We start from the raw sequence: 115,343 nt of genomic DNA on the forward strand, positions 1-115,343 counted from the left end.
AAGCGCGGCACCCGCGTGCGCTGCTACGGTGAAGCTCGCCCCGGCGCGTCCGGCCTGGAGATCTACCACCCGGAATACCGCGCCATCACCGGCGACGAGCCGCCGCCGGTGGACACCACGCTCACCCCGATCTACCCGCTGACCGAAGGCCTGACCCAACAGCGTCTGCGCCAGCTGTGCATGCAAACCCTGACCCTGCTCGGCCCCAAGAGCCTGCCCGACTGGCTGCCCCTGGAGCTGGCTCGCGACTACCAACTGGCGCCACTGGACGATGCGATTCGTTACCTGCATCACCCGCCGGCCGACGCCGACGTCGACGAGTTGGCCCTCGGTCATCATTGGGCCCAGCACCGCCTGGCCTTCGAAGAATTGCTGACCCACCAACTGTCCCAGCAGCGCCTGCGCGAAAGCATGCGTTCGTTGCGCGCGCCGGCCATGCCCAAGGCCACGCGCCTGCCTGCGCAATACCTGGCCAACCTCGGTTTTGCCCCGACCGGTGCCCAGCAGCGCGTCGGCAATGAAATCGCCTACGACCTGAGCCAGAAAGAACCCATGCTGCGCCTGATCCAGGGCGACGTGGGCGCAGGCAAGACCGTGGTCGCGGCCCTCGCGGCCCTGCAAGCCCTGGAGGCCGGCTACCAAGTGGCGCTGATGGCGCCCACCGAGATTCTCGCCGAGCAGCACTTCATCACGTTCAAGCGCTGGCTCGAACCGCTGGGCCTGGAAGTGGCCTGGCTGGCTGGCAAGCTCAAGGGCAAGAACCGCGCAGCAGCGCTGGAGCAAATCGCCGGCGGCGCGCCCATGGTGGTGGGCACGCACGCGCTGTTCCAGGACGAAGTGCGATTCAAGAACCTGGCCTTGGTGATCATCGATGAACAGCACCGCTTCGGCGTGCAACAACGCCTGGCGCTGCGCCAGAAAGGCGTGGGCGGACGCATGAGCCCGCACCAGTTGATCATGACCGCCACCCCGATCCCGCGCACCCTGGCCATGAGCGCTTACGCCGACCTCGACACGTCGATCCTCGACGAACTGCCCCCCGGTCGTACCCCGGTCAACACCGTGCTGGTCACCGACACCCGCCGCGTCGAAGTCATCGAGCGCGTGCGTGGAGCCTGCGCCGAGGGCCGCCAGGCCTATTGGGTGTGCACGCTGATCGAGGAGTCCGAGGAGCTGACCTGCCAGGCCGCCGAAACCACCTATGAAGACCTCACCAGCGCCTTGGGCGAACTCAAGGTCGGGCTGATCCACGGCCGCATGAAACCCGCAGAAAAGGCCGCGGTGATGGCCGAGTTCAAGGCTGGCAACCTGCAACTGTTGGTCGCCACGACCGTCATTGAAGTCGGCGTGGACGTGCCCAATGCCAGCCTGATGATCATCGAAAACCCAGAACGCCTGGGCCTGGCGCAGCTGCACCAATTGCGCGGCCGCGTCGGCCGGGGCAGCGCGGCCAGCCACTGCGTGCTGCTCTACCACCCACCGCTGTCGCAGATCGGCCGTCAGCGCCTGGGCATCATGCGTGAAACCAACGACGGTTTTGTCATCGCCGAGAAAGACCTCGAACTGCGCGGCCCCGGCGAAATGCTCGGCACGCGCCAGACCGGCCTGCTGCAATTCAAGGTCGCCGACCTGATGCGCGACGCCGATCTGCTGCCCGCCGTACGCGATGCCGCGCAGGCGCTGCTCGAGCGCTGGCCGGACCACGTCAGCCCGCTGCTGGATCGCTGGTTGCGCCACGGCCAACAATACGGCCAGGTCTGACCCTCCCCGCCGGCGATAGCGCCAGAACGCCCGGCCCCTTCGCTAACCGCGTCACAAACCGCAGTTAGTCGACCAACATATGTATCAAGCTGGTTATACTTCGGTGACTGTAGGAAATTGGATCAGGCCATGTCAGAAGTTGCCCTCGCCACAGCCCCGCTGACCGCCCCGCCGGTCATTCGGGCTCTGCTCGCTAAGCTCGCCGTCAGCTACACGGAAGTTGCCGACCAACCGGGCCTGAATCCTGCGCGAAAGGTCCAGGCCGTGCTGCTGGAAGATGCGGTGGGCGCACTGATGGTGCTGTTCCCGCAGAACCAGTTGCTCGATCTCAACCGCCTCGCCGAACTCACCGGGCGCCGCCTCACCGCCGTGTCGCCGGACCGCGTTGAACGCATGCTGGGCAAGCATGACCTGAGCCTGCTGCCGGGCCTGCCGCCTCTCACCAGTTCGCCGTGCCTGTATGAAGGCAGCCTGCTCGACGAGCCGAGCCTGCTGGTGCATTCGGGCGAAGCCGGGCTGCTGCTGGAAATCACCAGCGACGCATTCAAGACGATGCTCACCAAGGCCAGCGCCGGCCACTTCGGCGAGCCGCTGAGTAATATTCGCCCCAACCTCGATCGTCCCAATGATGACCGCGAGGAAATCACCCAGGCGATGCAGGCATTCACTGCCCGCCGGATCCAGCAGCGCCTGGAAGCGACCATCGAGATTCCACCGCTGGCCGATACCGCGCAGAAAATCATCAAGCTGCGGGTCGACCCCAACGCCACCATCGACGACATCACCGGTGTAGTGGAAACCGACCCGGCCTTGGCCGCGCAGGTAGTGAGCTGGGCCGCATCGCCGTACTACGCGTCGCCGGGCAAGATCCGTTCGGTGGAAGACGCCATCGTGCGCGTGCTGGGCTTTGACCTGGTGATCAACCTCGCGCTGGGCCTGGCCCTGGGCAAGACCCTGAGCCTGCCCAAGGACCACCCGCATCAGTCGACGCCGTACTGGCACCAGTCGATCTACACCGCCGCCGTGATCGAAGGCCTGACCCGCGCCATGCCGCGCGCCCAGCGCCCGGAAGCGGGCCTGACCTACCTGGCCGGCTTGCTGCACAACTTCGGCTACCTGTTGCTGGCCCACGTGTTCCCGCCGCATTTCTCGCTGATCTGCCGGCACCTGGAGGTCAACCCGCACCTGTGCCACAGCTATGTCGAACAGCACTTGCTGGGCATCAGCCGCGAGCAGATCGGCGCCTGGTTGATGCGCTACTGGGACATGCCGGACGAACTGTCCACCGCCCTGCGCTTCCAGCACGACCCGACCTACGACGGCCAATACGCCGAGTACCCGAACCTGGTGTGCCTGGCCGTGCGCCTGCTGCGCAGCCGTGGGATCGGCTCCGGGCCGGACGAGGCGATTCCGGACGCGCTGCTTGAGCGCCTGGGACTGACGCGCGACAAGGCTGAAGAAGTTGTAGGCAAGGTACTGGATGCCGAGGTGCTGTTGCGTGAGCTGGCTTCGCAGTTCAGCCAGGCCTAACCCTCAAGCGCAATTGTGGCGAGCGGGCTTGTCCCGCGTCGGGCCGCGAAGCGGCTCTAAAACCTGACACCCTACTCTTGATGAAATGACGCGGTGGCCTGAACAGGGGGCTGCTGCGCAGCCCAACGCGGGGCAAGCCCGCTCGCCACAAAGAGGATCGCCTGCCAAAAAAAGGCGGTTTCAGGTTTTCTTCTTTTTCTTCGGCTTCAAATACTTGGTCAGCCCCTGGAACCAGATCACCAGCGCCGGGTTGCCCTTGATCTGGATCGACTTGTCCTGAATCCCCGTCATGAACGCCAGTTGCTTGTTCTTCGCCTGCATCGTGGCGAAGCCATAGGCGGCATCCTTGAACGCGATGGCAAACGCCGGCGTCGGGTGAACACCCGAGTGGCTGGTAATGCGCTGGTCTTTGACGACGAAGTGACGGGCAACCTTGCCGTCCAGTGTCTGCAACTGGAACGCCAGGTCTTTGTCACCCAGCTGTTGCTGGAAGGCAGGATTGGTGCGGCTGGCTTTGCCCATCAGCAGGCCCAGCACCCACAGCAGAAGACGAAATTTCATGCACACGGCCTCGGTGTAATTATTGAGTGGCCGCAGCAGTGTAACGATTTGATCGAGGAACGCCACCGATCTCGCGCTTTAGACGGAGATCGGCTGGCGTTTAACGCTTATAGCAACATGTTGCTTAAACGTTAGGGCAAGGCACCGGCGCCCAGTCGGCCAGGTTTGGATCGCGGCAGGTGCCTTCGATCTGCGCCTTGCCGGCGCTGGCGACCTGCTTGCTTTCAGCTTGCTTGGCCTGCACGGTCTGGATGCTCTTCTCGGTGGTTACCGCTTCTTTAGGCACCACTGGCAGCGCAGGCTTCTTCGCTGGCTTCACGGCTTTCTTGCCTTTGGCCGGGGCCACGGGCGGCGTGGTGTCGGCGGTGGCCACGGTGACCACGTCGGCGCGCTGCACGCCTACCTGCTGCAGGTCTTGCTCGTAGGCCTGGGTGTAGTTGTTCAGGTCTTCGCTGGCTTTGCCGTTGACCGCGACGATCAGGTCATTGGACTCCTTCAGGCCCGCGACGATTTCTGCCAGGCGCTTGCGGCCTTCGGTGTCATTGACGGTCTTGGCCTTGCGGTCGGCCACCAGCTTGGTGAACGCGCTCTGGTAGCACTGCTGGGACGCCTTGGCGTAGGCGGTGCTGCGGTCGATGTCGGAAGCGCTTTTGTTGAAGTCGGTGGAGTACGACGCGATGCGCTGGTTGTCATCGGTGATCTGCTTCTGACGCTCGGTGTAGTAACCCGCCGCGCCGCCGGCCAGGGCGCCGCCCGCTGCGCCGATCGCCGCGTTGCGGCCGCGCTTGTCGGAGTCGCCGGTCAAGGCGCCAAGCAGTGCACCGCCGGCCGCGCCGAGGGCGGCACCGGTGACGACCGACTTGGTCATGTCCGAATCGGTGGCGCGCAGGTGCTGCACCGGCTCGTAGCAGTTGGGGTAGTACTCGACCTTGGTGCTCGACGCGACCTTGGACGCCGGCGACGTGGCGCAGCCAGTCAGCACGGTACTGAAACCGGCCGCGATCAGCAGCAAGTGACGCTTGGAAACCGCCTTACGGGAAAAAAGCATAGATGTGTTCTCTTTTAAGTTTGACTTGCCCAGCACGGCCCACCGCCGCCTGAGTCCCTTCCAAGCTCGCCATACAGCCAACGATCAAGACCGCTGACCGCTCGCTGCGAGCAATTCCTTCAAGATCGTCGCCGGGTCGGCCCGCTGTTGCTTGCGGTAGTTGCCGACATGGCGGACGAACAGTGTTGCGCGCGTCACCAGGCTCTTGCCGAGCACGGGTTTGCGATCCAACTCTTCCTTGATTCGTTGAAACTGTGCCTGGATCACCGCATCGGTGTAGCGCGTGCCGGTGGCCAGGTTGTCGATATAGATCGCCACCGCGCCGTCGAGGGCGCTGCGTCCGTTGTCGATGGCGGTGGCGAACAACTGCGCGCTGGCCTCGTCCTTGTTGTCCAGGGCCTGCTGGCGACTCTTCTGCAGGTTGGCCAGGCGGATGTTGTAGTTACTGATGGTCTCAGCCACCAACGCGGCCGACTGGATCAGGTTGCCCGCCGCCTCTTCGCGTTGCTGGGCGATCAGCGAGACATTGCGCTTGAGCTCTTCGTTGACCAACCCCAGCTCGGCCTGCAGCTTGGGGTCGGCGCTGGCGGCGATGATGCTGTCCAGGCGCTTGGTCGGGTCCTGGGCATCGTCGATGGCGTCGGTCAGCGCGGCCAGGCGACCTTCTTTCTGCCACTGCGCGAACAATTCCTTGTAGCGCGAGCGCGGCGCCGACAAGGCCCCCATCGCCACGCGGAAGCCGGTGGTTTCGTTGCTCTGCTCGGTGCCATCGGCAGCGAACAGCGGGTATTCGCGACGCATGCCGGTAAACAGCGTCCCCTCACCTTCCAGGTAGTTGCCGCCCTTGACCACAAAGCCGCCGTAGGTGCCCTGGCGACGCCCGGCGTGCACCAGCTGGAAAGACTCCTGGACCATTTCCGCGGCGTTGCCGATCACATCGAACATACCGATCGGGTTGGGCAATTTGGTGCCGATGGGCATCAACCGCGCCGCCTGCCCGGTGCCACCGGCGACCTGGTTGAAGACTGCGTAATCACCTAGCGGGCCGTCGCTGTCACTGCCGTCAGTGCGGCGCGGGAACAGGCGCCCTTCCAGATCCTGGCGGCTCACCGCGTGGCCGCCGCGCGCGGCGAATTCCCATTCCACTTCGGTGGGCAGGCGCACAAACCCCAGGCCGCCGTCATCCGCCGACGAACCGCGCCCGCTGACCGGCAGCAAGTCACGGTGGTATTTCATCAACCAGGCGCTGTACACCGCCGAGAAGCGCTCGGCCTCAAAGCGCGAGAGCTTGACCTTGGGCAAACGCCCGGCCATGCCGCTGGGAACATCGCAGGCCGGCGCCGGCTCGCCGCTGGCCAGCGACTGCGCCTGGGACATCACCTGGGCGTACTGGCGGGCAGTCACTTCGTACTTGCCGATGAAGTAGAGCATGGGCTTGAGCGGGGTCTTGGCGTCGGTCTTCGGCATCAGTGGCGCGATGACTTTGTTCCACTCCTTCGGCAGGTCCTTGAGGGTGAACTGGCCGTTGATGAAGTCGCGGCGGTAACCGGAAATAAACGACTGCTGGTAGCCCGCCTCACCTTCGGCAAAGGGATAGCCGAGGCTGATCTCGCGATCGTCCAGGGTGCCCTGGGCCAGGACGTAGGCGTAGCGAAACAGCATATTGCCTTCGCACGGCAGCGGCAGGCTGACGTCGCCGGGCAACGGCTTGGGGTTGTCGAGCTTGTCGCTTGCCTCATCGGCCCAGGCCATCGAGGCCAGGCTCAGCGCCACACAGGCGCCCAGTAACTTATACATCTCTGATTCCTTCAGAAGCCTGGATACGCGCCACTCGCCAACCGCCACAGGCCGCCGCCACGGCGCTGACGCCAAGGACTGCAACCAGGGCCAGGGCGTAATGACGCGCCAGCAGGTGGCTGGCGTGTTCGCCCGGCACCTGCACGAATAATTGATTCAACCCCGCCTCGGCCAGTGCATACAGCCCGGCACTCAGCACGGCGGCAACACCTGCGCTGTACAGCGCCTGCATCACCACAAACAGCAACAGCGCGCCGGTGGAAAAGCCCAGCAGGCGCAGCACCGACAATTCCCGACGCTTGCGCGCCACCGCAGCCAACGCCCCGGCGAAGATCGCTGCGAACGCCCCCGCCAACGCCAACCCGGCGATGATCCAGAACACAATCGACAGGTTGCGGCTCAACGACTGCACCTGGGCGATGGTGTGCGCCTGGGTCGACACCAGCAGGTTCTGCCCGGCGAAATACACCCGCAGCGGCTCCACGTCGACCAGGCTGCGCGCATACAAGCGAAACGCCGGGTACACGCGCTGCTCGCTCACGCCCACGGCTTCACCGTCCCAACCCAATGCCGGTACGGCGCGGCCATCGCGGTAATCCTCGGCCGCTTCCAGCAAACTCAAATCAGCAAACAACCCGTCGCGTGCAAAGGCTTCCAGCGGCACTACCGCCAGCACCTGCAGGCGTGTGCGCCGGGCCTCGACGCGCCCCGCCACTTGCCGTGCAAAGCTGGTTTCCAGCCAATCGCCTGGCCGCGCCGCGAGCTTTTCGGCGGCGGTGTGGCTCAGCACGATCTGATCCAGCCCGCGCGGCATCGGCACGCCCGCCAGCAACGGATCGCCCGACGCTGTCGGCAGCATTTCCAGGGTCAGCGTGCCCACTTGCGCGGTGGCTGCAATCTGCCGTGTACGTGGCAGTGCAAACGCCACATCCGGGCGCTGGCCCAGTTGCTCGACAAATGCGCTGCTGAATCGACCACCGCCCAACGGAATAATTTCACGGGTCGCGGGGTCGGTCTCCAAACGTTCGGTCAAACTGCTAACCAGTCCAAATTTCAGGCCGAATAACACCAGCAACGGCGCGATCACGGCGACCAGTGCCAGCACCGAGCAGGCCGACAGCCACGCGTCGTTGCGGTAATCCTGCCAAGCCAGGGAGGCCACCAGAGGGATGCGCATCAGCTCGCCTCCCCGAGCGTCGCGGTGACACCGCCGTCGGTGTCGCGACGACAACTGATGCGCCGCACCTGCAAGCCGCTGGCACGCGCCAGGGCCTCGTCATGGGTGGCAATCACGCAGGCGGCGCGATGCTCGCGAGCCTGGGCCAGCAGCGCGTGCATCACGCGCTCGGCGTTCAGCGGGTCAAGCGAGGCAGTCGGCTCGTCCGCCAGCACCAGCTGCGGCGCATGGGCCAGCGCGCGGGCGCAGCTCACACGCTGGCGTTGCCCCACCGACAGCGCTGCCGGCTTCTTCATCAACTGATCGCTGATTTCCAACTGCGCGGCCAGGCGCGCCACGCTGCCGTCATCCTTCAGGCCCAGCAGTTGCCGCGACAGCGCGATATTGCTGCGCACATCCAGAAACCCCAGCAGCCCGCCGGTTTGCAGCACATAACCCAGGTGCCTGCTGCGCAGCTCGGCCAGGGTGGATTGCTGATCGGCGCGCCACAACCCGGCAATATCCTGCTGATGGAAGTCAAACTGACCGACTTGATCCGGCGCCAATACCAGCGCGAGCAAATCCAGCAAGGTGCTTTTGCCACAGCCGCTCGGACCGACGATTGCCACTTGCTCACCGGCACGCAGCGCCAGCGCCGGAATCACCAGGCTGTAACGCTGGCTATCGACACCACGGCTCTTGTGCACCGCGCTCAGGTTCAGCATCAAGGCAGCGTCGACAGCGGCACGCGGTACAACGCATCGCCCGGCTCGGCATCGCCGAAACGGACCCAGTTGGCCACGTCGTTGTGGAAGGTTTCGTAGAGACGGATTTTCGAGTCCAGCTCGTCGATAAAGTCTTCCTGCTCGGCCACGCTCAACGACAACCACAAGTCCTGGGTCATGTTCAGCGACTTGCTGCGGTACGGCAGGCCTTCCAGGTATTCGCCGAGAATGCCGCCGTCGGCCAGGTTGCCGCCCTTGCGCAGGGCTTGCGGGTCGCGGCTCATATAAGCCGAGGCGCTGGCAATTTCCTGGAAGAAATCCTTGGGCGAGGTCTGGGTCTTGCGCGCCGCGTCGACAATCAGTTTCAGCGACTGCTGCAGGTCATTGAGCTGCAACTTGGTCAGCATCACACACACCTGGAACGCCGGCAGCGCCGGGTTGGTCAGGTCGCGGTCGGCGGTCCAGGCGCTGACCAGCTGCGGCGCCTGGCTCGCGGTTTTGCGCCCGAGGAAATCCATGTGCATCGCGTAGCCGACCGCCGCCGATTTGTCCGCCAGGCTCGGCGCACTGCTCAACTGCGGCACCGGCTGCGGCGTATTGCTGCGCACCTGATGGACAAGGTTGGCGAACACCGTGCCGATCTCGTCGACACGCTCACCCAACTTGCGCACATCGCCACCCGGCACCGCCGTGTACAGATCGGCGATCTGCGGGTTGGCGTCGGCCGTGAGAATGCGGTACTGGCTCTCGGCACCGGCGTGGGTTTTCTTGCCGGCGTCGGTGCGCAGGTGCAGCGCGTAGATCTTGATCTGCTTGCCCAGCGCGGCCTGGCGTACTTCGGCTTCGTTCATCTGGGTGGCCGCGAAAGGGTCGTTCTTGCGCAGTGCGCCGGCATCGGTCACCAGCAGGATGATGCGACCGCCATAGCCGGACCAGTCCATGCCGTCCACGGCCTGCATCACGCCGGCGAACGCGTCCTCGTTGAACGAGTGGCTGGACACGGTGGACGCCTTGACCTGGCGCGCCATGTCGAGAAAACGCTGCGGGTCGCGGCCCTGATCGAGGGTGATCAGGGTCTTGGCCACGTATTCCAGGCCCGGGGTTTTCTTGATGCTGCTGCGAAAACCGACCATGCCGAAGCTGACACTGTCCAACTCGCCACGCTCGGCGATGCGGGTTTGCAGCTCGTGCACCACATCGCGGATCTGGTCGATATAGGGCTGCATGGACACGGTGGTATCGACCACCAGCACCACGGCGGTACGGAAGGCGTCCGCGTTGGCATTCAGCACCGGCGTGGCCGGCTTGGCGGCGGCGGTGCCGGGGTCGATGGAGGCCACGTTGAGCAACTGCACCGGCTGGCCGTTTTCGTCGAAACTCTCTTTGGAATCGAAGATCGGCAGCAGGTAGAACTGGTTCTGCGGCACCGCACTGGCGGTCGGTTCAAGGGCCAGCACCTGGCCGTTGTCGTCGCTGTTTTTTTGCGCCTTGGCCAACGCGCCCTTGGCGGCGGCGGGGTCGGCCAGCAGCTTCTCGACTTCGCTGGACTGGCGCAGGAACATCACCGGCGCCCGGCCCGAGCGCTCGGTGAACTTGAGCACCAGGCTCTGCTTCCAGTCACTCACTTGCGCGGCCGGCAACCAGCCATCGCTGCGGCCATCGGTGGCGGCGCCGACGCGGACCCACGGGCTGCCATCGACGTCCTTGCGCTGATAAACGTAGAGCACGGAAAACGCCGGCAGTCCTTCGCCTGGCGCGCCACCGGCATCATGCGAGAGCTTGGCGCCCGGCTTGCTGAGCACGCGCTGGAACAAGGTTTTCTTGCCGGCCATCAGCAGCGGGCGCTGACCGCCGTCCACTTCGGCCACTGCCGGTGTCGCCTCGGCCGGCGGCGCCTTGGGCAGCACGGCAGCCGGCGGCTTGGCGGGCTCATCGTTGCCACTCAGCCACCAGTAGCTCGCGCCACCAATGGCCAACGCGACCGCCACGGCCACCGCGGCCAATGCCAACACCGGCCCACGGCGCTGCTCGGACACGGCGTTGTGCTGGGTCGGCGTCACCACCGGCTGACGCACCGGCTGCGGCTGGGGTTTATCGGTCGGGATGTCGATGGTGACCGGCGTCATGCCCGCCAGGTCGAAGCTCAGCGGGATCGGCAACGGCCGCACCAGGGTGGCTTCCAACGACTCCGCTGGCAGGTTGTCCAGCGCTGCCAGCAACGCCGCCGCATCCGGGAAACGCTCCGCCGGGTCCTTGGCCAACAGCTTGCGCAGCACGTCCTGATAACGCCCGTGGTGCACCGGCAGCTCCGGCAAAGGCTCGGTCAGGTGCGCCAGCGCCGTGGACAGCGCATCGGTGCCGTTGTACGGCAGCTTGCCGACGAGGATTTCGTACAACACCACGCCCAACGCATACAGGTCGGCGCGGCCATCGATCTCCTGGCCCCGCGCCTGTTCCGGGCTCATGTAGCTCGGCGTGCCCACGGCAAACCCGGCCTGGGTGAACTGGGTGCGGTCGTCCAGGGACTTGGCGATGCCGAAGTCCGACAGTACCGCCGTGCCATCGGCGCGAAACAGAATGTTCGCCGGCTTGACGTCGCGGTGCACCAGGCCCTGGGCATGCGCATAGCCAAGTGCCGAGGCGATCTGGCGAATCAGCGTCACGCCCTGCTCCGGCGTCAGGCCGGCGGCGATGCGCTCTTTCAGCGTGCCGTTGGGCAGGTATTCCATGGCCATGTAATACAGCTCACCGACATTGCCGATGTCATGGATGGTCACTGTGTGCGGGTGCGACAAACGCGCCAGGGTCTTGCCCTCGCGCAGGAAGCGTTCGCAGAAGCTCGGGTCGGCCGCCAGTGCCGCCGCCATCACCTTCAATGCGACCTTGCGCTCCAGCGAACGCTGGGTCGCCAGGTACACGCTGGCCATGGCGCCTTCGCCGATTTCGCCTTCGATGTCATAGCCGGGAATCAGGATGTTCATGCCGATACCTTCACGACGATGGCGGTGATGTTGTCCGGCGCACCCCGGTTAAGCCCCAGGTGCACCAGGCTGCGCACGATTTCATCCGGCGCGTCGTGGCTGAGCACTTCGCGGATTTCATGGTCTTCGACGGTTTTGTTCAAGCCGTCGCTGCACAACAGGTAGCTGTCGCCAGGTGCGATCAGCAGGTCGATTACCGCCAGCTCCAACTGGGCTTCCACGCCAATCGCGCGGGTGACAATGTTGGCGCGTGGGTGCACACGGGCGTCGGCTTCGCTGAGCAAGCCGCTGTCTTGCAAGTCCTGGACGTAGCTGTGGTCGCGGGAGATGCCTTCGAGCACGCCGTCGCGCAGGCGGTACAGGCGGCTGTCGCCCGCCCACAGGCACACGCCGCGCAAGCCGCGCGCGGCCAGCACGACCACGGTGCTGCCCATCATCGTCACACCACGGTTGGCAGTTTCTTCACGCACGGCCGCGTTGATGCGGATCAGGTCATTGCGCAGCGCCGCCGAGTATTCGTCGAGGGAACGCCCCACGGGGAGGCTGCGCAGGCTGTCGACGATCAGGCTGCTGACGTAGTCCCCCGCCGCATGCCCGCCCATGCCATCGGCGACCACCCACAGGCGATTCTCCGGCAGGTCCAGGCACGCGTCTTCGTTGACCTGGCGGACCATGCCCACATGGCTTTTGCTCGCGGATTTGTACGTCGACCCCATCTACACCACACCTTCTTGTCCGAGCAAAAACTGCGCAAAATCGCCGGTGGCAGGCAGGCCCTGACACCGCAATAAACCAGGGGAAATCGTCTGCGAACCACGGCCCCACCACAGGCTCGCACCGTCGCAGGCCTGTTCGGCGAGCGCATTCATGCGCTGCTCGGGCTCGCTGGCCGCTACGCGTTGCAGGCCGGCGAAACGACTGTCCACCGCGCGCAATGTGCTTGCCGGCACGCCCAGGCTATCGAGGCCAGCATTGAAGCTTTCGAACGAGGCGCCAGCATCCAGGGTGCTGAGCAACAGCTCTTCAGCGTGTTCGAACCAGGTGTCCGGCCCGCCCACCAGGGAGGCAGGATTGGTGTCGTGATCCAGCAAGGCCACCACCGCCAGCGGGAAATAGCGCCCGACCCGGTCGATGCTCGGCATCACCACGCCCGCCGCCGCGTCCGGCCCGCACACGCCCGGCGCCAGTACAAAGCGCCACAGCGGGCTGACCAGGTACACGTTGAGCCAGTCGGCGCCGAGGCTGTGCTGGCTGGCGAGCAGTCCCGCCGCCAGCCAGCTGTCCCACGGGCCGATAAAACTCTGCGGCAAGGCGCGGCTGACAAAGTCGCCGCGGCTGGCCAGCTTGCCGTAGAAACCCAAAGTCGTCATAGCCGCTCCGGCAGGCTGAAGCCACTGAGCACACGGCTCTTGAACGGGTTGAAAGCGCTGTTGGCGCGCAGTTCGTAGGCAATGCTCGCGCCGTCGACCCGCAGGCGCAGGTTGAAGCGATCCGGCGAGTTGCCGGCGGTCAGGTCCGATTGCTCCAGCAGGCGGAACCATGCCCACGGCCCGTCCAACGTCACCCCGGAGCGCCCGCTGGCCGACGGCGGCATGATCGAAATACGCACCACGCCAATGCTGCCGGGGTTCGGCCATTGCATCGCCACCGGGCGGCTCGGGCCATGGTCGTAACTCAATTGCTGGCCGTCGAGGTCAAGCAGGAACTGAGTGATGGTCGGGTCCATCGACACCGGCTTGAGTTCGAACCGCACGATCGGCTGGGTGCCGCCGGCGCGGAAGAACGCATCGCGAATCGTCGCGGCGCGCTGGAAGGTCTGCAGCACGCCCGGCGCAATGCCGAGCTTCTGCGCCGCACCCGGCTGCCAGCGCCAGGTCTGCGCGGAGGTGTCCACGTACGGCTGCAGGTATTTGCGGAAGTAGTTATCCATTACCCCGCCCACGCCGAAGAACTGGCCGAAGTCATCCAGGGTGGCATCCCGCGCGCTGCCCGGCGCCATCGGGTAGCGCCCGGCCAGGGACTGGCGATACACGTTGACCACTTCGCTGACCCAAGCCGCGTTCAGCTGGTTGCGCACGCCGCCCATCATGCTGTTGGTAGTGGAATTGACCACCGACTTGACCATGCCCTGCACCAGCGGCGGTTGGCGTTCGGCATTCAGGCTGACCCGCGTGGCTGCCGCCGCTGCCTGGTTCTTCGCCTCGCCGAGCAAGGCATCACCGCTGGCGCCGACCATGGCGCTGACCTGCACATACAGCGCGTTCATGTCCGCCAGCAGGCCATCGATAGCTGCCGGCTCGCCTTCGTTCTTGCTGACGATGCTGTTGAGTTCGGCAAAGTGCGCGGTCACCGGATCGTCTGCCGCCTGCGGTGCATTGGCGACAGGTTGCTCCTGGCCGAGCAGACTGCCGAGACGCTCCTTGAGCTTGTCGACGCCGCCTTCCACCGGTACGCCCTTGGCCGCCAGCTGGCGCTCTTCCGCCTGCAGATCGGTTTCCCTGGCCACCGCCACCAGCAGTTTTTTCAGCGGCGAGGTCGGGCCGGAAATCACCCGCAGCACGTCGGCGGCCTGGGCCACGCTGGTGATCGGCACAAAGTCGATATCGGCGAGCAAGGCATCCCACTGGCGCTGGTAATCCTGGAAATACAGGCGCCGCACATCGGCGGCCAGGCTCACCACGTTTTGCTGGTCGGCCTGCTCATGGCCGAGCACCCATTGCTCCTCGGCCAGGGTGCCGGTCTGATTCAGGCTGCTCAGCAGGAACGCCTGGCGATAGCCCTTGGCGGTGAAGAACCCACTCAACGGCTCGCCCAGCGGCTTGCCGCTCTTGCGGCTGAACACCAGCGCCGCGTCACGCCCAGCGGCTTCGTTGAGGCGAAAGTCCGGGATGCCTTCGGGCAGCTTCTGACGCTTGACCCGGTCGTAGACGCGCTGCGCCACCGGCAGTTGCTGCAGCTGGCGACGCAGGTCGTCGATCAGGCGCGGGTCGAGCCGCGCGCTCGGCGGATGGCGTTCGAACAGGGCCTGCAAGTGCCCGGTCAAGGCCTGGCGCTGGTCGGCCGGCAAGTCGCGCGGCAGGTTGCGATCCCAGTCCAGGGCGATCCAGGCCTTGATGAAGTCCGGGTCATAGTGCTCGGTGTCGGCGAGCATCAGGTAAGCCTTGAGCCCTTCGTAGAGGAAGTCCGAATTGCCGCCGCCGTGCAGTTGCTCTTCGATGCGCGTCACCAGGCGTGGCGCGAAGACGGCGATCAACAGCTTGCGATAGACGCTGGCGGACTCGGCTTCAAGCATGTCGCCCTGATACAGGCCCAACCCTTCGGACCAGCTCGGCGAGTCGCCCGCCAGGTTTTTAACCGCGTTGAGCAGCGGCAGCACCGCGAGCACATCACGCTGCGCCGGGCTGAGGTTCTGCACGGTCTGGCCGAGGGGCGCGGCCTTCTGGTCGACCTGGGCGATATACGCCTGGTTGGCGCGATAGCTCACCCACCACAGGCCGCTGACCACCACCACCAACGCCACGGTGGCCGCAAGCACGCCGCGCGCGATCCACTTGCGCCGGCGCTCGACCTTCGGGTTCACCCCCACCAGCCCGCGCTCGGCGAAGGCTACGGCGGTGAAGAGTTTTTCGATGAAGTAACTGCGCCCGGTGCCACTCTGGCGCGCCAGGTGCTGGCGGTCCAGGTTCATGCTTTGGGCCATGGCGCCGATCAGGCGGTCGATCGGGCTGCCTTCCTGGGTGCCGCTGGTGAAGTACACGCCGCGCAGCAGCACGCGCTCTTCAAAGGCATTGGGCTTGAACACGCCCTCAAGAAAGCTTTGCAGGCAATCCTTCAAGGCGCCGAACTGCTGCGGGAAGCCATAGATCAGGTCGCGCCGCGCCGGGTCGCGTTCCTGTTGCAGACGTTCGACCAGGCGCTCGTTGAGGCGCTGCTCCAGGCCGGCGAATTCGCTTTGCAAGTGCGCCAGCGGGCTGTCGCTGTTCTTGCCGTCATCGAGGGCAAAGGTCATGCCCCACACCTGGGCGCGCTCTTCCTTGCTCAGGTTGTCGAAGAACTCCATGAAGCCCGGCACCAGGTCGAGCTTGGTCAGCATCAGGTAGATCGGGAAGCGCACGCCCAGTTGGGTGTACAGCTCCTGGATCCGCAGGCGAATCGCGGCGGCGTGGGCAGCGCGTTCCTCGTCACTGCCCAGCAGCAGGTCCGACAGGCTGATGGCGATGAAGGCGCCATCGATCGGGCGGCGCGAACGCTGCTTTTTCAGCAGGTCGAGAAAGCCCAGCCACGCAGCCTTGTCCACCGTGGAGTTGCTGTCCTGGGTGGTGTAGCGGCCGGCGGTGTCGAGCAAAACGGCCTGGTCGGTAAACCACCAGTCACAGTTGCGCGTACCACCGACACCGCGCACCGCTCCGGCGCCCAACTGGGCGGCGAGCGGAAAGTGCAGCCCGGAATTGACCAGCGCAGTGGTCTTGCCCGAACCCGGCGGGCCGATGATCACGTACCACGGCAGCTCGTAAAGGTTGCGCCGCTCATCACCGCCCAGCTTGGCCTTTTTCAGCAGCGCCAGGGCTTCGTCCATGCGCTGGCGCAGGGTGGTGAGTTCTTCGGCGGTGGCCACGCTGTTGGGGTCGGCCGGGGTTTCCGCCGCCAGGCTGCGCATCACTTCGGCGGCCTGGCGCCGGGCCTGGAGGATGCGGAACACGCGGTAGGCGATCCACAGCGCAAACACCAGGATGATCAGCGCCCAGCGTCGCCCTTCGGGCACCAGCACGTCGAGCAATGGCCCGACAAACCAGATGATCAGGCTCAGGGCGATCAGGCCCAGGACGGGGATCACCCAGCGAATCATGAAACTGAAAAACGCCTTCACTCGACGCCCTCCGCCAATACGGTGATTTCAACCCGACGATTGCGGGCACGGCCTTCGGCAGTGGCGTTGGTCGCCACCGGCTCGGTGTCGCTTCTGCCTTCGGCACTGAAGCGATCGGCCTGGCCGGTCTTGGCCGCCAGGATCTCCAGCACCGACTTGGCGCGTGCTTCGGACAGCGCCCAGTTCGATGGGAAGCGCAGCGTGGCAATCGGGCGGTTGTCGCTGTGCCCGGTCACGCGCACCTGGCCCTTGACCTTGCGGATGGCGTCGGCAATCCGCAGCATCAGCGGCTGGTAGTCATCGACAATGCTGGAGCTGGCGGAGGCGAACAGTTCATCGCCGCGGATCGTCACCACGGAACGGTCGACCGCATCCTCCACCGCAACGCGACCGGCCTTGATGTCTTCCACCAGGAAACCCGCCAGGCGCGGCCGTTCGATGACTTTGGGCTGCGCCACCGGACGGTCGATGGCCTGCACCGGGATTTCGCCCAGGGCATGGATATTCTTGAACACCGGCTCGGCGTCCGCGGCCAGCTTCATGCGCAAACCAAACAGCAGCGCCAGCAGCAGCGCCAGGCCGATGGCCACGGCGATCCACGGCGGCATGAACTGCGCCAACCGGTCGCGCGCCACCGTCACGCCGCGCCAATGCGGCGACAGCTCGCGCTCGTGCTCGCCACGCGCACTGCGAATGGCAGCGGCGGTGCGTTCGCGCAGGGCTTCCAACTGGCTGCGACCGTCGTTCATCACGCGGTAGCGACCTTCGAAACCCAGGCACATGCACAGGTACAACAGCTCCAACAGGTACAGGCGTTCCCGTGGGCTTTGCAGGCAGTGGTCGAGCAGCTGGAAGACCTTTTCGCCGCCCCAGGCCTCGTTGTGCACAGTGATCAGCAGGCTCTGCTTGCCCCAGTCGCTGGTACTGCCCCACGGCGTACTCAGCACTGCTTCGTCAAGGGCGGTGCACAGCGCGTAACGCGCCAGCAGCACTTCGTTGCGCGCCACACCGGCGGCTTCGGCACGTTCTTCGAACTGGCGCAGGTAGGCCAGCAATTGCGCGCGCAGGCTGGCCGGCGCCGGATGGGCGATGGTGCTGCGCAGGCGCGTGAGCAGTGCCAGCAGCGGGCCGGCGGCGCTTTCAAGCGGGTTGAGGCCCTGGCTCTTGCCGGTCAGGATCGGCGCTGCCGGCATCGACAGCGGGGCCGGTTGTGCACGCACCGGCTCCGGCGCCCGGCCACCCGGGCGCGGCATGAACTGGGTGCGGTCATCGTCATTGGGATGCATCGCGGATTATCCTCGGATCGCCCAGAAGGCCAGGTTCAAGCCCGGGAATTGCCCGGCGATATGAAAGGCAAAACCACCGGAGTTGCTCAGCTGCTGCCAGTGCTCGCTGCCACGGTCCAGCTCGTAGTAAGTGGAGCCTGCGTGGTACGGGATCTGGCGCGGCGCCACCGGCAGCGGCAGCAGGCCGATGCCCGGCAGTTGCAGGTTGACCAGGTCGCGGATGTGCTCCACCGAGCCGACCTTGCTCTGCTGGCCGAAGCGCCCGCGCAGGGTTTCGCCCGGCACATCGGCGCGCACCACGAGGATGAAACTGGCGCTGTCGAGCAGGGTTTTGTCCGCCAGCATCGCCACGTGGACGCCATAGGCTTTCTCGACAATCGGGATCGGCGTGGCCTTGCTGTCGATCAGCATCGACAGGGCCTCACGCAGGGCCGCCATCACCGGGGTGAAACTCAGGGCCAGGTCGTCGTGCTGGTACTGCGGGTATTCCTGCGGACGTCGGCCGGCAGTGGAAAAGGTCGAGAACTCACCGGCCAGGCTCACCAGTTCGCTGAAGAAGCGCTCCGGGTGCAGCGGGCTCAATTGGCTGAAATGCTGGAGCAGCGGCTGCGCCCGGTTGACCAGTTGCAGCAGCATGAAATCGGCAATCTCCGAGGCGCCTCCCGCGCCCGAGGCGACCACGCGGCCAGCCAGGGCTTCGCCACGCTGGTGCAGCAGGCCGAGCAGTTCGCTGCGAAACGCGGTCAGCGGTTTGCTCGCGGCCACATCGAGGACTGGCGGGATGTAGCTGTCATCGAGCACGAGTGCGCGGTCGGCACGCTTTTCCTTGATGCGCACCAGGCCGATGGCGGCGTAGTCGCTGATGCCATCCTGGGCGGTCAACAGACGCAAGGCGCGCGAACCGACGGCCACCGGCGCGCGGTTCTCGAACGGCGCGTTGTCGTCGCGCACTTCGCGCACCTGGCTCACATAGCGCGCAGCGCCCAAGTCTTCGCCTTCATCAACGGTGTCACGGGCACCCGCACGCTTGAGCGGCAAGGCCAGGTACACCAGGCCGTCGCGCAGGGAGTCATCGATATTCAGCGGGCTTGGCGCCAGGTCATCCTGGGGGATGTTGAACGGCGTGCCGTCGGGCAACAGGCCGCGCGCCGAGACGATCGCCAGCTTGCCCTGGGCCAGCAGGCCCTGGTCGATCAGCAGCTCGGAGAACCCCCAGGCGCCCACGGACAACGGGCGGCTGCGGGCGTCGATCAGGTTTTCCAGGTAACGGTCATGCTGCTGGAAGTGCTGCGTTCCGATGAACATGCCTTCCGACCAGACCACGCGATTGTTCCAGGACATGGGGGCTCCGATTGCGTTATTGGGCAGGGCTGGATGGGGCAACCACGACGTCGGCGCGCACCGCGCGTACATCGAGGCTGATCTGGTATTCGGTGTATTGGCGCGCTGGCACGTTGATCACCGTGCGCCACTGTGCGCGGTCCAACTCGCGATAGCCGACCAATAGCCCGATCTGGCGCGTGGACGGGTCGAGGTCGCGCTGGATGCTCAGTTGCTCGCCGGGCTGCACCATGACTTCATCCTGGTCCAGCAGGTCCAGGCCGAGGGTGGATTGCGCGCGGTCAGCCAGGGCGAAGTAATCGGAGCGCGCGAAGGTGGCGGCGTTTTTCAGTTCGAAGATGCGCACCCGTACCGGGGCGGCCTGGCCGTTGGCGCCGGGGTTGAGCCCGGCAATCGCGTGAAAGTGCAGCTCGACGGCGGCGGTGTCCGCTGGCGCCTCGGTGGCGGCGTCGGGTTTGACGGCATCCTTGGCACACGCCGTCAGCAGAAGCAGTGTGGCGACTGCGAATAAAAACCTGGGAATCATCCTGCGTCCTCAATGACGTACTTAGCTATCCGTTAATCCATGTGTTGCGGGTCAGCGACGCTGGCGTGCGCTGTGTTCCTCATAGGCTCGGCTGAATTCGCGGCCGAACAGGTCCTGGAAGTCTTCCTGGGCCTCGCGGGAAATGTTGCTGTAGAGCTCGGTGAACTGCTGCCAGTACTGGGCCTGGCGCGAGCCGTTGAAAAGGCTCGAGAGACCGCCGGGCTTGCCCATGCGCTCTTCCAGCTGCGCCGGCTCGAAACGCCCGAGCAGGTGTTTGATCGCTGCTTCCACACCGGCCATCACTGCCAACTGGTGGGCGCGCAAGTCGTCGAAACTGTCGCGCACGGCAGCATCGGGCGCCATAAACGCCTGGTTGCCATGGCGAAGCAGCAGCAGTAACGCTTCGTCGGCATTCGGTGCGAATTTCAACGGATTGTTTTCAGCGGGCTGGATCATCGTCTGCTGCATGCGGAACTCGCCCTTGAGGCTGGCGCGGGCGCGCAGCACATCGATCAAGCCTTCGACCATCAGCCGGTAGCTGCGGCCGATACTTTCCATCTGCGCGCAGGCATCGGCCCGGTCCAGGCGCAACTGGTCCAGGCCGGCACCGCGCAGGAAGGCTTGCAACAGATCCGGCTGTTGGCTGTCGGCCACAGGGAGCACGGGCTCGACCACGGGCGGCGGGGTAATGGGCGCAGGTGGCGGTGACGGCGGAGGTGGCGGTGCGCTGACGACCGGTGCGGGCGTGTCGCCAAACAGGTCCCAGTCTTCGGGAATGACCGAACTCGGCACCACGGGTTTCTCGACGACCACAGGGGTCGGGGGGCGGAAGTCATGCTGCTCGGACGGCACGTGGTCCGGTACCGTCGCGGGCGGTACGGCAATGGGGCTGAGGAAGTCGAACAGGTCCGGCAGCGTGTCCATCGACGACGCCCCATGGAACTGCGGCGCGATCACCGGCGTCGGCGTGGGGGTGCTCACCACGGCGCCCATCAGCGCTTCAAAACTGTTCGGTGAATCCCCGGCAAACGGCTGGCTGTCGACCGCCTGCACATTGAAGTCGATACGCGCCTGGATCTCGTAATCGCCAATGCGGATCAACTCGCCATTTTGCAGGGGTTCGCTGTTACCCCGGCGCATCCGAATACCGGCGTTGACCAACTCCACGCCATTGGTGCTGTTATCGGTTAAATAATAACGGCCTTCTTTGTATTGAATAACGCAGTGTTGTGAAGACACCAGCCGCTCAGGGTCAGGCAACACCCAGTCATTGTCCGCGCTGCGGCCGATAGCCATCGAGCCCTGATTCATGGACTTTTCCGAGCACTGCCCAGGGGTGATCTTGTGATAACTAGTGATAGTCAAACACAGCGACATCTTGCCTCCTTGCTGATACTTCGCGCGCAGTCGATTCCCGGGCCGAGCGGTTCCCGGGAGATCCCCATCTGGTCGTGCAATCGACCGTCCACAACCTGCCGATACCAGCATGATCGCTGATCTTAACTGGGCTCCATGACAAAAATCCTGTCCTGGTACGCCGTTCGACCCACCAGTCGTGCAGGTTGTTAAGCACCGCACATCTGTCACAGAGGGCGAATAGCTTACCTTGACAAGCCCTAAGTACTACACCAAAAATGCACAACTTCTTGAATACCAGTGATGTCACATTAGTGGCATCTTGCTTATATGACCAAGAAAACATGCAAAGTTCCTCGCGCAACTAATGCATGCATTGCCCGCCATCTAACGGGCTGATAGGGAGATCAATTTCAGTGGATGTGCCGTTGCTGCTCACCGCCGTTTCCGCAACTTCGCCGTGTGGCGAAGACATGGAATATGACGCGGACTTTCTCCAACTGGAGCGTGATGCCAAGGGCCAACCCGAGCGCAGCATGGGCGATTCGATTTTGCCCGCTGAACCGCCGGAATGGCGCAGCATCCAGCAGCAAAGCCTCGACTTGTTGCAGCGCAGCAAGGACCTGCGAATCACCCATTTCCTGTTGCAAAGCTCGCTCGCCCTGCAAGGCGTGGCCGGACTCGCAGAAGTGCTCACGCTGATCAACGCGCTGCTGCGCGAATACTGGGCCGACCTGCACCCGCGCCTGGATGCCGACGACGATAACGACCCCACGGTTCGCATCAACGCACTGTCCGGCCTGACCAGCGACGCGACCATTCGCCTGCTGCGCGAAAGCATCCTCACCCGCTCGCGCACCTTCGGCCCGGTCAGCCTGCGGGCCGCGCTGAACGCCAGCGGCCTGATGAATTTCCCCGATGAACAGCTCGGCGCGCAGCAACTCAACGCCGCGTTCCTGGACAGCGACCCCGAGCAATTACAGGCCACCCGCGATGCCCTGGGCGCCGCGCGCGCCGCTTGCGAAGCCATCGAACAGCAGGTCAGCGACCAGGTCGGTTCGGCCCAGGGCGTCGACCTCAGCCTGTTGAAGCAACCGCTCAAGCAGGCCCTGCAAATCCTCAACCAATTCGTACCGAACAGCGACACCCGCAGCGAACCCGAGGCCGTCAGTGACGACAATGCCCCCTCGGTCGACTTCGCCGCAGCCCCCGCAGCACCGCGCCCCACTGGCGACATCGCCAGCCGCGATGACGTGCTGCGCAGCCTCGACAAAATCCTTGCGTACTACACCCGGCACGAGCCTTCGAGCCCGCTGCCGGTGTTGTTGAACCGGGCCAAGAATCTGGTGCACGCCGACTTCGCGGCCATCGTGCGCAACCTGATTCCCGACGGCATGTCCCAATTTGAAAACCTGCGCGGTCCGGACGGCGAGTAAGCCGCCCGAGCGTGCAGTAACAACACCGTCGCTCAAGCGACCAGGAGCAGCAACGTGGCGAAGCAAAGTTCTCAGAAATTCATCGCGCGCAACCGCGCGCCTCGAGTGCAGATCGAGTACGACGTCGAGCTCTACGGCGCCGAGAAAAAGGTCCAGCTGCCCTTCGTGATGGGTGTGATGGCCGACCTCGCCGGCAAGCCAGCCGAGCCTCTGGCGCCCGTGGCCGACCGCAAGTTCCTTGAAGTCGATGTCGACAATTTCGACTCGCGCCTCAAGGCCATGCAGCCGCGCGTGGCATTCCACGTCCCCAACGAGCTGACCGGCGAAGGCAACCTGAGCCTGGACATCACCTTCGAAAGCATGGACGACTTCAGCCCGGCGGCCGTGGCCCGCAAGGTCGATTCGCTGAACCAGCTGCTCGAAGCCCGTACCCAGCTGGCCAACCTGCTGACCTACATGGACGGCAAGACTGGCGCTGAAGAAATCATCATGAAGGCGATCAAGGACCCGGCATTGCTCCAGGCACTTGCCAGCGCACCCAAGCCTGCAGGGGACCAATAATCATGACGGACAATACCGCCCGCGAAGGCTCCCAGATCCTGGGGGCTACCGAAGAAGCCAGCGAGTTCGCGAACCTGCTGCTGCAAGAATTCAAGCCCAAGACCGAGCGTGCCCGCGAAGCCGTGGAAACCGCCGTGCGCACCCTGGCCGAGCAGGCCCTGGCGCAAACCGACCTGGTGTCCAATGACGCGATCAAGTCGATCGAATCGATCATCGCCGCCATCGACGCCAAGCTCACCGCCCAGGTCAACCAGATCATCCACCACCAGGATTTCCAGCAGCTGGAAAGCGCCTGGCGTGGCCTGCACTACCTGGTGAACAACACCGAGAGCGATGAGCAGCTCAAGATCCGCGTGCTCAACATCTCCAAGCCGGACCTGCACAAGACCCTGAAGAAATTCAAGGGCACTGCCTGGGACCAGAGCCCGATCTTCAAGAAGATGTACGAAGAAGAATACGGCCAGTTCGGCGGCGAACCGTACGGTTGCCTGGTCGGCGACTACTACTTCGACCAGTCGCCACCCGACGTCGAGCTGCTGGGCGAGCTGTCGAAAGTCTGCGCCGCCATGCACTCGCCGTTCATCGCTGCAGCGTCGCCGACCGTGATGGGCATGGGCTCGTGGCAGGAACTGTCGAACCCGCGCGACCTGACCAAGATCTTCACCACCCCGGAATACGCCGGCTGGCGCTCGCTGCGTGAATCGGAAGACTCGCGCTACATCGGCCTGACCATGCCGCGCTTCCTGGCGCGCCTGCCATATGGCGCCAAGACCGACCCGGTGGAAGCCTTCGCCTTCGAAGAAAACACCGACGGCGCCGACAGCTCCAAATACACCTGGGCCAACGCCGCCTATGCGATGGCCGTGAACATCAACCGCTCGTTCAAGCACTACGGCTGGTGCTCGCGCATCCGTGGCGTGGAGTCCGGCGGTGAAGTGGAAAACCTGCCGGCCCACACGTTCCCGACCGATGACGGTGGCGTGGACATGAAGTGCCCGACCGAAATCGCCATCAGCGACCGCCGCGAAGCGGAACTGGCGAAGAACGGTTTCATGCCGCTGCTGCACAAGAAAAACACCGACTTCGCCGCATTCATTGGCGCGCAGTCGCTGCAGAAACCGGCCGAATACGACGACCCGGACGCCACCGCCAACGCCAACCTGGCCGCACGCCTGCCGTACCTGTTCGCCACCTGCCGTTTCGCCCACTACTTGAAGTGCATCGTGCGCGACAAGATCGGCTCCTTCAAAGAGAAGGACGAGATGCAGCGCTGGTTGCAGGACTGGATCCTCAACTACGTCGACGGCGACCCGGCGCACTCCACCGAAACCACCAAGGCCCAGCACCCGTTGGCGGCAGCCGAAGTGATCGTGGAAGACGTCGAAGGCAACCCGGGGTACTACAACTCCAAGTTCTACCTGCGCCCGCACTACCAGCTTGAAGGGCTGACCGTGTCGCTGCGACTGGTATCGAAGCTGCCTTCGGCGAAAAGCGCGTAATAACGATCCGCCGGGATCGGGCTTTTTGTGGGAGCCGGGCTTGCCCGCGATGCAGGCGACGCGGTCTGTCAGTCAGACCGAAGTGATGCCATCGCGGGCAAGCCCGGCTCCCACAGAAAAGCACCGCCCTTGGGTTAACCAAATATCGTGGCTGAGACCACACAGGGAGAAAACATGGCTGTTGATATTTTCATCAAGATCGGCGACATCAAGGGCGAGTCCATGGACAAGGCCCACAAGGACGAAATCGACGTGCTGAACTGGAGCTGGGGCATGGCCCAGTCCGGCAACATGCACGTGGGCGGTGGCGGCGGTGCGGGCAAGGTGAATATCCAGGACCTGTCGCTGACCAAGTACGTCGACAAGGCGTCGCCGAACCTGATGATGCACTGCGCCAGCGGCAAGCACATCGACAAGGTCAAGCTGACCGTGCGCAAGGCCGGTGGCGAGAGCCAGGTCGAGTACATGGTGATCAACCTGGAAGAAGTGCTGGTCACCTCGCTGAGCACCGGCGGTTCGGGCACCGATGACCGCCTGACCGAAAACGTCACCCTGAACTTCGCCCAAGTGATGGTCGACTACCAGCCGCAGAAAGCCGACGGCACCAAAGACGGCGGCGCGATCAAGTTTGGCTGGAACATCCGTTCCAACACCAAGCGCTGATAGCCCTTGTGGCCGTGGCCCGGCGCCACGGCCCAAGGCTTTGTGTTCCTCTCGCAATCCGTCCGTGGAGCTGCTTTGGTGGTAACTGAAATCGCTTCCCGCGACCGTCTGCAACCGTCCCTGCTGGACCGGTTGACCGACGACGACCCGACCAATCCCAAGGAAAGCGCCGACAAACGCGTGCTGTCCCTGACCCAATTGAAAGCCTCGGTTCTGCGCGACCTGGCGTGGCTGCTCAACACCACGTCGTTGCTGGATGCCGATGCCACCCTGCACACCCCGGCCGGTACTTCGGTGGTCAACTACGGCCTGCCGGCACTGGCGGGCAACAGTGTGTCCAGCGTCGATATCAAGGCCCTGGAAGCCCTGATCTACCAGGCCATCGCCACGTTTGAGCCGCGTATCCTGCGCCACACCTTGCGGGTCAAAGCCCGCGTCGGCCATGGCGAGATGAACCACAACGCGCTGAGTTTCGAGATCGAAGGCGACCTGTGGGCACAACCGGTGCCGTTGCGCCTGCTGCTGCAAACCGACCTCGACCTGGAGTCTGGCCACGTGCGCGTGGTGAATGCCGACCAGCGGAGGCGCCCATGAACCCGCGCCTGCTGGAGCTGTACAACCAGGAACTGCACCACGTGCGCGAAAGCGCGGCCGAGTTCGCCAAGGAATACCCGAAGATCGCCAGTCGGCTGACCCTGTCCGGCATGGACTGCGCCGACCCGTACGTCGAACGCCTGCTCGAAGGCTTTGCCTACCTGACGGCCCGCGTACAGCTCAAGCTCGACGCCGAGTACCCGACCTTCACCCACAACCTGCTGGAAATCGCCTACCCGCACTACCTGGCACCGACACCGTCGATGACCGTGGTGCAATTGCAGACCGATCCCGATGAAGGCTCCCTGGCCAGTGGCTTCCCGCTGCCGCGCGACACGGTGTTGCGTGCCGCGCTGGGCCGCGAGACCCAGACCTGCTGCGAGTACCGCACCGCACACCCGGTGACGTTGTGGCCGTTGCAAGTCAGCGGCGCCGAGTACTTCGGCAACCCCGCCGCCGTGCTCGGCCGCCTGGCCGCCAGCGAGCCGAAAGCCAAGGCCGGCCTGCGCCTGACCCTGCGCACCGGCGCCGAATTGCCGTTCAACAGCCTCGACCTCGATAACCTGCCGCTGTACCTGAGCGGCGCCGACGAGCAACCGTTCCGTCTCTACGAGCAATTGCTCGGCAACGCCTGCGCGGTGTTCGCGCGCAAGCCCGGTGGCGACTGGGTCGAACGCCTGCCTCAAGGCGCGTTGCGCTCGCGGGGGTTTGACGACGCCGACGCGGCGATGCCCGTGGTCGCGCGGGCATTCCAGGGCTATCGCCTGCTGCAGGAATACTTCGCCCTGCCCCACCGCTTCCTGTTCGTCGAATTCGCCGAACTGGGCCGCGCGGTCAAACGCTGCGACGGCCAGGAGCTGGAGCTGATCGTCCTGTTTGACCGTCACGAGCCGAGCCTGGAAGGCAGTGTCGGCGCCGCGCAGTTCATGCCGTTCTGCACGCCGGCCATCAACCTGTTTGCGAAACGGGTGGACCGCATCCACTTGTCCGACCGGGTCAACGAACACCATGTGATCGCCGACCGCACCCGGCCGATGGACTTCGAGATTCATTCGTTGAGCGGCATCACCGGCCACGGCACGGGGCCGGAACAGCCGTTTTTGCCGTTCTACGCGGTACGCGATCCGTCGCGGTATGGCCGTGACCAGGCCTACTACACCGTGCGCCGCGAGCCGCGCGTGCTGTCCAGCGATCAGCGCCGCAACGGCCCGCGCTCCACGTATGTGGGCAGTGAAACCTTCGTCAGCCTGGTCGACAGCCAGCAGGCGCCGTACCGCCACGACCTGCGCCAACTTGGCGTAACCGCGCTGTGCACCAACCGCGATTTGCCGCTGTTCATGAGTGTGGGCAACGGCAAGACCGACTTCACCCTGGCCGACAGCGCCCCGGTATTGGCCGTGCGTTGCGTTGCCGGCCCGAGCCGCCCGCGCGCCAGCCACGCCCATGATGCCAAGGCCTGGCGCCTGATCAGCCAGTTGTCGCTCAACTACCTGTCGCTGAGCGAACAAGGCCAGGGCGCCGGCGCCTTGCGCGAACTGCTGCGCCTGTACGGCGACAGCAACGATGCCGCCCTGCAATTGCAGATCGAAGGCCTGCGCGAAGTCAGCAGCAAAGCGGTGACCCGACGCTTGCCGATGCCGGGCCCGATCGTGTTTGGTCGCGGCCTGGAAATTACCTTGGAATTCGATGAAAACGCGTTTCGCGGCACTGGCGTGTTCCTGCTCGGTGCAGTGCTGGAGCGCTTCCTGGCACGCTACGTGTCGATCAACAGTTTTACCGAGACGGTGATCCGTACCACCGAACGCGGCGAGATCATGCGATGGAAAGCCAAGCCCGGGCGGCGTCCGACCCTGTGAATACACTGGATGCGATGCATCAGGAGCCCTGGGAATACGATTTTTTCCAGGCATTGCGGCGTATCGAGTGCGAATCGCCGGAGCTGCCACGCCTGGGCCATTCCCTGCGCCTGGCGGATGACCCGCTGCGCCTCGGGCAACAGGCCGACTGCACCTTCGCCCCGGCGACCCTGGCCTCGGTCGATCCGGGTGGCGACGGCAAGCCGGCGCGGCTGGAGCAGTTCTTCTTCGGCCTCGGCGGCCCCAACGGCCCGTTGCCGCTGCACATCACCGAGTACGTGCGCGAGCGTCAGCGCAACAACGCCGACAGCACCAGCAAACAGTTCCTGGATATTTTCCACCACCGCCTGCTGAGCCTGTTCTACCGGGCCTGGGCCGAGGCGCGGCCGACCGTCAGCCACGACCGTCCGGACGACGACTACTGGTCCGCACGCCTGGCGGCCTTGAGTGGCCGCGGCATGCCGAGCCTGCTCAACCAGGGCCTGATTCCGGACACCGCGAAGCTGCACTACAGCGGTCACCTGTCGGCGCAAACCCGCTACCCGGACGGCTTGAAGGCGATCCTCGGCGAGTACTTCGGCCTGCCCGTGGAGATCGAGGAATACGTCGGTCAATGGCTGGAACTGCCCGAGCGCAGCCGCGTCAGCGTGAGCGCCAATCAACTGGGCGTGGACTTTTGCCTGGGCAGCCACGTGTGGGACCGCCAGCATAAATTTCGCATCCGCCTCGGCCCGCTCAAGCTCGATGACTACATGGGCATGCTGCCCGGCAGCCAGCCGTTCAATGAGCTGGTGGCGTGGGTGGCCGAGTACCTGGGCCATGAATTGGACTGGGACCTGAACCTGGTTTTGCAACAACCCGAAGTGCCGACGCTGCAACTCAACGGCCAGTTCCGCCTGGGCTTCAACACCTGGCTCGGCAAACCTGCACAAGACGCCAACGACCTAATCCTGGCCCGGCACTACGCCGATCACGCCACCACCTCAAGGAATCCAGAGCATGGGTGAAATCAGTCGCGCCGCACTGTTCGGCAAACTCAACAGCGTGGCCTACAAGGCCATCGAAGCCGCCACCGTGTTCTGCAAACTGCGGGGCAACCCGTACGTGGAACTGGCCCACTGGTTTCACCAGTTGCTGCAGCTGCAGGACTCGGACCTGCACCGCATCATTCGCCAGTTCAACGTCGAGCCGGCACGCCTGGCCCGCGACCTGACCGAAGCCCTGGACCGCCTGCCGCGCGGCTCGACTTCGATCACTGACCTGTCATCTCACGTCGAAGAGGCCGTAGAACGCGGCTGGGTCTACGGCAGCCTGATGTTCGGCGAAAGCCAGGTGCGCACCGGTTACCTGGTGCTCGGTATTCTCAAGACCCCGAGCCTGCGCCACGCGTTGCTGGGCTTGTCTTCCGAGTTCGACAAGATCAAGGCCGAAGCCCTGAGCGAACGTTTTGACGAATACGTCGGCGACTCGCCCGAAAATGCCTTGAGCGCCAGCGACGGTTTCAATGCCGGTGCGGTACCAGGCGAAGCCAGCGGCGCGATGGCGCCGAGCGCGATGGGCAAGCAGGAAGCCCTCAAGCGCTTCACCGTCGACCTCACCGAACAGGCCCGCAGCGGCAAGCTCGACCCGATCGTGGGCCGTGACGAAGAGATCCGCCAGTTGGTGGATATCCTGATGCGTCGGCGCCAGAACAACCCGATCCTCACCGGTGAAGCCGGGGTGGGCAAGACCGCCGTGGTCGAAGGTTTCGCCCTGCGCATCGTCGCCGGCGATGTGCCGCCTGCGCTCAAAGACGTGGAGCTGCGCAGCCTCGACGTGGGCCTGCTGCAAGCCGGCGCGAGCATGAAAGGCGAGTTCGAACAGCGCCTGCGCCAGGTCATCGAAGACGTCCAGGCTTCGCCCAAGCCGATCATCCTCTTCATCGACGAAGCCCACACGCTGGTAGGTGCCGGTGGCGCCGCCGGCACCGGTGACGCCGCCAACCTGCTCAAGCCTGCCCTCGCCCGTGGCACCTTGCGTACCGTGGCCGCGACGACGTGGGCCGAGTACAAGAAGCACATCGAGAAGGACCCGGCGCTGACCCGGCGTTTCCAGGTCGTGCAAGTGGCCGAGCCGTCGGAAGACAAGGCACTGCTGATGATGCGCGGCGTGGCCTCGACCATGGAAAAACACCATCAGGTGCAGATTCTCGACGAAGCCCTGGAAGCCTCGGTGAAGTTGTCGCACCGCTACATTCCTGCGCGCCAGCTGCCGGACAAATCCGTGAGTTTGCTGGACACCGCCTGCGCCCGTGTCGCCATCAGCCTGCATGCCGTGCCGGCTGAAGTCGATGACAGCCGCCGCCGCATCGAAGCGCTGGAAACCGAGTTGCAGATCATCGCCCGCGAACACGCGATCGGCATCGCCATCGGTACACGCCAGGCCAACAGCGAAGCCTTGCTGAGTGCCGAGCGTGAACGCCTGGCCACCTTGGAAAGCCGCTGGGCCGAAGAGAAAACCTTGGTCGACGAACTGCTGGCGACCCGCGCAACCTTGCGTGAAAAAGCCGGCGTGGTCGACAGCGGCAACGATGAGCTGCGCGCCCAATTGGTCGACCTGCAACAGCGCCTCACGGCCCTGCAAGGCGAAACCCCGCTGATCCTGCCGACCGTGGATTACCAGGCCGTGGCCTCGGTGGTCGCCGACTGGACCGGCATCCCGGTGGGCCGTATGGCGCGCAATGAGCTGGAGACCGTGCTCAACCTCGACCAGCACCTGAAGAAGCGCATCATTGGCCAGGACCACGCGTTGCAGATGATCGCCAAGCGCATCCAGACCTCCCGCGCCGGCCTCGACAACCCGAGCAAGCCGATTGGCGTGTTCATGCTCGCCGGCACGTCGGGCGTGGGCAAGACCGAAACCGCCCTGGCCCTGGCCGAAGCCATGTACGGCGGCGAGCAGAACGTGATCACCATCAACATGAGCGAGTTCCAGGAAGCCCACACGGTGTCGACCCTCAAGGGCGCGCCACCGGGCTACATCGGCTACGGCGAAGGCGGCGTGCTGACCGAGGCGGTGCGGCGCAAACCCTACAGCGTGGTGCTGCTGGACGAGGTGGAAAAAGCCCACCCGGACGTGCACGAGATCTTCTTCCAAGTGTTCGACAAGGGCGTGATGGAAGACGGCGAAGGCCGGGTGATCGACTTCAAGAACACCCTGATCCTGCTGACCACCAACGCCGGCACCGAGCTGATTTCGCAAGTCTGCAAAGACCCTGCGAACACGCCCGAGCCGGAAGAAATCGCCAAGGCCCTGCGCCAGCCGTTGCTGGAGATTTTCCCGCCGGCGCTGCTCGGCCGCCTGGTGACCATTCCTTACTACCCGCTGAGCGACACGATGCTCAAGGCGATCACTCGCCTGCAACTGGACCGCATCAAGAAGCGCGTGGAGAGCACCCACAAGGTCGCCTTCGACTACGACGATGCGGTGGTCGACCTGATCGTCTCACGCTGCACCGAAACCGAAAGCGGCGGGCGCATGATCGACACCATTCTGACCAACAGCCTGCTGCCGGACATGAGCCGTGAATTCCTCACGCGCATGCTCGAAGGCAAGGCGCTGGCGGGCGTGCGTATCAGCACGCGGGATAACGAATTGCACTACGACTTCAACGATTGACCTGACGGAATGCGATAAAAACTGTGGGAGCTGGCTTGCCTGCTTCCACACAAGCCAGCTCCCACATTGGATTCGGTTTCTTCAGTTATTAAGTCATTTACGGGTTAACCGATGCTATTCAACCAAGCCACACGCCTGGCCAAGATCACCAGCCCCCTCGGGCCGGATGTGCTGCTGCTCAATGAAATGGGCGGCGGTGAAGAGTTAGGCCGGTTGTTCAACTACGAGCTGCAACTGACCTCGCTGGACGCCAACATCGACCTCAACCAGTTGCTGGGCAAGCCGATGAGCGTCGGCCTGCAGTTGGCGGACGGTGGCGAGCGACACTTTCACGGCATCGTCGCGCGCTGCAGCCAGAATATCGACCAGGGCCAGTTCGCCAGCTACCAGGTGACGTTGCGCCCATGGCTGTGGCTGCTGAGCCGCACTTCGGACTGCCGGATTTTCCAGAACCTGAGCATCCCGCAGATCATCAAGCAGGTGTTTCGCGACCTGGGTTTTTCCGACTTCGAAGACGCCCTGAGCCGGCCGTACCGCGAGTGGGAATACTGCGTGCAGTACCGCGAGACCAGTTTCGATTTCGTCAGCCGCCTGATGGAACAGGAAGGCATCTACTATTTCTTCCGCCACGAACAGGATCGCCACGTACTGGTGCTGGCCGACGCCTACGGCGCCCACGCCACAGTGCCCGGCTACGCGTCGATCCCGTACTACCCCAAGGACGAGCAGCAGCGCGAACGCGACCATATGCACAACTGGCACTTGGCGCAGGAAGTACAACCGGGCTCGCTGGAGCTCAACGACTACGACTTCCAGCGCCCCAGCGCCAGCATCGACGTGCGCTCGGCAATGCCGCGCCCGCACACCGCCGGCGACTACCCGTTGTATGACTATCCCGGCACCTACGTGCAAAGCGCAGACGGCGAACACTACGCCCGCACCCGGATCGAAGCCCTGCAAACCCTGCATGAACAGATCGAGTTCAGCGGCAATGCCCGTGGCCTGGGTTCGGGTCACCTGTTCAGCCTTACCGGCTTCAGCCGCCAGGACCAGAACCGCGAATACCTGATCGTCGGCTGCCGTTACTACATCGTCCAGGAAAGCCTGGAAAGCGGCGGCGGCTCGGGGTCTGCACAGTTCGAAAGCAGCCTGACCTGCATCGACGCGCAACAAAGCTTCCGGCCACTGGCCAACACCCACCGCCCAATCGTCAAGGGCCCGCAAACCGCGCTGGTGGTCGGCCCCAAAGGCGAAGAAATCTGGACCGACCAGTACGGCCGCGTAAAGGTGCATTTCTACTGGGACCGCCATGACCAATCCAACGAAAACAGCTCGTGCTGGATTCGCGTGTCGCAATCCTGGGCCGGCAAGAATTGGGGCTCGATGCAGATCCCAAGGATCGGCCAGGAAGTGATTGTGAGCTTTCTGGAAGGTGACCCGGACCGGCCGATCATTACCGGACGCGTCTACAACGCCGAGCAGACGGTGCCCTACGACCTGCCGGAAAACGCGACCCAGAGCGGCATGAAAAGCCGCTCGAGCAAGGGCGGCACGCCGGCCAACTTCAATGAAATCCGTATGGAGGACAAGAAGGGCCTGGAGCAGCTGTACATCCATGCCGAGCGTAACCAGGACATCGTGGTGGAGGTGGATGAAAGCCACTCGGTGGGGCATGACCGTAACAAAAGTATTGGCCACAACGAGACGGTGACGATTGGCAATAACCGCCTGCGCATCGTCAAGCAGCAAGACATCCTCTCGGTAGGCCAGAGAAAGACCGACAGCATCAGCCAGAGCTACGTGATTGAAGTGGGCGAAAACCTGCGCCTGGTCTGCGGTGAAAGCATCCTGGAGCTGAACGCGAGCGGGCAGATCAACCTGACCGGCGTGCAAATCAGCTTCTACGCCAGCGGTGATGCCGAATTCAACACCGGCGGCGTGCTGCACCTGAACAACGGCGGCGGCCCCGGCGCCACACCCGATGGCCAAGGCCAGAAAAGCGCCATCGACGCCAACATCAAAGCCGCGTTCCCCGCGCCTAAAAGCTCCTGACGAGACCCGTTTTCATGACGTATCGAATTAACGAATTCCAGTTTCAGCTGCCCGCCACCGAGCTGCAGGACGCGACCATCAATATCCTCAAGTTTCCGGAGTTGGGGACATCCCTGATCGTCAGCCGCAGCCTGCTCGCCGAGGGTGAAACCCTGCACAGCAACTTCAATGACCAACTCCAGCGCCTGGAAAAACAGGTGCAGGATCTGCGCTACCAACCGGGGGTCGATGTGCGTCTGGGCGCCGCCCAAGAGGTGCAAGGCATCGAGCTGCGCAGCCAGTTCAACAAGGGCAATGACAAGGTTTTCCAGTATCAGCTGGCATTGGTGATACCGGGCACGCGCAAGATGCTCGCCTTGAGTTATGTGAAGGCAGACACGCTTGGGGATGCCGAGGCGGCGCACTGGGCATTGATCAAAAACTCGCTGTCGTTCGACGCTGTTTCCTGATGAGTTGCCTGCATGTCTGACGCGTTATGGGCGGCCCGGATGGGCGATGCACTGACCCACACCTCGATGATGGCGGATATCCTCGGTGGGGTGCTGGAAGTAGCGGCCAACGTGGCGATCACGGCACTGGCGACTGCGGCGGTGGCGGCGGCGATTGGCGTCACCGTCGCCACCGCAGGTATCGGTGGCTGCATCCTCGGCGCAGTGGTGGGCATCGTGGTCGGTATGGCCATGAGCAAGACAGGGGCCGACAAGGGCCTCAGTAAGATGTGCGAGAGTTTCGCCAACGCGCTGTTCCCGCCCGTGGTGGAAGCCACGATTGCGGTGGGTTCGACCGACACTTTCGTCAACAGCATTCCGGCTGCGCGTGCTGCAGGGTCGATCCCCTCGCACGTGGCTCCCGCAGGCACGGAGCTTGAGCAGGCACCGCCTGAGCCCGACCCCGAGCCACAACCCGAGCCTGGCTTCCTGGACATGGCCGAGGGTTTCTTCTCCCAGCTATGGCGGCCCACCGTCGCCACGCCTGCACCGGGCGTGGTACCGGCGCTTACCGACATGGTCCTGTGTGCCCGCCATCCACCGATGCCGCCACAGCTCCTGGCCGAGGGTTCGGACAAGGTCACCATCAATGGGCAACCCGCCGTGCGCAGCGGTGATCGCAGCATGTGCGAGGCGACAGTGGTGTCGTCGGGGCTGATCTCGCCGAATGTCACGATTGGCGGCGGCACGGTGGTGGTGCAGGAGATCCGCAGCGGGAAAACCCCAGGAGTGGGGTTGGCAATTGAAGCATTGATGATGCTTAAAGGAGCCAAGGGCAAGACGCTGAGTAATTTGCCGTGCATGTTGCTCGGCGGGGTGGGTTCATACGCGGTGAGCCAGGCCATCGGGGCGATGACTAACGCGGCTATGGGCTCGATGAACCCAGTACACGCGGCTACAGGCGCCAAGGTCCTGGGAGGCGAGGCAGAGTTGGATTTTGTGCTGCCGGGCGTACTGCCGATTGACTGGCAGAGGTTCTATAACAGTCGTGACGAGCGCCGCAGTGGGATGTTTGGCGCCGGCTGGAGCGTGTCTTACGAAGTCAGCGTCGAGGTCCTGCCGCACCCCGCCGGGGGTGAAGAACTGACTTATACCGATGAACAAGGCCGACAAATACAGCTCGGTTCGGTTGCTTTGGGCAGTGCGATGTTCAGTCCGGGCGAGGGCTTGAGCATTCGCCGGCACCGCAACGGCCAATTGCTGATTGAAAGTGATGACGGACTTTATCGCCTGTTTGACCCAACGCCAGGCACCAGCTCATTACTGCGGCTGAGTCAGTTGGGCGATCGCAATAACAACCGCATTTATCTCGACTATGACGATCTCGGGCGATTGGTACGTCTACGCGACACTTTCGACCTGGTACAGGTGGAGCTGATCCGCGAGCAAGGTCGTGTGAGCCGGATTGAACGCGTGTACAGCGACCTGCCGCGAGAAGTATTGGTCAGTTATGAATACGACTTGGCAGGCGACCTGGCAATCGTGCGCGATGCGACCGGCCAGATTCAAAGACGCTTTGCTTACGACACCGGGCGGCGAATGGCAGAGCACCAACTGCCCACCGGCTTGCGCTGCTTCTACGAGTGGGCATTGATCGCCCAGGCTGAATGGCGCGTTGTCCGGCATTGGACGGATGAGGGCGACGAGTACCAATTCGAATACGACCTGGCCGCAGGCACAACGCGTATTACCGACAACGCGCAACGGGTCAGCACGCGAGTCTGGAACACTCAGCACCAAGTCATTGCCTATACCGACAACCTCGGCAATACCTGGCTATTTGAGTGGAATGACGAACGCCAGTTGCTCAGCGCCACAGACCCCCAGGGGGGGCGCTATGAATATCACTACGACGAATCAGGCAACCTGATTGGAGAAATCGATCCCCTGGGTCGCAAAGAGGCTTCGTCGTGGCTGGCGCATTGGTCGCTGCCGCTGGCTCGAACCGATGCCGCAGGAAACAGCTGGCAGTTTCGCTATGACCCGCGCGGTAACTGCATCAGTGAGACCGATCCCCTTGGCTATGCCACCCGTTATCGTTATGACAGTCGTGGACAAGTCGTCGAAATCATCGACGCCACTGGCAAGCAGAAAAAACTATCCTGGAACAGGCTCGGCCAGTTGATCGAGCACATCGACTGTTCAGGCTACCCGACTCGATTCAGTTACGACCATCGTGGTTATTTGCAAGCCATCATCGATGCACTTGGCGAGCGTACCCAGTTCAGCTATGACGCAAAAGGGCGCCTGCTCAGTACCCAGCTGCCAGACGGCCGAACTGAACACTATTTGCGCAGTATCAGTGGCCAGTTGGTGGGTTATACCGATCCCGCCGGGCACACAACTCACTACCAGCACAACCGCCGGGGCCAGGTTAACCTGCGTACGGATGCCCATGGTCGCCAGGTACAGTTTGGGTATGATCGATTTGGCCGCCTGCAAGCGCTGACCAACCAGAACGGTGAAACATACCGATTCACCTGGGACGCCAGCGACCGGCTGATTGAACAGCAAGACCTGGACGGCAGCGCCAAGCGTTACAGCTACGACCCGCTCGACAGTGTCTGCGTGGTCACCGCCGTACCGGCGCCGCACGGCAACGGCATGGCAGTTGTCCCCTCAACGCCCCTCGACCCGATTGTTCATTATCTTGAGCGGGACGCGATGGGCCGCTTGATCGCCAAGGTGACGGCCGATGGGCGCACCGACTATTCCTATGACCCGCTGGATCGCCTCGTTGCCGTGAGCACTGTCGATGCGCAGGGAAACGCACAGCGCCTGGCTTTCAACTACGACGCGCTGGGTCAATTGCTTGAAGAGCACAGTGTTGCTGGAAGCCTGCAGCATCACTATGACGAGTTGGGCAACCTTATCCAAACGCGCTTACCCGACGGGCGTTGGCTCAACCGTCTGTATTACGGCAGCGGTCACCTTCACCAAATCAACCTCGATGGACGCGTTATCAGCGACTTCGAGCGCGATCGCTTGCATCGAGAAGTGTTGCGTACGCAAGGTCAGCTCAGCACCCGCAGCGAATACGACCGCAATGGTCGCTTGCGAGCTCGTCAATGCAGAAATGAAGGTGTTTCGACGTTACTGGCGCCGACGATGCAAATAGCGTTTGACTACGACCCTGCCGACAATCTGATTGGCAAGCTTGAACAGCTGCCCACTCACCAGCATCGTCAATTACTTCACTACGATGCGACAGCACGCATCATTGCCAACCAAGACAATCTGCAGGGGCAAACCGAAACATTCGCCTACGATGCGGCCGCCAACTTGCTTGATCCGCCGCAGGCGGCGAGCGGGCTGGTGGTACACAACAAACTGCTGACCTATCAGGACAAGCGTTATCGTTACGACGCTTTCGGCCGCCTCGCTGAAAAGCGCAGTGCGAAATGGGGCACTCAGCTTTTTACCTACGACGCTGACCACAGACTGATCGAAGTACGCCATCAAAAGGCTGAGCGAACGACTGTTATAAAAATGACGTATGACCCTTTGGGTCGTCGTATCGCTAAAAGCGAACATGACAGCAACGGCTTCCCGGTGGGGCAAACGCACTTCGTTTGGGACGGGTTGCGCTTATTGCTGGAACGCAAAAATAACCAGAGCAGCCTGTACCTCTACGAAGGTAACGGCTACGAACCCCTGGCACGTGTCGATGGCACTGGCGAACATCAGCGTGTGCGTTACTACCACAATGATTTGAACGGTTTGCCTGAACAGTTGACGGAGGCGGACGGGCATACGCTGTGGCAATCGCGTTACCAGGTATGGGGCAACAGCGTCAGGGAAGTTCGCGAACCCTATTATATCGAGGAGCAGAACCTGCGTTTCCAGGGACAATACCTGGATCGGGAGACGGGCCTGCACTACAACACCTTCCGCTTTTATGATCCGGACGTAGGGCGGTTTACGACGCCCGATCCTATTGGGCTGGCAGGTGGGATTAACCTCTATGAATACGCGCCGAACCCTATCGTCTGGACTGACCCCCTTGGATACAAGGGTTGCAACGTCAAGGCAGGAGACGGCAAGACACACGATATCGTTCTTGAACTGACCAGAAAGCAGTACAAGCAAACGTTCGGTCACATCGCTGATGTCATCAAGGCGCGAGGAAAAAATATATTCACTATCGATCGCCTGGGCGCGGCGGATAACCGCAAAGCCTCTCTGGCCGGTCACCCGTCCGTCAAGGCACTGGATCGGGATGAATTCCCGATGGCGATGTTCAAAGAAGGTGGCAAAGGGGCTAGCGTCAGGTACATCGACCCTAGCGACAACCGAGGCGCAGGCTCCTCGATCGCGCATGCCCTGAGCGGCTATGACGACGGGACCCGAGTAAAAATAGTCGTGAAGTAACCGATTGGAGATTTCCATGCAGATCACAGAAGCACTTGATTCACTCTCTGCTGCCAGCGGCCCATTGGCAGACCGCGTGTCGAAAGTGGCAGCCAAATACAATAAAACCCAGAAGTCACGTATCGAATCGCTGACCCGTCTGGCTTACCTGTTGTACGTCATCAATGAAAAAGACCTGGCCGAGCAGCTCACTGCACCGCTGAGCAAAATCCCTTTTGAAAATAACTATGACTATTGGGTCTGGATCGAGGCGTCACTGGTACTCAACGGCACCCTGGCGAGGGCGCGCGGTGATGAGCCCGTGTACGCTGATGCGCTTGCTCGTGTATTGGCGGCGCTGAACACCGGAAACGAGCTGCAAGTCACGGTGAAGCGCAACACCCATGAACGCTTTGTAAGAGGCGAGACCTTGAGCCTGGACAAAATCCAGGACGCGGAGAACGAGGGCGACTTTGTGACAGAGGGCAATCAACGTGTCACTTACCTGATGAGCCTGTTAAAAATTCAGTTCTTTGATAAACCCGAACATTACCCGCGCGAAAAGATAAAAGCCGATATCGAAGAAAACGTCGCCAGAATCAATGAAATCATTGGCAAGATCGGATTAGAAAAGCTCACGCCATTCAAATGAAGACTCATCAGAAAGCTCCAGATAAAAAGCTGTCTATGACAAGGCGGACGGGGCAGATTGCATTACCGTCTTGTTTAATCCAATAAAAAATGGGCACCCGACCCAGTCGGCGTGCCCATCTTTTTTACCGCCCCGCCTCCCTACGAGACGGTATCGCTATTACGGGTTGACGCTGTCTTTGAGCGACTTGCCCGGCTTGAACGCAACGGTGTTGCTCGCCTTGATCTTCACCGGCTCACCGGTTTGCGGGTTCTTGCCGGTGCGGGCGCCGCGGTGGCGTTGCAGGAAGGTGCCGAAGCCAACCAGGGTGACGCTGTCCTTGCGATGCAGCGCGCCGGTGATTTCTTCGAGTACGGCGTTGAGTACGCGGTTGGCCTGTTCTTTGGTCAGGTCTGCTTTTTCTGCAATAGCGGCTGCGAGTTCTGGTTTACGCATAAGTGAAGCCTCTTTGACGGTTTTTTGTTGTTATGTCCGTGCTGCTCTCTTCTGGAGCAGCGCCCAAGGCGCCGCAGGCTCTACTCTGCGGCAGACGGGAGTGAGGATGGCATGCCCTCGCACGCTCCGCCAGTCTCGCGGCGACCTTTCTGGGCACAAAAACGTGCTTATTCCGACAGAACGACCGGTATTTACGCCAGCAAAGGCGGAAGTTCTTTGTTGAGGGCCAGTTTGTCCATCACGGCGCTGCCGGTCAGGGCATAACCCAGCAGGCGGCCACTGGCGTCGCGGCACAAGGCCTTGATGTCGGCCCCCTGCCCTTCAACGCTCCACACGCCTTCGGTGCCGCGTGGCGGTGGCGACACCACCAGCGGGCAGACCGGCGTCTTGACGGTGACCGGCATCGGGCCGTAGCTGACCGCCGTGGCGTTGCCGGCCAAGGTCTGGGCCAGGGCACGGGCGCAGCTCATCAGTGGCATCACGTAGAGCAGGTTGAGACCGTCGACTTCGGCGCAGTCGCCCAAGGCGTAGATATTGGCGTGGGAGGTCTTGAGGTGGCGGTCGACCATGATCCCGCGATTGATCTGCAAGCCGGCAGCCGCCGCCAGGTCGACGCGCGGACGCAGGCCGATGGCCGAGACCACCAGGTCGCAGTGGATCACTTCACCGTCGGACAGGTGCGCTTCCAGGCCGTCCGCGCTGCGCTGCAGGCGATTGAGCACCGGCCCGAGGTGGAAGCGTGCGCCCTGGCTCTCGAGCCCGGCCTGCACGGCCGCGGCAGCCGCCGGGTGCAGCAGGGTCGGCATGACTTGCTCGCACGGCGCCACCAGGTCGATTTCATAGCCGCCAAGGATCAGGTCGTTGGCGAATTCGCAGCCGATCAACCCGGCGCCAAGCAGCAGCACGCGGCGCTTGCCGGCAGCGGCAGCCCGAAAGCGCGCGTAGTCCTCGAGGTCGTTGATCGGGAACACCAGCTCGCCCGCATCGCCTTCGACCGGCACGCGCACGGTTTCGGCGCCCCAGGCCAGGATCAGGTCGCGATAGGCCACGGCTTCCTCGCCGATCCACAGGCGCTTGTGGCCGGGGTCGATGCCGCTGACGCGGGTGTGAGTGCGCACCTCGGCCTTGAGTTGCTCGGCCATGGCACCCGGTTCGGCCATGCTCAGGCCATCGGCTTCCTTGTTCTTGCCAAAGCCGGTGGAGAGCATGGGCTTGGAGTAGGAGCGGCCGTCATCCGCAGTGATCAGCAGCAACGGGGTCTCGCTGTCGAGCTTGCGAAACTCCCGGGCCACGTTGTAACCGGCCAATCCTGTGCCGATGATCACGACAGGTGCGTTCATTCCTTTCTCCTTGTAGTACGTTTCTTAAATGTTCAGATCAGCCGATTTCGATCATTTCGAAATCCATCTTGCCCACGCCGCAGTCCGGGCACAGCCAATCTTCCGGGACGTCTTCCCAACGGGTGCCAGGCAGAATTCCGTCATCCGGCCAGCCGTCTTTCTCGTCATAGATCAGGCCGCAGACTACACATTGCCACTTCTTCATTACTTGCTTCCTCAGGGTCCAGGCATCTTGGCCGACGGTCGATAGACCAACGTTGCCGTGCGGCTCAGGGCGTTTTGTACTGATCGGGGCCGGCAGATGCAAGCATGATCGACGCAAACGGCGGGTTCCGCCCGGCAAAAGCTCAGGATGCCATGGTAAGCTCGCCGCCTCTTTTGCTGCCAATACTGACTCACTGTGCCGCACTCAACCGCCCTTCCCGATGCTTGCCAATGGCTGACCCAGAGCCTTCTGGTCCCAGCGCCTGCACCCTTGACCCTCGATTGGCTGTTCGACGAAGGCTCACTCACGCGCAGGCTGACGTGGCTGTCCGACGACGGCTTCAGCGTGACACCGCTGTTCGAAGGCTGGCAGCCGCTGCGCGACGATGAATGTGCCGCATTGGGCCTGGCCCCGGCCACGATCGGCTGGGTACGCGAAGTGTATTTGCGCGGACACGGCCAGCCGTGGGTGTTCGCCCGCAGCGTCGCGGCCCGCAGCGCACTGCAGGGCGACGGGCTGCACATGGACGAACTCGGCAGCCGTTCGCTCGGCGAACTGTTGTTCTGCGACCATGCGTTCACCCGCCAGGCCATTGAAGTATGCCGCTACCCTCGCCCATGGCTGCCCACCGCGGACCAGGTCGACGGGCTGTGGGCACGTCGCTCGCGCTTTGATCGCGGGCCGCTGAGCGTGTTGGTGGCGGAAATCTTCCTGCCGAGCTTCTGGCAGGCGCTGCATGATCATCCGGAGAACTGCTGATGTACCAACATCTGCTCAAGTCCCTGAACCGCCTGAACCCCAGGGCCTGGGATTTCATTCAGTTGACGCGCATGGACAAGCCCATCGGCATCTACCTGCTGTTGTGGCCGACGCTGTGGGCGCTGTGGATCGCCGGCAAGGGCTCGCCGTCCTTGGGCAATATCGTGATTTTCGTGTTGGGCGTGGTGCTGACCCGGGCCGGCGGCTGCGTGATCAATGACTGGGCCGACCGCAAGGTCGACGGCCATGTGAAGCGCACCGAGCAACGCCCGCTGGTCAGCGGCAAGATCAGCTCGAAAGAGGCGCTGGTGTTTTTCGCGGTGCTGATGGGCATCAGCTTCCTGCTGGTACTGCTGACCAACGCCACCACCATCCTGCTGTCCCTGGGCGGCCTGGCCTTGGCGGCGAGCTACCCGTTCATGAAGCGCTACACCTATTACCCGCAGGTGGTGCTGGGCGCGGCGTTTTCGTGGGGCATGCCGATGGCGTTCACCGCCGAGACCGGCCACCTGCCGGCCACGGCGTGGCTGCTGTATATCGCCAACCTGCTGTGGACGGTGGGTTACGACACCTATTACGCAATGACGGACCGTGACGACGACTTGAAGATCGGCGTGAAATCCACCGCCATTCTATTTGGCGATGCGGACCGCGTGATCATCCTGACCCTGCAGGGCCTGGCACTGGTGTGCCTGTTGCTCGCCGGCGCAAGGTTTGAGCTGGGTGGCTGGTTCCACTTGGGATTGTTGGCGGCAGCGGGCTGTTTTGCCTGGGAGTTCTGGTACACCCGCGACAGGGACCGCCTCAAATGCTTCAAGGCGTTCTTGCACAACCACTGGGCCGGGTTGGCGATATTTGTCGGGATTGTGGCGGATTACGCATTGCGGTGAGCCGGGCTGTCAGGGCGATGGGGCTTGATGTGGCGAGCGGGCTTGCCCCGCGTTGGGGCGCGAAGCACCCCCAAAACCTGGCGACGCGTTATTTCTGAAATACCGCAGTAGTTTCTACTGGGGCCGCTTCGCGCCCCAACGCGGGGCAAGCCCGCTCACCACAACAGGCCCGCCCGCGACAGGATTACCTTACGGCTTGATGATGTGCCATGCACCGCCCTTGCCATCACCGGTCTTGTCACCGGCCTTTTTGTCATCCTTGTAGGTGTACACCGGCTTGCCTTTGTAGGCCCATTGGCTGGTCTGGTCGTCACGGGTGATGACCGTCCAATCACCAGTCGACTTGTCGGTGGAATCCGCCTTCAGCGGCGGCCAGTTGGTCGCGCATTGATCCTTGCACACGGATTTGCCGTCGGCATCCTTGTCGAAGGTGTAGAGGGTCAAGCCCTTGTGGTCGACAAGCATCCCGTCTTTAGTCATCGCCGGCTCCGCCGCGAATGCCAGGGTCGGCAGCGTCAACGCCGCCGTGACCAGCAGGGCTTTCCAGGAAATTGTGCTGTAAGTCATCGGAACCTTCCTTTTCTGGTTGTAAGGATTCGGACCCAAAGCGTAGTCCAGAGAGGCGCGAATTGCCCAAGCGACTAAATTACTGTCACACGACTGCAATAATTCCGTTATCTAATGCGGCGCAAGACAGTTAAATGACAAGAGGATTTTAGGCATGGTTGGCAGGAGCATTCTGATCGTTGACGACGAAGCGCCCATTCGCGAGATGATCGCCGTTGCGTTGGAAATGGCCGGCTATGACTGCCTGGAGGCGGAGAACTCCCAGCAGGCCCATGCCATTATCGTCGACCGCAAGCCGGACCTGATCCTGCTGGACTGGATGCTGCCCGGCACCTCCGGTATCGAACTGGCCCGCCGCCTCAAGCGCGATGAGCTGACCGGGGACATCCCGATCATCATGCTCACGGCCAAGGGCGAGGAAGACAACAAGATCCAGGGCCTGGAAGTCGGCGCCGACGACTACATCACCAAGCCGTTTTCCCCCCGCGAACTGGTCGCTCGCCTCAAAGCCGTACTGCGGCGCGCCGGTCCTACCGATGGCGAAGCGCCAATCGAAGTCGGCGGCCTGCTGCTGGACCCGATCAGCCACCGCGTGACCATCGACGGCAAGCCAGCCGAGATGGGTCCGACTGAATACCGCCTGCTGCAATTCTTCATGACCCACCAGGAGCGTGCCTACACCCGTGGCCAGTTGCTCGACCAGGTGTGGGGCGGCAACGTGTATGTCGAAGAGCGCACTGTGGACGTGCATATCCGCCGCCTGCGCAAAGCCTTGGGCGATGCCTACGAGAATCTGGTACAAACCGTGCGCGGCACCGGTTATCGGTTTTCCACCAAGGGTTGAAAGCAGCTGCAAGCTCTCAGCTACAAGCGGCAAGTAGAAGCTGATCTGCTCTGACTTGAAGCTTGCAGCTTGAAACTTTTCACTGTGCGAAGGACCGATTGTGAACCAAAACTGGCATGGCACCCTGATCCGTCACATGCTTTTGCTGATCACCGGCTGCCTGTTGGTGGGCCTGGTGAGTGGTTATTACGGCTGGAGCCTGGCAGTCGGCATTGCCTTGTACCTGGGCTGGACCCTCAAGCAATTGCTGCGCCTGCATGAATGGCTGCGCCAGCACAAACCCGACGAAGCGCCACCCGACGGCTACGGCTTGTGGGGCGAGGTGTTCGACAGCATCTACCACCTGCAACGCCGCGACCAACGGGTGCGCGGGCGCCTGCAAGCGGTGATCGACCGGGTGCAGGAGTCCACCGCCGCGCTCAAAGACGCGGTGATCATGCTCGACAGCGACGGCAACCTGGAATGGTGGAACCGCGCCGCCGAAACCCTGCTGGGCCTCAAGACGCCCCAGGACAGCGGCCAGCCGGTGACCAACCTGGTGCGTCACCCGCGCTTCAAGGAGTACTTCGAGCAGGAAAACTACGAAGAAGCCCTGGAAATCCCCTCGCCCACCAATGACCGCGTACGGATCCAGTTGTACCTGACGCGCTACGGCAACAACGAGCACTTGATGCTGGTGCGCGACGTGACGCGTATCCATCAGTTGGAACAGATGCGCAAAGACTTCGTCGCCAACGTCTCTCACGAACTGCGCACGCCCTTGACGGTGATCTGCGGGTACCTGGAGACGCTGCTGGACAACGTCGACGAGATCAACCCGCGCTGGAGCCGTGCCCTGCAGCAGATGCAGCAGCAGGGTTCACGCATGCAGACGCTGCTCAACGACCTGCTGTTGCTGGCCAAGCTCGAAGCCACCGACTACCCCTCGGATAACCATCCGGTGGCCGTGCAGAGCCTGTTGCAGACCATCAAGAATGACGCCCAGGCGCTCTCCGGCCAACGCGGGCAACAGATCACCCTGGAGGCCGACCCGGCCGTGCTGCTCAAGGGCAGCGAAGGCGAATTGCGCAGCGCGTTTTCCAACCTGGTGTTCAACGCCGTGAAGTACACCCAGGACAAGGGCAATATCCGCATCCGCTGGTGGGCCGACGAGCACGGCGCGCACTTGAGCGTGCAGGACTCCGGCATCGGCATCGACGCCAAGCACCTGCCGCGCCTGACCGAACGTTTCTACCGCGTCGACTCCAGCCGCAACTCCAACACCGGCGGCACCGGGCTTGGCCTGGCGATCGTCAAGCACGTGCTGCTGCGCCACCGCGCGCGCCTGGAAATCAGTAGCGTGCTGGGCCATGGCAGTACGTTCACCTGCCATTTTCCGCCGGCGCAGGTAACCCGTTCGCGGGGGGTTGGAACAGATGAGTAACTTGAAATCGACACCCCCCTAAATGTGGGAGCGGGCTTGCTCGCGAATGCGGTCGGTCAGCGACACATGGGTTGACTGACCCACTGCATTCGCGAGCAAGCCCGCCCCCACGTTGGATTTGTGTTGTTGTGGAGAGGGCATTCCAAGTCCTGCCGGGCAGTGGGCACTAGGCAAGCGCCCCGTCAGCCGCTACATTGGCCGACTTGCGCCTGTCTTTCAGGCCCACCTGCCACCCCTAATTGAACACACGGAACCTGCAAAACCCCATCATGGACCCTTCCCCTGGTATCACCCTCGCTACACTCTTCGCCGACTTCGGCATGATTCTTTTTGCACTGATCCTGGTACTGCTCAACGGTTTCTTCGTTGCGGCGGAGTTTGCCATGGTCAAACTGCGCGCCACCCGGGTCGAGGCCATCGCCCACAAGAACGGCTGGCGCGGGCAGATCCTGCGCACCGTGCACAGCCAGCTCGACGCCTACCTGTCGGCCTGCCAGCTGGGTATCACCCTCGCCTCCCTGGGCCTGGGCTGGGTCGGTGAGCCGGCCTTTGCACACATCCTCGAGCCGCTGCTGGGCGCCGTGGGCGTCGAGTCGCCGGAAGTGATCAAGGGCGTGTCGTTCTTTGCTGCGTTCTTCGTGATTTCCTACCTGCACATCGTGGTCGGTGAGCTGGCGCCCAAGTCCTGGGCGATTCGCAAGCCCGAGCTGCTGTCGCTGTGGACGGCAGTGCCGCTGTACCTGTTCTACTGGGCCATGTACCCGGCCATCTACTTGCTCAACGCCAGCGCCAACGCCATCCTGCGCATCGCCGGCCAAGGCGAGCCCGGCCCGCATCACGAACACCATTACAGCCGCGAAGAACTCAAGCTGATCCTGCACTCCAGCCGTGGCCAGGACCCGAGCGACCAAGGCATGCGCGTGCTGGCCTCGGCCGTGGAAATGGGCGAACTGGAAGTGGTCGACTGGGCCAACTCCCGGGAAGACCTCGTCACCCTGGACTTCAACGCGCCGTTGAAGGAAATCCTCGCGCTGTTCCGCCGCCACAAATTCAGCCGCTACCCGGTGTATGACGCGGTGCGCAACGAGTTCGTGGGCCTGCTGCACATCAAGGACCTGCTGCTCGAACTGGCAGCCTTGGACCACATTCCCGAATCGTTCAATCTGGCCGAGTTGACTCGTCCGCTGGAGCGTGTGTCGCGGCACATGCCGCTGTCGCAACTGCTGGAGCAGTTCCGCAAAGGCGGCGCGCACTTCGCCCTGGTCGAAGAAGCCGATGGCAAGATCATCGGCTACCTGACCATGGAGGACGTGCTTGAGGTGCTGGTCGGCGATATCCAGGACGAACACCGCAAGGCCGAGCGCGGCATCCTCGCCTACCAGCCCGGCAAACTGCTGGTGCGTGGCGACACGCCGTTGTTCAAGGTCGAGCGCCTGCTGGGTGTCGACCTCGACCACATCGAAGCCGAAACCCTCGCCGGGCTGATCTACGACACCCTCAAGCGGGTGCCGGAAGAGGAAGAAGTGCTGGAGGTTGAAGGCCTGCGGATCATCATCAAGAAGATGAAAGGGCCGAAGATCGTCTTGGCCAAAGTCCTGCTGCTGGACTGAGCCCCCCCAAACCCCTGTAGGAGCCCGGCTCCTACAGTCCCGCTGCGAAGTTGGGCAATGTACCGACGGGCTGGTTGAACTCATACGGGATCGACACCAGCCCGGCCTCGGTGCCCTGCTGCACCACGAAGTGCAGATGCGGGCCGCTGCTGTTGCCGGTATTGCCCGACAGCGCCAGCAGGCTTCCCACCGCGACACGCTGCCCCACCCGCACGCTGACCGACCCTTGCTTGAGGTGCAGGTACACGCCCTGGGTGCCGTCATCGTGCTGCACGCGCACGAAATTGCCGGACGCATCGTTACCGCGCCCGATCTGGCTGTTCTCGGTCTTCACTACCGTACCGCTGCGCGCCGCAATGATTGGCGTGCCTTCGGGCATGGCGATGTCCATGGCGTAGCGGCTCTTGGCGTCGGTGTGGCTGAAGCTGCCGTTGGGGCCTTGGGTCAGGCGGAACGGACCGCCACGCCAGGGCAAGGGGTAGCGGTAGGCTGGTCGTGGGTTAACTGCGCGTGGCCTTTGCAACAGTGGCCGTCGCACAGGCTCGACCCTGCGTTCCTGGATCACGAACGCCTGGGACCCCGGTGTATGTCGATCGCTGAAAAACACCGCGCCATTGGCATCGGTGGATTGATAGAGGGTCATGGCCAGGGTCGAGGTGGCGACCGTGGCCAGCATGCAGAACAGCAATAGGCGAAGGAGCATGACGCGAACCTGCCAGGATGACTGAACGGCAGGCTAACAAGGCTTGATGACAGCTTTAGGCGGCAGTCCGTTGAAACCGATACCCACGTTTATCCGGGCCGCCGCCGACAAATTGACCCGCGCATCCAGAGACAGTTTGTCGATCTTGCCAGTGAGGACGTGGTTAAGACGGGGCTGGCTGATCCGAAGTCTTAGTACAGCCTGCAAGAGATCCAACTGAAAACCGGCTGCCCGTCGGGCATCGAGCGCGAATCAGACAACCGGTCGACTCCCGTATTCAGGGGGTCACGCACCCGGCACGAAGTGCTTCTGCGCGGTGCCGCGGGCGATCAGGCGGGAGATGTAATCGAGCTTCTGCGCGTCCTGGTCGATAAACCGGAAGGTCAGTTGCAGCCAGTCGCTATCAGGCTTGGGTTCGAAGGCGACGACGGCGTGCAGGTAGCCATTGAGGCGGGCGATTTCAGCGTTGTCGCCTTGCTCAAGGTCGAGCACGGCACTTTCCAACACCTGCGGCAGCACTTCACCGCGACGCACCACCAGCAGCGCTTCCTTGATGCTCAGCGCCTTGATTACACATTGCTGGTTGCCACTGGACAGGCGCAATTGGCCCTGGCCACGACCACCCGCCGGCGAGGCGGCAGGCGCTTGCACCGGTGGGCTGTTGAGCAGGCCTTTGCTGGGCGCCGGGGCAGCCGCTGCAACCGGGGCCGCGCGCACGGCTTCGGGCTTGCCGCCGGTCAGGGCGCTGAGGGAGTCGTTGCCAAAGGCCGAGTTCATCTTGGTCGGCGCACTGGCGATCAGTGCGTCGAGACGCCCGATCTTGTGCAGGGCCTGCTTGACCTTGTTCAGCAACTGCTCGTTGGTGAACGGTTTGCTGACATAGCCGGAAACCCCGGCCTGGATGGCCTGGACCACGTTTTCCTTGTCTCCGCGGCTGGTCACCATCACGAACGGCATGGCCTTGAGGTGCGCTTGCTCACGGCACCAGGTCAGTAGCTCAAGCCCGGACATCTCGGGCATTTCCCAGTCGCACAGCACCAGGTCGAAGGTCTCGCGCATCAGGATGGCCTGGGCCTTTTTGCCGTTCACCGCATCTTCGATCTTGATCCCGGGGAAGTAGTTGCGCAGGCACTTCTTCACCAGGTCGCGAATAAACGAGGCGTCATCCACCACCAATACACTGACTTTACTCATCGACCCTATTTCCTATAAAAACCGCGGCACGCAGAACGCCTGACTGATGGCATTTTGCCAAAACTCTGTAGTCACGGCGGGACTTTCTTTGACCCGACGCGCAAAAAATCCAGCTGCCACAAACAAAAACGCCCGGCCAAGGGCCGGGCGTTAATTTCTCGGGCAACCTTACTTATCGTCAGTTTCGCCCGGAACATTAGGGATTAGATCGGCTGACCCTTCAACTTCAGCCTTCATGCGCTTGAGGCCCATGTGCCGCACGTCGGTCCCGCGAACCAGGTAAATCACCAGCTCAGAGATATTGCGCGCGTGGTCGCCGATGCGCTCCAGCGAACGCAGGACCCAGATGATGCTCAAGACCCGCGAGATAGAGCGTGGGTCTTCCATCATGTAGGTGGCCAGCTCGCGCAGCGCGGTCTTGTATTCGCGGTCGATGATCTTGTCGTACTGGGCCACCGACAACGCCAGCTCGGCGTCGAAGCGGGCGAATGCGTCGAGGGCATCGCGCACCATGTTGCGCACCTGGTCGCCAATGTGGCGCACTTCCACGTAGCCGCGTGGCGCTTCGCCTTCTTCGCACAGCTGGATAGCGCGACGGGCGATCTTGGTGGCTTCGTCGCCGATGCGCTCCAGGTCGATCACCGACTTGGAAATGCTGATGATCAAACGCAGGTCGGACGCCGCCGGCTGGCGACGGGCCAGAATGCGCAGGCATTCTTCGTCGATGTTGCGTTCCATCTGGTTGATCTGGTCGTCGATCTCGCGCACTTGCTGGGCCAGGCCCGAGTCAGCCTCGATCAGCGCGGTGACTGCGTCGTTGACTTGCTTCTCCACCAGCCCGCCCATCGCCAGGAGGTGGCTGCGCACTTCCTCAAGCTCGGCGTTGAACTGCGCGGAGATGTGGTGGGTAAGGCCTTCTTTGCTAATCATGCGTTTGCTCCGCAAAAGCTGTAAGCCGCAAGCTACAAGCTGCAAGCTGATGTGTGTCGTTCCATTGAGCTGCTTTTACTTGCCGCTTGAAACCTGCGGCTTGCAACTGCCGCTACTAGCCATAACGACCGGTAATGTAGTCTTCGGTCTGCTTTTTCGCCGGATTGGTGAACAGCGTATCGGTGTCGCCGAATTCCACCAGCTTGCCCATGTACATGAACGCGGTGTAGTCGGAAACGCGCGCCGCCTGTTGCATGTTGTGGGTCACGATGACGATGGTGAACTTGGACTTGAGCTCGTAGATCAGCTCTTCGACTTTCAGCGTCGAAATCGGGTCGAGTGCCGAGCACGGCTCGTCGAGCAACAGCACTTCCGGCTCCACCGCGATGGTACGGGCGATCACCAGGCGCTGCTGCTGACCACCGGACAAGCCGAGTGCCGAGTCGTGCAGGCGGTCCTTGACCTCGTCCCACAACGCCGCGCCCTTGAGGGCCCACTCAACCGCTTCGTCGAGGATGCGCTTCTTGTTGATGCCCTGGATGCGCAGGCCGTAGACCACGTTTTCGTAGATGGTCTTGGGGAACGGGTTGGGCTTCTGGAACACCATGCCCACCCGGCGACGCAGCTCGGCCACGTCTTCGCCCTTGCGGTAGATGTTAGTGCCGTAGAGGTTGATGGCGCCGTCCACGCGGCAACCGTCGACCAGGTCGTTCATGCGGTTGAAGGTGCGCAGCAACGTCGACTTGCCGCAGCCCGAGGGGCCGATGAAGGCCGTCACGCGCTGCTTGGGGATGTTCATGCTGACGTCGAACAGCGCCTGCTTTTCACCGTAGTACAGGCTCAGGCCCGGCACTTCAATGGCCACGGTTTCCTGGGCCAGGTTCAGGCCCTGCTTGTCGCGACCCAGGGCAGACATGTTGATGCCGTGGGAATGGGTGTCGTGTTGCATGGTCTCACTCCGTTCGTAGCTGCCAGCTTCTAGCTGCAAGCTGCAAGATTTGGGCAAAAGCGGCTCGTAGCTTGCCGCTTGTGGCTAATAGCTTTAGCTGTCCAACGCTTTGTATTTTTCGCGCAGGTGGTTGCGAATCCACACCGCCGACAAGTTGAGCGTGGCAATCACCAGCACCAGCAGCAAGGCGGTGGCGTACACCAGCGGCCGCGCGGCTTCGACGTTGGGGCTCTGGAAGCCGACGTCATAAATATGGAAGCCCAAGTGCATGATCTTCTGGTCCAGGTGCAGGTAGGGGTAGTTGCCATCCAGCGGCAGCGACGGCGCCAGTTTCACCACGCCCACCAGCATCAGCGGCGCCACTTCACCGGCGGCACGGGCCACGGCGAGGATCATGCCGGTCATCATCGCCGGGCTGGCCATCGGCAGTACGATCTTCCACAGCGTTTCCGCCTTGGTCGCGCCGAGAGCCAGGGACCCTTCGCGCACAGTGCGAGGAATCCGCGCCAGGCCCTCTTCGGTGGCCACGATCACCACCGGCACCGCCAGCAGCGCCAGGGTCAGCGAGGCCCACAGCAGGCCCGGCGTACCGAAGGTCGGGGCCGGCAGGGCTTCGGCGAAGAACAGACGGTCAACCGAGCCACCCAGTACATACACGAAGAAGCCCAGGCCGAACACGCCGTAGACGATGGCCGGTACGCCGGCCAGGTTGTTCACGGCGATCCGGATAACGCGGGTCAGGGTGTTCTGCTTGGCGTATTCACGCAGGTACACGGCTGCCAGCACGCCGAACGGGGTGACGATCATTGCCATGATCAGGGTCATCATCACGGTGCCGAAGATAGCCGGGAAAATCCCGCCCTCGGTGTTGGCTTCCCGTGGGTCATCGCTGAGGAATTCCCAGACCTTGCTGAAGTAGAAGCCGATCTTGGTCAGTGTACCCATGGCGTTCGGCTGGTAGGCGTGAACGACTTTGCCGATGCCGATTTCGACTTCCTTGCCGTTCGCATCACGCGCCGTCAGGGCATCGCGATTGAACTGGGCGTGCAGGTCGGCCAGGCGTGCTTCGATGTCCTGGTAACGGGCATTCAGCTCGGCGCGACCGGAGTCCATGTCGGCCTGGGCGGCGGCGTCGAGCTTGCCTTCCAGTTCCAGTTTGCGGCCATGCAGGCGGATGCGTTCAAGCCCGGCGTTGATCGCGCCGATGTCAGATTTTTCGAGTGTCTTGAGCTGGGCAGCGAGCTTGTTGACGCGGTCGACCCGCGCCTGCAGCTCCGGCCACGCGGCGTCGCCTTCGGCGATGACCTTGCCATCCTGCTTGACGTTGACCAGGGTGCCGTAGAAGTTGCCCCACTCACGACGCTCGATGGTCATCAAGTTCGCCGGCGTGGTCTGGTCCTTGAGCCACTCGCCGACAATCCAGGTGAAGTCATTGCCGTTCAGGTCGCGGTTGCCGACCTTGATCAGCTCGCGGGTCATGAATTCCGGACCCGCATCCGGCACCGGCAGGCCCGCGCTTTTCAGGCGCTCGCGCGGCACTTCTTCTTTCTGCACCACTTCGCCGATGACGATATGGTTGGCCTGGCCCGGCACGTCGTAGTTGGCCTGGATCAGGTCGGCCGGCCAGAAGTGGCCCAAGCCACGCACTGCAATCACGGCCAGCAAACCAATGGTCATGATGACCGCGATGGACACTGCGCCACCGCTGATCCAGACGCCGGGGGCGCCGCTCTTGAACCATCCATTCAGGGAGTTCTGTTTCACAGACTTCTACCTTTCTTAAAGCGACGAGTATTTCTTGCGCAGACGCTGACGAATCAGCTCGGCGAGGGTGTTCATGACGAACGTGAACAACAGCAGCACCAGCGCCGAGAGGAACAGCACGCGGTAATGACTGCCGCCGACTTCCGACTCGGGCATCTCCACCGCGACGTTGGCCGCGAGTGTGCGCAGGCCTTCGAACAGGTTCATCTCCATCACCGGCGTGTTACCGGTGGCCATCAGCACGATCATGGTCTCGCCGACGGCGCGGCCCATGCCGATCATCAGGGCCGAGAAGATGCCCGGGCTGGCGGTCAGGATCACCACGCGGGTCATGGTCTGCCACGGCGTGGCACCCAGGGCCAGCGAGCCCAGGGTCAGGCCGCGTGGCACGCTGAACACGGCGTCTTCGGCGATCGAGTAGATGTTCGGAATCACCGCAAAGCCCATGGCCAGGCCGACCACCAGGGCGTTGCGCTGGTCGTAGGTGATGCCCAGGTCGTGGGAGATCCACATGCGCATGTCGCCGCCGAAGAACCAGGTCTCCAGGTACGGGCTCATGTACAGCGAGAGCCAGCCCACAAACAGGATCACCGGGATCAGGATCGCGCTTTCCCAGCCGTCCGGCACCCGCAGGCGCAGCGACTCAGGCAGGCGGCTGAAGACAAAACCGGCCACCAGGATGCCAATCGGCAGCAGCATCAGCAGGCTGAAAATCCCCGGCAGGTGGCCTTCCACATACGGCGCCAGGAACAGGCCGGCGAAGAAGCCGAGGATCACCGTCGGCATCGCTTCCATCAGCTCGATCACCGGCTTGACCTTGCGGCGCAGGCTCGGGGCCATGAAGTAGGCGGTGTAGATCGCGGCGGCAACCGCCAGTGGCGCGGCCAGGAGCATCGCGTAGAACGCCGCCTTCAGGGTGCCGAAGGTCAGCGGCGCAAGGCTCATCTTGGGTTCGAAATCGGTGTTGGCGGCGGTCGATTGCCAAACGTATTTAGGCTCGTCGTAGTTTTCGTACCAGACCTTGCTCCACAACGCGCTCCAGGACACTTCCGGGTGCGGGTTGTCCAGCACCAGCGGCTGCAACTTGCCGCCGGCTTCGACGATCACGCGGTTGGCGCGTGGCGACATGCCGAACACGCCCTGGCCGTCGACCACCGGGTCCACCAGCAAGGTGCGGTGCGCGGTGCTGTGGAACACGCCGAATTTGCCGGACGCATCCAGGGCGGTGAAGCCTTTGCGACGTTGTTCGGCGGTAATCTCGACGATAGGCGCCGTGCCCATCTGGAACGTGCGGATCTGCTTGAAGCGCTGCTCGCCATCCGGGTCACGGGCCATGAACCACTGGGCCAGGCCGCCCTTGGAGTTACCGATGATCAGCGAGATGCCGCCCACCAACTGGGTGCTGGCGGTAATTTCGGCAGTGCCATCTTCCGACAATTTGTAGCGCCCGTTGAGGCTGTTGTCGCGCAGGCTGAAGACATCCGCAAGCGCGCGACCGTTGATCACGTACAGCCACTGCTGGCGCGGATCGATGAAAATCGCCTTCACCGGCTCGGTCATCTGCGGCAGCTCGATGCGCTTCTGCTCGCTGGTGACTTCGCCGGTCATCATGTTTTCTTCACGGCTCAGGGTCAGCACGTTCAAGTGCGAACCGGCGGAGCCTGCAACGACCAGGGAGGAGTCGGTGGCGTTGAGGGCCACATGCTCCAGCGCGCGACCGGCGTCGTCCAGCACGATCGGGTTTTCGCCGTAAGGGTATTCAATCGCCGGGGTGATGGTTTTCTTGCCGTCCGGGTAGGACACCTTATAAGTGTGGCGGAATACCAGGGACTGGCCATTGGACAAACCGAGGATCACCAGCGGGCTGCCGGGCTGGTCTTCACCGATGGAGGCAACACGGGTGCCGGCGGGCAGTGGCAGGTCGACACGCTTGAGCTCGGCACCGGTCTCGACGTTGAAGAACAGCGCCTGGCCCTTGTCGGAAACCCGCATGGCGACTTGGTTCTGTTCTTCCAGGGAGATCATCAGCGGCTTGCCGGCGTCCTGGATCCAGGCCGGGGTCAGGGCGTCTTCCTTGGTCAGCGAGGCGCCCTGGAACAGTGGCGCGACGACATAGGCCAGAAAGAAGAAGATCAGGGTAATGGCGCCGAGGACGGCGAGGCCGCCTACCAGCACGTACCAACGGGTCAGGCGATCCTTGAGGGCGCGGATGCGGCGCTTGCGTTGCAGCTCAGGCGTATTGAAATCAATGCGCTTGGGAGGGGAAGTCGTCGTCATGGTGGAATTGGCCAGATCATTCATGCGCACACCCTAGCGATCCTGTATGACAGAAAGATGACAGTGCAGTGACGCAACAAATCCGCCGCGAAGCAAAGCTGGCAGCGGACTAGAAAATTCGGATGCGGAGCCGGCAGGCCGGCCCCGCAGAGGCAATCAGTTGCCTTCTTTCAGACCCAGGTCAGCCAGGGCCTTGGCGGCAACTTTGGCTGGCAGTGGGATGTAGCCGTCTTTCACTACAACTTCCTGGCCCTGTTTGGACAGAACCAGCTTCACGAACTCGGCTTCCAGCGGGGCCAGAGGCTTGTTCGGGGCTTTGTTGACGTAAACGTAGAGGAAACGCGACAGCGGGTATTTGCCGTTCAGCGCGTTTTCTTCGCTGTCTTCGATGTAGTCAGTGCTGCCTTTCTTGGCCAGGGCCACGGTCTTCACGCTGGCGGTCTTGTAGCCGATGCCCGAGTAACCGATGCCGTTCAGCGATGAGCTGATCGACTGCACGACCGAAGCCGAGCCAGGCTGTTCGTTCACGTTTGGCTTGTAGTCGCCTTTGCACAGGGCTTCTTCCTTGAAGTAGCCGTAGGTGCCGGATACCGAGTTACGACCGAACAATTGCACTGGCTTGTTGGCCAGGTCGCCGGTCACACCCAGGTCACCCCAGGTTTTCACGTCGGCTTTGCCACCGCACAGACGCGTCGAGGAGAAAATCGCATCGACTTGTTCCATGGTCAGGTGCTGGATCGGGTTGTCCTTGTGCACGAATACCGCCAGGGCATCCACGGCAACCGGGATTGCGGTTGGCTTGTAGCCGTACTTCTGCTCGAAGGCCGCCAGTTCGGTGTCCTTCATCTTGCGGCTCATCGGGCCCAGGTTGGAGGTGCCTTCAGTCAGCGCAGGTGGCGCAGTGGCGGAGCCGGCAGCTTGAATCTGGATGTTGACGTTCGGGTATTCCTTTTTGTAGGACTCAGCCCACAAAGTCATCAGGTTCGCCAGAGTGTCGGAACCAACGCTGGACAAGTTGCCCGATACGCCAGTGGTCTTGGCGTAAGCCGGAATTGCCGGGTCAACACCAGCGGCCACCGCGTGGGCGGTCGCAACGCCAGCAGCGACAAAAGTCATTGCCGCCATCAAACGCTTCAGTTTCATGCCTTGCTCCTAGCAGATAGGGATAGTTGGATCGGGGCCAAGTATCGAGAGGCCGTGTGAACACTCTATGTCTGCAATGTGACAATTAGATGAAAGGCCACTATCGAGAGGAGCGCAGGCTACGAGGGCAGAAACATTGAATTGTGACGAGAGGGCTGGCTCCCGCGGGACTGCGCAGCAGTGCCTTTTTCAGGGCCGCTGCGCGAGCCAGCTTCCTCGCCACACTGGGTGATCGGGCGGGTCTTAGCGCCCGCGCTTCCACAGGAACCCACCCACGACCATCCCCATCACGCACAGGACAGCAACGTAGTAGGCCGGGCCCATCGGGCTTTCCTTCATCAGCAGCGACACGGCCAGCGGCGTCAGGCCGCCGAATATGGCGTAGGCGACGTTATAGGAGAACGACAACCCACTGAAACGCACCACCGGCGGGAAAGCCTTGACCATGACATACGGCACCACGCCGATGGTGCCGACGAACAAACCGGTCAAGGCGTACAGCGGGAACAGCCAGTCGGGGTGGGCGATGAGGCTGTGGTACAGCGTCCAGGAGGTCGCCAGCAGCAGGGCACAACCGAAGATCAACACACGCCCGGCGCCGAAACGGTCGGCCAGCGCGCCGGAGGCGATGCAGCCCAGGCTCAATGTGACGATCGCCAGGCTGTTGGCCTGCAGCGCCACGGTCGCGCTGAAGTGGTAGACGGTCTGCAACACGGTCGGGGTCATCAGGATAACCACGACGATGCCGGCCGAGAGCAGCCAGGTCAGCAGCATCGACAACACGATGGCACTGCGGTGATCACGCAGCACGGCGCGCAACGGCAGCTCGGCGGCCAGGGTCTTGCGTTGCTGCATCTCGGCGAAGATCGGCGTTTCATGCAGCCAGCGGCGCAGGTACACCGACAGCAGGCCGAACACACCGCCGAGCAGGAACGGGATGCGCCAGGCGTAATCCGAGACCTGCTCCGGGCTATAGATAGTGTTGATTGCGGTGGCCACCAGCGAGCCCAGCAGGATCCCGGCGGTCAGGCCGCTGGTCAGGGTGCCGCAGGCGTAGCCGATATGGCGCGGTGGCACGTGCTCGGAAACGAACACCCAGGCGCCCGGTACTTCGCCGCCAATCGCTGCGCCCTGGATGACGCGCATCAGCAGCAACAGGATCGGCGCCCACAGGCCGATCTGCGCGTACGTCGGCAGCAGCCCCATGATCAGGGTCGGCACAGCCATCATGAAGATGCTCAGGGTGAACATCTTCTTGCGGCCCAGCAGGTCACCGAAGTGCGCCATGATGATGCCGCCCAACGGGCGCGCCAGGTAGCCGGCGGCGAAGATGCCAAAGGTCTGCATCATGCGCAGCCATTCGGGCATGTCCACGGGGAAGAACAGTTTTCCGACCACGGTGGCGAAAAACACGAAAATAATGAAATCATAAAATTCCAGCGCCCCGCCCAAGGCAGACAGCGACAGGGTTTTGTAGTCGTTGCGGGTCAGCGGGCGCGAAGGTTGCGCACTGCTTGCGGGCACGGAGGACATGGCAAGGCTTCTCTTATTAGTCAGGACGGCAGATCCGGGGTGCTGGCTGCGCCAGGGCGGGTTCGGCAAGATAGCAAATCGCTTGGAAAAGCACAGCGGTGAGCTGATAACAGTTCCAGTGGGCAAATTATCCCCGGTGACCGCACATTAACCGCAATCAGAAGCACAGTTGCCGGAAAAAGCCGCGATACAGCCGCGAATTGCCGACCAAATGAGTGCCCAGAGGTCGTCGTGGCGCATGTGTCTCGATATACTCGGCCCTTGCAAGCGCAGAACCCCAGTCTTGAGGGGCTGCTGTGCCAAAACGTCGTTGGGTGCCATCCAGCCGATTTGGCAGAGTTTCCCTTTTAGTACGCCTTACGAGAAACGCATCACGCGGTGTATGTTGGTGCTGAAACGTTTTTCCAGAAGACGGCTATCCACTTGAAATACCCATGAAGCGTCACGGGTCAGAGGCACCCTCGGCATGATCGAACTCGAACAAGAAGATCCTATCCCGCAAGGCGATCTCGCCTTGCAAATCACCGCCCTCCCGCGTGAAACCAACGGTTTCGGCGACATCTTCGGCGGATGGCTGGTCGCGCAGATGGACCTGGCGGGTACCGCCATGGCCAGCAAGGTCGCGGGTGGCCGCGTGGCCACCGTGGCGATTGATCGCATGGCGTTCCTGGTCCCGGTGGCGGTGGGCGCGCAGCTTTCCTTCTATACCCAGGCCCTGGAAATCGGCCGCAGCTCGATCCAGATGATGGTCGAAGTGTGGAGCGATGACCCGCTGTCCAGCGAATGGCGCAAGGTCACCGAGGCGGTGTTCGTGTTCGTCGCCATCGATGGCAGCGGCCGCACGCGTTCGGTCCCGTCGCGCGCGCGTTAAACCTCATCGGGTTTTGACGGTCAATTGCCCCATTGCCTGCCATAAAGAGTGCTGTGTATGCCTACGCCCCACGTTGAAACCGTGAAAATCGACGAGCTGGATTGCTGGCACATTCGCCACAACGGCGCCGAACTGAAAGTCGCCCGACAAGGCGCGCACATCTTCAGTTACCAACGCGCAGGCGAGCAGCCGCTGATCTGGCCGAATCCTGAGGCGGTGTTCAAGCAAGGCAAAGGCATTCGCACCGGCGTTCCGGTGTGCTGGCCATGGTTTGGCGTGTTTGACCGCAATCCGCAAAGCGTCAAGGCAATGCGCCAGAGTGACCAGCCCGCCGGCGCCCACGGTTTTGTGCGCACCGCCCTGTGGGAACTGGCCGCGACGGAACTCGAAGGCGAAACGCTGCGGGTCGACCTGGTGTTGCCGGTGCCTGCGGGAGGCTTCCCCGGCTGGCCGCATCAGGTCGACCTGAAACTGAGCCTGCGGCTGGACGACCAACTGCATATCCACCTGACCAGCCACAACCGCGGCACTGATACCGTGACGCTCAGCCAGGCGCTGCACACCTACTTCGCCGTGAGCGATGTGCGCAACGTGCAGGTCGAGGGCCTGGACGGGCTGGCGTACATCGATACCGCCGACGGCTGGACCGAGAAGACGCAATCGGGCCTGCTGCACTTCACCGCCGAGACGGATCGCATCTACCTCGACACGCCGCCCCAGCTGACTATTGTCGACAAAGACTGGCAGCGCCGCATCCAACTCACCGCCGAGGGCTCGAAGTCGACGGTGATCTGGAACCCCTGGACCGAACGCGCCAAGGCGTTTGATGACATGGCCGATGATGGGTGGACAGGCATGCTGTGCATCGAAACGGCGAATGTGCTGGATGATGTGGTGAGCCTGGCGCCGGGCGAAAGTCATACCCTGGGTGTGAGCATCAAAGCGCTAGCCCAGTAAACCCGAACCCGATGCAGGAGCTGGCTTGCCAGCGCCTACGGGTTTCGCGGTGTCTAGAGGTCGGATTCCTTCACCACCCGCACCTTCCCCGCATCCAGTGCATAGGCCGCATCGGCCAGGTCATTGTTGACCTTCTCCACCTTCAACGTGCCCGTGACCCACAGCGGCGTGTAGATATCATCCAGCTTCAAACCCTTGGGGTACCGCACCAGCACCAGTTGGTTGGGTGGCGGTGGCGGCACGTGGATGCAGGCGCCTGGGTAGGGCACCAGGAAAAACAGCGTGCTGCGACCCTTGGCGTCGGTCTCCAGCGGCACCGGGTAACCGCCGATGCGGATATTCTTGCCATTCATGGCGGCCACGGTCTTGGTCGAATACATCACAGCCGGCAAGCCCTTGCTCTGCTTCAAGCCACCTTTGTCGGTGAACGTGCCTTGGGCTTCGGGGGAGTTGTGATCGATCTCGGGCATCGCTTCAAGGGCTTTCTGGTCCGACAGCGGCATCAGGTCGAGCCAGTCGGTTTCCGGCAGTTCGCCGGCGTGGGCCAGGCCGCAGCCCAGTAATAGAAGAGTGAACAGAAGACGGCGCATGGAGAGGCTCGACAAGGTTAACAGTGTCGGCATTCTAGCCCTCCGCGCCTGCGCAGCGCAGAGGGCCATGAAGCTAAATCATTTTTTTCGCAGCAGGCCGTAGATCACCAGCAACACGATGGCACCGATCAGCGCGCCAATGAAGCCTGCGCCCTGGCCCGCCTGGTAGATGCCCAGGGCCTGACCACCGTAGGTGGCGACCAGCGAACCTGCGATACCCAGCAGGATGGTCATGATCCAGCCCATGCTGTCATCGCCTGGCTTGAGGAAACGCGCCAGCAGGCCGACGATCAAGCCGATGAAGATGGTTCCGATGATACCCATGGCATTTCCCTCTGATTGAATGTGAGTCATGTCAAAGCCTAGTCAGGCTTCGCCATCCTGCAATCAGAGAGACGGCGGCAACCAATGGTTCCCGCCGATCCTTGTTATTGCTCGGCGATCAGCGCTTCGACCTTGAGGATCTGCGCTTGCAGCGTCGCACGGTCCTTGCAGCGCAGGTTGGCATGGCCGACCTTGCGCCCGGCCTTGAAGGCCTTGCCGTAGTGATGCAGGTGGCAGTCATCGATGGCGATCACGCGGTCAACCGGCGGCACCACGCCGATGAAGTTGAGCATGGCGCTCTCGCCGACCTTGGCCGTGGAGCCCAGCGGCAAGCCGGCCACTGCCCGCAGGTGGTTCTCGAACTGGCTGCACTCGGCGCCTTCGGTGGTCCAGTGCCCGGAGTTGTGCACACGCGGCGCGATTTCGTTGGCCTTGAGGCCACCGTCGACTTCAAAGAACTCGAACGCCATCACGCCGACATAATCCAGCTGCTTGAGCACGCGGCTGGAATAGTCTTCCGCAAGGGCCTGCAACGGGTGGTCGGTGCTGGCCACGGACAGCTTGAGGATGCCGCTGTCGTGGGTGTTGTGCACCAGCGGGTAGAAACGCGTTTCGCCATCACGGGCACGCACGGCGATCAACGAGACTTCGCCGGTGAACGGCACGAAGCCTTCCAGCAGGCAGGCAACGCTGCCCAACTCGGCGAAGGTACCGACCACATCGGCGGCGGTGCGCAGGACTTTCTGGCCCTTGCCGTCGTAACCCAGGGTGCGGGTTTTCATTACCGCCGGCAGGCCGATGCTGGCCACCGCAGCGTCGAGGTCGGCCTGGGACTGGATATCGGCGAAGGCCGGGGTCGGGATGCCCAGGTCCTTGAACATGCTCTTCTCGAACCAGCGATCGCGAGCGATGCGCAAGGCTTCGGCGCTCGGGTACACCGGCACGAACTGCGAGAGGAATGCCACGGTTTCGGCCGGGACGCTTTCGAACTCGAAGGTCACCAGGTCGACTTCGTCGGCCAGTTGGCGCAGATGGTCCGGGTCGCTGTAGTCCGCACGCAGGTGTTCACCCAGCGCAGCCGCGCACGCGTCCGGCGCCGGGTCCAGGAAAGCGAAGTTCATCCCCAGCGGGGTACCCGCCAGGGCCAGCATGCGGCCCAGTTGGCCGCCACCGATTACACCGATTTTCATCGTCAACAACCTCAGGCGATACGTGGGTCTGGATTGTCCAGCACGCTGTCTGTCTGCTCAGCACGGAATTTTTTCAGCACCGCGTGAAACTGCGGGTGCTTGGCGCCCAGGATGCTGGCGGACAACAACGCGGCGTTGATCGCGCCGGCCTTGCCGATCGCCAGGGTCGCCACCGGGATACCGGCCGGCATCTGCACGATGGACAACAGCGAATCCACGCCCGAGAGCATCGACGACTGCACCGGTACGCCAAGCACTGGCAGGTGAGTCTTGGCCGCACACATGCCTGGCAGGTGCGCCGCCCCGCCAGCACCGGCGATGATCACCTCGATGCCTCGGGATTCTGCTTCATCGGCATACTGGAACAGCAAATCCGGGGTGCGGTGGGCAGAGACCACTTTCACTTCATACGGAATGCCGAGTTTTTCCAGCATATCGGCGGTGTGGCTAAGGGTGGACCAATCGGACTTGGAGCCCATGATCACGCCAACCAATGCACTCATCGTCGTGCCTCTTCTCTCTGGGCGCCCGCAGGCGCGTCAAAAAACAACAAGCCACGCGGGAAATCCGGCGTGGCTTGTTGTACGAAATTTGGCCGGTTGGACCGGCCGAAGGCCGCGCAGTATACCGTAATAATCCAGATAAACAGCCCCTTGGATGACCATCTGTCTTACACCTCAAACAGGCGGTTTTATTGACTTCCAGGTCAGCGAAAGCACCACAAAATACTGTGGGAGCTGGCTTGCCTGCGATGGCGGAGGGTCAGTGCCTGAAATGTCGGCTGATACACCGCTATCGCAGGCAAGCCAGCTCCCACATTTGATCTGTGTTGGCTCAAGTATTCTGCGCCGCCCCACCTTCCAACTTACGCCACAACAACCGCACGTTCGCCTTGCGCACCAGCGCGCAGCGATACAGCCGAATCTCCAACGGCACATGCCATTGCGGCCCGCCGCACACCACCAGTTCGCCCCGTGCCAGTTCAGCGCGCACGCTCAACTGCGGCACCCAGGCAATGCCCAGGCCTTCGAGGGCCATGCTTTTGAGGCTGTCGGCCATGGCGGTTTCGTACACGGTGGTAAAGCGCAATGCGCGCTGGCGCAGCAGCAGATGTACCGAACGCCCCAGGAACGCACCGGCGCTGTACGCCAGCAACGGCACACTGCCCTCGCCTTCCAGGTCGAACAGCGGCTTGCCATCCGCATCGGCGGCGCACACCGGGAGCATCTCGGTGTTGCCCAGGTGCAGCGACGGGAAGATCTCGGCGTCCATCTGCATCGCCGCATCCGGGTCGTAGAACGCCAGCATCAGGTCGCAGCCGCCTTCGCGCAGGGCATGCACGGCGTCGCCGACGTTGGTGGCCACCAGCCGCGTGGCGATGTTCAGGCCTTCGTTGCGCAGTTGCGCGATCCAGCGCGGGAAGAATCCCAGTGCCAGGGAGTGGGCAGCGGCTACTTGCATAACCTCGCCCTGCCCGCCTTCCAGGTGATGCAAATGACGCAGCACTTCACCAAGCTGCTCGACCACCGTGCGCGCGGTCACCAGAAACAACTGCCCCGCTGCTGTCAGTTCAACCGGCGTGCGCGAGCGATTGACCAGGGTCAGGCCCAGCGCAGCTTCCAGGCTGCGAATACGCCGACTGAACGCCGGCTGGGTGACAAAGCGCCGCTCCGCCGCCTGGGAAAAGCTGCGGGTTGCCGCCAGGGCGCTGAAGTCTTCCAGCCATTTGCTCTCAAGGTTCATCACTTCCTCCCACGGGTACGCACCATTTTGGCACACACGCCCGCCATGATAACCGGGTCACACCGACATTATGCCGTTTGTGCATAGGCCAGTGTTTAACAGCATTGGCCCAAAAACTTCTACAAGCCTAGCATTCGCAGCGTTCCGGCCTGTTCCGGGTCCATATCGAGATGATTTCCGTCATGTCCTCCGCTGCATCATTCCGCACAGAAAAAGACCTGCTTGGCGTACTCGAAGTACCTGCCCAAGCGTATTACGGCATCCAGACCCTGCGAGCGGTGAATAACTTCCGCCTCTCGGGCGTTCCGATTTCGCATTACCCGAAATTGGTGGTCGGCCTGGCAATGGTCAAGCAAGCAGCCGCTGACGCCAACCGCGAGTTGGGCCAGCTCAGCGAGGCCAAGCACGCTGCCATCAGCGAAGCCTGTGCCCGCCTGATCCGCGGCGATTTCCACGAAGAGTTCGTGGTGGACATGATTCAAGGCGGCGCCGGCACTTCAACCAACATGAATGCCAACGAAGTGATCGCCAACATCGCGTTGGAGGCCATGGGCCACAACAAGGGCGAATACCAGTACCTGCACCCCAACAACGACGTGAACATGGCGCAGTCGACCAACGACGCCTACCCGACCGCGATCCGCCTGGGTCTGCTGCTGGGCCACGACGCGCTGCTGGCCAGCCTCGACAGCCTGATCCAGGCCTTCGCTGCCAAAGGCGTCGAGTTCGGTCACGTGTTGAAAATGGGCCGCACCCAATTGCAAGACGCCGTGCCGATGACCCTCGGCCAGGAATTCCGCGCCTTCGCCACTACCCTCGGTGAAGACCTGGCGCGCCTGAAAACCCTGGCGCCGGAGCTGCTGACCGAAGTGAACCTGGGCGGCACCGCGATCGGTACCGGCATCAACGCCGACCCGCGTTACCAGGCCCTGGCCGTACAGCGCCTGGCCCTGATCAGCGGCCAGCCGCTGGTACCGGCTGCCGACTTGATCGAAGCCACCTCCGACATGGGCGCCTTCGTGCTGTTCTCCGGCATGCTCAAGCGCACCGCGGTGAAGCTGTCGAAGATCTGCAACGACCTGCGCCTGCTGTCCAGCGGCCCACGTACCGGCATCAACGAGATCAACCTGCCGGCGCGTCAGCCAGGCAGCTCGATCATGCCCGGCAAGGTCAACCCGGTCATCCCGGAAGCCGTCAACCAGGTGGCGTTCCAGGTCATCGGCAACGACCTGGCCCTGACCATGGCAGCCGAAGGCGGCCAACTGCAGTTGAACGTGATGGAGCCGCTGATCGCCTTCAAGATCTTCGACTCGATCCGCCTGCTGCAACGCGCCATGGACATGCTGCGCGAGCACTGCATCGTCGGCATCACCGCCAACGAAGCCCGCTGCCGCGAACTGGTGGAGCACTCCATCGGCCTGGTCACCGCGCTGAACCCGTACATCGGCTATGAAAACGCCACCCGCATCGCGCGCATCGCCCTCGAAAGCGGCCGCGGCGTGCTGGAACTGGTGCGCGAAGAAGGCTTGCTCGACGACGCCATGCTCGACGACATCCTGCGCCCCGAAAACATGATTGCCCCACGTTTGGTCCCGTTGAAGGCCTAAGCGTTTGTTGCACCGCTCACCAGGTTGAGGGACTAGACACCTCTCACCTTTTGAGGGCCTGAAGGCTCGTTCTTCAGGCCCTTTTTTTTGCCTCAAGGTTGTGAAATGACGCCCATAAAAACTCCAATATCGCCCTGCAAACCCGCCTTGCCCGACTCCGGCCTGCTGAAACCTTTAATCGCCTCGTGCAGACGGATCACACACTCCTAGGTATAGTGCCGCCCCTCTTCGCGTCAGCGGTCGTCGGTAACGAGACCCTGGAAGCGCGAAACCGCATGAATAACAACACCCGCAAAAGGATTGGGGTCGAACCGTCGTGCACTGCCTGGTGCCATACGACGTGTCGGACCGTCCTGCGTTTGCCATTAGAAAAATCAGCGAGGAACACTCCATGCTAGAAGTCATCAACGACTTCCTCTCAGGGAAAGTATTGATCGTGCTCATTGTCGGGCTCGGTGGCTACTTCACGATCCGCTCGCGTTTCGTTCAATTGCGTCACTTTTTCCACATGTTTTCGGTGTTTCGCGACAGCCTGAAAAGCAGCTCCGGCCAGCTCAGCTCGTTCCAGGCGCTGATGCTCAGCCTCGCCGGTCGCGTCGGCGCCGGTAACATCGCAGGCGTCGGCATTGCCGTGACCCTGGGCGGCCCGGGTGCCGTGTTCTGGATGTGGGTCACCGCACTGGTGGGCATGTCCTCGAGCTTCATCGAATGCTCCCTCGGCCAGCTGTACAAGCGCACCGACGCCGAAGGCACCTACCGTGGCGGCCCGGCCTACTACATCCAGCATGGCTTGAAGAAACGCTGGCTGGGCATGGTCATGGCCTTCCTGCTGCTGGTGACCTTCGGCTTTGCCTTCAACGGCCTGCAAGCCCACGCCGTGACTCACTCGCTGAACAACGCCTTCGGCCTGGACACCACCTACACCGGCCTGGCGCTGGCGGTATTACTGGGCCTGGTGTTCATCGGCGGGATCAAGCGTATTGCCTCGATCGCCGACCTGCTGGTACCGGTCAAGACCCTCGTCTACATCGCCGTGACCCTGTACGTGATCGTGCTGCAATTCGACCACGTGCCGGCCATGCTCGCGACTATCGTCAAGAGCGCCTTCGGCCTGGACCAGGCCTTCGGTGGCCTGGTGGGCAGCGCGATCATCATGGGTGTGAAGCGCGGCGTGTTCGCCAACGAAGCCGGCCTGGGCAGTGCGCCTAACGTGGCAGCGGTGGCGTCGGTAGAACACCCGATCGCCCAAGGCGTGGTGCAGGCGTTCAGCGTGTTCCTCGACACCTTCGTGATCTGCACCTGTACGGCGCTGCTGATCCTGCTCTCCGGTTTCTACACCCCGGGCTTTGAAGGCGACGGCATTGCCCTGACCCAGAACTCCCTGGCGGCCGTGGTCGGTGACTGGGGCCGGATGTTCATCTCGGTGGCCCTGGCGTTGTTCGTGTTCACCTCGATCATGTACAACTACTACCTCGGCGAGAGCAACCTGCGCTTCATCGTGGGCGACAACCGCAAAGTGTTGATGGGCTACCGCGCGCTGGTGCTGGTGCTGATTTTCTGGGGTTCGATCGAGAACCTGAGCACCGTGTTCGCCTTCGCCGACATCACCATGACCATGCTCGCGTTCGTCAACCTGTTCGCCCTGGCGTTCCTGTTCAAGATCGCCATGCGCATCCTGAATGACTACGACAACCAGCGCGCAGCGGGCATCAAGACCCCGGTGTTCGACTCCAGCCAGTTCCCTGACCTGGACCTGGATCGCAAGGCCTGGCCGGCGAATCCGGTGAAGTCGCAGCCAACGGCTCAAGCATCGGCTGAACTGAACGCTCAAGCGCAACGCTGAGCGTCGTAAGCCTAGATAGATGACACGCCGCCCGGCCTTGGGCATGCTCTGGGCCCGGCGGCGTTTTTCGTTCAGGAGATTCTTCGATGTCCCCAGCTAACAACATCATGGTGCTCTACACCGGCGGCACCATCGGCATGCAGGCCAGCGCCAACGGCCTGGCGCCCGCATCCGGTTTCGAAGCCCGCATGCGCGAACAACTCGCCAACGAGCCCGTGCCCGCCTGGCGCTTCCGGGAAATGGCGCCGCTGATCGACAGCGCCAACATGACTCCCGCCTACTGGCAGCGCCTGCGCGTCGCGGTGGTTGAAGCCGCGGACGCAGGCTGCGACGCGGTGCTGGTCCTGCACGGCACCGATACCCTGGCCTACAGCGCGGCGGCCATGAGCTTCCAACTGCTGGGTTTGCCGGTGCCCGTGGTATTTACCGGCTCGATGCTGCCCGCCGGCGTGCCTGACAGCGACGCCTGGGAAAACGTCAGCGGTTCGCTGGCAGCGCTGGGCGCAGGCCTGGCCCCGGGTGTGCACCTGTATTTCCACGGCGCGCTGATGGCCCCGACCCGCTGCGCGAAAATCCGCAGTTTTGGTCGCCATCCGTTTGCTGCGTTGCAGCGTAACGGTGGCGTGGCCAAGGCCGAGACGCTCCCCGCCGCCCTGGACTACCGCCAGCCCAAGGCCCTGGCCAATGTCGGCGTATTGCCGCTGGTGCCGGGCATTGCCGCCGTGCAGGTGGATGCACTGATCGACAGCGGGATCCAGGCACTGGTGCTCGAATGCTTCGGCAGCGGCACCGGGCCCAGCGATAACCCGGCGTTCCTGGCCAGCCTCCAGCGCGCGCAGGATCGGGACGTGGTGGTGGTGGCAATCACTCAATGCCATGAAGGCGGCGTAGAACTGGACGTGTATGAAGCCGGTAGCCGCTTGCGCGGTGTCGGTGTGTTGTCCGGGGGCGGCATGACCCGCGAAGCGGCATTCGGCAAGCTGCAAGCGCTGCTCGGTGCCGGCCTCGCCACCGCAGACGTCCGCCGCCTGGTGGAACTCGACCTGTGTGGCGAACTGAGCTGACCGGCATATAACTTGCTCCACTTCCAGCCATCACCTGGCTGGAAGTCCGCATGCTGCACTCCCACCTCACCACCCTCAATGCTGTCTCCCTGGTGCTCAGCACCTTCAAGGCCGAAGGCCTGCCCGCCGAGGCGCTGCTGGCCGGCAGCGGTATCTGCGCGGCGGACTTGAGCCGCGCCGACACGCGTATTGCCACCCATCAGGAGATGCAGGTGTGCGCCAATGCCGTGGCGTTGCAGCGCGATATCGGCCTGATCGTGGGGCGGCGCATGCACGTTTCGTCCTACGGCATGCTCGGTTATGCCCTGCTCACCAGTGCCACTTTCGGTGACGCTTTGCGCCTGGCCCTGCGGTATCCGGCGCTATTGGGAACACTGTTCGAACTGAGCCTGGAGGAGGACGGCGAGCGTATCTGGTTCACCGCCGGCGATTATCGCGAGAACCCGGCGCTGACCGCCTTCAACGTCGAGCTGTGCCTGGGATCGCTGAAGGTCATCTGCGACGACCTGCTCGGCCATCCGCTGCCCTTGCTGGGTGCGCGGTTTGAGCACGATGCGCCGGATTATCAGGCGCGCTACACCGAGTCTTTCGACTGCCCGTTGCAGTTCCAGGCCACCGCCAATGCGTTCGCCTTCGACCAACGCTGGCTCTCCCAGCCTTTGCCCCTCGCCGATACCGTGACCCATCAGGCCATGGCCGAGCGCTGCCGTAAACAGAACACCGAATTCACCGGGCGCGAAGCCTGGCTGGGACGGATCCGCCAGCTGCTCGCGGCACAACTGCACGCCGCACCTGGCCTCGAAGGCCTGGCCGAGCAGATGAAGTGCTCGGCGCGTACCCTGCGCCGACACCTGCATGACCTGGGCTGCAGCTACCAGGAACTGCTCGACGAGCTGCGCTTTGAACGCGCCAAACAGTTGCTGGCTGAAGATCAGTGGCCGATCTATAGGATCGCCGAGGCCCTGGGGTTCAGCGAGACCGCCAGTTTTCGCCATGCGTTCGTGCGCTGGAGCGGCGTGGCGCCGAGCCAATTTCGACCATGACGCCCCATTGAGGGGCGAATTTCGGACAGACAATCTGGCCACATTTATCCCCTTTTGGCCGCTCCTGCCGTTCTCATAATCGCCGTCGCCCGCAAGACTGCATGCACCGATACCGCCTGCGGAGAACAACAATATGCTGACGATCTACTCGGACGATCACCACCTGCACCATGGCCGTTGCGAACTGATGGACGGGCAACTGATGCCCTGCTTCGAAATGCCCTCGCGCGCCGACCACGTGCTGCAGCGGGTCAAGGACCGCGAACTGGGCCCCGTGCAAGCGCCGCAGGACTTTGGCCTGGCACCGCTGCAACGCGTTCACAGCCACGACTACCTCGACTTTTTCAAAGGCGCCTGGGCACGCTGGACAGAATTCAACCAGGACGGCGACCTGCTGCCCTACACCTGGCCCGCACGCACCTTGCGCCGCGTGTTGCCCACCAGCCTGCACGGCCAGCTCGGTTATTACAGCTTCGACGGCGGCGCGCCGATTACCGCCGGCACCTGGCAAGCGGCCTACAGCGCGGCGCAGGTCGCGCTCACCGCGCAACAGGCGATCCAACACGGCGCCCGCAGCGCCTTCGCCCTGTGCCGGCCACCGGGACACCACGCCGCCAGCGACTTGATGGGCGGCTATTGCTACCTCAACAACGCCGCCATCGCCGCCCAGGCCTTTCTCGATCAGGGCCATAAGAAAGTCGCGATCCTGGACGTGGATTACCACCACGGCAACGGCACCCAGTCGATCTTCTATGCACGCAGCGATGTGCTGTTCACCTCGATCCACGGGCATCCGGAAGCGGAGTTTCCGTTCTTCCTCGGCTACGCCGATGAGCTGGGCGAGGGCGCCGGGGAAGGCTTCAATTTCAATTACCCGCTGCCAGCCGGTTCCGGCTGGGACACCTGGAGCGCGGCCCTGGAGCAGGCCTGCGGGGAAATCGAGCGCTACGGCGCCGACATCATTGTGGTCTCCCTGGGCGTGGACACGTTCAAGGACGATCCCATCTCGCAGTTCAAGCTCGACAGCCCGGACTACCTGGCCATGGGCAAACGCATCGCGCAGCTCGGCACGCCCACGCTGTTCGTGATGGAAGGCGGCTACGCCGTGGAAGAAATCGGCATCAATGCCGTCAACGTTCTCGAAGGTTTTGAGGGGTCAGCCGAATGAACATGCTCAAGTCGCTTGTACTCTGCGCGGCGGTGCTCAGCACTGCCGCCCACGCCGAAGAAAAAACCCTGCGCGTCTACAACTGGTTCGACTACATCACGCCCAAGGCCCTGGATGACTTCAAGGCGCAGAACCCGGCGATCAAACTGGTCTACGACATCTTCGACACCAACGAAGCCCTGGAGGCCAAGTTGCTCACCGGCAACTCCGGCTATGACGTGGTGGTGCCTTCCAATGTGTTCCTGGCCAAGCAGATCGAGGCCGGCGTGTTCCAGCCCCTGGACCGCAGCCAACTGCCGAACTGGAACCACCTTGATCCCAAGCTGATGAAGCTGATCGAGGCCAACGATCCCGGCAATAAATTCGCCGTGCCCTACATGTACGGCACCATCCTGATCGGCTTCAATCCGGCCAAGGTCAAGGCGGCGCTGGGCGACAACGCGCCGGTGGACAGCTGGGACCTGATCTTCAAGGAAGAAAACATCAGCAAACTCAAGCAGTGCGGGGTCGCCCTGCTGGACTCGCCGTCGGAGATCCTGCCCCTGGCCCTGCAGCACCTGGGCTTGGACCCCAACAGCAGCAACCCCAAGGATTATGAAAAAGCCGAAGCGCTGCTGATGAAGATCCGCCCGTACATCACCTACTTTCACTCTTCCAAGTACATGGCCGACATTGCCAACGGAGACATCTGCGTCGCCGTCGGCTATTCCGGCAGCTTTTCCCAGGCCGCCAACCGCGCCAAGGAAGCCAAGAACGGCGTGACAGTGGACATGCGCCTGCCCAAGGAAGGCGCGCCGATCTGGTTCGACATGCTTGCCATCCCCAAAGGCGCGAAGAACCCGCAGGACGCCTACACCTTCATCAACTACCTGCTGCAACCCGGTGTGATCGCGCCAATCAGTGACTTCGTCGGCTACCCCAATCCCAACAAGGACGCGACTGAACAGGTTGACCCGGCGATCCGCAACAACCCCAACCTGTACCCCACCGAAGCGGCAATGGCCACGCTCTACACCTTGAAACCCCTGGGCCGCGACGCCGAACGCGCCAGGACCCGCGCCTGGACCAAGATCAAGTCCGGGACCTGATCGGCCACGGCCGGGGCGTGCAGGCCCCGGCCGTTACTACTTATCTACCGTCTCGCCCGCCTGGCCAGACTCTACCTTGCAGCTCTTCACGCCTGATACCGGCCAAGGAGCTGCAAATGCCCACCGACTCGATCCCCACCAGTAACCGCCCGCCCAGCACCTACGATCTGCTGACGCAACTGAGTACCGGCCCGTCCATCCGCGAAGTCGCCGCCAACCTGTTGCGCGCCGCCCTCAAGGAGCAATACCCGACACTGAATATCGACCCGGACCTGGCCACCGTCGTCACGCCACACTGGCGCATCGCCGACGACCTCATTCAGTCAACGCCCCCCGCCATGGAGTCGCTGACCTCGGTCCTGGCCAACCAGGCCCTGTCGCCGGAGCCGGTGATTTATATCGACGGCGAGCATTTCCTCACGGCGCAGCCACAGGCACCGCGCGCCGAACACCTGCCGGTGAAGATCGATGCCATCGCGCGGTTGATCAATGAGCTGGCAGCCCAGATTTTCACCGCCTACCAGGAGCAGCAACTCGACTACTGGAATACCTCCAACGGTATGTCTGGCCCGCGCTGGCAGCTGCTCTCACACTCCTTGCGCAACGTGTGGAACGTCACCACGCAGGAGGGCTGGGACGAGCACGACTGCGCCATGGCCAGGTTGCTGTTCCACTTTCCGGAGCAGGCCAAGCGCAAGGCCTTCGATACGTTCCAGACCCACGCCTACCTGATCGACATGGATGGCCAGCACAACAACCAATCCACGCATATCGGCCTGTCGGACATGGCGGTGTTGATCGGCAAACACGAGCAGAGCGAGCGGATTCTGACCTACTCGCTGCTCAACGGTTATGAGAAGTTCGAGTCGCTGGAAAAGCTCGGTGAGTCGCTGCCCGCCAGCCTGGTCCAATATCAACTGGATGTCGGCGTGCAATGGCGGCTGTACGAGCCCAGCGCAGATTTCTTCGACAGCCTGGCGTGCAACCTGATCGCCCTGCAACTGCAGGCGATCGGTTCGATTGGCCCGGCCGGCTTCGAGGTCGCTCCCGTGGCAGTCACCACCGGCCAGGCTGTCGCGCGGATCCTGCCGGTGATCGAGGACCTGAGCGAGCACTCGCTGTCGAGCATCCGCCAGATTCATGAGCAGCTCCCCGACTGGCTCGCCAACGCCTCGGACCTCGACGTGTCGATCTACAGCCGGTACGTGATCGAACTGGCCGAGCTGCATACCCACAACCTCGGTCGAACATTCCAGGACGGCATTCCTCCGATCCGCGATTACGCACGCGAGCAACTGCAAAAACAGATCAATCGGCAGAGGAATGGCGCGAGCCTGAGCCTGGACAAGGTCGAGATCAGCATCGAGAGCCCTGTGGTCTGGGGCACGTTTGTGCTGCCCGGCGCCAGCGACATCACCCGGCGCAGCCTGATCGACCTGGCCCTGGAAAACCTTACCGGCCTGCCCACCGGCACGCCCAGCGTGCACTACAACGGCGGCACAGGTCCCGCGTGGCTGACGTACGACTACCTCAAGGGCGTGATCGAAACCCTCGACATCGGCCAACACTACCCCACGCTGATCAAGACAACCCTGCTCGATGACCCGGAGCAATCCCGTAGCCGGCAAACCCTCTACACCTCGCACCTGCGGGCGCAACTGCCGCTGCTGGCCCTGCAGTGGAAAATCCAGGGCGAGCATGGCATCGATGATCGCGGTTACCGTTATGTCGCCGCCGCCGTGCAGGCGCAAGCGCACGACCGACAGGTCGAGGGGCAAGAGATTGTCATCCGTCGCCTGGCATTTATCCCCACCCTGCGGCCCGGCCGGGAACCGGATGCGGTGGCGAATATGTTCGTGATCGGCCCCCGCGATCACACCCAAGGCCCCTGCCTGCTGTATCGCCCCCTGTTGGACCCGGTACTGGTGCAGTTCCCGTCACGCGAAAACCTGTTGTATGCCATCAAGCATCACCGCAGCTTGCGCGACTCGGTGCTGGCCTGGTTACCCAACGACAGCCGCTTCAATTACGAGCAGTACGTCTTCCCTGCCGCCCTGCCCTCGCCATGGACCGTGGTGCGCGGGTTGGTGGAACCGCAGGTAGTGGTGCAAATGAGCGGCCCCATTGCCTTGAGTGATGAGGTGCTGGGCAACGATCACCTGGCGACCCTGTTCAAGGACAACGCCAATGCGATGGTTGAACTGGCCAACCGGCAATCGGTATCCAACGTGAAGAAACGCTGGGCCACCTACCGGCAGGCCGGTTGGCTGATTTTCAGCGCGGCGTTGCCATTTCTGGGGCGCACGGTCGGGATTGCCGCCTGGATCTGGCAAATCATGGACGACCTGCAGGAAGCCACCCAAGCCGAGCCCGGGCCTGACGGCAAGACCTCCTGGACGGCGCAGGTCGACCTGTTGCTCAACCTGGGCATGGCCCTGGTGCTGCATGTTGCCCTGCGCCATCCGCCGCAGCCCCGGCCACTCAAGGCACAGCCGCCAAGGCTTGAACCGCCAGCGAGCGCCCATCGCCCCACGCCGCTGCCGCGCAAGATCGTGGTGACGCAGCAACCCAACTTGCCCGATGCCGAACTGCCGGCACGCCATCTGGGGCCGCTGCACAACAGTGGCGCACTCAATCGCTTACCCGCGAGCCTCGCGGCAACACTGGATCGCTTCAAAGTCGATAAACCCGCAGGGCTTAGGGAGCCAAGCCAAGAACCCGGTCCCCACCTGAATCTCTCTGCCCTGGGTGAAAAATGGTACGCACCGGTCAAGGAGCGCTGGTTCGAGGTCATGCTGGATGAGAACGACAACGTCATGATTGTCGATCCGCAGCGCCCCTCCCACGTCGGCCCGTTGCTGGTCAGTAACCTGGCCGGCCAATGGTTTGTCGACACGCGACTACGCCTGCGTGGCGCCGGGTTCAGGAATCGGCGCAAGGCCGCCCAGGCCAAGAAACCATCGCGGATCGCCGAGCTCAGGGGCCAGCTCACCACCTTCAATGCAGGCCAGAAGCGCGGGCAAGCCGAGGTTGCCATGGCACACGCGGCAATAGACCCGCAACCCGGCCCCTCCACCAACCAACAACGCCGGGCATTCATCGAAAAACTGGACACGCGCCTGGCCGAGTATGACGTGCCCATCCGCCAGCTTCGGGCACTGAACGTCATCGATACGGTGCCCAACTACCAGGGCGACATGATCGACTACTTGAACCAGCAACTGCTGCTCACGCGCTTCGCCGTCTCGGAAACCCTGCCGACGTTCCGGACAGAACTGTTGTCGACGCTCGATGAGATGGAAGCCCTCACGCCGATGCAAACCGAGAGACAGACCGCACTCGCCGAGAAAATGTCGCAGCTGAACCTGGACATGATCAGCCGCCTCGAATACGCGCAAACCCGTTACCTGCACCTGCAGGAACTGGGCATCGACGGCATGAAAGTCATCCAGAACACCCTCCATGCCTTGCCTGACTTCAAGCTTCACGACCTCAAGGCCCTGCAAATCACTTTGAATCGCTACCTGTGCATCAGGGAAGGCAGCGGTGAAGCCTTCGTCGATGCCCACACCCAGCTCAATGAAATCGTGAACATCGCCGACCTCAACATACAAACATGGATCGAGGCCATGCCCGACGCCAGTGTCAGCGACCCGGGCGAGCGGATCGAGGTGCTCAACAGCCTGGTCGAACAATTCTCCCTGGTCGACCAACGCCTGCTGGACCTGCACGCCGAACACCCTGACTACGTGCAGAGGGAACCGCTGGAGAGCCTTCGCCAGCGCATCGACGATTTCAACAGGCAAGCCGTGCATGAACTGGCCCGACTGTTGAAAGAACGCAAGCCGCGGGAGACCAAGGCCGGCCCGTCAAAAACGCAGCAGGCGCCGAAGAAGAAGGTCATCAAGACCCGCTTCAACGCGGTGGTAGTAGGTGAGCCACGCCCCTCTGACGAGGGGCTCCTGGACGTAAAGGCGCCGGTCACGGGCAAGGTCATTGCGACCTTCCACGAAAAAAGCCCCGGGGTGTGGGTCGAGCGCACGACGCCGACCCCAAGGCCACAACGGCCGGTGGCGGTGGACCTCAATATCAGCATGAGCAACGCGCAGAACCTGCTGGATGAAGAGCCCTCCGCGACCCAGCGCCTCCTGGTGCAGTCGAGGAAAGCCGGGCGAATCCCGGTGGAAATCGAAGAGATGCTGCACCAGCACGCCGCCCGCATGGAGCTGGCAGCGAGCAACATCGAAGAGGCGCTGACCCAACGCAACCTCACGGAGAGCGATCGCCCGTCTGCCGCCACCCTCAACCGCCAACTCAACGAGGCCACGCAACGGCTCTATGCGCTGGGCACCAGTACCCGCATCAGCATGACCAAACAGCAACTGCCGACTGCCGCGCGGGTGCAGTGGCTGCACAGCCAGGGGGCGGTGAACATCGCCAAGGTGATCACCCGCCGGCGCCTCAAGGGCCCCGGCAAGGACTACCTGGATGAGTACGCGATCAGCGATCACAACACCCAGGAAGTGCTGTGGTATGCGCACTTTCATTACGATTCGCCGCACGCCGAGCTCGACCATTTCACCGCCGGCCACCTCAAGACCCGCGAACAACAGCGACTCGGCGGCGCGATCCATCGCACCGGCCTGAGCGACGGCGATCAGATTGCGATTTATCGCAGCGAAATCAGCCCGCAGCTGGCTCGTTCACTGTTCTTCCAGAGCTGAGCTCAACCGCCCTGCCAGGCCCTGCGCAGCTTAGCCAGGGCCTCGGCGATGGCCGCTTCGGGCACGGCGGCAAAGCCCAGCACCAGGCCGGCGCGCTGGTCCGCCGGCGTGGTGGAGTGCGCCAGCCAATAACTGCTCAGCCCATTCACCTCGACCCCCACGCCCTGGGCCTGCTCAACCAATTGCTGCTCGCGGGCCAGGCTGTCCACGCGTACCGTCATGTGCAGCCCCGCCGCCACACTGGGCAATTCGCCGACGCCCGGCAAGCCGCCCGGCCAACCGGCCAGCACCGCATTGCGGCGACTCAACGCCGCCCGCCGCATGCGGCGAATATGGCGCTGGAAGTGCCCGGCCGCCATGAACTCGGCCATCACCGCCTGGGTGCTGACTTCCGAGTGGCGCATGTCCACCGCACGGCGCCGCGAGAACGCATCCACCAGCCCCGGCGGCAATACCAGATACCCCAGGCGCAGGGCCGGGAACGCGACTTTGCCGAAGGTGCCGACGTAGAGCACGCGGCCACTGCGGTCCAGCGCGGCCAGGGGCGCCAGCGGTGCGCCGCTGTAGCGGTACTCGCCGTCATAGTCGTCCTCGATGATCCAGCCGCCGGTGCGCTCGGCCCAGGCCAGCAGTTCCAGGCGCCGCGCCAGGCTCATGACCACGCCCAACGGGTATTGGTGGGACGGCGTGACATAGGCCAGGCGGCAATCTTTCAGGCTGTTGAGGGTGTGGCAGTCGATGCCTTCGTGGTCCACCGGCACGCCCTGCAGGTTCGCACCGGCCAGGGCGAATGCATGGCCGGCAGCGCGGTAACCCGGGTTTTCCACCGCAACACCGTCGCCCGGCTCCACCAGCAACTGTGCACAAAGGCTGATTGCCTGCTGTGCGCCACAGGTGATCACTATTTGCTCAGCCGCGCACTGCATGCCCCGCGAGCTGCGCAGGTAAGCGGCAATCAGGCCACGCAGGCGAGCATCGCCCGCCGGGTCGCCGTAGCACAACTGCTCCAGGTCCGGCTTGCGCCAGAATGCCCCGTTCAGCTTGGCCCACACCTCGAACGGAAACAGATCGAAGGCCGGCACACCCACGCGAAACGCCCTGGGCGGGCCCGCAGGCGGCTGTGAAAGATGGTTGTTTTTCACCCGGGCCAGGCCCGGTCTGTGGATAACTTCGTTATCGAGATCTTCGGGCAAATCTGTCCATTTTGTGGATAAGGCTGGGGATAAGCCTGTGGGTAACCCTGTGGACACTTTTGTGGATAGTTTTTTCGGCTGGGGCAGTTGGGCCACATAGGTGCCATCACCGACTCGGCCTTCGATAAACCCTTCGGCGTACAGTTGATCGTAGGCACGCACCACGCTGTTGCGCGAAATCGCCAGGGCCGCTGCCAAGTCACGGCTGGCGGGTAAGCGCGTGCCGCTGGCCAGGCGTCCGTCCAGCACCCGCTGGCGCAGGGCCTCATACAGCTGGCGCGTCAGGCCTTGGCGACGGTCCAGCTCGATACCGGCAGGGTTGAATGACAGAGGCGGCGAGAGCGGCGGCATATTGGACCTATGAAATTGGCCTGAGATGGCTCTTACAACAGACCATTAGCCTGCCTACGATGCAGGCATTCGCCAAGGAAAATATTCATGTACACACCTCGCGCCTTTGCCCTCGAAGACTTGCCCGAATTGCAGCAACTGATTCAACACACGCGCCTGGCGCAGTTGGTGACCGTTGGCGAGCAAGGCCTGCAAGCCAGCCACCTGCCGCTGCTGCTCAACCCCGATGAAGGCCCCAATGGCACCCTCTACGGGCACCTGGCCAAGGCCAATCCGCAATGGCGCGACCTGCAAAACGGCAGCGAGGCCCTGGTGATCTTTGCCGGCGCCGAGGCCTACATCAGCCCGGCGTTCTACCCGGCCAAGGCCGAGCACGGCAAGGTGGTCCCGACCTGGAACTACCTGGCTGTGCATGCCTACGGCAAGGCTGAAGTGTTTACCGACACCGAGCGCCTGCTGGCGCTGGTCAGCGCCCTGACCGATCGCCATGAAGGCAACCGTACCCAGCCGTGGAAGGTCAGCGACGCCCCGGCCGATTACATCGACGGCATGCTCAAGGCCATCGTCGGCTTCGCCCTGCCGATCGAGCGCCTGGTCGGCAAGCGCAAGCTCAGCCAGAACCGCAGCCAGGCCGACATCGATGGTGTTCGTAAAGGGCTGGCCGCCAGCGCCGATGTGCGCGACCAGACCCTCGCCCGCTTTATTCCCCAAGGAGTTCCAGAATGAGCCAGATCGACATCCGCCCGGTCACTGCTGCCGACCACGCCGCCTGGCTGCCGCTGTGGCAGGCGTACCTGAAGTTCTACAACACCGAGCTGCCGGACGCCGTGACCCAGAGCACCTGGCAACGCCTGCTCGATGCACAGGAGCCGACCCATTCCGCGCTGGCCTGGCAGGATGGCAAGGCCGTGGGCATGGTCAACTTCATCTACCACCGTTCCAACTGGAGCATCGAGAACTCGTGCTACCTGCAGGACCTGTTGGTGGACCCGGCCCAGCGCGGCACCGGCGTTGGCCGCAAACTGATCGAGTTCGTCTATGCCACCGCCAAGGCTGATGGTTGTGCCAAGGTGCACTGGTTGACCCACGAGACCAACGCCACGGCGATCCGACTGTACGAGCGCATCGCCGAACGTCCGGGTTTCATTCAATTTCGCAAAGGTCTTTAAGGAGCGCAGCATGCCTATCTCACCCGCCGACTGGAAGGGCGTCCCGGCGCCTACGGTCCAACTGCTCGAAGGGCGCTTTATCCGCCTGGAAAAACTCGACCCGGCACGCCATGGCGACGACCTGTTCCAAGCCCTGCAAGGCCCCGGCGCCGACCCGAAACTGTGGGATTACCTGCCTTATGGCCCGCTCCCCGAGCGCGGTGCCTTCAATGACTGGCTCAACAACCATGCGCAACACAGCGATCCGTATTTCTTCAGCGTGATCGACCGGGCGAGCGGCCAGGTGCAAGGCATCCTCAGCCTGATGTCCATCGTCCCGGCCCAGGGCCGCATCGAAATCGGCCACGTGACCTTCGGCGCACCGATGCAACGCTCGCCGAAAAGCACCGAAGCGGTGTACCTGCTCGCCAAGCATGCGTTCGAACAGGGCTATCGCCGCCTGGAATGGAAGTGCAACAACGGCAACGCCCGCTCCAAATACGCGGCCGAGCGGCTGGGGTTCAGTTTTGAAGGGGTGTTCCGCCAGCACATGGTGGTAAAGGGGCAAAACCGCGATACCGCGTGGTACTCGATCCTGGATTCGGAATGGCCCGCGATTGGCGCGGGTTTCGAGGCCTGGTTGTCAGATGCCAACCAGTCGGGCCCTGGGCAGTTGAAGAGCCTTGCGGAGTGTCGCCAGCAGGCGCTCTGAGACGTGGTTCAACCGCTGGGCCGGCGGCGCAATGCGCGTCGGCCCAATCCCTTGGCGATAGCCGCAATTATCGCTGCAGACTAGCGACATCTCCCGCAAGCAAGGGTCGCCCGGCCTGACATTTATCCCCCCGCAGCCTCGCTAAATTCCCCGCCTCATACATCAAGAGGTGGGATTACATGCCGCGCATACACAAACAACTCGCGCTCGCCATCACCCTGGCGCTGGGTGCCCTCGGCGCTCAATACGCACAGGCCAGGGGCGATATGGAGCCAGACAGTGAATGGTTCGAACAGCCCGGCAACAAGGGTCATTCCGCGCCGGCGCTGCCGGCGCCTGAAGACTTCTACTTTGCCGACCGGGCGACCAGCCGAAACGCCCTGAGCGTCGCTCGGGTGCTGGACGCCGCCGTGGATGGGTTGCTGGCGTCGGATGAGTTCAACGAGTGGGAAAAAAGCCGGCTCGAACGTTACGGCCTGTACCTGAGCACCCTGGAGCCGAGCCGAATAGGTGCAGTGCTCGAGCAACTGGCGGGAAGCCAGAACGCCAACCTCGGCACCGCCACCCAGAACAGCCAGAAAGCCTTGAACGCCAACCTGTTGGCAGCCATACGCCAGCTGGATAAAGACACCGGCGACACCGGTCGCGTATGGCTGCAAGGCCTCGGCAATGGCGGCAGCCTTGATGCGCAACACGGCAGTGCCGGCTTGAAACAGAGCAGCCAAGGCCTGTTACTGGGGGCTGACGGCGCAATCGACGATGCATGGCGGGTGGGTGTGGTGGGGGGCAAATCCGGCAGCGACCTGAGCGCCAGGCGCTTCAAGGGCGAAGTGGACAGCTGGCACCTCGGCGCCTACGCCGTCCGCCTGGACGGGCCACTCGCGCTACGCTTCGGCGCGCTGTACAGCAGCCATACCGGGCAAAACAAACGCACGGTCGACTTCGACTTCATCAATCACCGCGATTACCTCTCAGGCAAGTACAAGGCCCACAGCCAAAACGCATTTGCCGAGCTGGGCTATCAGCTGCAGACCGCTGACTGGCGCGCCGAGCCCTTTGCCGGCGTGGGTTTCCAGCGTTATCACCGCGAACGCTTCCAGGAGAAAGGCGGCTACAGCGCCTTGAACGTGGGTACGCAGACCCAGCAGAACCTCAGCAGCACCTTCGGCCTGCGCGTGACCCATGACGTGACGCTGGGCAACCAGATGATCCTCAAGCCGCACCTGAGCACAAGCTGGAAGCATCTCTATGGCGACACCAGCAGCCGCGTACGTCAGTCCTTCGCCTGGGAAAAACGTGAGGACTTCAACAGCGCGTTCACCGTCGGCGGCACGTCCCTGGACCGTGACAGCCTGGCGCTGCGCACCGGCGTGGAGCTGGCGCTGTCGGACGAGCACAGCGTAGGCCTGGCCTACAGCGCCGAGTTTGGCAGCCACAGTCGCAACCAGGGGTTGATGGGCCAATGGGCGATGGCGTTCTAAGTCACCGGGAAGCCCGATCGACAGGCAAAAAAAAGGGGAGCACCTGCTCCCCCGAGGATTAAACGGTTATGTCGAAGGCTGTATCAGCCTTCGATCTCAATCAGGATCTCGCCCGGGTTGACCCGGTCGCCCTTGGCCACATGCACAGCGGTGACCTTGCCGGCGATCGACGCCTGCACTTCGGTTTCCATCTTCATGGCCTCGGTGATCAGCACGGCCTGGCCAGCCTTGACCACATCACCTTCCTTGACCAGCACGTCGACGATGTTGCCCGGCATTGCCGTGCTGACGTGGCCCGGCTCAGTGGCGTGCTTGCGCTTGCTGCCGCCGCTGCTGACAAATTCGTTGAGCGGTTCGAACACCACTTCTTCCGGCATGCCGTCGATGGACAGGTAGAAATGGCGCTTGCCTTCGGCCTTCACGCCGACGCCGGTGATGTCCACGCGGTAGCTTTCGCCGTGCACGTCGATGACGAACTCGGTCGGCACGCCTTCGCCGCCAGCACGCGCCACACCGCCGGCTTCAGGGATCGGGAGCAGCACTTCAGGGGCCAGGGTGCCGGCGTCACGTTCCTCGAGGAACTTGCGCCCGATGTCCGGGAACATCGCGTAGGTCAGCACGTCTTCTTCAGACTTGGCCAACGCACCGATCTCGCCGCGCAGCTTGGTCATTTCCGGCTTGAGCAAATCAGCCGGACGCACGTCGATCACCTCTTCGCTGCCGATGGCCTGACGGCGCAGTTTCTCGTTCACGGTGCCCGGCGCCTTGCCGTAGCCGCCTTGCAGGTAGAGCTTCACTTCGTTGGTGATGGTCTTGTAGCGCTCCCCGGCCAGCACGTTGAAGAACGCCTGGGTGCCGACGATCTGCGAGGTCGGCGTGACCAGCGGCGGGAAGCCAAGGTCTTCACGCACCCGCGGGATTTCGGCCAGCACTTCGCCCATGCGGTTGAGTGCGCCCTGCTCTTTCAGCTGGTTGGCGAGGTTGGAAATCATCCCACCCGGCACCTGGTTGACTTGCACGCGGGTGTCGACTGCGGTGAATTCGCTTTCGAACTGGTGGTACTTCTTGCGCACGGCGTAGAAGTACAGGCCGATTTCCTGCAGCAGCTCCAGGCTCAGGCCGGTGTCGAATTCGCTGCCTTTGAGCGCGGCAACCATCGACTCGGTCCCCGGGTGGCTGGTGCCCCAGGCGAAGCTGGAAATCGCGGTGTCGATATGGTCGGCACCGTTCTCGATGGCCTTGAGTTGGCACATCGCGGCCAGGCCGGCGGTGTCATGCGAGTGGATGAACACGGGCAGGCTCTGCTCGGCCTTCAGCGCCTTGACCAGTTCGCCGGTGGCGTACGGGGTCAGCAAGCCGGCCATGTCCTTGATTGCCACCGAGTCGCAGCCCATGGATTCCATTTGCTTGGCCTGGGCCACAAACGCTTCGATGGTGTGCACCGGGCTGGTGGTGTAGGCGATGGTGCCCTGGGCATGTTTGCCGGCAGCTTTCACCGCTTCGATGGCCACGCGCAGGTTACGCACATCGTTCATGGCGTCGAAGATGCGGAACACGTCGATGCCGTTCACGGCGGCCTTGGCGACGAAGGCTTTGACCACGTCGTCGCTGTAGTGGCGGTAGCCCAGCAGGTTCTGGCCGCGCAGGAGCATTTGCAGGCGCGTGTTAGGCAACGCGGCGCGCAGCTTGCGCAGGCGCTCCCATGGGTCTTCTTTCAAAAAGCGTACGCAGGCGTCGAAGGTCGCGCCGCCCCAGACTTCCAGCGACCAGTAGCCGACTTTGTCGAGCTTGTCGCAGATCGGCAGCATGTCGTCGGTGCGCATGCGGGTCGCCAGCAACGATTGGTGGGCGTCGCGCAGGATGGTGTCGGTTACGAAGATTTTCTTAGTCATATTCGGATCTCCTCATAGCGGCAAGTTTCAAGCTACAAGCTGCAAGTAAACGCTGATCCGCTTTAACTTGTAGCTTGCCGCTTGCAACTTGCAGCTGCTTATTTATAAGCCTGCGTGGGCGGCGATGGCGGCGGCGATGGCCAGGGCCAGCTCTTCGGGTTTGCGCTTGATCGAGTAGTTGGTCAGTTCAGGATGGCTTTCGACAAAACTGGTGTTGAACTGGCCGCTGCGGAATTCCGGGTTGCGCAGGATTTCCTGGTAGTAGGCGGCGGTGGTCTTCACGCCTTGCAGGCGCATGTCGTCCAGGGCGCGCAGGCCGCGGTCCATGGCTTCTTCCCAGGTCAACGCCCAGACCACCAGTTTCAGGCACATGGAGTCGTAGAACGGTGGAATGGTGTAGCCGGTATAGATCGCCGTGTCGGTGCGCACGCCGGGACCGCCGGGCGCGTAGTAACGGGTGATCTTGCCGAAGCTGGGGAGGAAGTTGTTCTTCGGGTCTTCGGCGTTGATGCGGAACTGCAACGCGAAGCCACGGTGCTGGATGTCTTCCTGCTTGACCGATAGCGGCAGGCCCGAGGCGATGCGGATCTGCTCGCGGACAATGTCGATCCCGGTGATTTCTTCGGTGATGGTGTGTTCCACCTGCACCCGGGTGTTCATCTCCATGAAGTACACCTCGCCCTCGGCGAGCAGGAACTCCACGGTACCGGCATTCTCGTAACCCACCGCCTTGGCCGCGCGCACCGACAGGTCGCCGATGTAGGCGCGCTGTTCCGGGGTCAGTTGGGGGCTGGGGGCAATTTCGATCAGCTTCTGGTTGCGGCGCTGGATCGAGCAGTCACGCTCGAACAGGTGCACCACGTTGCCGAAACTGTCACCGAGGATCTGCGCCTCGATGTGCTTGGGATTGACGATGCATTTTTCCAGGAACACTTCCGCCGAACCGAAGGCCTTGGTGGCCTCGGAAATCACGCGGGGGAAGGCTTGTTCGAGTTCTTCACGGCTGTTGCAGCGGCGGATACCACGACCACCACCACCGGACGTGGCCTTGAGCATCACCGGGTAGCCGATGCGGTCGCCTTCGGTCAGGGCTTCATGGATGTCGGCAACGTTGCCTTCAGTCCCCGGCGTGACCGGCACGCCAGCCTTGATCATGCTGCGGCGCGCTTCAGTCTTGTCGCCCATGCGACGGATCACTTCAGCCGACGGGCCGATGAACTTGATCCCGCGTTCAGCGCAAATGTCGGCCAGCTCGGCGTTTTCCGAGAGGAACCCGTAGCCGGGGTGCAGCGCATCACAGCCGGTTTCCACGGCCAGGTTCACCAGCTTGCGCGGGTTCAGGTAGCCGGCCAGGGGCTCGGCCCCGATGCTGTGGGCTTCGTCGGCACGCTTGACGTGCAACGCGTGACGGTCGGCATCGGAATAGACCGCGACCGAGCGAATGCCCATCTCGGCGCAGGCACGCACGATTCGTACGGCAATTTCACCACGGTTGGCGATCAGGATCTTTTTTATCACTTGGAAATTCCCTTGAGCCGATTGCTGCGTCTTCAACCCACTGGATCCGGGTCGGCGCGTGACCAAATGTTTCATGACAGTCGCGAGACACACACTAAGCCCCAACAGGGATTAACAAAAATCAATAATTATTGGGCTGTGTATAAGTAAAGACTTATAGTCGATGCATCAGGGGCAGGCCGGGATCATTAAATAATGCGTAAGTCATTGATGCGTATGACATTGCGTCAATTGCAGATCTTCAATGAAGTGTGCGATTTGCGTTCCTACAGCCGGGCAGCCGAGGAAATGTCGCTTACGCAACCGGCCGTTAGCCTACAGATTCGTCAGCTGGAAGAGCTGATCGGCCAGCCGCTGTTCGATTACGTCGGCAAGAAGCTCTACATGACCGAAGCCGCCGAAGCCCTGCAACGCGCCAGCCGGGACATTTTCGGGCGCCTGGAAAACCTCGATATGCAGCTGTCGGACATGCAGGGCTCGCTGCAGGGCCAGTTGAAACTGGCGGTGGAATCCAGCGCCAAATACTTCGTGCCGCACCTGTTTGCGGCTTTCAAGCGCCAGCACCCGGAGGTGCAGTTGCACCTGACGGTGGTCAACCGCGCCCAGGTGATTCGCCGGCTTTCGGACAATCGCGACGACCTGGTGATCATGTCCATGGTGCCCCAGGACATGGGCCTGGAATTCCTGCCGTTCCTCAACAACCCGATCGTGGCCGTGGCCCCACCTGAGCATCCGTTGAGCCTGCAAGGCCCGCTGCGCCTGCAGGACCTGGAGCCCTACACACTGCTGCTGCGCGAACCGGGTTCCGGTACGCGGCTGGCGTGCGAGGAATACTTCAAGGAGAAACGCGTGCACTTCACCCAGACGGTGGAAGTGGCCTCGGCCGAGGCGCAGCGTGAATGCGTGAACGCCGGGTTGGGCGTGGCCTTGCTGACGCGCCACGCGGTCAACCTGGAGCTGGCCACCGGCGGGCTCAAGGAGCTGCCGGTGGAAGAACTGCCGCTGTATCGCAGCTGGTGCCTGGTGCAGGCCAAGGCCAAGCGCCTGTCACCGGTGGCCCATGCGTTCCTGGGCTTTATCCGCAGCGAACGGGTGCAGATCAGCGCGCTGGCTGAGCGTTTCGCTGGGCAGCCAAGGGTGCCTGCCAGTGGAGTTCCGGGTAGTCAGTGATGCTCTGCTGCAGTTGACGCTCGTCGCAGCGGTCTTCGATTGCACGACGGAACGCCATGCGGCGCTGGTCTTCCTGCTGACGACGGGTTTTGACGGAGCTGTTGCTGTCTTCGTAGTGCCGGGCCATTTTCAGTCTCCCAATGCGAGTACGGGGAGTTCAGGATGGCCCTGGGGGATGACGGTTTGGCGGCGCGGGGGTTACAGGACGATGAATCTTCAGGCGCTGTGCACATCCTGTGTGGGAGCTGGCTTGCCTGCGATAGCGGTAGTTCAGTCAATGAATGTGCGAGCTGACAGACCGCCATCGCAGGCAAGCCAGCTCCCACATCAATCTGTGTACACCCGATTAATCGTCGAGGGCTTTGACTGATTTGGGCGAGAGACGCAGGCTGCGCAAGCTGCGCTTCACACTCTTGAGGTGGTTGACCAGGCTCGGGCCGCGCGCCATTGCCACGCCCATCGCCAGCACGTCGATCACCACCAGGTGGGCGATGCGCGAGGTCAGCGGGGTGTAGATCTCGGTGTCTTCGTGCACATCGATCGCCAGGTTGACCGTGGACAGCTCCGCCAATGGCGTCTGGCTCGGGCACAACGTGATCAGGGTCGCGCCGCTTTCACGCACCAGGTTGGCGGTGATCAGCAGGTCTTTGGAACGGCCCGACTGGGAAATGCAGATCGCCACGTCGGTGGGCTTCAAGGTCACCGCCGACATGGCTTGCATGTGCGGGTCACTGTAGGCCGCAGCGGTGAGCAGCAGCCGGAAGAATTTGTGCTGCGCATCGGCGGCCACCGCACCAGACGCACCGAAGCCGTAGAACTCGACGCGCTGGGCCTGGGACATGGCGGTCACGGCCTTTTGCAGCTCCACCGGGTCGAGCTTCTCGCGCACTTCCATCAGGGTGTGCAGGGTGGTGTCGAAGATTTTCAGGCTGTAGTCGGCGACGGAATCGTCTTCATGAATCGCAAACTGGCCGAAGCTCGCACCGGCGGCCAGGCTTTGCGCCAGCTTGAGTTTCAAGTCCTGGAACCCGGAGCAACCGATGGCGCGGCAGAAGCGCACGATGGTCGGCTCGCTGATGCCCACGCTGTGGGCCAGGTCGGCCATGGAACTGTGCATCACTGCCGCAGGGTCAAGCAGCACGTGATCGGCAACCTTGAGTTCCGATTTGCGTAACAGGTGGCGCGACTGGGCGATATGTTGCAACAGGTTCAAAGGGCGGGACTCTTGTTATTGGCAGGTGCCAGGGATGTAGCAAGCTTGTAGTTATACTACAAGAATTGTCGTTTTGCCCGTCCGATGCATCACTAAATCGCCCTGTCCGCCTTTGAATCTAAGGGCGGCCGAATTGTAGCCGCTGGGGTTGAAGCCGTGCGGCTAAGGAAAAACTGCATTTTTCCGTAACAAATCGGCCAGCCCTTCGGCCGCCATCGGCCGACTGATCAGGTAGCCCTGCACCTCGTCGCAACGCTCGCCGCGCAGGAAATCCAGCTGTTGCTGATCTTCCACGCCTTCGGCCACCACCTTGAGCGCCAGCCCATGCGCCATGGCGATGATCGCCCGGGTGATCGCTGCGTCCTCCCGACCCTGCCCGAGGCCCCGGATGAAGGTCTGGTCGATCTTCACGTAGTCCACGGGGATGCGCTTGAGGTAACTGAGGGATGAATAACCGGTGCCAAAATCGTCGATGGCCAGCTTCACACCCAGGTCGCGCAGCTGCTGGAAGGTCGCGATGATGTGTTCGACGCTGTCGAGCAGTTGGCTCTCGGTCAGCTCCAGCTCGAGGTATTGCGGGTCCAGCCCGGTCTCTTCCAACACCTGGCGCACCAGGCTGACCAGCTTGCCCTGGCGCAACTGATGCACCGACAGGTTCACCGACACCCGGATCGGCGCCAGCCCCTGGCGCTGCCACTCGCACGCCTGCCAACAGGCCTGGCGCAGCACGAATTCGCCCAGCGGCACGATCAGGCCGGTCTCTTCGGCGAGGCCGATAAAGTCCCCCGGCGGCACCATGCCCCATTGCGGATGCTCCCAGCGAATCAGCGCCTCGGCGGCATTCAGCTTGCCGGTGGCCAGGCACAGTTTCGGCTGGTAGAACACCGTCAGTTGGCGCTCCTCGATGGCCTTGCGCAGGTGGTTTTCCAGCTGCAGGCGCTCCAGGGTGCTGGCTTGCAGGCTGTCGGTGTAGAACTGGAAATTGTTGCCGCCCAAATGCTTGGCATGTTGCATGGCCATGTTCGACTGGCTGACCAGCGCGGAAATTTCCCGCGCGTTGTCCGGCAACAGGCTGACCCCCATGGAAGCACTGACCACCAGCTCGTGCCCCTCCACCGTCACCGGCACCCGCAACTTGGCCAGCAGCCGCGTCGCCACCCGCGCCAGGCTCGAGAGGTTGCCATAGGCATCGAACAGCACGGCAAATTCATCACCGGACAGCCGCGCAATGGTGTCGGCTTCCGGCAAGGCGTTGATCAAGCGCCGCGCCATTTTCTGCAACAGCTGGTCGGCGACTTCATGGCCGAGGCTGTCATTGAGCAATTTGAAACGGTCGAGGTTGATGTGCAGCAGCGCCAGGCTCCGCCCGCCCAGGCGCACGCGCTGGTGGGCTTCGCGCAACCGTTCGCGGAACAGCGAGCGATTGGCCAGGCCGGTCAATTCATCGTAATGCGTGAGGTAGCGCATGCGCTCCTCGGATTCGCGCCGCGCGGACAAATCGGCGAAGAACCCCACGATATGGCTGACTTTTCCACGAACATCGCGCACCACGTTCAGTTGCAGCCACTGCGGGTACAGCTCGCCGTTCTTGCGCGTCTCCACCAATTCGCCCTGCCAGGTACCGTGGCTGAGCAGCGCCTGGCGGATCACCGGGAAGTGGCGCCGCGCATCGCGGCTGCTGGGCAGTTCCACCACATTGCGGCCGAGCATGTCGTCGATGTCGAAGCCGGTGACGCGGCTGAAGGCCTGGTTGACCGCAATCAACGCGTAATCCGGGTCGAGGATCACGATGCCTTCGCTGGCGGCCTCGAATACCGTCGAAGCCAGGCGCTGCTGTTCTTCCAGGGCCTTGCCGGCGCTGATGTCGCGGCGCGTACCGAGCATGCGCGTGACACGCCCACTGGGCGTGCGCTCGACGGCGCGGCCACGGTCTTCGATCCACACCCAATGGCCATCGCCATGGCGCACACGGTATTCGACCTGGTAGTCCTCGCTGCGCCCCTTGAGGTGCTCCACCAGCGCGCGCTTGAGCAACGGCAGGTCCTCGGGGTGCAGGCGCGGCTTGAGGTGGCTGAGCATCGCCGTGACGTACTCGGGTTCCAGGCCGAACAACTCTTTGAGCTGGGTGTGGTGGACCTCGTCGGTCTGCAGGTTCCAGTCCCACAGGCCCAGTTCGCTGGCTTGCAGGGCCATGGCCAGGCGCGCCTCGCTTTTATTCAGGGCCAGGCTGGCAGCGTCGAGTTCCTGGCTGCGCTGCGCCACGCGGTCCTGCAGGCCGATCTGCGCTTCACGCAGTTCCTGTTCGACCTGGCGACGCTGCTCGACTTCGCGCACCAGTTCCTGATTCAACTGTTCGCTGCGCTGCTGCGCCTGTTGCAGATGCTCGATCAGCGCCTGGTTCTGGAAGCGTCGCAGCAGCCCGCGCTGGATCAAGCGATTGACCTGCCACGCCACCACACTCAAGGACGCCAGCAGGATCAGGCCGAGCACACCCCAGCCTTGTTGCTGCGGGGCGCCGTTCCAGAACAGGTACGCGATGGCCGGCACCAGGCACGGCAGGGAAAAGGACAGGAACGCCGGCAGACTCACGGCATAGGCCACGCTGGCCGACAGCGTCGCGGCGCCGATCAGGCCAAAGACCCAGGCCTGCTGCATAAAGCTGTCCACCGGTACCAGCGCGATGGCGGCGACGGCCAGGGTCAGCCCGCTGACCGCTGAACCCAGCATGAACATGCGGCGCCAGATCGGCTGGGCCTGGCGGCTGGGCATGGCCGAGTCAAACGCCGCCACCTGGATCACGCGCATCGCCACCAACGCCAGCAGCCAGACCAGCCAGATGCTGTCCAGCAGGTATTGCTTGGGGTTCCACAGCAGCCAGGCACAGACCAGGCCGTTGACCAGCATTAATAAGGTAGGCAGCAACGAGCCCTGGTAGAGCAGGCGCGTGCGCTCGACCGCCATCTCGGTGGCGTAATGTTTGTGGATGACCTGCGCGGGCGCCATCGTGGGGCCGAACAGGTCGGTGCTGAGGGTCATAGGCAGTGTTCTTATAATGGTGAGCCCGAAACGTCGACGGAGCATACACAAGCACGCGCTTGGGCCAAACTGCTCCACGTCATAAAAACCTCACGTTTATCCAGCGCAAACCTAGGCGCCAGACGGCTTGAGCGAGACACGGCGGGGGCTGCGGCCATTGACCGACCAGTCATCACCCGATGCAGAATGTTTGCCCGGCGCGGATCAGCCTGGATGTTTTCCGTCGCCCGCCCGGCATTGGGATTTGCCCGAGCCCCCCCGGCACCCTAGAATGCGCCGATGCGCGATGATCTCTCCCTTTTGCTGAACTCCCTCAACGACGCCCAACGCCAGGCCGTAGCCGCCCCCGTTGGCCGTCAGTTGGTCCTGGCCGGTGCTGGCTCCGGTAAAACCCGAGTGCTGGTGCACCGTATCGCCTGGTTGATCCAGGTCGAGAACGCGTCGCCGCACTCCATCCTGTCGGTGACGTTCACCAACAAGGCCGCTGCCGAGATGCGCCATCGCATCGAGCAGTTGATGGGCATCAGCCCGGCCGGCATGTGGGTGGGCACCTTCCACGGCCTGGCGCACCGCCTGTTGCGGGCGCACTGGCAGGAGGCGGGCCTGGTCCAGACCTTCCAGATCCTCGACAGCGATGACCAGCAACGCCTGGTCAAGCGCGTGATCCGCGAGCTGGGCCTCGACGAGCAGCGGTGGCCGGCGCGCCAGGCGCAATGGTTCATCAACGGCCAGAAAGACGAAGGCCTGCGCCCGCAACATATCCAGGCCAGCGGCGACCTGTTCCTGGCCACCATGCGCAGCATCTATGAAGCCTACGAGGCCGCCTGCGCACGGGCCGGCGTCATCGACTTCTCCGAACTGCTGCTGCGCGCCCTCGACCTGTGGCGCGATAACCCAGGCTTGCTGGCCCATTACCAGAAACGCTTCCGGCATATCCTGGTGGACGAGTTCCAGGACACCAACGCCGTGCAGTACGCCTGGTTGCGCCTGCTGGCCAAGGGCGGCGACAGCTTGATGGTGGTAGGCGATGACGACCAGTCGATCTATGGCTGGCGTGGCGCGAAAATCGAGAACATCTACCAGTATTCCGAAGACTTCCCGGACGCGGTCACCATCCGCCTGGAGCAGAACTACCGCTCCACCGCCGGCATCCTCAAGGCCGCCAACGCCCTGATCGCCAATAACACCGGGCGCCTGGGCAAAGAGCTGTGGACCGACGGCGGCGAAGGCGAGGCGATCAACCTGTACGCGGCGTTCAACGAGCACGATGAAGCGCGCTACGTGGTGGAAACCATCGAAAGCGCACTGAAGACCGGCCTGGCGCGCAGCGATATCGCGATTCTGTACCGCTCCAACGCCCAGTCGCGGGTGCTGGAAGAAGCCTTGCTGCGCGAGCGCATCCCGTACCGCATCTATGGCGGCCAGCGCTTCTTCGAGCGAGCCGAAATCAAGAACGCCATGGCCTACCTGCGCCTGCTCGAAGGCCGTGGCAACGACGCGGCGCTGGAGCGGGTGATCAACATCCCGGCCCGCGGCATCGGCGAAAAAACCGTGGAAGCGATCCGCGACCACGCCCGCCACGCCGATGTGTCGATGTGGGAAGCCATGCGCTTACTGATCGCCAATAAAGGCCTGACCGGCCGCGCTGCCGGGGCACTGGGCGTGTTTGTCGAACTGATCGAGAACCTCGCCGCCAAGTGCTCGGAAATGCCCCTGCACTTGATGACCCAGACTGTAATCGAGCAATCCGGGCTGATCGCCTACCACGAAGCGGAAAAAGGCGAGAAAGGCCAGGCCCGGGTAGAAAACCTTGAGGAACTGGTCAGCGCCGCGCGTGCGTTCGAGAACACCGAGGAAGACGAAGAGCTGACCCCGCTCGCGGCCTTCCTCGGCCATGCCTCGCTGGAAGCCGGCGATACCCAGGCCGATGAGCATGAAGACAGCATCCAGCTGATGACCCTGCACAGCGCCAAGGGCCTGGAATTCCCCTACGTGTTCCTGGTGGGCATGGAAGAAGGCCTGTTCCCGCACAAGATGAGCCTGGAAGAGCCTGGCCGCCTTGAGGAAGAACGCCGCCTGGCCTACGTGGGCATTACCCGGGCGATGCAGAACCTGGTGATGACCTACGCCGAGACCCGACGCCTGTACGGCAGCGAGACCTACAACAAGGTGTCGCGTTTCGTCCGTGAGGTGCCGAAGGGGCTGATCCAGGAAGTGCGCCTGTCCAACAGCGTCAGCCGCCCGTTCGGTGGTGGCCAGCAGCAGAACTCCAGCAGCCTGTTTGCCGGTTCCGAAATTCCGGAAACCCCGTTCAGCCTGGGCCAACAGGTCAAGCATGCGATTTTCGGCGAAGGCGTGATCCTCAACTTCGAAGGCGCCGGCGCCCAGGCACGGGTGCAGGTGAATTTCGCTGAAGGCAGCAAATGGCTGATGATGGGCTACGCGAAGCTCGAAGCCATCTGACACCCTCCCCTTTGTAGGAGCCGGCTTGCTGGCGATGGCGGTCCTAAGACCGCCATCGCTGCGGGGCGACGACTCGACAAGCCGGCTCCTACAATGTGAAGAATTGTGACCCTCCCTTGTTTTTCACCTGCACGGGCCAATATCTGTATTAAGTCCTACAGACCATTCTGATTCGGTCTTACGCAAAAGCCCGAAACATTATGTCGCTAGCCACTGTCACTACACCTGTGCAACATGGCGCGCGTGCAATCCACAAATGGGAATTCCCTTTATGAAACGTTTTCTTAGCATCGCCATGGCGTTGTGCATCGGCCTGACGATGAGCCTCGACGCCAACGCCAAGCGCTTCGGTGGCGGCAAAAGCATGGGCTCGGCACCGACTCACCAGACCAGCCAAATGGCTCCTTCCGCCGGCGGCATGGGCGGTGCAGCCGCCACCGCAGGCGCAGCCGGTGCTGCTGGCGCCGCGGCCAAGGCCGGCGGTGCTTCGCGCTGGTTGGGCCCTCTGGCCGGTATCGCGGCCGGTGGCCTGCTCGCTTCCATGTTCATGGGCGGCGGCTTCCAGGGCATGCAGATCTTCGACATCCTGATCTTGGCGGTCATCGCCTTTGTGATCTTCCGCTTCATCGCCGCCCGTCGACGCAAGCAGCAGGAGCACCTGGCTCCAGCCGGCGCGCCGATGCAGCGTGAAGTGTTCGAGCAGAAGCCAGCCATGGGTTCGATCTTCGGTGGTTCGGCCGCGCCTGCCGCCGCCCGTCCGGTGATCAACGCACCGGCGTGGTTCAACGAAGAGCGTTTCGTCGAAGCGGCCCGCAGCCACTTCCAGTCCCTGCAGCAGCACTGGGACGCCAACGAAATGGACAAGATCTCCGAGTTCGTGACCCCACAACTGCTGGAGTTCCTCAAGCGCGAACGCGCCGACCTGGGCGACGCCTTCCAGTCGACCTACATCGACGACCTGCGCGTACAGCTGGAAGGTGTGGATGACCGCGCCGACAAGACCATCGCCACCCTGACCTTCAGCGGTGTGTCGAAGACCTCGCGTTTCGACCAGGGCGAAGTGTTCAGCGAAAGCTGGAACATGGAACGCGCCCAAGGCGACAACCAGCCTTGGCTGGTCGCCGGTATCCGCCAGAACGGCTGATACCCGCGCGCTTGAGCAAGCCGTAACAAAAAACCCCGGACCTGTCCGGGGTTTTCTATTTCACGGTTGCACTTATAGCGAGCTACTGTATAAAACGCCCCTATAAACCGCGCCATCTAGCAAGAGGATCCCGGCCGTGGAAGAAATCATCGAACAATTGCGTGAAGCCAACGAACCGGTCCCGGTTCCTCTGGAACTGCCTGACGAAGACCAACTGGTGGAAATCGAGGAACAACTGTTCATCGACATCCCGTTTGTGTTCCGCGAATTCCTGCTGACCGTCAGCGACGTGGTCTACGGCAGCCTGGAGCCGGTGACCGTCACCGACCCGCAATCCCACACCTACCTGCCCGACGTGGCCGCCAACGCCTGGGATGCCGGCGTTGATCGCAGCATGATCCCGATCTGCCAGGACGGTGACGACTACTACTGCGTCGAAGAAGACGGCACCGTGGTGCTGTGGTCCGGCGAAGAAGAACTCGTCACCGAAGAAACCTGGGAATCGGTGTGGCACTGGGCACGGGACGTCTGGCTGGAAAGCTGATCCCACAAGGCTTGTGTGGCGAGATCACTGTTCAGGGCTGCTGCGCAGCCCAGCGCAAGCAAGCTCGCCACCGTTGCTCTCAATGCTCCGGCGTGTCCTTGTGGTTATCCAGGGTCTCCAGCAAGGCGACCTGCATGCGCGTATGCACGCGGATGAACCACCGCCAGAGCACGGCCGCCACTGCGGCCGTGACGACGGCGATCAGCACCAGCAACTTGTTGGTCGGCAGAATGCTGGCCGACAAGGCCGCCAATAGCAGGAAGATCACCAGCAGCGACAACAGCGGGATCAGCTCGGCGATCACGCGTCGTACACGCTGGGTGTGCCGCCCGGCCATTTCCGGCTTCACGCTCATCTCTGCCAGCAACATCGACAACGCCTTGAGCTTGCGGTAAGCCGCAATCAGGAACGGCAGCGACAACAGCAGCGCCCCACCCCAGATCAATGCCTTCTGCCAGCTTGGATCGCTGATCCACCCCTCCAGATACCCGCCAATGCGCGCCGCGAAGTAACTGCCGGCGAAGAAGATCGCCACCACCAGCGCCAGGTTCACCCCCACTTGCAGGATAATCTTGCGAATCATCGACGCCAGCATCGCGCCCTCACCCTGCGGCTGGATACTGCGCAGCCACTCGCCATACAGGCCAAACACCCGGCTCAGGCGCTTGGGCATCACGGCGGCAATCTTCAACGACAACGGGTCGGCACCGCGAATCAGGTACGGCGTGAGCAACGTGGTGATCGCCGAAACGGCAACCGCCACCGGGTACAGGAAGTCGCTGGTCACCTGCAAGGTCATCCCAAGCGCGGCGATGATGAAGGAAAACTCGCCAATCTGTGACAGGCCCATGCCTACGCGCAGTGAGGTCCGGCCATCATTGCCGGCGATAAACGCGCCCAGGCCGCAGGACAGCATCTTGCCCAGCACCACCGCCACGGTGATTACCGCAATCGGCCAGGCGTATTGCAGCAGGATCTGCGGGTCGATCATCAAGCCAATGGCGACGAAGAAGATGGCGCTGAACATGTCGCGAACCGGCTCGATCAGGCGTTCGATCTTAATCAACTGGCGCGATTCGGCCATGATCGCGCCAATCAGGAACGCGCCCAGCACCATGCTGTATTCCAGCTTGACCGCCAGCAGGCAGAAGCCGAAACACAGGCCGAGTACGGTGATCAGCAGCATTTCGTTGCTTTCAAACTTGGCCACGTAGGCCAGCAGGCGCGGCACCAGCAAAATGCCGATGACCAGCGCGACGATCATGAACAGCGAGAGCTTGCCGACCGTGGAGAACACCTCGCCGGAGCTGACCGTGCCACTTACGGCGATGCTCGACAGCAAGGCAATGATGCCGATCCCGAGGATGTCTTCCACGATCAGCACGCCAAAAATCAGCTGGGCGAAGCGCTGGTTCTTCATCTTCAGGTCATTGAGTGCCTTGACGATGATGGTGGTCGAGGAGATCGCCAGGATTGCGCCGAGGAACAGCGAGTCCATGGTATTCCAGTCGAACCAGCGGCCGATCTCGTAGCCGATCCAGATCATCAGGATGATTTCCAGGAACGCCGCGATAAACGCCGTGGCACCGACCTTGAACAGCTTGCGCAGACTGAATTCCAGGCCCAGGCAGAACATCAGGAAGATCACCCCCAGCTCGGCGAGGGTCTTGATGGTGTCTTCGTCGTGGATCAGGCCGAAGGGCGGCGTATGAGGGCCGATGATGAAGCCGGCGACGATGTACCCCAGCACCACGGGTTGCTTGAGGCGGTGAAACAGGATGGTGACAACCCCGGCCACCAACATGATCACGGCCAGGTCCTGGATAAAGCTGATGGCGTGCATGGCGAGGGGCTCCTTGAGGGTACTGGCGCTCTTCCTGCATCCGTCCGCGCCTTTGAACGGTCGCAAAGAGCGAGAGGAAGAGTCTGCCTTGATCGTAAGAAATGCCCTGAGATGGGCTTTTGAAGGTTAACACCGCGACTTCCGCCGGAAAGCCGGTGCAATATATGGAAACAGATCGGTGCACGCGTGACGGCAAGCCGCCCACCGGCGTCCCGTAAAGGATGGCGCTGCAAAGATTCCAGCACCCGCAGAGGTGCCCCCCAACCAATGCCTACAACCCGTGAGTGTGCTATGGAACCCGGAAACGCCCAGCTGTCGATGACGGTATTGATGACCCCTGACATGGCCAACTTCTCAGGCAATGTCCACGGCGGCACCCTGCTCAAGTACCTCGACGAAGTGGCCTACGCCTGCGCGAGCCGTTATGCCGGTCGCTATGTGGTCACGTTGTCGGTCGACCAGGTGATTTTTCGCGAGCCGATCCATGTCGGCGAATTGGTGACCTTCCTCGCATCGGTCAACTACACCGGCAACACGTCGATGGAAGTGGGCATCAAGGTGGTCACCGAGAACATCCGCGAACGCTCGGTGCGCCATACCAACAGCTGCTTCTTCACCATGGTGGCCGTGGACGACCAGCGCAAACCCGCCGCCGTGCCGCCACTGCAGCCCCACAACAGCGAAGACAAGCGCCGGTTCGTGCAGGCCCAGCAGCGTCGGCAGATTCGCCAGGAGCTGGAGAAGCGCTACCAGGAGATCAAGGCAGACGCCTAGTAAGCGCGAGCGCGCCCACGCCTACAGGTGCCAGCACTTGTCGTAGTGGGCACAGACATCAAAGCGCTGGTCCAACTGGCTCATGCGCTCCATGTGATGGTTGAGCACCTCGATCATCACTGACGTGCGTGTATTGGTGTAGTACGTGGTCATCATCTTGTCGTTGGCCTTGACCCGCTCGCGCGTGCCGAGGTCCGTCGGGTTCAGCCACTGTTGCAGCACCGCGTCCTCGATAAGCGTGAGCCGGAAGCGATAAACCTCCTTGTAGAACCCCAGCGTGCGTGTCTGCTGGGCTGCAGCCTCTTCATTCAACAGTGCGTAGTTCTGGCGATATTGAGCCCAGTAATCCTGCGGCAACGTAAACGATCCCATCGCCACCTTGCGCTTGGCAATCTGCTCCTCAAGGGCTTTGGCGGTCGTCGGTGCTTCGGCCGGGGTATCAGGGTTCATCATTTTGAACAGCTGCACGTTGGTGTCGACGATGGTGTTGATCAACGCTGTGCGCTGGGCGGTTTCGGGCAGCTGCCTGGGGAACATCGGCGTGCTGCCGGCGCATGCCAGCAACGGGGTTTCGAACATTGGCAGTGGCGTACGCGCGTCTTTGCCATTGAACCGTGACAGGCGCCGGAACGTGGTAATGCAGTTGCTCCCGTCGACGTCGAAGGCCACTTCATATTCCTTGCCGGCTTCGGGCGTGAAATTGAACGCCTTGGCGCATACGTAGGAGCCGCCGTTGGTATTGAGTCGCACGAAAAGCGGCTGGCCGGCGGGCAACTTCACTTCCAGCAGGCCACGGGTTTTCGCTGGCGGCGGCACGCTCATGTCGGCGCGGCGGCGGGTATCGGCCATCATGAAGTTGTTGAGCATGCCAGTGGTACGGCCTGCGCAGTGCTGCGCATCGAAGAGGTCGAGCGTGGAATTCTGTGTGTTGGAGATAAAGCGCAGCTTCGCCGCATCAGGTTCGGTGGCGTCCGGGTAGCTGCCGTTGACACTGCAGGCACTGAGCAGCGAGGCCAGGCTCAGCGCGGAGAAAACCCTAAGGGATGGCGACATGGATCTTCCTTGAAAAGCACAGGGGGACAAGAAGCGCCCGATAGTACCGGACGCTCTTGGCCTGACTCAATCCGGCGGAGGCCTACAACCCGATGGGCGTGGCCTCGAAGCGTACACGCGGATGGGCGATGCGGTCCTGGGCGCGCACCAGTTCCAGTTCGTAACTGGCACAGGCCTGGGTTTCGAGCAGCACTTCATGCACTGCCGCCGCCGTGAATTCGAAGGCCGCCAACAGGCTGTCGCCGAGCAGCACACGCGCCAGGAACAGCCCGGAGGTCAGATCGCCGACGCCCACCGGCTGGCGCGGAAACGCCAGCAGCGGCCGGCGCAGGTGCCAGCTGCCATCAGCGGTCACCAGCAGCATCTCGAAGCCATCCGGCAACTTGCCGGGGTAATCCAGGTGCTTGACCAGTACCGCCTTCGGCCCGCGCGCCAGCAACGCCTTGGCCATGGCCAGGCAATCGAACAGTGATTGCGGCTTGCGACCGGCAAAACTGTCCAGTTCCAGCTGGTTGGGGCACAGGAAGTCGGCCATCGCCGCCGCTTCTTCCAGCAGGAAATCGCTGACTTCCTGCGGCACGATGCAGCCCTTTTCCGGATGCCCCATCACCGGGTCGCACAGGTACAGGGCCTTGGGGTTGATGGCCTTGATGCGCGCCACACCGGTGAGGATCGCGCGCCCCTGGTCCGCACTGCCGAGGTAACCGGACAATACCGCGTCGCAGTTGCCCAGCTCGCCGATCGCGGCAATGCCTTCCACCAGCGCCGGAATCTGCTGCGGCGCCAACACTTCTCCCGCCCATTGGCCATACTGGGTGTGGTTGGAGAACTGCACGGTGTTCAGCGGCCAGACATTCACCCCGACCCGCTGCATGGGGAACACGGCAGCGCTGTTTCCGGCGTGGCCAAAGACCACATGAGACTGGATCGCAAGCAGATGAGGTGTGCGTTTCATGCGGGAGATTTCCGTAAAGCCATTGAAATTCTGGCCGCGCAGTATGCGACTAAACGCAGCCTGTACGACAGACCGGCGACACAGTTAAGCTGCTCTCACTTTGTTGGAGTTCTTTGCATGCTGACCCTGGGAAACATCTTCGTGTTGATGCTGCTGGCGACCGCTGCCGCCTGGGTGTGGCACAACCACGGCCTGCGCGAGCGGGCGCTGGAACGGGTCAAGCAACATTGCGCCAAGCTCGATATCGAGCTGCTCGACGGTGCGGTGGCGCTCAAGCGCATCGGTTTTGTGAAGGATGCCAGTGGTCGGCGACGCCTGGCGCGCATCTACAATTTCGAATTCACCGTGACCGGCGAGACCCGCCATCCGGGGACGATCACCCAGTTCGGCGCCCACAGCGCGCAGATCGAACTGGCGCCCTACCCGTTCGAGATCAAGACGCCATTGCCCAGTGCCAATGTGATCGAGCTGAGCCAATGGCGCGAGGACCACGCGGCCAAGAATCGTCACTGACGGCAGGCCGCGAGCGCCATCTGCAACGCGGCCACGTCCTGTGGTGCGCTGAAAATCAATTCGATCCGCGAGTCGCGGCGCCATTCACTGGGTTGCCAGGCAAGCGAAGCGTTATACACGGCGTTGGCGGAAATCCAGCCTTCGGCGCTGTGGATAACCAGCTTGGCGCGGCGCCATTCCAGGCTTTCCAGCCATCCGGATACACGTACGGCATCGAATTGCTGACTCGGGTGCCAGCGCCAGCCAATACTCCAACCGCCTTCCTGGGCCTGGCTCAAGCAAATCGGCAGCGTGGGATCGTTCCAGATCGCCGGCAGTTGCGCGAGCCCCTCGGGCACGGCGAAGTTATCCACCGCGGCGGCGGCCTGTGCGCTTAATCCGGGTAGCTGCTGCAGTGGCAACTGGGCCTGGCGGGTCCAGTAGACCGGGCAATCCGGCAACTGCCGTTCGACAGCCTGGCGCTGCACGGCATCCAGCGTCTCATCCTTGTTCAATACCAATAGCCCGGCACTGGCCAGCGTTTCCTGCTGCGCCGGTGGCAACGGTTTACCCGCCGCCAGGGCTTGGGCATCGAGTACCAGCACACAGGGCTGAACCGCCAGCACGTTCTGCCACGGCGCCTGGCGCAATTGCTTGAGCAACTGCGCCGGGTGCCCCAGGCCTGAGGGCTCGATAAACAGCCGATCCGGCTTGGCCTTACGCAGCAGACGGCCCAGGCCTACCTGGAACGGTGCACCATTCACACAGCACAAGCAGCCACCGGCGACTTCGCCCAAGGCAATGCCGTCGTCATCCTGGGTCAGCAGCGCAGCGTCCAGGCCGATCTGCCCGAACTCGTTGATCAATACCGCCCAACGCTCGTTGGCCGGGCGTTGCGCGAGCAGGTGCCTGATCAGGCTGGTCTTGCCGGCGCCCAAGGGCCCGGCAATCACGTGGGTGGGAATGTTCTGCAGCATGAGACGCTTCATTCAGACCGTGTAGAACGCTAGATCCTACGCGGTTATGCCAGCCAATCCAGCGTCAGGATCAAGCGGCGTTCATCCATCTTCAGGGCGGGCGAGCGATGGATCAGGCCATGACCTTCATTGCCATGCCATTTCGTGCCCTTGAGCAAGGCCACCTCGCCGCAGTGAATCTGCTCGATTCGCTCAGTAGGCTCGGCCTCCGGTCGGCTCAGCAGGCGACGGTCCATCACACCTTCGCGCAACCATTGGCTGCCGATCCCGGCATAGGTGGTGATCAGCCGCACCGGCACATGGTCCACGTGAAAGCGCGGACACATGGCCTTGTCCAACAGGCGCAGGCGCACACCGATTCGCTTGGCACCCAGCAGGCAGGCAAAGGCGCTGACCAGCCACGCCACATCAGCGATAAAGCCTTCATAGCCTTCAAGATCGCGACAACTGGACGCCAGGCCCTGCAAGTTCGGCGCGGCGTCTTCGCGGCTCAACTCCACGACCAGCGAATCGGCCAACGGCTCATTGAGCGCCACCAGCAACGCGCCGAACTCGGCAATGTGCAGCGGCAACTGGCGCTGCCACAGCGCCAGGTTGACGCCGTCTTCGAGGATGTCGGACAGCGCCAGCGGGGTTTCGCCGCGGGTCTGGCGGATCACCGGGCGCAGGGGAATAACCGGGGCCAGCATCAGGCAGCCGCCTCGTCATACCAAGGGCCAAAGGGATCGTCCAGCAAGCGCCAACCGTCGACGCCCAAGGCCATTTCTTCGTCGGTGAGCAAGCAGGCATCGAGCTCGGCACGCAGGCGCGCGAAGTCGATGTTCTGCCCGATAAACACCAGTTCCTGACGGCAATCGCCAGTGCTCAATTGCCAGTTACCCATGATCGCCGCGACGCTCTCTTCGTCCTGGGGCCACTGGCTTTTTGGCACGAAGCGCCACCAGCGACCGGCAAAGCCGTGCCGCATCAGGCCGCCGGCCTGGGACCAGCTGCCCGCGTCCTGGTGCTTGCTGGCCAGCCAGAAGAAGCCTTTGGAGCGTAGCAGTTTGCCGTTGACCCATGGGCGGTCGATAAAGTCGAAAAAGCGCTGCGGATGCAACGGACGGCGCGCGCGATAGGCGGTGGAGGCGATACCGTACTCTTCGGTTTCCGGCACATGCTCACCGCGCAGTTCCTGCAGCCACCCCGGGGCCTGCGCGGCACGTTCGAAGTCGAACCGGCCGGTATTGAGGATCTTGTGCAGCGGCACTTCACCCATGACCATCGGGATGATTTCCGCCTGGGCGTTCAGGCGCTCGAGAATCGCCATCAGCTCCTCGCGCTCACGGCTGCTGATCAGGTCGATCTTGCTGATCAGGATCACGTCGGCGAATTCGATCTGCTCGATCAGCAGGTCGGTGATCGAGCGCTCGTCTTCCTCGCCAAGGGTTTCGCCGCGTGAAGCCAGGCTTTCGGCGGCCTGGTAGTCGAGCAGGAAATTCATGCCATCAACCACGGTGACCATGGTGTCCAGGCGCGCGATGTCGGCCAGGCTTTGCTCGTTTTCGTCGCGGAAGGTAAACGTTTCGGCCACGGGCAACGGTTCGGAAATGCCGGTGGATTCGATCAGCAGGTAATCGAAGCGACCTTCCTTGGCGAGTTTTCCGACCTCCTCCAGCAAGTCTTCGCGCAAGGTGCAGCAGATGCAGCCGTTGCTCATCTCCACCAGTTTTTCTTCGGACCGGTTGAGGGTGACGTCGCGCTGCACCTCGCTGCCGTCGATATTGATTTCGCTCATGTCATTGACGATCACCGCCACGCGCAGGTTGTCGCGGTTGCGCAGGACGTAGTTGAGCAGCGTGCTTTTACCGGCGCCGAGAAAACCGGACAACACGGTAACGGGGAGACGATTGGGCATCAGGTATTCCTCATCAGGGTGGCCGGTCAAATCGCCCGTTTATGGCGTTCGCGCAGCTCTTCACGTTCTTTGGCTTCGATACACAGCGTGGCGGTAGGACGCAGCAGCAGGCGTTGCAGGCCGATGGGCTCGCCCGTTTCGCGACACCAGCCGTATTCGCCACGGGCCAGCACTTCGAGGGCGTCGTCGATCTTGTCCAGGAGCTTTTTTTCCCGCTCCAGCAGGCGCAGTTGCCACTGGCGCTGCTCTTCGGCGCTGCCCACATCGGCGGGATCACTGTTGGTTTCCTGCTCGCGCAGCTGCTGGAACTCGGCGTCGATACGCACTTGCAGTTCATTGCGCTGGGCCAGCAACAGCGCACGGAAGAAGCCTTGCTGGGCTTCATTCATGTAGTCGGCGTGTGGCTGGGCCAGGAGGTCTTGTTCAGTCATGGGGGGCGGTTCACGGGTCAGGCTGTGGTTTAATGTTATAGTATAACAATACAAATAAGCCAATCCCCCTTGCTCGTCACGACGAAGGGCGCAATGCTGGAACCCTCCCTGCCCCGAGAAGCCCTATGAAATATCTGTGGTGCGCCCTGTTATTGGCAGCGGCAGGCTCGGCCTGCGCGCAGACACCGAGCCTGCTGGCCAACTGCACGCGCAGCGCCAACCTGCTGGCGTGTGTCGACCCGCTGGGCAATGCCTACAGCGTGGCAACGGTCGGCAGCACCACCTACCTGCGCGGCTTCGAGGTGATCGGCAAACGCTATTGGGCACAGACCAACAGCCGCTATGGGCAGCTGACGTTCTTTACCGGATTGGCCTCGGACGGTGAGGCGTGGGTCGGCTACACACGGCGCGTGGGCTGGACCACCCTCAACCGGTTCTCCAGTTCGGGTGGCGCCAGCGCCAAGTTCACCTGCAGCCGGATAACCGGCTGCTAGGCCTGGGCATCCTTCTGTTCCTGCACCCAGGCCATGTAGCTGTTCATCGGCGGGTTCTTCTGGAAGTACTTCTTCAAACCTTCGAACAGGCCATCGGCAACCGCCTGTTGATGACGCGCGGTGACCAGTCGCGCACTGTCCCGCGCATTCGAGATGAACCCGGTTTCCACCAGGATCGACGGCACGTCCGGTGACTTGAGCACCGCGAAGCCGGCCTGCTCTACGCGTTTCTGATGCAACGAGGTGATGCCTTCCAGGCTGCCCAGGATCGAGTTGCCCAGTTGCAGGCTGGAAGCGATGGTGGCGTTCATCGACATGTCCAGGATCACCCCGGCCAGCATCGGGTCCTTGTCCTTGAGGTTCAGCAGGCTGGTGGCGCCGAGCAGGTCGGCGCCGTTTTCACGTTGCGCCATGAAGCGCGCGGTCGCGGACGTGGCGCCGCCTTCGGACAGGGCATACACCGAAGCGCCCGACGCGGTAATCCGCGGTGCGGCATCCGCGTGCACCGAGATGAACATGTCGGCGTTGTGCTTGTGGGCAATTTCCACGCGCTTGCGCAGCGGCACGAAAAAGTCGTCATTGCGCACCAGCTTCACATCGAAGCCCTTCTCGCGCTTCAGGCGCTTGGCCAACAGTTGGGCGATGGACAGCACCACGTCTTTTTCACGCTGGCCTTTGGAGCCGACGGCGCCGGGGTCCTTGCCGCCGTGGCCGGGGTCGACCACCACGATGATGTCGCGCTTGGGATGAGCCTTGTCCACCGGTGCCACCAACGGCGCAGGCTGCGCCGCAATCTGGCGCGGCGCATGGGTGGCGCCGGTCAGGTCCAGCACCAGCCGGTGCCCTTGGCCGTCCTGGGGCGGCAACAAAAAGCTGTTGAGCTGCATCGGCGCGGCCAGGTCGAGCACGATCCGCGTATCGCCCTTGCCGAAATGCCCGGAGCGAATCGACGTGATCCCGCTGCCCTTGAGCATCAACTGGGAGAAATCCCCACTGAGCCCCGCGCCGCTGAGGTCAATGATCAGGCGCTCGGGTGCGCTCAACGAAAAGGTTTTGTATTGCACCGGCCCGCTGAGGTCGAACACCAGCCGTAGCTTGTCGTCCGAGCGCCACAGGCGCGCATTGCGAATCTGCGTGGCCGACGCGGTGAAAGGCAAGGTGAACAGCGGGCTGGCCAGAAGCAGGTTTAGGAGCTGACGTCTGTGCATGACAAATACCGCAAATGAAGGAGCGTCCCTGCTCGACATGACTGAAAAAAGGCTGGAGCAGAAAAATCATCGTCGACTCAATAGTTATAATATAACATGTCTTTTTATTTCCAACGATGGACCTGCTCATGAATGCGCTGACTCTGCCGGATATCGCCGCGCAGGCTTCACGCCAAGCCTTGCCACTCGACTGGGTCGGCATGTGCGGTATCGCCTTGCCGATCCTCATCGACGGCCATCGCCTGGCCGCCACCGCCGATGCCGGCGTCAGCCTGGACGATGGCGCCGCTCGTGGCATTCATATGTCACGCCTGTACCTGGCACTGGAAATGCTCGAGCAGCAGCCCCTTACGCCGGCACTTCTGCGTAATGTACTGCAGCGTTTTCTCGACAGTCATGAAGGTTTATCTAAGAACGCCTACCTGCGGATCCACACCGATTTGCTGCTCAAACGCCCGGCGTTGGTCAGCCCGCTGGCTGGCTGGAAAAGCTATCCGGTGAGCATCGAAGCGCGTCTGCAAAACCAGATGTTCCACGTGGAACTAAAAATTGACGTTACTTATTCCTCAACTTGCCCTTGCTCGGCTGCCCTCGCCAGGCAATTGATTCAGCAGCAATTTGTTGAAGATTTCGGCAACACGCCTTTGCAACATGAAGACGTCCTCACCTGGCTGGGCAGCATCAACGGCATTGTTGCTACGCCTCACAGTCAGCGCAGCAGTGCGCAGTTATTGATCGAGCTGGACGGCCAACAGCCCGACCTGCCCATCACCGCGCTGATCGACGACGTCGAGGCGGCCCTCGGCACCGCCGTACAAACCGCTGTAAAACGCGCGGACGAACAAGCCTTCGCCCTGGCCAACGGGCAGAACCTGATGTTCTGCGAAGACGCTGCCCGCCGCCTGAACCTCGCCTTGAAGCGCTCGGATGCCATCAACGCCTTCCACCTGAAAGTGATCCACGCCGAAAGCCTGCACGCGCACGATGCCGTGGCTGAAAGCCGCTGGACGAGACCCTCTGCATGATCACCTGCACCGCTTTGCGCTGGGGCGCCCCCGGCCAACCGCTGACGCCGGCGGTGGATTTCACCCTGGAAAAAGGCAGCCTCACCGGCATCATCGGCGCCAACGGCACCGGCAAGAGCAGCTTGCTCAAAGTCATCGCAGGCCTGCAGAAACCGCTCGCCGGTAAAGTCACCGTGGATGTTCCACGCCGCGGCGGCCTGTCGTTTCTGCCTCAGCAACAGCACCTCGACCGCCAGTTCCCCATCAGCCTGCAAGAGTTGGTTGCCGCCGGTTTCTGGGGCACCCGACTCACGCCGCCGCAACGCAGCGAACGCCTGCAAGCAGTACTCGAAGACTGGTGCCTCAGCGGCCTTGAACATCGCCCGTTGATGGCCTTGTCCGGCGGCGAACTGCAACGCGCCCTGCTCGCCCGCATGAGCCTGGCCGAAGCGCCAGTGTTGCTGCTCGACGAACCCCACGCCGCCCTCGACGAAGAAGGCCAGGCGCTGTGCTGGAAACATGTGCACGCCTGGCACGATGAAGGCCGCACCGTGGTGATCGTTTGTCACGACCTCGCGTCCGTGCGCCACCACACCCAGCAAGTGGTGCAGATCAAGAGCACCGGCTGCGTGTTCGGGGCCAGTAAAGAGCTGATCCGCCCGCAACCGCACATGCAGGTGGCTTGATGCACTTCGCCGCCCACCTGTGGATGCCCTTCCTCGACTTCGTGTTCATGCGTCGCGCCTTGATCGGCGGCCTGGTACTGGCTTGCAGCACCGCGCCGCTGGGGGTGTTTCTGATCCTGCGGCGCATGAGCCTGATCGGTGACGCCGTCGCCCACGGCATCCTGCCCGGCGCCGCGCTGGGCTTCTGGTTCGCTGGCCTGAGCCTGCCCGCGCTGACCATCGGCGGCCTCGGCGCAGGCCTGGGCATGGCCGGCCTGTCGGCGTGGATCACCCGCCGCACCGGCCTACGCGAAGACGCCAGCCTCGCCGCCATCTACCCGATCTCGCTCGCTGCCGGGGTGCTGATCCTGGGTATCGCCGGCAAGCGCCTGGACCTTTTGCACCTGCTGTTCGGTTCCGCCCTGGCGGTGGATGAAACCACCCTGACCGGCATGCTCTGGGTCTCCGGTTTCAGCCTGCTCGCCATGGCGCTGATCTACAAACCGCTGCTGCTGGACACCCTCGACCCGCTGTTCCTGCAAACCGTCAGCCGCCTCGGCCCACTCGCCCACGGGTTGTTCCTGACCCTGGTGGTACTGAACCTGGTGATCGGCTTCCAGGCTATCGGCGCGTTGATGGTGGTGGGTTTGATGATGTTGCCGGCCATCGCTTCACGTTTCTGGAGCCGGCGCCTGCCGGTGCTGATCGCGGTATCGGCGGTGCTGGGATGCCTGTCGGTGTGGTTTGGCTTGCTGCTGTCGTTCTACTACTCGCTGCCCAGCGGCCCGGCGATCGTGCTGGTGGCTGGCGTCGGGTATTTGCTGTCCGTGGTCTTCGGTCCGGTGCACGGCTTGCTGCGCCGCCCGCCCTTGCTGTCATCCCAATGAGGTGTTTCCCGATGCGCGCTCTACTCGTGCTGTTCAGTCTGGTGCTGTCGTTATCGACGGCCCAGGCCGCTGACAAACTCCAGGTGGTTACCAGTTTCAGTATTCTCGATGACATCACCCACCAGATCGGTGGCGATCACATCCAGATCAGCAACATGGTCGGCCCGGATTCCGACGCCCACACCTACGAGCCCACCCCGGACGACGCCAAGGCGCTGCTCAAGGCCAGGCTGATCATCAAGAACGGCCTGGGCTTCGAACCCTGGCTGGACCGCCTGGTGACCAGCACCGAAACCAAGGCCACCGTGGTCACCGCCAGCAAGGGCGTGATTTCCCACACCATGGAAGAAGACGGCGAAACCATCCCCGACCCGCACGCCTGGCACAACCTGGCCAACGCCGAAATCTACGTGAACAACATCACCAAGGCCTTGGTCGCCGCCGACCCGGCCAACAAGGCCGACTACCTGCGCAACAGCCAGGCCTACCTGAAAGAAATCTACCGCCTGCTGGCCGAAGCCAAGACCAAGTTCGGCGCGCTGCCGCCGGGCAACCGTCGCATCGTCACCTCCCATGACGCCTTCGGTTACCTGGGCCAGGCCTATGGCATCGAGTTCCTCGCGCCCCAAGGCTTGTCCACCGAGCGTGAACCGTCGGCTGCCGAAGTCGCTGCGCTGATCACCCAGATCCGCAAAGACAAGGTCAAGGCGGTGTTCATGGAAAACATCAAGGACTCGCGCCTGCTCAAGCAGATCGCTGACGAAAGCGGCGCGCAGATCGGCGGCACGCTGTACTCCGATGCCCTGGCCGCCGAAGGCCCGGCCAGCACCTTCACCGGGCTGTTCGAATACAACCTCAACACCCTGTGCGCCGCCCTGGGCAAGCCATGACCGTGAGCATGCTCGAACTGGAAGAGGCTGCCCTCGGCAGCCGCTTTCCACTCGACCCGGTGCTCGATGCCTTGGCGTGGAACAGCGATGGGCTGATCGCCGCCATTGCCCAGCAACACGGCAGCGGCGAGGTATTGATGCTGGCCTGGATGAACCGCCAGGCCCTCACCGAAACCCTGGCCACCGGGCAGGTCTGCTACTGGTCGCGCTCGCGTCGGCAGCTATGGCGCAAAGGCGAGTCGTCCGGCCACTGGCAGCAACTGGTGGAAGCGCGGCTCGATTGCGACGGCGACGCAGTGCTGCTGATCGTCGACCAGCAAGGCCCGGCCTGCCACACCGGGCGCCCAACCTGTTTCTACAACGCCATCGACGGTCATTACGTTCACATCATTACGGAGCCCGCTGCATGATCCGCAAGAACCCTTCCGGCGATCTGCCGGTGATCGCCGAATCGGCCTACGTCGACAAGACCGCGATCATCTGCGGCAAGGTCATCATCGGTGAGAACGTGTTCGTCGGCCCCTACGCCGTGATCCGCGCCGACGAAGTCGACGCCAGCGGCGCGATGGACCCGATCACCATCGGTGCCAACTCGAACATCCAGGACGGCGTGGTCATCCACTCGAAGTCCGGCGCGGCGGTGACCATCGGCGAGTTCACCTCGATTGCACACCGCTCCATCGTCCATGGCCCCTGCTCCGTCGGCGACCGTGTGTTCATCGGCTTCAACAGCGTGCTGTTCAATTGCGCCGTGGGCGACGGCTGCGTAGTGCGCCACAACTCGGTGGTCGACGGCCGCGACTTGCCCGCCGCGTTTTACGTGCCCTCCACCACGCGCATCGGGCCCAACACCGACCTGTCGCAATTCCCGCCGGTCAGCATCAGCGCCTCGGAGTTTTCCGAAGACGTGGCGCGTACCAACGTCGACCTGGTGCGCGGCTATAAAGCCTTGCAAAACGAGTTCTGAACCATGAGCCGCCTGCTGATCCGCAACGCCCGCCTGGTGAATGAGGGCCAGGAATTCGACGCCGACGTGCTGCTTGCCAACGGCCGCATCGAGAAGATCGCCGCCAGCATCGAGGGCTGCAATGCGCCGGTGGCCATTGACGCCCAAGGCCAGTGGCTGCTGCCGGGCATGATCGATGACCAAGTGCATTTCCGCGAGCCTGGCGCACCGGACAAAGGCAGTTTCTACAGCGAGTCCCGGGCGGCCGTGGCCGGTGGCATCACCAGTTTCATGGACATGCCCAACACCAACCCGGCCACGCTGACCCTGGAAGCCCTGGCCGATAAAAAGCGCCGCGCGGCCCTGCACTCGGTGGCCAACTACGGCTTTCACTTCGGCGTGAGCAACGACAACCTCGACACCATTGCCGCGCTCGATCCGCGCGAAGTGGCCGGGGTCAAAGTGTTCATGGGCGCCTCCACCGGCAACATGCTGGTAGACGACCCGAAGGTTCTGGAGCGACTGTTTGCCGAGGTGCCCACCCTGCTCCTCGCCCACTGCGAACACACGCCGAGCATCCAGGCCAATGAACAGCGCCTGCGCGAGCGCTTCGGGGACAAGATCCCGGCGGTTGCCCATCCGCTGATCCGCGATGCCGAGGCGTGTTATCGCTCGTCTTCCTTTGCCGTGGAGTTGGCCAGGCGCTTGGGGACGCGCTTGCACGTACTGCACCTGACCAGCGCCCGAGAGTTGGAGCTGTTTGAAGACCTGCCCCTGGCGCAAAAGCGCATCACGGCGGAAGTCTGTGTGCACCACCTGCTGTTCGATGACCGCGACTATCACCGCCTTGGCCACCAGATCAAATGCAACCCGGCGATCAAGACTCGCGCCGACCGCGACGCCCTGCGCCGGGCCTTGTTGAGTGATCGCCTGGATGTGATTGGCACTGACCATGCGCCGCATACCTGGGCGCAAAAGCAGCTGGGGTACCGGGACGCGCCAGCGGGTCTGCCGCTGGTGCAGCACGCGCTGCCGGCGCTGCTGGAATTGGTCGCCGACGGGCTGCTGCCGTTGACCACCCTGGTGGCGAAAACCAGCCACCGCGTTGCCGACTTGTTCGCCATCCCGGATCGGGGTTATTTACGTGAAGGGTATTGGGCCGACCTGGTGCTGATCAAACCCGAGCCTGCAGGCAAGCCGGTCAGCGACGAGCCGATCCTGGCCCGTTGCGGCTGGACGCCGTTTGCAGAGCGGCGCTTTCGCCACAGCGTCAGCACCACGTTGGTGTCCGGCCACCTGGCCTGGCACAAAGGCCAGGTGGTCGACAGCTGCCAGGGCTTGCCGCTGCATTTCCTGCGTTAAGCGCGGGGCTTGACCGTACCGCAATCGTTGCCGAGCCACTGCGCATGACTGTCCAGGCTGCCCTTCTGCTGGATGCCGGTGGCATTGAAGGTACCGTTGACGGTGGTGGTGAATTCTTTCTGGCTCTGGAAGGTTGCGACGCCAGTGCCCTGGGCTTTCGGGCAGCTGAAGCGGAATTTCCACTGGTTGCCGGTCTTGTCGGTCACTTCCTGTTTGCAGCCCGATTGCGGGTCGGTCAGCGGGATCGAGTCAGAGGCGACTTGCGCCGGCGTGAGGCACACCTGCACGCCTTTGCCGGCCATGGTGATGCCTTGTTTTTCCAGCATCGCACGTTGTTCGGGGGTCATCTGTTGCTTGAGCTGACCGAGGATCAACGACAGGTCCGGCAGGTCCTGGTTATCGACTTTCATGTTGCTGGTGGTCAATTCCCACAAGCCCGGCGCCAGCATCTGCGCCTGCGCCGCCACGGGCAGCGACACACCAATAACCATGGCCAAACCAAGCAGACGAGCATTCATCGGGTAACTCCTGGGCAATTGTGGGCGTTAGACGCCGCAAAAGTGCCAGTGTTGCACGGCAAATAAAATAGCGACATTCGCAGCCGTTCATGGTCTGTTAGGCACTGGATTGTCTGGAGTCATGTCGTCCATGGATTTTTTTGGCCCGCACCTGCTCGCCTACTTCATCGCCACGCTGCACTTTCTCGGGACCCTCGCCGCGATCCACGCGGTGCTGACCGTCAGGACCGCCCAAGGCTCGATCGCCTGGGCCTTGTCGCTGATGTTCATGCCCTACCTGACGCTGATTCCCTACCTGATTTTCGGCCGTAGCACCTTCGACGCCTACATCCAGGCGCGGCGCCAGGCCAACCAGGAAATGCACACCGCGATCACCGAGCTGAACTGGCGCCCGTGGGTCGAGGAAGCCCTGGCCGCGCGCAACTCCAGCGCCTACGCCTCGCTGCGCGCCATGCCCAAGTTGGGCCGTATGCCGTGCCTGGCGAACAACGAGGTGCGCCTGCTGATCAATGGCGAGGCTACCTTCAGCGCGATCTTCGACGCCATCCGCCGCGCCAAGACGGCCGTGCTGTTCCAGTTCTTCATCATTCACGACGATGAACTGGGCCGCCAACTGCGCACCTTGCTGACAGCCAAGGCCGCCGAAGGCGTGGATATTCACGTGCTCTACGACCGCATCGGCAGCCACGCCCTGCCCCATCACTATGTGCAATCGCTGCGCGACGCCGGCGTCAAGGTCAAGGCCTTCGCCACCCGCAGCGGCTGGCTCAATCGCTTCCAGGTCAACTTCCGCAACCACCGCAAGATCGTCGTGGTGGATGGCGTCACCGGATTTGTCGGCGGGCATAACGTCGGCGATGAATACCTCGGCAAAAAGCCGCCGCTGGCGCCGTGGCGCGATACCCATGTGCAGGTCACCGGGCCGGTGGTCGCGTGCCTGCAGGAGTCGTTTGCCGAAGACTGGTTCTGGGCCGCACGCGAGTTGCCGCCACTGATCCTGCCGGACGCCTACCCTGAAGACGGTGTGCTCTGCCAATTGCTCGCCAGCGGTCCGGCCGACCCGTATGAAACCTGCTCGCTGTTTTTCGTCGAGGCCATCCATGCGGCGACCGAGCGCGTGTGGATCACCAGCCCGTATTTCATCCCCGACGAAGCCGTGTTTGCCGCGCTGCGCCTGGCGGTGCTGCGTGGGGTGGATGTGCGCCTGCTGCTGCCGTCGCGCCCCGACCACCGCATCGTCTACGCAGCGTCCAGCCTGTATGCGATCGAAGCGGTACGCGCCGGGGTTCGTGTATTCCGCTACACGCCGGGCTTTTTGCATCAGAAGGTGGTGTTGGTCGACAGCGAGATCAGCGCCATCGGCAGTGCGAACATGGACAACCGCTCGTTCCGGTTGAATTTCGAAGTGATGTTGCTCACGGTCGACGAAGCCTTCGCCCAGCAAGTGGAACAGATGCTGCTCGACGACTTCGCCCTGGCCCATGAAGTCAGCCAGGAAGAAAGCCGCGAAACCCGCCGCCTGCAACAACTGGGCATGCGGGTGGCGCGGCTTATTTCGCCGATTCTCTAGCGATCAATACGCGATCCATATGGGAGCGGGCTTGCCCGCGAAGGCGTTGCATCAGTACTCGATGAGTCACTGATAAAGCGCTTTCGCGAGCAAGCCCGCTCCCACATCTAGATCACCGCAGCTGTCATGATTGTGTTTCAGCGGTAGATATCTTCCCGCGTCCACGGCAGTTCATGGCTGCCATCGGCGTGCGGCTTGACCGCGAGGATCTGGTGCAGGTTGATCCAGCCGCGTGCAAACGCATAGGCGCAACCGGCCAGGTACAGCCGCCAGATACGCAGCGCCTGGTCCGGCACCATCTTCGCCGCCGCTTCCAGGTTGTCTTCCAACCGCTCGCTCCAGTGGTCCAGGGTGCGCGCGTAATGCAGGCGCAGGCTTTCGACATCGACCACTTCCAGCCCGACCTCACTGATTTCGGCGGTCATCATCGCCAGGTGCGGCAGCTCGCCGTTGGGGAAGACGTAACGTTCGATAAAATCACCGGCGCCACGGCCCACAGGTCGACCGTCGGTGTGCTTGGCGGTAATGCCGTGGTTCATCACCAGGCCGCCTTCGCGTACCGCGCCGTACAGGGTCTTGCAGTATTCCGCCAGGTTGGCATGGCCGACGTGTTCAAACATCCCCACGCTGACCACTTTGTCGAAACGGCCGTCCTGGGGCAGGTCGCGGTAATCCAGGAGTTGCAGGTCGACCTGGTCTTCCAGCCCCTCGGCCTTGACCCGTTCCCGGGCCAGCGCCAACTGCTCCTTGCTCAGGGTAATGCCAAATACTTTGACGCCGAACTCCCGCGCGGCATACCGCGCCAACCCGCCCCAACCGCAGCCGACGTCGAGCAGATACTCGCCCGGCTGCAGGCGCAGCTTGCGGCACAGATGGCGAAATTTGTCTTGTTGGGCCTGGTCGATGGACTCGCTGCCGGTTTCGAAATAACCGCAGGAATACGCCATGTCCTGGTCCAGCCACAGCTGGTAGAACTCGTTGGACAGGTCGTAGTGGTAGGAAATCGCCGCTGCGTCAGTGGCCTTGTCGTGGATCGAGCGCACCGGACGACTCCCCTCGTCGTCATCGATCAGGGCGTGACTCAATTCATCACACACCCGGATCACTTCGCTGATGGAGCCTTCCAGCTCCAGTTTGCCCTCGACAAAGGCTGCGCCCAATGAATCGAGCGTGGGATGGGTGAGCTTGGAGACGACCGTGGGGTCCTTCACCACGATGGTCACACTGGGATCGGGGCCCAGGTTGAATTCATGGCCATCCCAGAGTCGAAGACGCAGCGGTAGCTGAAGATTCTGTAAGGCCGGTGGAAGTTGCGCGAGCATGAGTAGTCCCCCCTTGTTTCAGACGTCTGGTGTGAGGGTAGACCATCCGAAGACAAAGTAGGAGGCTATCGATTTGATAGCGTTCTTCTATGGGGCTCGGCGCTCGAGCAAACCGTCCTGGATCCACTGTTTAAGCCACGTGACCGCTTGCAATGGGGCTCCCTCTGCATAAGTGACCTGCAGCTGCTCGCACAGTTCTGAAAAATTCCAGCCGGTGGTCACCATACCGGCCAGCGCGCAGGCTTCTGCCGGCTCCAGGCTGCGGTAATGGCACACATTCTGATGACGCCACACCAGGCAGATGTGCGCCAATGCCAACGCCTGGCTGGGCGGGAAGGCGGACTCCTCCTTGCTGGCCCGCCAGAGCGCCAGCGTATTGAAGTGGCAGAGCAACTGCTGCACCGAGGGCGCCAGACTGACCTGCAGCGCCGGCCAGGCTTCAGGCGGCAACGATGCCATGTCGTCCAGGGTCAGCGGCTGCCCTGATGGCGCATCGAATGCGAGGGTGAAGGCCCATTCCAAGCGCGCCAGCTCGGCCAGCGGCGCACTCTGTTCGGCCACCAGGTGTTCGAGGATAAACCCCGGGAACCGCTCGCCCAGCCAACGCAAACTGTAATGGGCCGACGGATAACGCCGCACGTAGGCCTCGGTCAGCGCGGCGAACTCATCGTCCCCAAGCCAATATCGGATGGCGCCGAAGTCATGCCGCAACACGTCCTGCAGTCGTGACAGGTAGGCGTTGTGATAAATCGCCAGGCCCGTGTCCACGTCCAGCGTCGGCCCACCCAGCAAAGTGGCGGCAAAGCTGCTGTTGGCCAGCGGGGCTTCAGATAACACATGCTGTTCAAACGCCAGCTGCCAATCAGTCAGGCGCATAACGATCTCCGGGCCAGGGCGCTAGCACCCAACGCGCGAGCCTTGTCCAACTCGGTGAGCAACACGTCGAACGGCGGGAAATGATCATCGCGCTCCAACAGCGTCGAGACCGGCCCCAGGTGCTCCAACGTCTGCTGGTACAGCGCCCACACCGGATCACATACCGGTTGGTCATGGGTATCGACGACATAATCGCCGTAGTCCATATGCCCCGCCAGGTGCAGTTGGCGAATGCTCGCAGGCGGCAGGTTGCGGATGAAGGTCCAGGCGTCGAACCCGTGGTTGCGCGAGCTGACGTAGACGTTATTGACGTCCAGCAGCAATTGGCACCCCGACAAGTGCGTCAGCGCATTGAGGAATTCCCACTCGGTAAATTCATCGGCCTTCGAGCGCACATAGCTGGAGACGTTTTCCAGCACCAGCGGGCGCTGCAGAACATCCTGCACCTGCCGCACGCGGGCGGCCACGTGGTAAAGGCTTTCTTCGGTGTAGGGCAACGGCAGCAGGTCGTGCAACTGGTGCGCGCTGCCGCGGCTCCAGCACAGATGGTCGGAAATCCACGCCGGCTGGATGCGTTCGGCGAGGGCGTGGAGCTGCTTCAGGTAATCGGTATCAAGGGCATGCGGCCCGCCGATGGACAGGGACACGCCGTGCATCACCAGCGGATAACGCTCGGCGATTGCGTCCAGGTAGTACAGGGCTTTGCCGCCCTGTACCAGGTAATTTTCGGAGATCACTTCGAACCAATCCACCGGCGGCGATTGTTCGAGGATCTGCTGGTAGTACTCGCTGCGTAAGCCCAGGCCGTAACCGAGGCTCGCAAGAGAAGTGGGCATAGGACACTCCAAGGTAAAAGTGTCCGCAGCGGTGGGAGGCAGCCGCTGCGGTTGCACTCGGTTGCCGGTTACTCGCCGACGGTGCCGCCTTTCTGGTCGCACATGGCCTTGCTCATGGAGAGGAAGCCCTGGCCTTTGCAAGAACCCTGGCCTTTGCACGCATGGTCCTTGGTTTTGCAGTCGTTCTGGCCTTTGCAGGCGTTGACGCCATAACAATGAACCGAGGCGTCTGCGGCTTGGACCTGGGTAGCAACACCGGCAAACATCGTAGCGGCGGCCATGGCGAGAGCGGCACCGGCAGCAGCGGATTTAATGTTCATTTTGTAGTCCTCATGATCGGTAGTGGAGTCGGTCTGAACGGATTGTTCAGTCTCGACACACCACTAGAGTGAGGCCCCCTGCCGGCGTTACAGCGCTACGAAAATAATTCGGAAATTATTCCTCAAGCTTCAGCAGCGGCTCCTGAAACCGCAGCAAACGCCCGGCATTGCCCAGTACCAGCAAGGTGCTGAGGTTGTGCAGCACCGCCGCAATCATGGCCCCGGCGGCGCCCAGCCAGCCGAAGGCGGCAAACACCACGATGGCCAGCGTCCAGCCCAGGCCGATGATCACGTTGACCTGCAACGTGTGCCGGCACTGGCGACTCAAGCGCACGCAGGTGCCCAGCCGGCGCAGGTCGCTGCCGATCAACACCACATCCGCCGAGGCCAGCGCGATATCCGCGCCGCCCGCGCCCATTGCCACGCCGACCACACCGGCCTTGAGCGCCAGGGAATCGTTGATGCCGTCGCCCACCACCATGGGTCGAAAGCCGCTGTCGATCTCGCCGAGCACGCGGTTGAGCTTGTCTTCCGGCAGGGCCTGGGCTTCGACATCACTGATGCCCACGTCCAGCGCCAGGCTGTCGGCCACACTTTGGCGGTCGCCGGTCAGCAGCAGTTGGCGGCCCAGGCCGAG

General features: G+C 62.7%; 97 protein-coding genes (2 of these 97 cut by a window edge). 47 read left to right on the forward strand and 50 right to left on the reverse strand.

What is annotated here, in order from left to right; genetic code table 11:
* Positions 1-1,761 carry the 3' portion of an ATP-dependent DNA helicase RecG gene (gene recG, locus JFU04_RS28895; RefSeq protein ID WP_106805596.1) on the forward strand. 315 nt of this gene lie to the left of the window's left edge, so 1,761 of the gene's 2,076 nt are visible here — the last part of the coding sequence; its start codon lies off the left edge, out of view; its stop codon occupies positions 1,759-1,761.
* A 129-nt stretch (positions 1,762-1,890) separates the two neighbouring features.
* On the forward strand, positions 1,891-3,291 hold the full coding sequence (locus JFU04_RS28900) for an aminoacyl-tRNA deacylase and HDOD domain-containing protein (RefSeq protein WP_065902502.1): 1,401 nt from the start codon (positions 1,891-1,893) through the stop codon (positions 3,289-3,291).
* Between the two features lie 180 nt (positions 3,292-3,471).
* Here JFU04_RS28900 and JFU04_RS28905 read toward each other — a convergent pair whose 3' ends face one another.
* From JFU04_RS28905 to tagH, 13 genes are all read right to left on the reverse strand, one after another.
* Positions 3,472-3,852 carry a helicase gene (locus tag JFU04_RS28905; RefSeq protein WP_201146150.1) on the reverse strand — a complete coding sequence of 127 codons (381 nt, stop codon included), beginning with the start codon at positions 3,850-3,852 and terminating at the stop codon, positions 3,472-3,474.
* A 124-nt stretch (positions 3,853-3,976) separates the two neighbouring features.
* Positions 3,977-4,900 carry a type VI secretion system-associated lipoprotein TagQ gene (gene tagQ, locus JFU04_RS28910; RefSeq protein ID WP_065902504.1) on the reverse strand — a complete coding sequence of 308 codons (924 nt, stop codon included), beginning with the start codon at positions 4,898-4,900 and terminating at the stop codon, positions 3,977-3,979.
* An 84-nt stretch (positions 4,901-4,984) separates the two neighbouring features.
* Complete coding sequence (locus JFU04_RS28915; RefSeq protein WP_065902506.1) at positions 4,985-6,697, reverse strand: SUMF1/EgtB/PvdO family nonheme iron enzyme; 1,713 nt, start codon at positions 6,695-6,697, stop codon at positions 4,985-4,987.
* Positions 6,690-7,874 (reverse strand): ABC transporter permease, encoded by a 1,185-nt coding sequence (locus tag JFU04_RS28920; protein WP_201146152.1) that lies wholly within the window; start codon positions 7,872-7,874, stop codon positions 6,690-6,692. Before JFU04_RS28920 ends, JFU04_RS28915 begins: the two co-directional genes overlap by 8 nt.
* Positions 7,874-8,578 carry an ABC transporter ATP-binding protein gene (locus tag JFU04_RS28925; protein WP_201146154.1) on the reverse strand — a complete coding sequence of 235 codons (705 nt, stop codon included), beginning with the start codon at positions 8,576-8,578 and terminating at the stop codon, positions 7,874-7,876. The genes JFU04_RS28920 and JFU04_RS28925 overlap by 1 nt, the downstream gene beginning before the upstream one ends.
* Positions 8,578-11,559, reverse strand: a complete 2,982-nt coding sequence (locus JFU04_RS28930; RefSeq protein WP_201146156.1) for a serine/threonine-protein kinase — start codon at positions 11,557-11,559, stop codon at positions 8,578-8,580. Before JFU04_RS28930 ends, JFU04_RS28925 begins: the two co-directional genes overlap by 1 nt.
* On the reverse strand, positions 11,556-12,275 hold the full coding sequence (locus JFU04_RS28935; protein WP_065902515.1) for a PP2C family protein-serine/threonine phosphatase: 720 nt from the start codon (positions 12,273-12,275) through the stop codon (positions 11,556-11,558). Before JFU04_RS28935 ends, JFU04_RS28930 begins: the two co-directional genes overlap by 4 nt.
* A complete protein-coding gene (tagF, locus tag JFU04_RS28940; RefSeq protein ID WP_065902517.1) occupies positions 12,276-12,929 on the reverse strand; it encodes a type VI secretion system-associated protein TagF in 654 nt (217 codons plus the stop codon).
* Positions 12,926-16,426: a type VI secretion system membrane subunit TssM gene (gene tssM / locus JFU04_RS28945; protein ID WP_201146158.1), complete on the reverse strand. Its 3,501-nt coding sequence runs from the start codon at positions 16,424-16,426 to the stop codon at positions 12,926-12,928. Before tssM ends, tagF begins: the two co-directional genes overlap by 4 nt.
* The gene (locus tag JFU04_RS28950; RefSeq protein WP_065902521.1) at positions 16,423-17,712 is read right to left on the reverse strand and encodes a DotU family type VI secretion system protein; all 1,290 of its coding nucleotides are present in this window, start codon (positions 17,710-17,712) and stop codon (positions 16,423-16,425) included. The genes tssM and JFU04_RS28950 overlap by 4 nt, the downstream gene beginning before the upstream one ends.
* Positions 17,713-17,718: 6 nt before the next feature.
* Positions 17,719-19,053, reverse strand: a complete 1,335-nt coding sequence (gene tssK, locus JFU04_RS28955) for a type VI secretion system baseplate subunit TssK (RefSeq protein WP_201146160.1) — start codon at positions 19,051-19,053, stop codon at positions 17,719-17,721.
* A 16-nt stretch (positions 19,054-19,069) separates the two neighbouring features.
* Positions 19,070-19,579, reverse strand: coding sequence for a type VI secretion system lipoprotein TssJ (gene tssJ / locus JFU04_RS28960; protein WP_201146162.1), 510 nt, complete (start codon positions 19,577-19,579; stop codon positions 19,070-19,072).
* A 51-nt stretch (positions 19,580-19,630) separates the two neighbouring features.
* Complete coding sequence (tagH, locus tag JFU04_RS28965; RefSeq protein WP_201146163.1) at positions 19,631-20,956, reverse strand: type VI secretion system-associated FHA domain protein TagH; 1,326 nt, start codon at positions 20,954-20,956, stop codon at positions 19,631-19,633.
* Between the two features lie 395 nt (positions 20,957-21,351).
* On the opposite strand from tagH, the gene tssA reads away from it, so the two are divergent.
* The 12 genes from tssA (at position 21,352) to JFU04_RS29025 (ending at position 38,743) form a co-directional block, all read left to right on the forward strand.
* The gene (tssA, locus tag JFU04_RS28970) at positions 21,352-22,371 is read left to right on the forward strand and encodes a type VI secretion system protein TssA (protein WP_106802280.1); all 1,020 of its coding nucleotides are present in this window, start codon (positions 21,352-21,354) and stop codon (positions 22,369-22,371) included.
* Between the two features lie 54 nt (positions 22,372-22,425).
* On the forward strand, positions 22,426-22,932 hold the full coding sequence (tssB, locus tag JFU04_RS28975; protein ID WP_010207547.1) for a type VI secretion system contractile sheath small subunit: 507 nt from the start codon (positions 22,426-22,428) through the stop codon (positions 22,930-22,932).
* Positions 22,933-22,934: 2 nt separating this feature from the next.
* Positions 22,935-24,431, forward strand: coding sequence for a type VI secretion system contractile sheath large subunit (gene tssC, locus JFU04_RS28980; RefSeq protein ID WP_032884437.1), 1,497 nt, complete (start codon positions 22,935-22,937; stop codon positions 24,429-24,431).
* A gap of 174 nt (positions 24,432-24,605) precedes the next feature.
* Entirely contained in the window at positions 24,606-25,094 is a 489-nt protein-coding gene (locus JFU04_RS28985) for an Hcp family type VI secretion system effector (RefSeq protein WP_005792512.1), read from the forward strand.
* Between the two features lie 78 nt (positions 25,095-25,172).
* Positions 25,173-25,688, forward strand: a complete 516-nt coding sequence (gene tssE, locus JFU04_RS28990; protein WP_005792513.1) for a type VI secretion system baseplate subunit TssE — start codon at positions 25,173-25,175, stop codon at positions 25,686-25,688.
* Entirely contained in the window at positions 25,685-27,544 is a 1,860-nt protein-coding gene (gene tssF, locus JFU04_RS28995) for a type VI secretion system baseplate subunit TssF (RefSeq protein ID WP_065902533.1), read from the forward strand. The genes tssE and tssF overlap by 4 nt, the downstream gene beginning before the upstream one ends.
* Entirely contained in the window at positions 27,508-28,551 is a 1,044-nt protein-coding gene (gene tssG, locus JFU04_RS29000) for a type VI secretion system baseplate subunit TssG (protein ID WP_065902535.1), read from the forward strand. The genes tssF and tssG overlap by 37 nt, the downstream gene beginning before the upstream one ends.
* Positions 28,544-31,201, forward strand: coding sequence for a type VI secretion system ATPase TssH (tssH, locus tag JFU04_RS29005; RefSeq protein ID WP_201146165.1), 2,658 nt, complete (start codon positions 28,544-28,546; stop codon positions 31,199-31,201). The genes tssG and tssH overlap by 8 nt, the downstream gene beginning before the upstream one ends.
* Positions 31,202-31,312: 111 nt before the next feature.
* A complete protein-coding gene (locus JFU04_RS29010) occupies positions 31,313-33,253 on the forward strand; it encodes a type VI secretion system Vgr family protein (RefSeq protein WP_065902539.1) in 1,941 nt (646 codons plus the stop codon).
* Between the two features lie 14 nt (positions 33,254-33,267).
* Positions 33,268-33,702: a DcrB-related protein gene (locus JFU04_RS29015; RefSeq protein ID WP_120450540.1), complete on the forward strand. Its 435-nt coding sequence runs from the start codon at positions 33,268-33,270 to the stop codon at positions 33,700-33,702.
* Between the two features lie 12 nt (positions 33,703-33,714).
* Complete coding sequence (locus tag JFU04_RS29020) at positions 33,715-38,112, forward strand: RHS repeat-associated core domain-containing protein (protein ID WP_242485938.1); 4,398 nt, start codon at positions 33,715-33,717, stop codon at positions 38,110-38,112.
* Between the two features lie 16 nt (positions 38,113-38,128).
* The gene (locus JFU04_RS29025) at positions 38,129-38,743 is read left to right on the forward strand and encodes a DUF6707 family protein (RefSeq protein WP_120450545.1); all 615 of its coding nucleotides are present in this window, start codon (positions 38,129-38,131) and stop codon (positions 38,741-38,743) included.
* Between the two features lie 159 nt (positions 38,744-38,902).
* On the opposite strand, the gene JFU04_RS29030 is transcribed toward JFU04_RS29025, so the two are convergent.
* From JFU04_RS29030 to JFU04_RS29040, 3 genes are all read right to left on the reverse strand, one after another.
* On the reverse strand, positions 38,903-39,178 hold the full coding sequence (locus JFU04_RS29030; RefSeq protein WP_003213368.1) for an HU family DNA-binding protein: 276 nt from the start codon (positions 39,176-39,178) through the stop codon (positions 38,903-38,905).
* A 191-nt stretch (positions 39,179-39,369) separates the two neighbouring features.
* Entirely contained in the window at positions 39,370-40,518 is a 1,149-nt protein-coding gene (locus JFU04_RS29035; RefSeq protein WP_201146167.1) for an NAD(P)/FAD-dependent oxidoreductase, read from the reverse strand.
* Positions 40,519-40,555: 37 nt separating this feature from the next.
* Complete coding sequence (locus JFU04_RS29040; protein ID WP_015886569.1) at positions 40,556-40,723, reverse strand: rubredoxin; 168 nt, start codon at positions 40,721-40,723, stop codon at positions 40,556-40,558.
* A gap of 195 nt (positions 40,724-40,918) precedes the next feature.
* Here JFU04_RS29040 and JFU04_RS29045 point away from each other — a divergent pair, with 195 nt between their 5' ends.
* Positions 40,919-41,482: a chorismate--pyruvate lyase family protein gene (locus JFU04_RS29045; RefSeq protein WP_106802274.1), complete on the forward strand. Its 564-nt coding sequence runs from the start codon at positions 40,919-40,921 to the stop codon at positions 41,480-41,482.
* On the forward strand, positions 41,482-42,372 hold the full coding sequence (gene ubiA, locus JFU04_RS29050; RefSeq protein WP_201146168.1) for a 4-hydroxybenzoate octaprenyltransferase: 891 nt from the start codon (positions 41,482-41,484) through the stop codon (positions 42,370-42,372). Before JFU04_RS29045 ends, ubiA begins: the two co-directional genes overlap by 1 nt.
* A gap of 189 nt (positions 42,373-42,561) precedes the next feature.
* On the opposite strand, the gene JFU04_RS29055 is transcribed toward ubiA, so the two are convergent.
* The gene (locus JFU04_RS29055) at positions 42,562-42,939 is read right to left on the reverse strand and encodes a COG4315 family predicted lipoprotein (RefSeq protein ID WP_065902547.1); all 378 of its coding nucleotides are present in this window, start codon (positions 42,937-42,939) and stop codon (positions 42,562-42,564) included.
* Positions 42,940-43,093: 154 nt separating this feature from the next.
* Here JFU04_RS29055 and phoB point away from each other — a divergent pair, with 154 nt between their 5' ends.
* The 3 genes from phoB to JFU04_RS29070 all read left to right on the forward strand — a co-directional run bounded on the left by phoB (position 43,094) and on the right by JFU04_RS29070 (position 46,816).
* The gene (gene phoB, locus JFU04_RS29060) at positions 43,094-43,783 is read left to right on the forward strand and encodes a phosphate regulon transcriptional regulator PhoB (protein WP_003176964.1); all 690 of its coding nucleotides are present in this window, start codon (positions 43,094-43,096) and stop codon (positions 43,781-43,783) included.
* Positions 43,784-43,880: 97 nt separating this feature from the next.
* Positions 43,881-45,206, forward strand: coding sequence for a phosphate regulon sensor histidine kinase PhoR (gene phoR / locus JFU04_RS29065; protein ID WP_256595149.1), 1,326 nt, complete (start codon positions 43,881-43,883; stop codon positions 45,204-45,206).
* Between the two features lie 269 nt (positions 45,207-45,475).
* Complete coding sequence (locus JFU04_RS29070; RefSeq protein ID WP_010207573.1) at positions 45,476-46,816, forward strand: hemolysin family protein; 1,341 nt, start codon at positions 45,476-45,478, stop codon at positions 46,814-46,816.
* Between the two features lie 31 nt (positions 46,817-46,847).
* On the opposite strand, the gene JFU04_RS29075 is transcribed toward JFU04_RS29070, so the two are convergent.
* The 8 genes from JFU04_RS29075 to JFU04_RS29110 all read right to left on the reverse strand — a co-directional run bounded on the left by JFU04_RS29075 (position 46,848) and on the right by JFU04_RS29110 (position 57,309).
* Positions 46,848-47,519: a M23 family metallopeptidase gene (locus tag JFU04_RS29075; protein ID WP_201146171.1), complete on the reverse strand. Its 672-nt coding sequence runs from the start codon at positions 47,517-47,519 to the stop codon at positions 46,848-46,850.
* Between the two features lie 285 nt (positions 47,520-47,804).
* Complete coding sequence (locus tag JFU04_RS29080) at positions 47,805-48,713, reverse strand: response regulator (RefSeq protein WP_065902551.1); 909 nt, start codon at positions 48,711-48,713, stop codon at positions 47,805-47,807.
* A gap of 168 nt (positions 48,714-48,881) precedes the next feature.
* On the reverse strand, positions 48,882-49,643 hold the full coding sequence (gene phoU / locus JFU04_RS29085) for a phosphate signaling complex protein PhoU (protein ID WP_025856390.1): 762 nt from the start codon (positions 49,641-49,643) through the stop codon (positions 48,882-48,884).
* Positions 49,644-49,758: 115 nt separating this feature from the next.
* On the reverse strand, positions 49,759-50,592 hold the full coding sequence (gene pstB / locus JFU04_RS29090) for a phosphate ABC transporter ATP-binding protein PstB (RefSeq protein WP_065902553.1): 834 nt from the start codon (positions 50,590-50,592) through the stop codon (positions 49,759-49,761).
* A gap of 93 nt (positions 50,593-50,685) precedes the next feature.
* The gene (pstA, locus tag JFU04_RS29095) at positions 50,686-52,356 is read right to left on the reverse strand and encodes a phosphate ABC transporter permease PstA (RefSeq protein ID WP_065902554.1); all 1,671 of its coding nucleotides are present in this window, start codon (positions 52,354-52,356) and stop codon (positions 50,686-50,688) included.
* A 15-nt stretch (positions 52,357-52,371) separates the two neighbouring features.
* Positions 52,372-54,405, reverse strand: coding sequence for an ABC transporter permease subunit (locus JFU04_RS29100; RefSeq protein ID WP_177343931.1), 2,034 nt, complete (start codon positions 54,403-54,405; stop codon positions 52,372-52,374).
* A 384-nt stretch (positions 54,406-54,789) separates the two neighbouring features.
* Positions 54,790-55,776, reverse strand: coding sequence for a phosphate ABC transporter substrate-binding protein PstS (locus JFU04_RS29105; protein ID WP_065902556.1), 987 nt, complete (start codon positions 55,774-55,776; stop codon positions 54,790-54,792).
* A 243-nt stretch (positions 55,777-56,019) separates the two neighbouring features.
* Entirely contained in the window at positions 56,020-57,309 is a 1,290-nt protein-coding gene (locus JFU04_RS29110; protein WP_065902562.1) for an MFS transporter, read from the reverse strand.
* Positions 57,310-57,775: 466 nt separating this feature from the next.
* Here JFU04_RS29110 and JFU04_RS29115 point away from each other — a divergent pair, with 466 nt between their 5' ends.
* Together JFU04_RS29115 and JFU04_RS29120 are read left to right on the forward strand one after the other, a co-directional pair.
* Complete coding sequence (locus JFU04_RS29115) at positions 57,776-58,180, forward strand: acyl-CoA thioesterase (RefSeq protein ID WP_003176975.1); 405 nt, start codon at positions 57,776-57,778, stop codon at positions 58,178-58,180.
* A 57-nt stretch (positions 58,181-58,237) separates the two neighbouring features.
* Complete coding sequence (locus tag JFU04_RS29120; protein ID WP_201146173.1) at positions 58,238-59,137, forward strand: D-hexose-6-phosphate mutarotase; 900 nt, start codon at positions 58,238-58,240, stop codon at positions 59,135-59,137.
* 53 nt (positions 59,138-59,190) lie between these two features.
* Here JFU04_RS29120 and JFU04_RS29125 read toward each other — a convergent pair whose 3' ends face one another.
* From JFU04_RS29125 to JFU04_RS29145, 5 genes are all read right to left on the reverse strand, one after another.
* Positions 59,191-59,727, reverse strand: a complete 537-nt coding sequence (locus tag JFU04_RS29125) for a DUF3299 domain-containing protein (protein WP_065902566.1) — start codon at positions 59,725-59,727, stop codon at positions 59,191-59,193.
* Between the two features lie 78 nt (positions 59,728-59,805).
* Positions 59,806-60,051, reverse strand: coding sequence for a GlsB/YeaQ/YmgE family stress response membrane protein (locus JFU04_RS29130; RefSeq protein WP_010168336.1), 246 nt, complete (start codon positions 60,049-60,051; stop codon positions 59,806-59,808).
* Positions 60,052-60,155: 104 nt separating this feature from the next.
* Positions 60,156-61,241, reverse strand: coding sequence for a 5-(carboxyamino)imidazole ribonucleotide synthase (locus tag JFU04_RS29135; RefSeq protein WP_106802269.1), 1,086 nt, complete (start codon positions 61,239-61,241; stop codon positions 60,156-60,158).
* An 11-nt stretch (positions 61,242-61,252) separates the two neighbouring features.
* Positions 61,253-61,744, reverse strand: a complete 492-nt coding sequence (gene purE, locus JFU04_RS29140; protein ID WP_003195648.1) for a 5-(carboxyamino)imidazole ribonucleotide mutase — start codon at positions 61,742-61,744, stop codon at positions 61,253-61,255.
* A 331-nt stretch (positions 61,745-62,075) separates the two neighbouring features.
* The gene (locus JFU04_RS29145; RefSeq protein ID WP_010566930.1) at positions 62,076-62,984 is read right to left on the reverse strand and encodes a LysR substrate-binding domain-containing protein; all 909 of its coding nucleotides are present in this window, start codon (positions 62,982-62,984) and stop codon (positions 62,076-62,078) included.
* A gap of 182 nt (positions 62,985-63,166) precedes the next feature.
* On the opposite strand from JFU04_RS29145, the gene aspA reads away from it, so the two are divergent.
* The 7 genes from aspA to JFU04_RS29180 all read left to right on the forward strand — a co-directional run bounded on the left by aspA (position 63,167) and on the right by JFU04_RS29180 (position 75,521).
* Positions 63,167-64,591 (forward strand): aspartate ammonia-lyase, encoded by a 1,425-nt coding sequence (gene aspA, locus JFU04_RS29150; RefSeq protein WP_017135792.1) that lies wholly within the window; start codon positions 63,167-63,169, stop codon positions 64,589-64,591.
* A gap of 391 nt (positions 64,592-64,982) precedes the next feature.
* On the forward strand, positions 64,983-66,434 hold the full coding sequence (locus tag JFU04_RS29155; RefSeq protein ID WP_106802267.1) for an alanine/glycine:cation symporter family protein: 1,452 nt from the start codon (positions 64,983-64,985) through the stop codon (positions 66,432-66,434).
* An 86-nt stretch (positions 66,435-66,520) separates the two neighbouring features.
* Positions 66,521-67,498 carry an asparaginase gene (locus JFU04_RS29160; RefSeq protein WP_065902570.1) on the forward strand — a complete coding sequence of 326 codons (978 nt, stop codon included), beginning with the start codon at positions 66,521-66,523 and terminating at the stop codon, positions 67,496-67,498.
* Positions 67,499-67,548: 50 nt separating this feature from the next.
* Positions 67,549-68,541, forward strand: coding sequence for an AraC family transcriptional regulator (locus JFU04_RS29165; protein ID WP_065902572.1), 993 nt, complete (start codon positions 67,549-67,551; stop codon positions 68,539-68,541).
* A 133-nt stretch (positions 68,542-68,674) separates the two neighbouring features.
* A complete protein-coding gene (locus JFU04_RS29170; RefSeq protein ID WP_065902575.1) occupies positions 68,675-69,709 on the forward strand; it encodes a histone deacetylase family protein in 1,035 nt (344 codons plus the stop codon).
* On the forward strand, positions 69,706-70,797 hold the full coding sequence (locus JFU04_RS29175) for a polyamine ABC transporter substrate-binding protein (protein WP_106802264.1): 1,092 nt from the start codon (positions 69,706-69,708) through the stop codon (positions 70,795-70,797). Before JFU04_RS29170 ends, JFU04_RS29175 begins: the two co-directional genes overlap by 4 nt.
* Before the next feature lie 116 nt (positions 70,798-70,913).
* Positions 70,914-75,521 carry a dermonecrotic toxin domain-containing protein gene (locus JFU04_RS29180; protein ID WP_201146175.1) on the forward strand — a complete coding sequence of 1,536 codons (4,608 nt, stop codon included), beginning with the start codon at positions 70,914-70,916 and terminating at the stop codon, positions 75,519-75,521.
* A gap of 2 nt (positions 75,522-75,523) precedes the next feature.
* Here JFU04_RS29180 and pdxR read toward each other — a convergent pair whose 3' ends face one another.
* Positions 75,524-77,065: a MocR-like pyridoxine biosynthesis transcription factor PdxR gene (gene pdxR, locus JFU04_RS29185; protein WP_201146177.1), complete on the reverse strand. Its 1,542-nt coding sequence runs from the start codon at positions 77,063-77,065 to the stop codon at positions 75,524-75,526.
* A gap of 87 nt (positions 77,066-77,152) precedes the next feature.
* Here pdxR and JFU04_RS29190 point away from each other — a divergent pair, with 87 nt between their 5' ends.
* From JFU04_RS29190 to JFU04_RS29205, 4 genes are all read left to right on the forward strand, one after another.
* Entirely contained in the window at positions 77,153-77,791 is a 639-nt protein-coding gene (locus tag JFU04_RS29190; RefSeq protein ID WP_201146179.1) for an FMN-binding negative transcriptional regulator, read from the forward strand.
* A complete protein-coding gene (locus JFU04_RS29195) occupies positions 77,788-78,234 on the forward strand; it encodes a GNAT family N-acetyltransferase (protein WP_201146181.1) in 447 nt (148 codons plus the stop codon). The genes JFU04_RS29190 and JFU04_RS29195 overlap by 4 nt, the downstream gene beginning before the upstream one ends.
* A 10-nt stretch (positions 78,235-78,244) precedes the next feature.
* Positions 78,245-78,925: a GNAT family N-acetyltransferase gene (locus tag JFU04_RS29200; protein WP_201146183.1), complete on the forward strand. Its 681-nt coding sequence runs from the start codon at positions 78,245-78,247 to the stop codon at positions 78,923-78,925.
* Positions 78,926-79,104: 179 nt separating this feature from the next.
* Positions 79,105-80,406, forward strand: coding sequence for an autotransporter outer membrane beta-barrel domain-containing protein (locus JFU04_RS29205; RefSeq protein ID WP_201146185.1), 1,302 nt, complete (start codon positions 79,105-79,107; stop codon positions 80,404-80,406).
* 83 nt (positions 80,407-80,489) lie between these two features.
* On the opposite strand, the gene oadA is transcribed toward JFU04_RS29205, so the two are convergent.
* Complete coding sequence (oadA, locus tag JFU04_RS29210) at positions 80,490-82,298, reverse strand: sodium-extruding oxaloacetate decarboxylase subunit alpha (protein ID WP_065902592.1); 1,809 nt, start codon at positions 82,296-82,298, stop codon at positions 80,490-80,492.
* A 102-nt stretch (positions 82,299-82,400) separates the two neighbouring features.
* Positions 82,401-83,816: an acetyl-CoA carboxylase biotin carboxylase subunit gene (locus tag JFU04_RS29215; protein WP_003195732.1), complete on the reverse strand. Its 1,416-nt coding sequence runs from the start codon at positions 83,814-83,816 to the stop codon at positions 82,401-82,403.
* A gap of 195 nt (positions 83,817-84,011) precedes the next feature.
* Between JFU04_RS29215 and JFU04_RS29220 the strand changes: the two genes are divergently transcribed.
* Positions 84,012-84,986, forward strand: coding sequence for a LysR family transcriptional regulator (locus JFU04_RS29220; RefSeq protein WP_065902594.1), 975 nt, complete (start codon positions 84,012-84,014; stop codon positions 84,984-84,986).
* On the opposite strand, the gene JFU04_RS30385 is transcribed toward JFU04_RS29220, so the two are convergent.
* From JFU04_RS30385 to JFU04_RS29230, 3 genes are all read right to left on the reverse strand, one after another.
* Positions 84,916-85,113: a PA3496 family putative envelope integrity protein gene (locus tag JFU04_RS30385; RefSeq protein ID WP_242485940.1), complete on the reverse strand. Its 198-nt coding sequence runs from the start codon at positions 85,111-85,113 to the stop codon at positions 84,916-84,918. The two genes, JFU04_RS29220 and JFU04_RS30385, sit on opposite strands and share 71 nt — an antisense overlap.
* 219 nt (positions 85,114-85,332) lie before the next feature.
* A complete protein-coding gene (hexR, locus tag JFU04_RS29225; RefSeq protein ID WP_010168370.1) occupies positions 85,333-86,199 on the reverse strand; it encodes a transcriptional regulator HexR in 867 nt (288 codons plus the stop codon).
* A 162-nt stretch (positions 86,200-86,361) separates the two neighbouring features.
* A complete protein-coding gene (locus JFU04_RS29230; protein ID WP_065902596.1) occupies positions 86,362-89,235 on the reverse strand; it encodes an EAL domain-containing protein in 2,874 nt (957 codons plus the stop codon).
* 279 nt (positions 89,236-89,514) lie between these two features.
* On the opposite strand from JFU04_RS29230, the gene uvrD reads away from it, so the two are divergent.
* From uvrD to JFU04_RS29245, 3 genes are all read left to right on the forward strand, one after another.
* Positions 89,515-91,698: a DNA helicase II gene (gene uvrD / locus JFU04_RS29235; RefSeq protein ID WP_106802256.1), complete on the forward strand. Its 2,184-nt coding sequence runs from the start codon at positions 89,515-89,517 to the stop codon at positions 91,696-91,698.
* Between the two features lie 271 nt (positions 91,699-91,969).
* Entirely contained in the window at positions 91,970-92,842 is an 873-nt protein-coding gene (locus JFU04_RS29240) for a Tim44 domain-containing protein (protein WP_065902599.1), read from the forward strand.
* A gap of 136 nt (positions 92,843-92,978) precedes the next feature.
* Positions 92,979-93,386, forward strand: a complete 408-nt coding sequence (locus tag JFU04_RS29245; RefSeq protein ID WP_017739032.1) for an SMI1/KNR4 family protein — start codon at positions 92,979-92,981, stop codon at positions 93,384-93,386.
* A gap of 79 nt (positions 93,387-93,465) precedes the next feature.
* Here JFU04_RS29245 and JFU04_RS29250 read toward each other — a convergent pair whose 3' ends face one another.
* Entirely contained in the window at positions 93,466-95,229 is a 1,764-nt protein-coding gene (locus tag JFU04_RS29250) for a cation:proton antiporter (protein WP_201146187.1), read from the reverse strand.
* Positions 95,230-95,520: 291 nt separating this feature from the next.
* On the opposite strand from JFU04_RS29250, the gene JFU04_RS29255 reads away from it, so the two are divergent.
* Positions 95,521-96,003 carry an acyl-CoA thioesterase gene (locus tag JFU04_RS29255; protein WP_065902603.1) on the forward strand — a complete coding sequence of 161 codons (483 nt, stop codon included), beginning with the start codon at positions 95,521-95,523 and terminating at the stop codon, positions 96,001-96,003.
* 21 nt (positions 96,004-96,024) lie between these two features.
* On the opposite strand, the gene JFU04_RS29260 is transcribed toward JFU04_RS29255, so the two are convergent.
* Together JFU04_RS29260 and pdxY are read right to left on the reverse strand one after the other, a co-directional pair.
* Positions 96,025-97,056 carry a hypothetical protein gene (locus JFU04_RS29260; RefSeq protein ID WP_201146189.1) on the reverse strand — a complete coding sequence of 344 codons (1,032 nt, stop codon included), beginning with the start codon at positions 97,054-97,056 and terminating at the stop codon, positions 96,025-96,027.
* An 82-nt stretch (positions 97,057-97,138) separates the two neighbouring features.
* Positions 97,139-98,011, reverse strand: a complete 873-nt coding sequence (pdxY, locus tag JFU04_RS29265) for a pyridoxal kinase PdxY (RefSeq protein WP_106802254.1) — start codon at positions 98,009-98,011, stop codon at positions 97,139-97,141.
* A gap of 117 nt (positions 98,012-98,128) precedes the next feature.
* On the opposite strand from pdxY, the gene JFU04_RS29270 reads away from it, so the two are divergent.
* Entirely contained in the window at positions 98,129-98,524 is a 396-nt protein-coding gene (locus JFU04_RS29270) for a DUF3301 domain-containing protein (protein ID WP_065902609.1), read from the forward strand.
* On the opposite strand, the gene JFU04_RS29275 is transcribed toward JFU04_RS29270, so the two are convergent.
* The 4 genes from JFU04_RS29275 to dksA are packed head-to-tail and all read right to left on the reverse strand — an operon-like array spanning position 98,518 to position 101,808.
* Positions 98,518-99,480, reverse strand: a complete 963-nt coding sequence (locus tag JFU04_RS29275; protein ID WP_201146190.1) for a CobW family GTP-binding protein — start codon at positions 99,478-99,480, stop codon at positions 98,518-98,520. The genes JFU04_RS29270 and JFU04_RS29275 overlap by 7 nt on opposite strands.
* A gap of 44 nt (positions 99,481-99,524) precedes the next feature.
* A complete protein-coding gene (locus tag JFU04_RS29280; protein WP_106802251.1) occupies positions 99,525-100,169 on the reverse strand; it encodes a DUF1826 domain-containing protein in 645 nt (214 codons plus the stop codon).
* Positions 100,169-101,377 (reverse strand): zinc metallochaperone GTPase ZigA, encoded by a 1,209-nt coding sequence (gene zigA, locus JFU04_RS29285; protein ID WP_065902896.1) that lies wholly within the window; start codon positions 101,375-101,377, stop codon positions 100,169-100,171. The genes JFU04_RS29280 and zigA overlap by 1 nt, the downstream gene beginning before the upstream one ends.
* Positions 101,378-101,403: 26 nt before the next feature.
* Positions 101,404-101,808 (reverse strand): RNA polymerase-binding protein DksA, encoded by a 405-nt coding sequence (gene dksA / locus JFU04_RS29290; RefSeq protein WP_201146192.1) that lies wholly within the window; start codon positions 101,806-101,808, stop codon positions 101,404-101,406.
* A gap of 125 nt (positions 101,809-101,933) precedes the next feature.
* Between dksA and JFU04_RS29295 the strand changes: the two genes are divergently transcribed.
* Positions 101,934-102,302, forward strand: a complete 369-nt coding sequence (locus JFU04_RS29295; protein WP_120450577.1) for a glutamine synthetase — start codon at positions 101,934-101,936, stop codon at positions 102,300-102,302.
* Here JFU04_RS29295 and JFU04_RS29300 read toward each other — a convergent pair.
* Positions 102,299-103,510 (reverse strand): N-acetylmuramoyl-L-alanine amidase, encoded by a 1,212-nt coding sequence (locus tag JFU04_RS29300; protein ID WP_106802248.1) that lies wholly within the window; start codon positions 103,508-103,510, stop codon positions 102,299-102,301. The genes JFU04_RS29295 and JFU04_RS29300 overlap by 4 nt on opposite strands.
* 128 nt (positions 103,511-103,638) lie before the next feature.
* On the opposite strand from JFU04_RS29300, the gene folE2 reads away from it, so the two are divergent.
* The 7 genes from folE2 to JFU04_RS29335 are packed head-to-tail and all read left to right on the forward strand — an operon-like array spanning position 103,639 to position 109,264.
* On the forward strand, positions 103,639-104,535 hold the full coding sequence (gene folE2, locus JFU04_RS29305) for a GTP cyclohydrolase FolE2 (RefSeq protein ID WP_201146194.1): 897 nt from the start codon (positions 103,639-103,641) through the stop codon (positions 104,533-104,535).
* Entirely contained in the window at positions 104,532-105,200 is a 669-nt protein-coding gene (locus tag JFU04_RS29310; protein ID WP_106802246.1) for a metal ABC transporter ATP-binding protein, read from the forward strand. Before folE2 ends, JFU04_RS29310 begins: the two co-directional genes overlap by 4 nt.
* The gene (locus JFU04_RS29315; protein WP_065902624.1) at positions 105,200-106,066 is read left to right on the forward strand and encodes a metal ABC transporter permease; all 867 of its coding nucleotides are present in this window, start codon (positions 105,200-105,202) and stop codon (positions 106,064-106,066) included. Before JFU04_RS29310 ends, JFU04_RS29315 begins: the two co-directional genes overlap by 1 nt.
* Before the next feature lie 11 nt (positions 106,067-106,077).
* Positions 106,078-106,956, forward strand: coding sequence for a metal ABC transporter substrate-binding protein (locus tag JFU04_RS29320; RefSeq protein WP_120450584.1), 879 nt, complete (start codon positions 106,078-106,080; stop codon positions 106,954-106,956).
* On the forward strand, positions 106,953-107,366 hold the full coding sequence (gene hisI, locus JFU04_RS29325; protein ID WP_065902628.1) for a phosphoribosyl-AMP cyclohydrolase: 414 nt from the start codon (positions 106,953-106,955) through the stop codon (positions 107,364-107,366). The genes JFU04_RS29320 and hisI overlap by 4 nt, the downstream gene beginning before the upstream one ends.
* Positions 107,363-107,923, forward strand: a complete 561-nt coding sequence (locus JFU04_RS29330) for a gamma carbonic anhydrase family protein (protein WP_201146195.1) — start codon at positions 107,363-107,365, stop codon at positions 107,921-107,923. The genes hisI and JFU04_RS29330 overlap by 4 nt, the downstream gene beginning before the upstream one ends.
* Before the next feature lie 3 nt (positions 107,924-107,926).
* Entirely contained in the window at positions 107,927-109,264 is a 1,338-nt protein-coding gene (locus JFU04_RS29335) for a dihydroorotase (protein WP_106802244.1), read from the forward strand.
* On the opposite strand, the gene JFU04_RS29340 is transcribed toward JFU04_RS29335, so the two are convergent.
* The gene (locus JFU04_RS29340; protein ID WP_065902631.1) at positions 109,261-109,782 is read right to left on the reverse strand and encodes a DUF3617 domain-containing protein; all 522 of its coding nucleotides are present in this window, start codon (positions 109,780-109,782) and stop codon (positions 109,261-109,263) included. The genes JFU04_RS29335 and JFU04_RS29340 overlap by 4 nt on opposite strands.
* A 130-nt stretch (positions 109,783-109,912) precedes the next feature.
* On the opposite strand from JFU04_RS29340, the gene cls reads away from it, so the two are divergent.
* A complete protein-coding gene (gene cls, locus JFU04_RS29345) occupies positions 109,913-111,352 on the forward strand; it encodes a cardiolipin synthase (RefSeq protein WP_201146197.1) in 1,440 nt (479 codons plus the stop codon).
* A gap of 137 nt (positions 111,353-111,489) precedes the next feature.
* Here the strand turns inward: cls and cfaB are convergent, their stop codons facing one another.
* The 5 genes from cfaB to JFU04_RS29370 all read right to left on the reverse strand — a co-directional run.
* On the reverse strand, positions 111,490-112,674 hold the full coding sequence (gene cfaB / locus JFU04_RS29350; RefSeq protein WP_106805595.1) for a C17 cyclopropane fatty acid synthase CfaB: 1,185 nt from the start codon (positions 112,672-112,674) through the stop codon (positions 111,490-111,492).
* An 87-nt stretch (positions 112,675-112,761) separates the two neighbouring features.
* The gene (locus JFU04_RS29355; RefSeq protein ID WP_120450590.1) at positions 112,762-113,550 is read right to left on the reverse strand and encodes an HvfC/BufC N-terminal domain-containing protein; all 789 of its coding nucleotides are present in this window, start codon (positions 113,548-113,550) and stop codon (positions 112,762-112,764) included.
* Positions 113,541-114,386: an MNIO family bufferin maturase gene (gene bufB / locus JFU04_RS29360; protein WP_106805593.1), complete on the reverse strand. Its 846-nt coding sequence runs from the start codon at positions 114,384-114,386 to the stop codon at positions 113,541-113,543. The genes JFU04_RS29355 and bufB overlap by 10 nt, the downstream gene beginning before the upstream one ends.
* 68 nt (positions 114,387-114,454) lie before the next feature.
* The gene (bufA2, locus tag JFU04_RS29365; protein ID WP_065902641.1) at positions 114,455-114,706 is read right to left on the reverse strand and encodes a BufA2 family periplasmic bufferin-type metallophore; all 252 of its coding nucleotides are present in this window, start codon (positions 114,704-114,706) and stop codon (positions 114,455-114,457) included.
* A gap of 115 nt (positions 114,707-114,821) precedes the next feature.
* On the reverse strand, positions 114,822-115,343 hold the 3' portion of the coding sequence (locus JFU04_RS29370; RefSeq protein ID WP_201146199.1) for a heavy metal translocating P-type ATPase. The gene runs 1,365 nt beyond the window's last position; 522 of the gene's 1,887 nt are visible here — the last part of the coding sequence; its start codon lies off the right edge, out of view — the gene reads right to left on this strand; its stop codon occupies positions 114,822-114,824.

Origin of the sequence: Pseudomonas sp. TH21, assembly GCF_016651025.1 — a bacterium.
Lineage (GTDB): Bacteria > Pseudomonadota > Gammaproteobacteria > Pseudomonadales > Pseudomonadaceae > Aquipseudomonas > Aquipseudomonas aylmerensis.

What these genes read in the sequence shown, in the direction of transcription:
- JFU04_RS28900 (WP_065902502.1), top strand. Translation starts at nt 1,891, where the DNA reads ATGTCAGAAGTTGCCCTCGCCACAGCCCCGCTGACCGCCCCGCCGGTC.
- JFU04_RS28905 (WP_201146150.1), bottom strand. Translation starts at nt 3,852, where the DNA reads ATGAAATTTCGTCTTCTGCTGTGGGTGCTGGGCCTGCTGATGGGCAAA.
- tagQ (WP_065902504.1), bottom strand. Translation starts at nt 4,900, where the DNA reads ATGCTTTTTTCCCGTAAGGCGGTTTCCAAGCGTCACTTGCTGCTGATC.
- JFU04_RS28915 (WP_065902506.1), bottom strand. Translation starts at nt 6,697, where the DNA reads ATGTATAAGTTACTGGGCGCCTGTGTGGCGCTGAGCCTGGCCTCGATG.
- JFU04_RS28920 (WP_201146152.1), bottom strand. Translation starts at nt 7,874, where the DNA reads ATGCGCATCCCTCTGGTGGCCTCCCTGGCTTGGCAGGATTACCGCAAC.
- JFU04_RS28925 (WP_201146154.1), bottom strand. Translation starts at nt 8,578, where the DNA reads ATGCTGAACCTGAGCGCGGTGCACAAGAGCCGTGGTGTCGATAGCCAG.
- JFU04_RS28930 (WP_201146156.1), bottom strand. Translation starts at nt 11,559, where the DNA reads ATGAACATCCTGATTCCCGGCTATGACATCGAAGGCGAAATCGGCGAA.
- JFU04_RS28935 (WP_065902515.1), bottom strand. Translation starts at nt 12,275, where the DNA reads ATGGGGTCGACGTACAAATCCGCGAGCAAAAGCCATGTGGGCATGGTC.
- tagF (WP_065902517.1), bottom strand. Translation starts at nt 12,929, where the DNA reads ATGACGACTTTGGGTTTCTACGGCAAGCTGGCCAGCCGCGGCGACTTT.
- JFU04_RS28950 (WP_065902521.1), bottom strand. Translation starts at nt 17,712, where the DNA reads ATGCATCCCAATGACGATGACCGCACCCAGTTCATGCCGCGCCCGGGT.
- tssK (WP_201146160.1), bottom strand. Translation starts at nt 19,053, where the DNA reads ATGTCCTGGAACAATCGCGTGGTCTGGTCGGAAGGCATGTTCATCGGA.
- tssJ (WP_201146162.1), bottom strand. Translation starts at nt 19,579, where the DNA reads ATGATTCCCAGGTTTTTATTCGCAGTCGCCACACTGCTTCTGCTGACG.
- tagH (WP_201146163.1), bottom strand. Translation starts at nt 20,956, where the DNA reads ATGTCGCTGTGTTTGACTATCACTAGTTATCACAAGATCACCCCTGGG.
- tssC (WP_032884437.1), top strand. Translation starts at nt 22,935, where the DNA reads ATGACGGACAATACCGCCCGCGAAGGCTCCCAGATCCTGGGGGCTACC.
- JFU04_RS28985 (WP_005792512.1), top strand. Translation starts at nt 24,606, where the DNA reads ATGGCTGTTGATATTTTCATCAAGATCGGCGACATCAAGGGCGAGTCC.
- tssF (WP_065902533.1), top strand. Translation starts at nt 25,685, where the DNA reads ATGAACCCGCGCCTGCTGGAGCTGTACAACCAGGAACTGCACCACGTG.
- tssG (WP_065902535.1), top strand. Translation starts at nt 27,508, where the DNA reads ATGGAAAGCCAAGCCCGGGCGGCGTCCGACCCTGTGAATACACTGGAT.
- tssH (WP_201146165.1), top strand. Translation starts at nt 28,544, where the DNA reads ATGGGTGAAATCAGTCGCGCCGCACTGTTCGGCAAACTCAACAGCGTG.
- JFU04_RS29010 (WP_065902539.1), top strand. Translation starts at nt 31,313, where the DNA reads ATGCTATTCAACCAAGCCACACGCCTGGCCAAGATCACCAGCCCCCTC.
- JFU04_RS29015 (WP_120450540.1), top strand. Translation starts at nt 33,268, where the DNA reads ATGACGTATCGAATTAACGAATTCCAGTTTCAGCTGCCCGCCACCGAG.
- JFU04_RS29020 (WP_242485938.1), top strand. Translation starts at nt 33,715, where the DNA reads ATGTCTGACGCGTTATGGGCGGCCCGGATGGGCGATGCACTGACCCAC.
- JFU04_RS29025 (WP_120450545.1), top strand. Translation starts at nt 38,129, where the DNA reads ATGCAGATCACAGAAGCACTTGATTCACTCTCTGCTGCCAGCGGCCCA.
- JFU04_RS29030 (WP_003213368.1), bottom strand. Translation starts at nt 39,178, where the DNA reads ATGCGTAAACCAGAACTCGCAGCCGCTATTGCAGAAAAAGCAGACCTG.
- JFU04_RS29035 (WP_201146167.1), bottom strand. Translation starts at nt 40,518, where the DNA reads ATGAACGCACCTGTCGTGATCATCGGCACAGGATTGGCCGGTTACAAC.
- JFU04_RS29040 (WP_015886569.1), bottom strand. Translation starts at nt 40,723, where the DNA reads ATGAAGAAGTGGCAATGTGTAGTCTGCGGCCTGATCTATGACGAGAAA.
- ubiA (WP_201146168.1), top strand. Translation starts at nt 41,482, where the DNA reads ATGTACCAACATCTGCTCAAGTCCCTGAACCGCCTGAACCCCAGGGCC.
- JFU04_RS29055 (WP_065902547.1), bottom strand. Translation starts at nt 42,939, where the DNA reads ATGACTTACAGCACAATTTCCTGGAAAGCCCTGCTGGTCACGGCGGCG.
- phoB (WP_003176964.1), top strand. Translation starts at nt 43,094, where the DNA reads ATGGTTGGCAGGAGCATTCTGATCGTTGACGACGAAGCGCCCATTCGC.
- JFU04_RS29070 (WP_010207573.1), top strand. Translation starts at nt 45,476, where the DNA reads ATGGACCCTTCCCCTGGTATCACCCTCGCTACACTCTTCGCCGACTTC.
- JFU04_RS29075 (WP_201146171.1), bottom strand. Translation starts at nt 47,519, where the DNA reads ATGCTCCTTCGCCTATTGCTGTTCTGCATGCTGGCCACGGTCGCCACC.
- JFU04_RS29080 (WP_065902551.1), bottom strand. Translation starts at nt 48,713, where the DNA reads ATGAGTAAAGTCAGTGTATTGGTGGTGGATGACGCCTCGTTTATTCGC.
- phoU (WP_025856390.1), bottom strand. Translation starts at nt 49,643, where the DNA reads ATGATTAGCAAAGAAGGCCTTACCCACCACATCTCCGCGCAGTTCAAC.
- pstB (WP_065902553.1), bottom strand. Translation starts at nt 50,592, where the DNA reads ATGCAACACGACACCCATTCCCACGGCATCAACATGTCTGCCCTGGGT.
- JFU04_RS29105 (WP_065902556.1), bottom strand. Translation starts at nt 55,776, where the DNA reads ATGAAACTGAAGCGTTTGATGGCGGCAATGACTTTTGTCGCTGCTGGC.
- JFU04_RS29110 (WP_065902562.1), bottom strand. Translation starts at nt 57,309, where the DNA reads ATGTCCTCCGTGCCCGCAAGCAGTGCGCAACCTTCGCGCCCGCTGACC.
- JFU04_RS29115 (WP_003176975.1), top strand. Translation starts at nt 57,776, where the DNA reads ATGATCGAACTCGAACAAGAAGATCCTATCCCGCAAGGCGATCTCGCC.
- JFU04_RS29120 (WP_201146173.1), top strand. Translation starts at nt 58,238, where the DNA reads ATGCCTACGCCCCACGTTGAAACCGTGAAAATCGACGAGCTGGATTGC.
- JFU04_RS29125 (WP_065902566.1), bottom strand. Translation starts at nt 59,727, where the DNA reads ATGCGCCGTCTTCTGTTCACTCTTCTATTACTGGGCTGCGGCCTGGCC.
- JFU04_RS29130 (WP_010168336.1), bottom strand. Translation starts at nt 60,051, where the DNA reads ATGGGTATCATCGGAACCATCTTCATCGGCTTGATCGTCGGCCTGCTG.
- JFU04_RS29135 (WP_106802269.1), bottom strand. Translation starts at nt 61,241, where the DNA reads ATGAAAATCGGTGTAATCGGTGGCGGCCAACTGGGCCGCATGCTGGCC.
- purE (WP_003195648.1), bottom strand. Translation starts at nt 61,744, where the DNA reads ATGAGTGCATTGGTTGGCGTGATCATGGGCTCCAAGTCCGATTGGTCC.
- JFU04_RS29145 (WP_010566930.1), bottom strand. Translation starts at nt 62,984, where the DNA reads ATGAACCTTGAGAGCAAATGGCTGGAAGACTTCAGCGCCCTGGCGGCA.
- aspA (WP_017135792.1), top strand. Translation starts at nt 63,167, where the DNA reads ATGTCCTCCGCTGCATCATTCCGCACAGAAAAAGACCTGCTTGGCGTA.
- JFU04_RS29155 (WP_106802267.1), top strand. Translation starts at nt 64,983, where the DNA reads ATGCTAGAAGTCATCAACGACTTCCTCTCAGGGAAAGTATTGATCGTG.
- JFU04_RS29160 (WP_065902570.1), top strand. Translation starts at nt 66,521, where the DNA reads ATGTCCCCAGCTAACAACATCATGGTGCTCTACACCGGCGGCACCATC.
- JFU04_RS29165 (WP_065902572.1), top strand. Translation starts at nt 67,549, where the DNA reads ATGCTGCACTCCCACCTCACCACCCTCAATGCTGTCTCCCTGGTGCTC.
- JFU04_RS29170 (WP_065902575.1), top strand. Translation starts at nt 68,675, where the DNA reads ATGCTGACGATCTACTCGGACGATCACCACCTGCACCATGGCCGTTGC.
- JFU04_RS29175 (WP_106802264.1), top strand. Translation starts at nt 69,706, where the DNA reads ATGAACATGCTCAAGTCGCTTGTACTCTGCGCGGCGGTGCTCAGCACT.
- JFU04_RS29180 (WP_201146175.1), top strand. Translation starts at nt 70,914, where the DNA reads ATGCCCACCGACTCGATCCCCACCAGTAACCGCCCGCCCAGCACCTAC.
- pdxR (WP_201146177.1), bottom strand. Translation starts at nt 77,065, where the DNA reads ATGCCGCCGCTCTCGCCGCCTCTGTCATTCAACCCTGCCGGTATCGAG.
- JFU04_RS29190 (WP_201146179.1), top strand. Translation starts at nt 77,153, where the DNA reads ATGTACACACCTCGCGCCTTTGCCCTCGAAGACTTGCCCGAATTGCAG.
- JFU04_RS29195 (WP_201146181.1), top strand. Translation starts at nt 77,788, where the DNA reads ATGAGCCAGATCGACATCCGCCCGGTCACTGCTGCCGACCACGCCGCC.
- JFU04_RS29200 (WP_201146183.1), top strand. Translation starts at nt 78,245, where the DNA reads ATGCCTATCTCACCCGCCGACTGGAAGGGCGTCCCGGCGCCTACGGTC.
- JFU04_RS29205 (WP_201146185.1), top strand. Translation starts at nt 79,105, where the DNA reads ATGCCGCGCATACACAAACAACTCGCGCTCGCCATCACCCTGGCGCTG.
- oadA (WP_065902592.1), bottom strand. Translation starts at nt 82,298, where the DNA reads ATGACTAAGAAAATCTTCGTAACCGACACCATCCTGCGCGACGCCCAC.
- JFU04_RS29220 (WP_065902594.1), top strand. Translation starts at nt 84,012, where the DNA reads ATGCGTAAGTCATTGATGCGTATGACATTGCGTCAATTGCAGATCTTC.
- JFU04_RS30385 (WP_242485940.1), bottom strand. Translation starts at nt 85,113, where the DNA reads ATGGCCCGGCACTACGAAGACAGCAACAGCTCCGTCAAAACCCGTCGT.
- JFU04_RS29230 (WP_065902596.1), bottom strand. Translation starts at nt 89,235, where the DNA reads ATGACCCTCAGCACCGACCTGTTCGGCCCCACGATGGCGCCCGCGCAG.
- uvrD (WP_106802256.1), top strand. Translation starts at nt 89,515, where the DNA reads ATGCGCGATGATCTCTCCCTTTTGCTGAACTCCCTCAACGACGCCCAA.
- JFU04_RS29240 (WP_065902599.1), top strand. Translation starts at nt 91,970, where the DNA reads ATGAAACGTTTTCTTAGCATCGCCATGGCGTTGTGCATCGGCCTGACG.
- JFU04_RS29250 (WP_201146187.1), bottom strand. Translation starts at nt 95,229, where the DNA reads ATGCACGCCATCAGCTTTATCCAGGACCTGGCCGTGATCATGTTGGTG.
- JFU04_RS29255 (WP_065902603.1), top strand. Translation starts at nt 95,521, where the DNA reads ATGGAACCCGGAAACGCCCAGCTGTCGATGACGGTATTGATGACCCCT.
- JFU04_RS29260 (WP_201146189.1), bottom strand. Translation starts at nt 97,056, where the DNA reads ATGTCGCCATCCCTTAGGGTTTTCTCCGCGCTGAGCCTGGCCTCGCTG.
- pdxY (WP_106802254.1), bottom strand. Translation starts at nt 98,011, where the DNA reads ATGAAACGCACACCTCATCTGCTTGCGATCCAGTCTCATGTGGTCTTT.
- JFU04_RS29270 (WP_065902609.1), top strand. Translation starts at nt 98,129, where the DNA reads ATGCTGACCCTGGGAAACATCTTCGTGTTGATGCTGCTGGCGACCGCT.
- JFU04_RS29275 (WP_201146190.1), bottom strand. Translation starts at nt 99,480, where the DNA reads ATGCTGCAGAACATTCCCACCCACGTGATTGCCGGGCCCTTGGGCGCC.
- JFU04_RS29280 (WP_106802251.1), bottom strand. Translation starts at nt 100,169, where the DNA reads ATGCTGGCCCCGGTTATTCCCCTGCGCCCGGTGATCCGCCAGACCCGC.
- zigA (WP_065902896.1), bottom strand. Translation starts at nt 101,377, where the DNA reads ATGCCCAATCGTCTCCCCGTTACCGTGTTGTCCGGTTTTCTCGGCGCC.
- dksA (WP_201146192.1), bottom strand. Translation starts at nt 101,808, where the DNA reads ATGACTGAACAAGACCTCCTGGCCCAGCCACACGCCGACTACATGAAT.
- JFU04_RS29295 (WP_120450577.1), top strand. Translation starts at nt 101,934, where the DNA reads ATGAAATATCTGTGGTGCGCCCTGTTATTGGCAGCGGCAGGCTCGGCC.
- JFU04_RS29300 (WP_106802248.1), bottom strand. Translation starts at nt 103,510, where the DNA reads ATGCACAGACGTCAGCTCCTAAACCTGCTTCTGGCCAGCCCGCTGTTC.
- folE2 (WP_201146194.1), top strand. Translation starts at nt 103,639, where the DNA reads ATGAATGCGCTGACTCTGCCGGATATCGCCGCGCAGGCTTCACGCCAA.
- JFU04_RS29310 (WP_106802246.1), top strand. Translation starts at nt 104,532, where the DNA reads ATGATCACCTGCACCGCTTTGCGCTGGGGCGCCCCCGGCCAACCGCTG.
- JFU04_RS29315 (WP_065902624.1), top strand. Translation starts at nt 105,200, where the DNA reads ATGCACTTCGCCGCCCACCTGTGGATGCCCTTCCTCGACTTCGTGTTC.
- JFU04_RS29320 (WP_120450584.1), top strand. Translation starts at nt 106,078, where the DNA reads ATGCGCGCTCTACTCGTGCTGTTCAGTCTGGTGCTGTCGTTATCGACG.
- hisI (WP_065902628.1), top strand. Translation starts at nt 106,953, where the DNA reads ATGACCGTGAGCATGCTCGAACTGGAAGAGGCTGCCCTCGGCAGCCGC.
- JFU04_RS29330 (WP_201146195.1), top strand. Translation starts at nt 107,363, where the DNA reads ATGATCCGCAAGAACCCTTCCGGCGATCTGCCGGTGATCGCCGAATCG.
- JFU04_RS29335 (WP_106802244.1), top strand. Translation starts at nt 107,927, where the DNA reads ATGAGCCGCCTGCTGATCCGCAACGCCCGCCTGGTGAATGAGGGCCAG.
- JFU04_RS29340 (WP_065902631.1), bottom strand. Translation starts at nt 109,782, where the DNA reads ATGAATGCTCGTCTGCTTGGTTTGGCCATGGTTATTGGTGTGTCGCTG.
- cls (WP_201146197.1), top strand. Translation starts at nt 109,913, where the DNA reads ATGGATTTTTTTGGCCCGCACCTGCTCGCCTACTTCATCGCCACGCTG.
- cfaB (WP_106805595.1), bottom strand. Translation starts at nt 112,674, where the DNA reads ATGCTCGCGCAACTTCCACCGGCCTTACAGAATCTTCAGCTACCGCTG.
- JFU04_RS29355 (WP_120450590.1), bottom strand. Translation starts at nt 113,550, where the DNA reads ATGCGCCTGACTGATTGGCAGCTGGCGTTTGAACAGCATGTGTTATCT.
- bufB (WP_106805593.1), bottom strand. Translation starts at nt 114,386, where the DNA reads ATGCCCACTTCTCTTGCGAGCCTCGGTTACGGCCTGGGCTTACGCAGC.
- bufA2 (WP_065902641.1), bottom strand. Translation starts at nt 114,706, where the DNA reads ATGAACATTAAATCCGCTGCTGCCGGTGCCGCTCTCGCCATGGCCGCC.